The organism is Mesorhizobium helmanticense (assembly GCF_003034915.1).
Taxonomy (GTDB): domain Bacteria; phylum Pseudomonadota; class Alphaproteobacteria; order Rhizobiales; family Rhizobiaceae; genus Mesorhizobium; species Mesorhizobium helmanticense.
Window position 1 is genome coordinate 1 of the sequence record NZ_PZJX01000040.1, and the last position, 110,105, is coordinate 110,105.

126 protein-coding genes and 1 pseudogene (1 of these 127 running past the window's edge) are annotated in these 110,105 nt (G+C 61.4%); 74 read left to right on the forward strand and 53 right to left on the reverse strand.

Going from position 1 to position 110,105, the window contains the following annotated elements; genetic code table 11:
- From C9427_RS21365 to C9427_RS21385, 5 genes and pseudogenes are all read right to left on the reverse strand, one after another.
- A pseudogene (locus tag C9427_RS21365) lies at positions 1-1,197 on the reverse strand (hypothetical protein); the annotation flags it as partial.
- A 77-nt stretch (positions 1,198-1,274) separates the two neighbouring features.
- Complete coding sequence (locus C9427_RS21370) at positions 1,275-1,979, reverse strand: M15 family metallopeptidase domain-containing protein (protein ID WP_107651092.1); 705 nt, start codon at positions 1,977-1,979, stop codon at positions 1,275-1,277.
- Complete coding sequence (locus C9427_RS21375; RefSeq protein WP_146172571.1) at positions 1,976-4,093, reverse strand: lytic transglycosylase domain-containing protein; 2,118 nt, start codon at positions 4,091-4,093, stop codon at positions 1,976-1,978. The genes C9427_RS21370 and C9427_RS21375 overlap by 4 nt, the downstream gene beginning before the upstream one ends.
- Complete coding sequence (locus C9427_RS21380; RefSeq protein WP_107651094.1) at positions 4,083-4,481, reverse strand: HK97-gp10 family putative phage morphogenesis protein; 399 nt, start codon at positions 4,479-4,481, stop codon at positions 4,083-4,085. Before C9427_RS21380 ends, C9427_RS21375 begins: the two co-directional genes overlap by 11 nt.
- On the reverse strand, positions 4,471-4,890 hold the full coding sequence (locus C9427_RS21385; RefSeq protein ID WP_107651095.1) for a hypothetical protein: 420 nt from the start codon (positions 4,888-4,890) through the stop codon (positions 4,471-4,473). Before C9427_RS21385 ends, C9427_RS21380 begins: the two co-directional genes overlap by 11 nt.
- A gap of 92 nt (positions 4,891-4,982) precedes the next feature.
- On the opposite strand from C9427_RS21385, the gene C9427_RS21390 reads away from it, so the two are divergent.
- Positions 4,983-5,546, forward strand: coding sequence for a hypothetical protein (locus tag C9427_RS21390; RefSeq protein ID WP_107651096.1), 564 nt, complete (start codon positions 4,983-4,985; stop codon positions 5,544-5,546).
- A 178-nt stretch (positions 5,547-5,724) separates the two neighbouring features.
- Here C9427_RS21390 and C9427_RS34430 read toward each other — a convergent pair whose 3' ends face one another.
- From C9427_RS34430 to C9427_RS21420, 8 genes are all read right to left on the reverse strand, one after another.
- The gene (locus C9427_RS34430) at positions 5,725-6,090 is read right to left on the reverse strand and encodes a hypothetical protein (protein WP_208636397.1); all 366 of its coding nucleotides are present in this window, start codon (positions 6,088-6,090) and stop codon (positions 5,725-5,727) included.
- Positions 6,090-6,431 (reverse strand): hypothetical protein, encoded by a 342-nt coding sequence (locus C9427_RS21400; protein ID WP_107651097.1) that lies wholly within the window; start codon positions 6,429-6,431, stop codon positions 6,090-6,092. The genes C9427_RS34430 and C9427_RS21400 overlap by 1 nt, the downstream gene beginning before the upstream one ends.
- Before the next feature lie 190 nt (positions 6,432-6,621).
- Positions 6,622-7,092: an HK97 family phage prohead protease gene (locus C9427_RS35415; RefSeq protein WP_107651098.1), complete on the reverse strand. Its 471-nt coding sequence runs from the start codon at positions 7,090-7,092 to the stop codon at positions 6,622-6,624.
- Between the two features lie 3 nt (positions 7,093-7,095).
- Positions 7,096-7,335: a hypothetical protein gene (locus tag C9427_RS33850; protein ID WP_146172572.1), complete on the reverse strand. Its 240-nt coding sequence runs from the start codon at positions 7,333-7,335 to the stop codon at positions 7,096-7,098.
- Complete coding sequence (locus tag C9427_RS21410; RefSeq protein WP_107651099.1) at positions 7,332-7,973, reverse strand: hypothetical protein; 642 nt, start codon at positions 7,971-7,973, stop codon at positions 7,332-7,334. Before C9427_RS21410 ends, C9427_RS33850 begins: the two co-directional genes overlap by 4 nt.
- Positions 7,974-7,983: 10 nt before the next feature.
- Positions 7,984-8,535 (reverse strand): hypothetical protein, encoded by a 552-nt coding sequence (locus tag C9427_RS21415; RefSeq protein ID WP_146172573.1) that lies wholly within the window; start codon positions 8,533-8,535, stop codon positions 7,984-7,986.
- A gap of 353 nt (positions 8,536-8,888) precedes the next feature.
- The gene (locus C9427_RS35420; RefSeq protein WP_425351671.1) at positions 8,889-9,254 is read right to left on the reverse strand and encodes a Rap1a/Tai family immunity protein; all 366 of its coding nucleotides are present in this window, start codon (positions 9,252-9,254) and stop codon (positions 8,889-8,891) included.
- Positions 9,255-9,266: 12 nt separating this feature from the next.
- Entirely contained in the window at positions 9,267-10,175 is a 909-nt protein-coding gene (locus C9427_RS21420) for a hypothetical protein (RefSeq protein WP_146172574.1), read from the reverse strand.
- A 548-nt stretch (positions 10,176-10,723) separates the two neighbouring features.
- On the opposite strand from C9427_RS21420, the gene C9427_RS21425 reads away from it, so the two are divergent.
- The gene (locus C9427_RS21425) at positions 10,724-10,996 is read left to right on the forward strand and encodes a DUF3892 domain-containing protein (RefSeq protein ID WP_107651102.1); all 273 of its coding nucleotides are present in this window, start codon (positions 10,724-10,726) and stop codon (positions 10,994-10,996) included.
- A gap of 166 nt (positions 10,997-11,162) precedes the next feature.
- On the opposite strand, the gene C9427_RS21430 is transcribed toward C9427_RS21425, so the two are convergent.
- The 9 genes from C9427_RS21430 to C9427_RS21470 form a co-directional block, all read right to left on the reverse strand.
- Positions 11,163-11,357 carry a hypothetical protein gene (locus tag C9427_RS21430; RefSeq protein WP_107651103.1) on the reverse strand — a complete coding sequence of 65 codons (195 nt, stop codon included), beginning with the start codon at positions 11,355-11,357 and terminating at the stop codon, positions 11,163-11,165.
- A gap of 250 nt (positions 11,358-11,607) precedes the next feature.
- Positions 11,608-13,086, reverse strand: a complete 1,479-nt coding sequence (locus C9427_RS21435; protein WP_167434432.1) for a DUF3987 domain-containing protein — start codon at positions 13,084-13,086, stop codon at positions 11,608-11,610.
- 384 nt (positions 13,087-13,470) lie between these two features.
- Positions 13,471-13,734: a hypothetical protein gene (locus tag C9427_RS21440; protein ID WP_107651105.1), complete on the reverse strand. Its 264-nt coding sequence runs from the start codon at positions 13,732-13,734 to the stop codon at positions 13,471-13,473.
- Complete coding sequence (locus C9427_RS35260) at positions 13,731-13,940, reverse strand: helix-turn-helix transcriptional regulator (protein ID WP_107651106.1); 210 nt, start codon at positions 13,938-13,940, stop codon at positions 13,731-13,733. Before C9427_RS35260 ends, C9427_RS21440 begins: the two co-directional genes overlap by 4 nt.
- A 189-nt stretch (positions 13,941-14,129) precedes the next feature.
- On the reverse strand, positions 14,130-15,257 hold the full coding sequence (locus C9427_RS21450; protein ID WP_107651250.1) for a tyrosine-type recombinase/integrase: 1,128 nt from the start codon (positions 15,255-15,257) through the stop codon (positions 14,130-14,132).
- A 438-nt stretch (positions 15,258-15,695) separates the two neighbouring features.
- Positions 15,696-16,394 carry a histidine phosphatase family protein gene (locus C9427_RS35425; protein WP_107651107.1) on the reverse strand — a complete coding sequence of 233 codons (699 nt, stop codon included), beginning with the start codon at positions 16,392-16,394 and terminating at the stop codon, positions 15,696-15,698.
- Positions 16,310-17,332, reverse strand: a complete 1,023-nt coding sequence (locus tag C9427_RS21460; protein WP_208636398.1) for an acetamidase/formamidase family protein — start codon at positions 17,330-17,332, stop codon at positions 16,310-16,312. The genes C9427_RS35425 and C9427_RS21460 overlap by 85 nt, the downstream gene beginning before the upstream one ends.
- 101 nt (positions 17,333-17,433) lie before the next feature.
- Complete coding sequence (locus C9427_RS21465) at positions 17,434-18,048, reverse strand: ANTAR domain-containing response regulator (RefSeq protein WP_107651108.1); 615 nt, start codon at positions 18,046-18,048, stop codon at positions 17,434-17,436.
- The gene (locus C9427_RS21470) at positions 18,045-19,247 is read right to left on the reverse strand and encodes a transporter substrate-binding domain-containing protein (RefSeq protein ID WP_208636399.1); all 1,203 of its coding nucleotides are present in this window, start codon (positions 19,245-19,247) and stop codon (positions 18,045-18,047) included. The genes C9427_RS21465 and C9427_RS21470 overlap by 4 nt, the downstream gene beginning before the upstream one ends.
- 450 nt (positions 19,248-19,697) lie before the next feature.
- Here C9427_RS21470 and C9427_RS21475 point away from each other — a divergent pair, with 450 nt between their 5' ends.
- From C9427_RS21475 to C9427_RS21520, 11 genes are all read left to right on the forward strand, one after another.
- On the forward strand, positions 19,698-20,228 hold the full coding sequence (locus C9427_RS21475; protein ID WP_167434434.1) for a DUF1097 domain-containing protein: 531 nt from the start codon (positions 19,698-19,700) through the stop codon (positions 20,226-20,228).
- A gap of 66 nt (positions 20,229-20,294) precedes the next feature.
- Complete coding sequence (nthA, locus tag C9427_RS21480) at positions 20,295-20,909, forward strand: nitrile hydratase subunit alpha (RefSeq protein ID WP_107651110.1); 615 nt, start codon at positions 20,295-20,297, stop codon at positions 20,907-20,909.
- A 23-nt stretch (positions 20,910-20,932) separates the two neighbouring features.
- Entirely contained in the window at positions 20,933-21,247 is a 315-nt protein-coding gene (locus C9427_RS35335; protein ID WP_208636400.1) for an SH3-like domain-containing protein, read from the forward strand.
- Complete coding sequence (locus C9427_RS35340; RefSeq protein WP_208636401.1) at positions 21,244-21,597, forward strand: SH3-like domain-containing protein; 354 nt, start codon at positions 21,244-21,246, stop codon at positions 21,595-21,597. Before C9427_RS35335 ends, C9427_RS35340 begins: the two co-directional genes overlap by 4 nt.
- A 46-nt stretch (positions 21,598-21,643) precedes the next feature.
- Positions 21,644-22,102 (forward strand): nitrile hydratase accessory protein, encoded by a 459-nt coding sequence (locus C9427_RS21490; RefSeq protein ID WP_107651111.1) that lies wholly within the window; start codon positions 21,644-21,646, stop codon positions 22,100-22,102.
- A gap of 98 nt (positions 22,103-22,200) precedes the next feature.
- Positions 22,201-22,410 (forward strand): CbtB domain-containing protein, encoded by a 210-nt coding sequence (locus C9427_RS21495; protein ID WP_107651112.1) that lies wholly within the window; start codon positions 22,201-22,203, stop codon positions 22,408-22,410.
- Between the two features lie 15 nt (positions 22,411-22,425).
- Entirely contained in the window at positions 22,426-23,172 is a 747-nt protein-coding gene (locus C9427_RS21500) for a CbtA family protein (protein WP_107651113.1), read from the forward strand.
- Between the two features lie 164 nt (positions 23,173-23,336).
- A complete protein-coding gene (locus C9427_RS21505; protein WP_107651114.1) occupies positions 23,337-23,852 on the forward strand; it encodes a hypothetical protein in 516 nt (171 codons plus the stop codon).
- Positions 23,853-23,939: 87 nt separating this feature from the next.
- Positions 23,940-24,137 (forward strand): hypothetical protein, encoded by a 198-nt coding sequence (locus C9427_RS21510; RefSeq protein WP_208636402.1) that lies wholly within the window; start codon positions 23,940-23,942, stop codon positions 24,135-24,137.
- Positions 24,138-24,325: 188 nt separating this feature from the next.
- On the forward strand, positions 24,326-24,523 hold the full coding sequence (locus C9427_RS21515) for a CsbD family protein (RefSeq protein ID WP_107651253.1): 198 nt from the start codon (positions 24,326-24,328) through the stop codon (positions 24,521-24,523).
- A gap of 155 nt (positions 24,524-24,678) precedes the next feature.
- Complete coding sequence (locus C9427_RS21520) at positions 24,679-24,843, forward strand: DUF3309 family protein (protein ID WP_023768317.1); 165 nt, start codon at positions 24,679-24,681, stop codon at positions 24,841-24,843.
- A 206-nt stretch (positions 24,844-25,049) separates the two neighbouring features.
- Here C9427_RS21520 and C9427_RS21530 read toward each other — a convergent pair whose 3' ends face one another.
- Positions 25,050-26,303 carry a DUF763 domain-containing protein gene (locus C9427_RS21530; RefSeq protein ID WP_107651254.1) on the reverse strand — a complete coding sequence of 418 codons (1,254 nt, stop codon included), beginning with the start codon at positions 26,301-26,303 and terminating at the stop codon, positions 25,050-25,052.
- Between the two features lie 109 nt (positions 26,304-26,412).
- On the opposite strand from C9427_RS21530, the gene ku reads away from it, so the two are divergent.
- The 3 genes from ku to C9427_RS21545 are packed head-to-tail and all read left to right on the forward strand — an operon-like array spanning position 26,413 to position 28,564.
- Entirely contained in the window at positions 26,413-27,246 is an 834-nt protein-coding gene (gene ku, locus C9427_RS21535) for a non-homologous end joining protein Ku (protein WP_107651115.1), read from the forward strand.
- Between the two features lie 8 nt (positions 27,247-27,254).
- Positions 27,255-27,509, forward strand: a complete 255-nt coding sequence (locus tag C9427_RS21540) for a hypothetical protein (RefSeq protein WP_146172575.1) — start codon at positions 27,255-27,257, stop codon at positions 27,507-27,509.
- A gap of 56 nt (positions 27,510-27,565) precedes the next feature.
- A complete protein-coding gene (locus C9427_RS21545; RefSeq protein WP_107651117.1) occupies positions 27,566-28,564 on the forward strand; it encodes an ATP-dependent DNA ligase in 999 nt (332 codons plus the stop codon).
- A 201-nt stretch (positions 28,565-28,765) separates the two neighbouring features.
- Here the strand turns inward: C9427_RS21545 and C9427_RS21550 are convergent, their stop codons facing one another.
- Positions 28,766-29,293 carry a YciE/YciF ferroxidase family protein gene (locus C9427_RS21550; RefSeq protein WP_107651118.1) on the reverse strand — a complete coding sequence of 176 codons (528 nt, stop codon included), beginning with the start codon at positions 29,291-29,293 and terminating at the stop codon, positions 28,766-28,768.
- A 342-nt stretch (positions 29,294-29,635) separates the two neighbouring features.
- On the opposite strand from C9427_RS21550, the gene C9427_RS21555 reads away from it, so the two are divergent.
- Positions 29,636-29,851, forward strand: a complete 216-nt coding sequence (locus C9427_RS21555; RefSeq protein ID WP_107651119.1) for a KTSC domain-containing protein — start codon at positions 29,636-29,638, stop codon at positions 29,849-29,851.
- A 594-nt stretch (positions 29,852-30,445) separates the two neighbouring features.
- Here the strand turns inward: C9427_RS21555 and C9427_RS21560 are convergent.
- Both C9427_RS21560 and C9427_RS21565 read right to left on the reverse strand, forming a co-directional pair.
- On the reverse strand, positions 30,446-31,369 hold the full coding sequence (locus tag C9427_RS21560; RefSeq protein ID WP_167434435.1) for an NAD(P)-dependent oxidoreductase: 924 nt from the start codon (positions 31,367-31,369) through the stop codon (positions 30,446-30,448).
- A gap of 14 nt (positions 31,370-31,383) precedes the next feature.
- On the reverse strand, positions 31,384-32,418 hold the full coding sequence (locus tag C9427_RS21565) for a LacI family DNA-binding transcriptional regulator (RefSeq protein ID WP_167434436.1): 1,035 nt from the start codon (positions 32,416-32,418) through the stop codon (positions 31,384-31,386).
- Between the two features lie 424 nt (positions 32,419-32,842).
- On the opposite strand from C9427_RS21565, the gene C9427_RS21570 reads away from it, so the two are divergent.
- The 20 genes from C9427_RS21570 (at position 32,843) to dapA (ending at position 51,008) form a co-directional block, all read left to right on the forward strand.
- Positions 32,843-33,997, forward strand: a complete 1,155-nt coding sequence (locus tag C9427_RS21570; protein WP_167434437.1) for a mandelate racemase/muconate lactonizing enzyme family protein — start codon at positions 32,843-32,845, stop codon at positions 33,995-33,997.
- Positions 33,998-34,070: 73 nt separating this feature from the next.
- On the forward strand, positions 34,071-35,657 hold the full coding sequence (locus C9427_RS21575) for an ABC transporter substrate-binding protein (protein ID WP_107651123.1): 1,587 nt from the start codon (positions 34,071-34,073) through the stop codon (positions 35,655-35,657).
- Between the two features lie 9 nt (positions 35,658-35,666).
- The gene (locus C9427_RS21580) at positions 35,667-36,605 is read left to right on the forward strand and encodes an ABC transporter permease (RefSeq protein ID WP_107651124.1); all 939 of its coding nucleotides are present in this window, start codon (positions 35,667-35,669) and stop codon (positions 36,603-36,605) included.
- On the forward strand, positions 36,602-37,510 hold the full coding sequence (locus C9427_RS21585) for an ABC transporter permease (protein ID WP_107651125.1): 909 nt from the start codon (positions 36,602-36,604) through the stop codon (positions 37,508-37,510). The genes C9427_RS21580 and C9427_RS21585 overlap by 4 nt, the downstream gene beginning before the upstream one ends.
- Positions 37,507-38,481 carry an ABC transporter ATP-binding protein gene (locus C9427_RS21590; RefSeq protein WP_107651126.1) on the forward strand — a complete coding sequence of 325 codons (975 nt, stop codon included), beginning with the start codon at positions 37,507-37,509 and terminating at the stop codon, positions 38,479-38,481. The genes C9427_RS21585 and C9427_RS21590 overlap by 4 nt, the downstream gene beginning before the upstream one ends.
- Entirely contained in the window at positions 38,478-39,479 is a 1,002-nt protein-coding gene (locus tag C9427_RS21595) for an ABC transporter ATP-binding protein (RefSeq protein ID WP_107651255.1), read from the forward strand. The genes C9427_RS21590 and C9427_RS21595 overlap by 4 nt, the downstream gene beginning before the upstream one ends.
- Positions 39,476-40,495 (forward strand): CoA transferase, encoded by a 1,020-nt coding sequence (locus C9427_RS21600; RefSeq protein WP_107651127.1) that lies wholly within the window; start codon positions 39,476-39,478, stop codon positions 40,493-40,495. The genes C9427_RS21595 and C9427_RS21600 overlap by 4 nt, the downstream gene beginning before the upstream one ends.
- A complete protein-coding gene (locus tag C9427_RS21605; RefSeq protein WP_107651128.1) occupies positions 40,482-41,726 on the forward strand; it encodes a CaiB/BaiF CoA transferase family protein in 1,245 nt (414 codons plus the stop codon). Before C9427_RS21600 ends, C9427_RS21605 begins: the two co-directional genes overlap by 14 nt.
- Entirely contained in the window at positions 41,726-42,532 is an 807-nt protein-coding gene (locus C9427_RS21610; protein ID WP_146172577.1) for a hypothetical protein, read from the forward strand. The genes C9427_RS21605 and C9427_RS21610 overlap by 1 nt, the downstream gene beginning before the upstream one ends.
- 26 nt (positions 42,533-42,558) lie before the next feature.
- Positions 42,559-43,662, forward strand: a complete 1,104-nt coding sequence (locus C9427_RS21615; RefSeq protein ID WP_107651130.1) for a mandelate racemase/muconate lactonizing enzyme family protein — start codon at positions 42,559-42,561, stop codon at positions 43,660-43,662.
- A gap of 299 nt (positions 43,663-43,961) precedes the next feature.
- On the forward strand, positions 43,962-44,747 hold the full coding sequence (locus C9427_RS21620; RefSeq protein WP_107651131.1) for an NYN domain-containing protein: 786 nt from the start codon (positions 43,962-43,964) through the stop codon (positions 44,745-44,747).
- A gap of 112 nt (positions 44,748-44,859) precedes the next feature.
- Entirely contained in the window at positions 44,860-45,090 is a 231-nt protein-coding gene (locus tag C9427_RS21625; protein WP_097575182.1) for a hypothetical protein, read from the forward strand.
- Between the two features lie 251 nt (positions 45,091-45,341).
- Positions 45,342-45,521: a DUF3606 domain-containing protein gene (locus tag C9427_RS21630; RefSeq protein WP_097575183.1), complete on the forward strand. Its 180-nt coding sequence runs from the start codon at positions 45,342-45,344 to the stop codon at positions 45,519-45,521.
- Positions 45,522-45,613: 92 nt separating this feature from the next.
- Positions 45,614-46,663 carry a glycosyltransferase family 2 protein gene (locus C9427_RS21635; protein ID WP_167434438.1) on the forward strand — a complete coding sequence of 350 codons (1,050 nt, stop codon included), beginning with the start codon at positions 45,614-45,616 and terminating at the stop codon, positions 46,661-46,663.
- Positions 46,644-47,345 carry a class I SAM-dependent methyltransferase gene (locus C9427_RS21640; protein ID WP_107651132.1) on the forward strand — a complete coding sequence of 234 codons (702 nt, stop codon included), beginning with the start codon at positions 46,644-46,646 and terminating at the stop codon, positions 47,343-47,345. Before C9427_RS21635 ends, C9427_RS21640 begins: the two co-directional genes overlap by 20 nt.
- Positions 47,346-47,414: 69 nt before the next feature.
- Positions 47,415-48,905 (forward strand): hypothetical protein, encoded by a 1,491-nt coding sequence (locus C9427_RS21645; RefSeq protein WP_107651133.1) that lies wholly within the window; start codon positions 47,415-47,417, stop codon positions 48,903-48,905.
- Between the two features lie 220 nt (positions 48,906-49,125).
- On the forward strand, positions 49,126-49,314 hold the full coding sequence (locus C9427_RS33855; protein ID WP_146172578.1) for a hypothetical protein: 189 nt from the start codon (positions 49,126-49,128) through the stop codon (positions 49,312-49,314).
- Between the two features lie 21 nt (positions 49,315-49,335).
- On the forward strand, positions 49,336-49,557 hold the full coding sequence (locus C9427_RS21650; RefSeq protein ID WP_107651257.1) for a hypothetical protein: 222 nt from the start codon (positions 49,336-49,338) through the stop codon (positions 49,555-49,557).
- Positions 49,558-49,648: 91 nt separating this feature from the next.
- Positions 49,649-50,065 carry a hypothetical protein gene (locus C9427_RS21655; RefSeq protein WP_107651134.1) on the forward strand — a complete coding sequence of 139 codons (417 nt, stop codon included), beginning with the start codon at positions 49,649-49,651 and terminating at the stop codon, positions 50,063-50,065.
- The gene (dapA, locus tag C9427_RS21660) at positions 50,052-51,008 is read left to right on the forward strand and encodes a 4-hydroxy-tetrahydrodipicolinate synthase (protein ID WP_280954157.1); all 957 of its coding nucleotides are present in this window, start codon (positions 50,052-50,054) and stop codon (positions 51,006-51,008) included. Before C9427_RS21655 ends, dapA begins: the two co-directional genes overlap by 14 nt.
- 135 nt (positions 51,009-51,143) lie before the next feature.
- On the opposite strand, the gene C9427_RS21665 is transcribed toward dapA, so the two are convergent.
- On the reverse strand, positions 51,144-51,488 hold the full coding sequence (locus C9427_RS21665) for a hypothetical protein (RefSeq protein WP_245437134.1): 345 nt from the start codon (positions 51,486-51,488) through the stop codon (positions 51,144-51,146).
- 29 nt (positions 51,489-51,517) lie between these two features.
- Entirely contained in the window at positions 51,518-52,093 is a 576-nt protein-coding gene (locus C9427_RS35430; RefSeq protein WP_425351672.1) for a hypothetical protein, read from the reverse strand.
- Here C9427_RS35430 and kdpA point away from each other — a divergent pair.
- The 9 genes from kdpA (at position 52,083) to C9427_RS21715 (ending at position 61,813) form a co-directional block, all read left to right on the forward strand.
- Positions 52,083-53,786, forward strand: a complete 1,704-nt coding sequence (gene kdpA / locus C9427_RS21675; protein WP_107651135.1) for a potassium-transporting ATPase subunit KdpA — start codon at positions 52,083-52,085, stop codon at positions 53,784-53,786. The genes C9427_RS35430 and kdpA overlap by 11 nt on opposite strands.
- A gap of 22 nt (positions 53,787-53,808) precedes the next feature.
- On the forward strand, positions 53,809-54,024 hold the full coding sequence (locus C9427_RS21680) for a hypothetical protein (protein ID WP_107651136.1): 216 nt from the start codon (positions 53,809-53,811) through the stop codon (positions 54,022-54,024).
- Positions 54,021-56,114: a potassium-transporting ATPase subunit KdpB gene (gene kdpB, locus C9427_RS21685; protein ID WP_107651137.1), complete on the forward strand. Its 2,094-nt coding sequence runs from the start codon at positions 54,021-54,023 to the stop codon at positions 56,112-56,114. Before C9427_RS21680 ends, kdpB begins: the two co-directional genes overlap by 4 nt.
- A gap of 12 nt (positions 56,115-56,126) precedes the next feature.
- On the forward strand, positions 56,127-56,696 hold the full coding sequence (kdpC, locus tag C9427_RS21690; protein ID WP_107651138.1) for a potassium-transporting ATPase subunit KdpC: 570 nt from the start codon (positions 56,127-56,129) through the stop codon (positions 56,694-56,696).
- Positions 56,697-56,750: 54 nt separating this feature from the next.
- Entirely contained in the window at positions 56,751-59,486 is a 2,736-nt protein-coding gene (locus C9427_RS21695; RefSeq protein WP_107651139.1) for a sensor histidine kinase, read from the forward strand.
- Entirely contained in the window at positions 59,483-60,175 is a 693-nt protein-coding gene (locus C9427_RS21700) for a response regulator transcription factor (RefSeq protein WP_107651140.1), read from the forward strand. The genes C9427_RS21695 and C9427_RS21700 overlap by 4 nt, the downstream gene beginning before the upstream one ends.
- Positions 60,176-60,231: 56 nt before the next feature.
- Positions 60,232-60,693, forward strand: coding sequence for a PTS sugar transporter subunit IIA (locus C9427_RS21705; protein WP_107651141.1), 462 nt, complete (start codon positions 60,232-60,234; stop codon positions 60,691-60,693).
- A gap of 254 nt (positions 60,694-60,947) precedes the next feature.
- Positions 60,948-61,253, forward strand: a complete 306-nt coding sequence (locus tag C9427_RS21710; protein ID WP_167434439.1) for a hypothetical protein — start codon at positions 60,948-60,950, stop codon at positions 61,251-61,253.
- An 83-nt stretch (positions 61,254-61,336) separates the two neighbouring features.
- Positions 61,337-61,813 carry an NUDIX hydrolase gene (locus tag C9427_RS21715; RefSeq protein WP_107651142.1) on the forward strand — a complete coding sequence of 159 codons (477 nt, stop codon included), beginning with the start codon at positions 61,337-61,339 and terminating at the stop codon, positions 61,811-61,813.
- A 28-nt stretch (positions 61,814-61,841) separates the two neighbouring features.
- On the opposite strand, the gene C9427_RS21720 is transcribed toward C9427_RS21715, so the two are convergent.
- The 5 genes from C9427_RS21720 to C9427_RS21740 form a co-directional block, all read right to left on the reverse strand.
- Positions 61,842-62,687: a citryl-CoA lyase gene (locus C9427_RS21720; protein ID WP_107651143.1), complete on the reverse strand. Its 846-nt coding sequence runs from the start codon at positions 62,685-62,687 to the stop codon at positions 61,842-61,844.
- Positions 62,684-63,904: a CaiB/BaiF CoA transferase family protein gene (locus C9427_RS21725; protein WP_107651144.1), complete on the reverse strand. Its 1,221-nt coding sequence runs from the start codon at positions 63,902-63,904 to the stop codon at positions 62,684-62,686. Before C9427_RS21725 ends, C9427_RS21720 begins: the two co-directional genes overlap by 4 nt.
- 15 nt (positions 63,905-63,919) lie before the next feature.
- Positions 63,920-65,443 (reverse strand): tripartite tricarboxylate transporter permease, encoded by a 1,524-nt coding sequence (locus C9427_RS21730; RefSeq protein WP_107651145.1) that lies wholly within the window; start codon positions 65,441-65,443, stop codon positions 63,920-63,922.
- A 4-nt stretch (positions 65,444-65,447) separates the two neighbouring features.
- Positions 65,448-65,984, reverse strand: coding sequence for a tripartite tricarboxylate transporter TctB family protein (locus C9427_RS21735; RefSeq protein WP_107651261.1), 537 nt, complete (start codon positions 65,982-65,984; stop codon positions 65,448-65,450).
- Positions 65,985-66,113: 129 nt separating this feature from the next.
- Entirely contained in the window at positions 66,114-67,091 is a 978-nt protein-coding gene (locus C9427_RS21740; RefSeq protein WP_107651146.1) for a Bug family tripartite tricarboxylate transporter substrate binding protein, read from the reverse strand.
- A 195-nt stretch (positions 67,092-67,286) separates the two neighbouring features.
- Between C9427_RS21740 and C9427_RS21745 the strand changes: the two genes are divergently transcribed.
- On the forward strand, positions 67,287-68,060 hold the full coding sequence (locus tag C9427_RS21745; protein WP_107651147.1) for an IclR family transcriptional regulator: 774 nt from the start codon (positions 67,287-67,289) through the stop codon (positions 68,058-68,060).
- A 24-nt stretch (positions 68,061-68,084) separates the two neighbouring features.
- On the opposite strand, the gene C9427_RS21750 is transcribed toward C9427_RS21745, so the two are convergent.
- Positions 68,085-68,624 carry a GNAT family N-acetyltransferase gene (locus C9427_RS21750; RefSeq protein WP_107651148.1) on the reverse strand — a complete coding sequence of 180 codons (540 nt, stop codon included), beginning with the start codon at positions 68,622-68,624 and terminating at the stop codon, positions 68,085-68,087.
- A 269-nt stretch (positions 68,625-68,893) separates the two neighbouring features.
- Between C9427_RS21750 and C9427_RS21755 the strand changes: the two genes are divergently transcribed.
- The 4 genes from C9427_RS21755 (at position 68,894) to C9427_RS21770 (ending at position 72,546) form a co-directional block, all read left to right on the forward strand.
- Entirely contained in the window at positions 68,894-69,349 is a 456-nt protein-coding gene (locus tag C9427_RS21755) for a DUF2214 family protein (protein WP_107651149.1), read from the forward strand.
- 173 nt (positions 69,350-69,522) lie between these two features.
- A complete protein-coding gene (locus tag C9427_RS21760; protein WP_107651262.1) occupies positions 69,523-70,500 on the forward strand; it encodes a tripartite tricarboxylate transporter substrate-binding protein in 978 nt (325 codons plus the stop codon).
- A 66-nt stretch (positions 70,501-70,566) separates the two neighbouring features.
- Positions 70,567-71,028, forward strand: a complete 462-nt coding sequence (locus C9427_RS21765) for a tripartite tricarboxylate transporter TctB family protein (protein ID WP_107651150.1) — start codon at positions 70,567-70,569, stop codon at positions 71,026-71,028.
- A 9-nt stretch (positions 71,029-71,037) separates the two neighbouring features.
- A complete protein-coding gene (locus C9427_RS21770) occupies positions 71,038-72,546 on the forward strand; it encodes a tripartite tricarboxylate transporter permease (RefSeq protein ID WP_107651151.1) in 1,509 nt (502 codons plus the stop codon).
- Here the strand turns inward: C9427_RS21770 and nth are convergent.
- Positions 72,543-73,364, reverse strand: a complete 822-nt coding sequence (gene nth / locus C9427_RS21775) for an endonuclease III (RefSeq protein WP_107651153.1) — start codon at positions 73,362-73,364, stop codon at positions 72,543-72,545. The two genes, C9427_RS21770 and nth, sit on opposite strands and share 4 nt — an antisense overlap.
- 22 nt (positions 73,365-73,386) lie before the next feature.
- On the opposite strand from nth, the gene C9427_RS21780 reads away from it, so the two are divergent.
- The 5 genes from C9427_RS21780 to C9427_RS21800 all read left to right on the forward strand — a co-directional run bounded on the left by C9427_RS21780 (position 73,387) and on the right by C9427_RS21800 (position 78,148).
- Complete coding sequence (locus tag C9427_RS21780) at positions 73,387-73,881, forward strand: DUF2244 domain-containing protein (RefSeq protein WP_107651154.1); 495 nt, start codon at positions 73,387-73,389, stop codon at positions 73,879-73,881.
- A 147-nt stretch (positions 73,882-74,028) separates the two neighbouring features.
- A complete protein-coding gene (locus C9427_RS21785; protein ID WP_107651155.1) occupies positions 74,029-74,922 on the forward strand; it encodes a methylated-DNA--[protein]-cysteine S-methyltransferase in 894 nt (297 codons plus the stop codon).
- Positions 74,923-75,044: 122 nt separating this feature from the next.
- Positions 75,045-75,953 carry a ribokinase gene (locus tag C9427_RS21790; RefSeq protein WP_107651156.1) on the forward strand — a complete coding sequence of 303 codons (909 nt, stop codon included), beginning with the start codon at positions 75,045-75,047 and terminating at the stop codon, positions 75,951-75,953.
- 8 nt (positions 75,954-75,961) lie between these two features.
- Positions 75,962-77,422, forward strand: a complete 1,461-nt coding sequence (locus C9427_RS21795; RefSeq protein WP_107651157.1) for an amidase — start codon at positions 75,962-75,964, stop codon at positions 77,420-77,422.
- A 111-nt stretch (positions 77,423-77,533) separates the two neighbouring features.
- Positions 77,534-78,148, forward strand: coding sequence for a LysE family translocator (locus tag C9427_RS21800; RefSeq protein WP_107651158.1), 615 nt, complete (start codon positions 77,534-77,536; stop codon positions 78,146-78,148).
- 41 nt (positions 78,149-78,189) lie between these two features.
- On the opposite strand, the gene C9427_RS21805 is transcribed toward C9427_RS21800, so the two are convergent.
- Entirely contained in the window at positions 78,190-79,131 is a 942-nt protein-coding gene (locus C9427_RS21805) for a nucleoside hydrolase (RefSeq protein WP_107651159.1), read from the reverse strand.
- Positions 79,132-79,274: 143 nt separating this feature from the next.
- On the opposite strand from C9427_RS21805, the gene C9427_RS21810 reads away from it, so the two are divergent.
- A complete protein-coding gene (locus tag C9427_RS21810; protein ID WP_006339191.1) occupies positions 79,275-79,700 on the forward strand; it encodes an Hsp20 family protein in 426 nt (141 codons plus the stop codon).
- A 98-nt stretch (positions 79,701-79,798) separates the two neighbouring features.
- A complete protein-coding gene (locus C9427_RS21815; RefSeq protein ID WP_097576888.1) occupies positions 79,799-80,056 on the forward strand; it encodes a BQ00720 family protein in 258 nt (85 codons plus the stop codon).
- 91 nt (positions 80,057-80,147) lie between these two features.
- Here the strand turns inward: C9427_RS21815 and ptsN are convergent, their stop codons facing one another.
- The 3 genes from ptsN to rpoN all read right to left on the reverse strand — a co-directional run bounded on the left by ptsN (position 80,148) and on the right by rpoN (position 83,106).
- Complete coding sequence (gene ptsN / locus C9427_RS21820; protein WP_107651160.1) at positions 80,148-80,612, reverse strand: PTS IIA-like nitrogen regulatory protein PtsN; 465 nt, start codon at positions 80,610-80,612, stop codon at positions 80,148-80,150.
- Positions 80,613-80,719: 107 nt separating this feature from the next.
- Positions 80,720-81,304 (reverse strand): ribosome hibernation-promoting factor, HPF/YfiA family, encoded by a 585-nt coding sequence (gene hpf / locus C9427_RS21825; RefSeq protein WP_097574252.1) that lies wholly within the window; start codon positions 81,302-81,304, stop codon positions 80,720-80,722.
- Between the two features lie 278 nt (positions 81,305-81,582).
- Positions 81,583-83,106, reverse strand: a complete 1,524-nt coding sequence (rpoN, locus tag C9427_RS21830; protein ID WP_107651161.1) for an RNA polymerase factor sigma-54 — start codon at positions 83,104-83,106, stop codon at positions 81,583-81,585.
- On the opposite strand from rpoN, the gene C9427_RS34150 reads away from it, so the two are divergent.
- Positions 83,042-83,275, forward strand: a complete 234-nt coding sequence (locus C9427_RS34150) for a hypothetical protein (RefSeq protein ID WP_167434430.1) — start codon at positions 83,042-83,044, stop codon at positions 83,273-83,275. The genes rpoN and C9427_RS34150 overlap by 65 nt on opposite strands.
- Before the next feature lie 42 nt (positions 83,276-83,317).
- Here C9427_RS34150 and lptB read toward each other — a convergent pair whose 3' ends face one another.
- From lptB to lptC, 3 genes are read right to left on the reverse strand one after another with little or no spacing between them, the layout of a single operon-like run.
- A complete protein-coding gene (gene lptB, locus C9427_RS21835; protein WP_107651163.1) occupies positions 83,318-84,136 on the reverse strand; it encodes an LPS export ABC transporter ATP-binding protein in 819 nt (272 codons plus the stop codon).
- Positions 84,136-84,747, reverse strand: a complete 612-nt coding sequence (locus C9427_RS21840) for an LptA/OstA family protein (protein WP_107651164.1) — start codon at positions 84,745-84,747, stop codon at positions 84,136-84,138. Before C9427_RS21840 ends, lptB begins: the two co-directional genes overlap by 1 nt.
- A complete protein-coding gene (lptC, locus tag C9427_RS21845) occupies positions 84,734-85,447 on the reverse strand; it encodes an LPS export ABC transporter periplasmic protein LptC (RefSeq protein ID WP_097574256.1) in 714 nt (237 codons plus the stop codon). The genes C9427_RS21840 and lptC overlap by 14 nt, the downstream gene beginning before the upstream one ends.
- Positions 85,448-85,760: 313 nt before the next feature.
- Here lptC and sppA point away from each other — a divergent pair, with 313 nt between their 5' ends.
- From sppA to lhpI, 4 genes are all read left to right on the forward strand, one after another.
- Positions 85,761-86,717 carry a signal peptide peptidase SppA gene (sppA, locus tag C9427_RS21850; RefSeq protein WP_107651166.1) on the forward strand — a complete coding sequence of 319 codons (957 nt, stop codon included), beginning with the start codon at positions 85,761-85,763 and terminating at the stop codon, positions 86,715-86,717.
- An 81-nt stretch (positions 86,718-86,798) separates the two neighbouring features.
- Positions 86,799-87,083, forward strand: coding sequence for an integration host factor subunit beta (locus C9427_RS21855; protein ID WP_006200394.1), 285 nt, complete (start codon positions 86,799-86,801; stop codon positions 87,081-87,083).
- A 54-nt stretch (positions 87,084-87,137) separates the two neighbouring features.
- The gene (locus C9427_RS21860) at positions 87,138-87,482 is read left to right on the forward strand and encodes a DUF1049 domain-containing protein (protein ID WP_107651168.1); all 345 of its coding nucleotides are present in this window, start codon (positions 87,138-87,140) and stop codon (positions 87,480-87,482) included.
- Between the two features lie 37 nt (positions 87,483-87,519).
- Complete coding sequence (gene lhpI, locus C9427_RS21865) at positions 87,520-88,485, forward strand: bifunctional Delta(1)-pyrroline-2-carboxylate/Delta(1)-piperideine-2-carboxylate reductase (protein WP_107651170.1); 966 nt, start codon at positions 87,520-87,522, stop codon at positions 88,483-88,485.
- A gap of 13 nt (positions 88,486-88,498) precedes the next feature.
- On the opposite strand, the gene C9427_RS21870 is transcribed toward lhpI, so the two are convergent.
- The gene (locus C9427_RS21870) at positions 88,499-88,930 is read right to left on the reverse strand and encodes a VOC family protein (RefSeq protein WP_107651172.1); all 432 of its coding nucleotides are present in this window, start codon (positions 88,928-88,930) and stop codon (positions 88,499-88,501) included.
- A 179-nt stretch (positions 88,931-89,109) separates the two neighbouring features.
- On the opposite strand from C9427_RS21870, the gene C9427_RS21875 reads away from it, so the two are divergent.
- The 7 genes from C9427_RS21875 to olsB all read left to right on the forward strand — a co-directional run bounded on the left by C9427_RS21875 (position 89,110) and on the right by olsB (position 96,661).
- Positions 89,110-89,598 carry a hypothetical protein gene (locus C9427_RS21875; protein ID WP_107651174.1) on the forward strand — a complete coding sequence of 163 codons (489 nt, stop codon included), beginning with the start codon at positions 89,110-89,112 and terminating at the stop codon, positions 89,596-89,598.
- Positions 89,599-89,691: 93 nt separating this feature from the next.
- Complete coding sequence (locus tag C9427_RS21880) at positions 89,692-90,774, forward strand: RsmD family RNA methyltransferase (protein WP_107651176.1); 1,083 nt, start codon at positions 89,692-89,694, stop codon at positions 90,772-90,774.
- Between the two features lie 17 nt (positions 90,775-90,791).
- Positions 90,792-91,649, forward strand: coding sequence for a TrmH family RNA methyltransferase (locus tag C9427_RS21885; protein WP_107651177.1), 858 nt, complete (start codon positions 90,792-90,794; stop codon positions 91,647-91,649).
- Positions 91,646-92,149 carry a signal peptidase II gene (gene lspA / locus C9427_RS21890; protein ID WP_107651178.1) on the forward strand — a complete coding sequence of 168 codons (504 nt, stop codon included), beginning with the start codon at positions 91,646-91,648 and terminating at the stop codon, positions 92,147-92,149. Before C9427_RS21885 ends, lspA begins: the two co-directional genes overlap by 4 nt.
- 53 nt (positions 92,150-92,202) lie before the next feature.
- Positions 92,203-93,192, forward strand: coding sequence for an acrylyl-CoA reductase (NADPH) (acuI, locus tag C9427_RS21895; protein ID WP_107651179.1), 990 nt, complete (start codon positions 92,203-92,205; stop codon positions 93,190-93,192).
- A 99-nt stretch (positions 93,193-93,291) separates the two neighbouring features.
- Complete coding sequence (locus C9427_RS21900) at positions 93,292-95,580, forward strand: PAS domain-containing hybrid sensor histidine kinase/response regulator (RefSeq protein WP_107651180.1); 2,289 nt, start codon at positions 93,292-93,294, stop codon at positions 95,578-95,580.
- 199 nt (positions 95,581-95,779) lie between these two features.
- Positions 95,780-96,661 (forward strand): l-ornithine N(alpha)-acyltransferase, encoded by an 882-nt coding sequence (olsB, locus tag C9427_RS21905; protein ID WP_107651181.1) that lies wholly within the window; start codon positions 95,780-95,782, stop codon positions 96,659-96,661.
- A gap of 72 nt (positions 96,662-96,733) precedes the next feature.
- On the opposite strand, the gene C9427_RS21910 is transcribed toward olsB, so the two are convergent.
- A complete protein-coding gene (locus tag C9427_RS21910; RefSeq protein WP_107651263.1) occupies positions 96,734-97,366 on the reverse strand; it encodes a trimeric intracellular cation channel family protein in 633 nt (210 codons plus the stop codon).
- 122 nt (positions 97,367-97,488) lie between these two features.
- Positions 97,489-98,124, reverse strand: a complete 636-nt coding sequence (gene grpE / locus C9427_RS21915; protein ID WP_107651182.1) for a nucleotide exchange factor GrpE — start codon at positions 98,122-98,124, stop codon at positions 97,489-97,491.
- Between the two features lie 238 nt (positions 98,125-98,362).
- Between grpE and C9427_RS21920 the strand changes: the two genes are divergently transcribed.
- Together C9427_RS21920 and C9427_RS21925 are read left to right on the forward strand one after the other, a co-directional pair.
- Complete coding sequence (locus tag C9427_RS21920; RefSeq protein ID WP_107651183.1) at positions 98,363-98,596, forward strand: hypothetical protein; 234 nt, start codon at positions 98,363-98,365, stop codon at positions 98,594-98,596.
- 131 nt (positions 98,597-98,727) lie between these two features.
- A complete protein-coding gene (locus C9427_RS21925; protein WP_107651184.1) occupies positions 98,728-99,750 on the forward strand; it encodes a fatty acid desaturase in 1,023 nt (340 codons plus the stop codon).
- Between the two features lie 46 nt (positions 99,751-99,796).
- Here C9427_RS21925 and C9427_RS21930 read toward each other — a convergent pair whose 3' ends face one another.
- From C9427_RS21930 to cysG, 7 genes are all read right to left on the reverse strand, one after another.
- Positions 99,797-100,417, reverse strand: a complete 621-nt coding sequence (locus C9427_RS21930; protein WP_008874278.1) for a DJ-1/PfpI family protein — start codon at positions 100,415-100,417, stop codon at positions 99,797-99,799.
- A gap of 196 nt (positions 100,418-100,613) precedes the next feature.
- On the reverse strand, positions 100,614-102,221 hold the full coding sequence (locus tag C9427_RS21935; RefSeq protein ID WP_107651185.1) for a GMC family oxidoreductase: 1,608 nt from the start codon (positions 102,219-102,221) through the stop codon (positions 100,614-100,616).
- 89 nt (positions 102,222-102,310) lie between these two features.
- Positions 102,311-102,841: a DUF934 domain-containing protein gene (locus C9427_RS21940; protein WP_107651186.1), complete on the reverse strand. Its 531-nt coding sequence runs from the start codon at positions 102,839-102,841 to the stop codon at positions 102,311-102,313.
- A gap of 168 nt (positions 102,842-103,009) precedes the next feature.
- Entirely contained in the window at positions 103,010-103,774 is a 765-nt protein-coding gene (locus tag C9427_RS21945; RefSeq protein ID WP_107651187.1) for a phosphoadenylyl-sulfate reductase, read from the reverse strand.
- A complete protein-coding gene (locus C9427_RS21950; protein WP_107651188.1) occupies positions 103,749-105,419 on the reverse strand; it encodes a nitrite/sulfite reductase in 1,671 nt (556 codons plus the stop codon). The genes C9427_RS21945 and C9427_RS21950 overlap by 26 nt, the downstream gene beginning before the upstream one ends.
- A 50-nt stretch (positions 105,420-105,469) precedes the next feature.
- On the reverse strand, positions 105,470-105,763 hold the full coding sequence (locus tag C9427_RS21955; RefSeq protein WP_107651189.1) for a DUF2849 domain-containing protein: 294 nt from the start codon (positions 105,761-105,763) through the stop codon (positions 105,470-105,472).
- Positions 105,760-107,211: a siroheme synthase CysG gene (cysG, locus tag C9427_RS21960; RefSeq protein WP_107651190.1), complete on the reverse strand. Its 1,452-nt coding sequence runs from the start codon at positions 107,209-107,211 to the stop codon at positions 105,760-105,762. Before cysG ends, C9427_RS21955 begins: the two co-directional genes overlap by 4 nt.
- A 380-nt stretch (positions 107,212-107,591) precedes the next feature.
- Between cysG and C9427_RS21965 the strand changes: the two genes are divergently transcribed.
- On the forward strand, positions 107,592-108,041 hold the full coding sequence (locus C9427_RS21965; protein ID WP_107651264.1) for a baeRF12 domain-containing protein: 450 nt from the start codon (positions 107,592-107,594) through the stop codon (positions 108,039-108,041).
- A 238-nt stretch (positions 108,042-108,279) separates the two neighbouring features.
- The gene (locus tag C9427_RS21970) at positions 108,280-110,058 is read left to right on the forward strand and encodes a cation:proton antiporter domain-containing protein (RefSeq protein WP_107651191.1); all 1,779 of its coding nucleotides are present in this window, start codon (positions 108,280-108,282) and stop codon (positions 110,056-110,058) included.
- A 15-nt stretch (positions 110,059-110,073) separates the two neighbouring features.
- Here the strand turns inward: C9427_RS21970 and C9427_RS21975 are convergent, their stop codons facing one another.
- Positions 110,074-110,105: the final stretch of an AraC family transcriptional regulator gene (locus tag C9427_RS21975; RefSeq protein WP_107651192.1), read on the reverse strand. The gene runs 778 nt beyond the window's last position; 32 of the gene's 810 nt are visible here — the last part of the coding sequence; its start codon lies beyond the right edge, outside the window; its stop codon occupies positions 110,074-110,076.

Consider the following 110,105-nt stretch of genomic DNA (forward strand, 5'->3'; position numbering starts at 1 on the left):
GTTTGCACCAACGTTGCCAGTTCCATCAGGCTTATAACCAACGTCTTCGAAGACGTTTCCGATGGCGATCAGTTTCGTAGTGTGCTTTGCGCTGATCAGATTTGCCAGGCCGCGCCGGAACGTGCAGCCGATCACTTCAAGCTTCTTGCATGGCTCGATCCAGCCGGAATTGTCCACCCAAGCCGTTTGCAAACCAGCGTCGTTTTCACTGACGCGCACCCCAACCAACTTTGCGCTTGAAAGGTTGCGCTTTGCGGTCATCGCCGCATGGTTTCGGTACAGGACGCCGCCGATGACTTCAATGAAGCCGCTGGAGGCGCCTGTGTTGTCCCAATTGGGGTAAATTCCCGAGTCTGGTTGACGCTCAATACGGGGGTTGATTAGGAGCCCATTGCGGCAGCCTACGGTGGAAAGGCCGCTGTCGCCGCCCACCGTAGGCACCGTGCCTACGATCGGATCATACCCACCAACACACACGAAATCATGCAGCTCAAATTGGTCCCAGTTGACGAGGGATAGCCCCGTGGCCGACGACGCGCCGACGGTGTAGGAGCCAAGGGAATTGTCGAGTTTCAGCCCATAAGCTTTAAGGCGAGCCGCCTCGGGAGAGGCCGTTCCAGAAGCGTTAGGCCTGAGGTCTAGTAGCGGCGCTGCTAGCCCTGTTGCAGCCTTTAGCGTGCCGCCTGCTTTGTTGAAGATATGCAAAATACCGGCCGCCACCGCGGCCATAGTAACTGAGGAGGAAAACTCATATTCCTCGTCGTGCGTGATCTGTATCTCGCCACCGCCCTTATCGAGCATGAGATAATCAATCATCTGTTTAAGGATGAGATGCGCGTTAGCGGTGCCGGGGAATAGTCCCCATGAGGCGGTCTTGATCGTCCGGGAAGTGATCGCAAAATGCTGGCCAACCGCGTCGGTGATATACGCGGCCCGCGCTGGCGCGGGATCGGCGCGCACATACAGATCATCGCCATCATCGCCGGCCGCAGTGTGCCCGAACGTTCGCACAACATTCGTTGTAGTCGGAACGGTCTCAGCCTCGACGTCGGCGACCGTATCATAGGCTGATGCCGCGCTCTCGAGGTGGGTGCCCCACTCTCTAATTTCGGCTTTATGAGGTTTGTACGGCCCCGAAGATGGGACGCCATCGATAACATAGTCGCGCCAAATTTCGGCCGCGGGTAGAACTGCCATGATTGCTCCAAGCAATAAAAAAAGGACCGCCTAAGCGGTCCTCGGTGAAATCCGGCGTGCCGGTCAGTTAGTGAAATTCAGCCGAAGCTGGCGCCGTCCGAAAACGAACTATTGTCTTCGAATTTGGCTGAAGCCGAAAAGGGATCGATCTTCTCGCCGATCACATCAGGCCATTCATGTAGCCTCGTAGTGGTGGCGCCGTTAGCGTTGATAACGGTCAGGTCGATATGGCCACCGATGCCATGGATAGCGGGCATGTGTGGCGCGGCGGGATTGAGACCAGGCTTGCCGCGCATCGTTTCGAACAGAGCCACACCGCATTTCCCCAAGCCTTCTTCAGCACTCGGCAAGGCGGCAATCTCTTCTGCGGTAAGTGCGTTGCCGCCGCCAAAATCCGGGCCGACGTCATGCAAGATGAAAGGTTCAAATTGCGGATAAACGTCGGCGGTACTGAAGAACGCCAGGAACGGCCCGCGAGTCTCCGAAAGGCCGGCAAGCAGCACCTCGCAAGGTGCCGACGACACCACCCCTTTTTTTGCCTGCTCCAGCAGCGTGTGCGTGCGTTCAATAACGGCGTCGACCGAGTCTTCCGACATCGCCAGAATCGTCTCGGCATAGGCCTCAAATGCCATTGAGCCGCGGCCAGTGACAGCCAACGGAAGGCCTGGCGAGCGCCAGACCTTCTCGCGAATATCGATTAGCGTGCCGTCCGGTAAGTACACCGCACCGTCGCTGAGAAGTTCGACGCTATCGTTATAGGTCATTGCATAGAACGCGCTCACGCCGCCCTCCTCAAATCTAGATTGTTGTCATTGGCTGCGCACAGCCCAAACGGGCCGACAGTGCCAAGCAAGGCACTGCCTCCGCCAGGCGTGCCGCCTATGCCGTCGAACAAAGCGTTTAGGCCGATGTCCGCCAACTTCTCGGCGACCTTCTCAATTGCCCCTGCGAGCGCCTCCGTGGCGCTTTTGCCTGCCCTCAGGTCGGAGATAAATCCACCAAGTACGTCCTTGCCGAAGTCGGAGGATTCCTGGAGCCTCTGAGACAGTTGCTCTTGGCTAGCCTTTAGCTGGTCACCCGCTGTTGAAGCCTTGGCGTAGTTGCTAGCCAGAGCGTCGATCTTTGCCGACAACTCCGGTGTAATTGCTACGCCAGCCGCAGCTGCTTCGTTCAGCAGTTGCTGCTTTATCGACGCCTTTTCGACTGCAAAGCCGTAGTCATCGATCGCTGGATTGAGTTGCGATTGAGCGGCAAATTCCGCGTTGAGCAGATCGATACGCTGCTGAATATCCTGCACGGAGCCAGCGAAGACGCCTTCTGGCGTCATTTTCTGCCTTGACCTGCCAGAGCCGCCACCGCTAGCCCGATTTTTAGCATACGAAATGGCATCGTTGACCGTGGCGCCGCCGCCCAAGATGGTCGGATTGGCCTTGATGGACGCAGCCGAAATCAGTCCAGCCAAAGGCGTACCGCTGGCCGCGGTGAGAACCTTCGCCGCGTCGCCAGCGCCAAGGAAATGCGCCAATTGCAGCGCCGCCTCGTCCACGTGAACGCCGGCAGCCTGCAGGACGCGCGCATTCTCTGACGCGTACGCCTCAATTAGGGATCGGCTGACATTGCCATCCTTCCGCAGCGCCAGGATGGCGCCCCGCGTCATGCCTTCAGCGCGATCAGGGAAATAGCGCTTGAAAAGGTCAAGCCAGGTTGACTCGATGAACTGACCGGCGCCAGTTGCCGACGAGTTAGGATTCTTGGCGCTGTTGTTCCCGCCGCTTTCGGCTTTGATGACATGATCTACGAACCGGTCGACGGCGCCTGTCAGATCTTCGACTGCGCCAGGGATAGAAACAATCGTCTTCTGCTGCGGTGCGCCGACACGGTCGCTTTTCGGTGCGGCTGGACCGAAGTCCAAATCGCCGACGCTGAATCCACCGGTCGGCGGGCCATTGACGGCTGCCGCGTTGATCGCGGCACGCAGCTTTTCAGTTGCAATATCCTGAGGCGACTTGCCTATAATATTGTTCCAGAAACCCTCGAATGATTTCCAAGCGCCGTCGATTGCACCAGGCAGCGCCTCGAATTTCTCGATTAAGTTTTGTACGGTTTTGATGCCCTGAACGACTTCGGTTTTGAAAAGGGAATCCATCTGCATGGCGAGCTTGTCGAACGAGTCATCGACCTCTGCTGCGGCGCGGACCAAGTCATCGGATAGCACGACGCCAGCGGCCTTCGCCGCGGCCCGAACCTTGTCCAAACCGTCCGCGCCATCGCGAAGAAAGTTGACCATATCACCACCGCCGCGACCGAATGCCGTGGTCGCCAGGAACATCTGCTCTGTTTCGGACGATGCGTTTTTGATCAGGTCGGCATAGTCAGAGAGCAATTCTGTTACCGGTCGAATGCTGCCGTCAGCGTTTTTGAGCGCGACGCCGTTCTGATCGAGAATTTTGCTGAAATCGTTGCCTTTGGCGCTGGCCTCGCCGATGGTCTTGGTGAATTTGGCTAGCGAGTCATCCAGGCTATCCGCTTCGACACCGGCAAGTTGCGCGCCATAGCGAAACGCCTCTAGCTCCTCGACGGGCAGGCCAATTTTGTCTGCTGCGTCGGCCAAGTCGCCCAAGCTGCGCACGACTCCCCGCACGGCGGCGGGCAGCGATGTCAGGCCTCCAAGAATCGCGCCGAAACCGAAGCCAGCCAGCAGCGTCTTGCCGATGTTGCCGATCTTTGCCGCAGATGAGGCCATCGTGGTCTCGAGATTGCGCGTCATCTGAGAGCCGCGCTTTTCGATGGCGCCAAGCTGCCTATCAGCAGTGGTCGTTGCCTTCTTGAGCTGACGCTCGAAGTCTCGAATACGTGCCTCTAAATCGACCGATAACTTAGGTGAATCATTTGCCATAAGCTTGTTTCACGCCTTTGCTGATGGCGCGCTTAACGCGGCCTCTAATGCGCTTCTTCGTAAATCTGTAGCCGGGCCAGAAGAATGGATTCGCAGGCATGTCCTGCGTTCCAAATTCCTGCGCCAGCGCATAGTCGTAATCGCCTTGGCCGGCACGAGCCGGCACGGTTGTCGTCTCGCCGCCCGCCGTGATGGTTCGCGTAAGCTCTGCCGTTGCATGCCATTGGATGGACGCCTGCAGCGTTCCATCCTCGCGCGGTGCAAGAAGTCGTTGATAGCGAGCAAGCTCGTCTGCTGACGTATCCAGCGCCACCTTGGCGGCCTTCTTAGCAGCGGCCGGCAGAGCCTTCAGGCGCCGCTCGAAATCGCGTAGACCGTTATTCGCCATCCGCTGACTGCTCAGTAAATGTCGCGTCCGCAGCACTGAGCCCGAAGAGCGCTCCGGCAAGAATCGCCTGCGTGAGGATCGCGTATTGTGCGACTGGATTGGCAGTCAGTGTGCGCCTTACATGCGGTGCGCATCCCTTGAGGTAGCTGTCAATCAAGCCAGTATCGCCTGGCGCCATTCGCCTTAGCGCGCCCGTGAATTGCCGCAGCTCAGCGAGTTTGTCAGCCGACACGCTCGCGAGTGTCAGAACCGATTTAAGGTGTTGGACGGTCCATCTGCCGCCCGTGATGCGCATGAACATTTCAATTGCCGGAATGCCTGCGTAGGCTTCGAAGAGTGGAAGGTCTTGGCGATCGATTTTGAACGTGATTTCGCGACCGCCGAAAGTGGCGGTGACTGAGTCGTGCATGGGGGTTCCTAATGAAAAAGGCCGCCTCGATTGGCGGCCAGATTGGTGTATGGAGTGATGGCTAAATCAAAAGCGGTGCGGGAGATTTTGTTATGGTTTCTGACTCTGACAGCGATACATGGGTCATCACTGACCTAGAGAAGCACCAAGACGTAGCGTTGGAGTACGGGCTGTACATGGCAGAATTTTCGCGAATGGAGTCCCAGTTTTACTGGCTTTTCTCCAAGCTGCTTAACCGTGAGGCCAAGTCGTTCGGCAACGCTCAAGCCATACTTGGCCACATCCAATCCTTCTCCACAAAGCTCGATACCATTTCGAATTATCTTCCTTATGCTCGCTTGGTACCGCTGCAAAAGCGCGAGATTTCTGCCGCCATCGCGTTGGCGCGAAAATCCAATACGTTTCGAAACAGTACGGCCCACGGGCTTTTCTGCCTCAAGGATGGCACATTGCATCTATGGCCATACGCATTCGAAACCACAAGGAAAACGCTCGCACGACCGTTCTCGGCCGCTATTATTGCCGAGGAGCGTCTGGAGAGCCTGAATGTTGTCCTGAGTATGCTTGAGTGTCTTCTGGGTGGTCGCCCGCTTCCAAACGGCGCGATAGAACGGATCGAAGAACACCTTCAAAAAACACCCTCGCGTCAGAAATAGTCACCGGCCAATCGCCGCCGCGCCATTCCATCCAATAGTCAATGGCAGCCTCGACCGTCTCGGGTGTGATCTTGGTTTCATCTGCCGGATCAGCCGTATCGGTGCTCATTTTTTGCCCTATCTAAACCACGTCGCGACCGGATCGTCATCCATCGTCGGCAGGCGGCGATCGTCCTACTTAGATCCGCTCGCCCTTCAGTAGCAGCCCATGCCGCTTCAGGTATTCGGCCTCTGTCTCGTCCTCCAAGAACGGTGACGAAAGCTCAGCGCCGTACCGGCGCTCACCGGCATAAGGCAGTGCATAGGCCCACCATTTTGATGGACGCGTGCCAGCGGGGTTCGTCTTCAGCCATTCCCTAATAGCTCGCTCGCCGTCCTGGCGCCAAAACTCCTCCAACTCTTTCTCGGTTGCGAAGTACTGGAACTCAAGCCATCCGTCACGGCTAGGGTCAGGTTCGGGCGGGATGTCGCCATCACACGCCCAGATAATCCATGCATCGGAAACGGTCTGTTTTCGCTTCGATTTGCGTAGTTTCCTCGGCATCAGTAACCCCTATTGTCGGCTAGAGCAGGCGGTCGTGGTGGCGCGTCGTCATCGCCAAAGTCCAATGCCAGCTCACGCAACAGTCGGGCATATGCAGTCCGAGAGTCGCGCTCGATCGCCACGCACGGATGCGCACGCGGTGAGCCAAAGCGATCGATGAACGTGACGCCCTCCGCGGCAAGCGTCACACGGGCTTGCTCGCCGCGGTCCAGTGCTTCGCAGGCGAGTATCAGCAGTTTGATGTGGTGCTCGTCCAGAGAGTAATCCTCGACTACACCTCGGAAGAACTTCCTTGCCGCTGGCGACAGATGCGTCGGCGGCTTCTGGGCTTTCTCAGCCATCGTTTCACCTATGGAAATCTTGATTCAATGGGGGAGTCCGTTGCGCATACAGTGTGGGATGCGCGGTTAGCGCAAATGCAGATCGGCGCGATGCAAAAGCCCCCCGTGGGGGTGCCTGCAGGTTGACGCTCGTCAGCCAAGGACCGGTCCCGCAAGAAAAGTTTCGCATCCGCAAAACTCGAAATCTGGATCACGCCGCCTGCTTCATCCTGCTGAGGATGCCAATCGTCGTATGGTGTGCGCCGCGGTCGACTATTGAAACCTCGAGAAGTCGGGCCGCTGTCACGATTCGAAGCGGTGTGTCTCCCGTTCGGTCCCATCGCTCCCCTGTCGCCTTGAAGGATATGGACCACGCACGCAACGGCCCATGCCTGGCGGCAAGGAGAAGATCGTTGCCGTCCGGTACGCCATCTGTGTCGACTTCAACCCATAGGCCTCTAGCCGTGGCGCTGAGACGGAAAGCATTGCCAAGCGTAACGAGTGGCCGCGTACGCTCGTGGTTCCTGCACAGCGGCAAGTCATCGGGCCATGTCAGTGAGCCTTGATGAAACACCTCATCGAAGCCAGGGCGCACCGCAGACGGCACGCCCCACTGAAGCGCATAGCCGCATACAGTGCGACTGCCTGGTAGTGGCGGCCTACCGGATTCACTGAACCACACACCCTACTTGCCCACACGTTTGGCCAAATCCGCGGCGAGCCGAGAGCGTAACCTGGCGGCGGGTGATTTGCTGCGGCGTTCTTTGAGAATCTTAGCTACAGCAAAAGCATTTGCGGGCAGCATTTCGGTACGCGTCACGTCATCTCGCCGGATGCGAGTGGGTTTAAGTTCTGCGCTGCTCTCTTCGGATTCTGCCGACTTTACGGCGCGCTCGATAGCGCGCTTCTCACGATACTCAATCATTGGGTTAGTCCTTGTGGGATGGATTTCTTGTCAATCAGTCCGTCGGCAGCAGCGTCCTTAAGCCACACAGCCACACGGTTTTGGCGATCATAGGCGGCACCCAGCATTCGATTAGCCGGAGCAGGCGGCAGTAGGCCGGTCCAGGCGACGTCAGCCGAATCAAGGGCGGTAGTGATTTCGCACAGCGATGCGTTCGCCTCGTGCGCCGCAATGAGCGCATCCGCCAGCTTGCGGACGCGAGCGAGGTAATCGTCCTTGGCGCCTTCACAAATGACTTTGGACGCGGCATGGCGGGCTCGCTGAAGGCGTTCAGTGGCGATATCGAGAGCGGCCCGTGTATCGCGACGTAAGGCGTTGATCTCGGTCAGCCGAGTGCGAATGCCTTCCGAAAGTGGATCGGGTGTTTCGTCAACATCGTCGCCAAGAAGCTCTGCGACCTTTGCGCTGACGCCAGTATGCGGCTTGGCGGCTTTATAGGAGAGCCGAGTCAGCAGTTCAGATTCTTCGCTATCGAGCTTGCTAAGGGCGGCGCGCAAAGTGGCGCACAACTCGGCCAACTTATCGTAGTCCGGTGTTGCGTCGCGAAGATTGAATCGCATTGGCGGAGCGGCCTTTGTGGTCTGCTTTTTGGTGAACATGCGGTTTCCTTTAGAATCTAACAGCGCGTTCGAGGCGCTGGTATCGGTCGATGGTGCGGCGCCGACCCAAGCGAGGCGGCTCCGTGGCAGCAATTGCCTGTGACAATTCAGTGAGTGTTGATGCGCCGAGAATCGAGACGCGCTCGAAGGCCGGGCGTGGTTGGTGGCTGTGCGTGTGGAACGACGCAACCTGCATGCCGTGGTCTTCGGCGCGGTAGCTGAGCACTGCGGCCTGCGCAAACGCATCAACGCGCAATTCGAAGAAGTCGTGCGGCTTATCGAGAAAGCCCGCAAGCGTTTCGACTAGCGTCTCGCCGCCAGAGGTTGGCCGCAGACCGGCATATTCGGCAACCAGAGCCGCGCTTGAGTGAGGCGGCAAGCCACTGAGGATGCTTAGCAACAGTAACGCCACATGGACGCTATCGATCGGCACCGGAACGCCTTGTGTACTCGGCAGCATGCCCGCATGGCGAAGCCAGTGAGCATGTTCTCGTGTCGCGCCATCGGCAATTCGCAGAGTTCTATCGATGAGTTCGCAGGCTTGCCGTGCGCTTGCGGGCATGGCGACTCCTTTCAGAATTTTCGGGATGAATAGGTAAAAACGTTACCCCGCCAGCCAGCAGTTAAGCGGCAGCGGGGTCGATCGACGCACTGCCGGCAGCGGCTATGCGGATGGGAAACTGTCCCGTCGCCAGTGTGCGGCTCCGACGACGGGGATCACGTATGCCGACCGTGGGGCAACGTGCGCGATTGGTTGCCGGCGCTGGAGGGACAGCAGCCGGCGCGCGCACGACGTTGACGAGACGTCGGGCGCAAAAGGGGGGGGCGAAGCGCCCCCAATCACTGTTTCATGCATATACGCCACAACGCGCCACGATCTGGCACGTCATGCTGCGTTTAATGTCTAGGAAGCCCTTACGGACACGGCCAAACCTCACGCAGGGCCAAAACTACCCCAACGCCCATGCTAGCCGACCAATTCTCTGGATGCTTTTGAGCCCAATTGATGAATGCCTGTCGAGAAGCGCCGTAGGACACAGCAGTTGGTGGACAAATCGCGAGATCCTTTAAAGCACTCGACGAAGGGTTAACGTTGAGCGCTACCCCGTTTAGCATCATGACATCAGACGTCGCTCCAACATAGCCAAGGCAATACCACCAGTCTTGAACGGCGGTCGAATTACATTGAGCCAATAGCCTTTGCACGTTTAGATCTTCCGCCACGGCGCTAGGTGAGAACAGTCCTGCTACGATAAACGCTAGTGCAAAGAGCCGTTTCATTTTCCCCTCCGCTTAAGCGCTCCATCGTACCACCTTCAGCGCACGAGCCTGCGATATTTTACTTTCACTGTTGTCGTTCATTGCAACCAACAGCTTGGCAGTATCCAACAATGCTCGTTTTGCTGCACGATCGGCGTACTGCGGGCCATATCCAAGGCGCACGCCAAGAGACTTCAGCGAGCCACCAGCAGCTACTTCATCCAACACCTCGCCAGCCTCACCCTTGGGTCTCTCAGTTGCATCCCAAACGCCTATCGTGCCGGAGTTGGTCCCCTGTTTCGGTCGCGAGATGCCGCCGAAGAAGTAAGCACCCTTCGCCGTGACCGTCGGGCACTTCGTGATCGGCGGTGCCTTCTCCATGGCCGTCGCTAACATGGCGCGAGCCTCCTCGACGCCTGGAAGCGGATCATAGAAAGTGCCGTTGCCGCCTGCACCAGCGGGTGAGCATGCCATGCGCTCCAGCCCGAGCGCATCACCGGGAAGCGGTGTTGCAGGCCGCATCTTCACATAGCCTGCCGGGTTTCGCTTGTTCTTCCCGCTGCCTCTTACGTCGTCCTTCGGCTTGAGCTTCTTGCCTGCCTTGGTCTGTCCCCACTCTTTAAGCGCCCCTCTGTAGAAGGTGAGGTCGCCGAGGAACTGCCATTCATCGTCGCGGTACGTCTTGCCTGCTATGCGCCTATAGCCCTTACCAACGTGGCTCACGCCATCGCGCACGTAGACACGGAAAGCATCGCTTGCAGCCCGCATCAACTCGCCGACGAGCGGCCGAATTTCGCGGTCAAGCTCGTCGGAATTCTCGATGACGGCAGGCTTCATATCCACAAGAGCGCGAGCCACAACCTGGACAGAGTCAGCGTCGTTTTTCTTAAGCCAGTTCAAAAGCGGAAGAGTTCCACGATATCGTGCGTTGTCGTTTTTCATGGGTGGTCATCCCAACAGGAGGAACCGGCCAGGCCGGTAGTCAGTCACCGCAAAGCGCGGCAGGGTGGTTTGATTAAATTAATCAAAAACCGGAATTAAATGTCCGAATGAGATGGCATCGGGTGGGCCAGAATCGGGCCTGGCTGGAGAATTGGACGCCCCTAGGCCGCCTCTTGCTCGAGACGCCGATTGTCGTTGTCCGGCTTCCTGTCCGGTCTGATTTGATAGAACTCACGCCAAGTAATCCGGCGAACCTGGACTGTGCCGCCGTCGATGGCGGTTGTGCGCGATGTGTTCATGGTGTCTCGGGGATGGCGCTCGAGGCGCGGTTCCGGCGTGGCCGGTCTTCAGCATCGCCAACGCGGCGAAGGTCGTTGTCAGTGGCAGTATCTAGCGAGAAATCGGTCTGTAAACGGTGATGTATTGTTGAGAGGGGATTTATTCCAGTGCGTCTCCGTGTTGCACCAGAAATCTGTTCCTGATCCGTTCTTGTGTTTGGCATTAGTTCATGCTAGATGTGGTGTCGTAAAGGCAACAGAGGACAAGATATGGCGGACGTTCAAGTGAGTTGCATCAACAAGCAAGATCGCAACAGCAGCCATGAGGGCATCACTCATCTTGGAAATCCAGCGGGAGGCTGGAAGTGGACAAGGGCTCAGGTGATTGCCTCCATCGAAAACAAATCGAACACCTTCTTTACATTGGTTCAAGGCAACCGCGGCAATATCGGTGTGGTAGACGGGCCAAACGGAAAATACGTGCGGACGTATGCCGATGGGAAATGGAACGACAATCTGCTCTCGCTTCCAGAGTGTCAGTAGCCAAACCTCACCTGTTCAGGCCCCGTTCAGATTGGCGCATGTATTTTGCTGATGCTCGAAAGGGCTGCGGGGCCGGGCCGGGTGGATAGTTGGTTGGGGTAGCTGTCCGACCGGCCCGCTTTCGCAACTTCGCGTATCTGCGGAACTTCCGTAGATACCGTGCGCTTCATGCGCCGAGCCTCTTGTTTTTCACGCGGTCGTAAATTTCCACGCGCGTGCCGTTGATGTCCGTCACGAGGCATATGAGCTTCGGTCGTATGTGCGGGTCGCTCATGTCGATTCCGACTACTTTCACAAGCTTGCCGGTATCGGGTGCGATCGCGTCGAATTGGGTGGTTAAAGGGATCACTTCTTGTTCCATTTCGTGGGTGTTCTCCTCTGGTTGAATCTCGTCGTTGTTACGTTGTGATTATGCTTTTGCCCGCCGCCCTACGGCCCTGATAAGGGGTAAATAACCGGATTCAGAAGCATGTTCACAACGTAACAACGACAAAAAATATATATAATATCATATTGATATTACTTAGTTATTTCCGTTGTGATGTCGTCACAACGGATAACAACGGTAACAACGAAACTGCCAATCTCGTTGTTACGTTTTTGTGCCGTTGTTAAGTCGTCACAACGGGATTCAGGCGGAATTTCGAACCGCGCCCAGGCTTTGCTCGGCTGGCTATGTCGGTGATTTCTCCCGACTCCAGTAGCCAGTGCAAAGCCCCTTCCAATTCCCGCATATCAGCCCCGGAGACGCCTTTCCGCTGCATCAGGTGTGCGAATGCCAACGTCTCGCCCGGAGCGGCTCGCAACGCCTCAATGATCGCCTTCCGCAATGCTTCTGCCGGCGATGCCGACATGTGGCGGGAGACGCCTTCCGTTATGAGCAGAATTGACTGGTGCACGATCGCCCACGCCCACCCGACGTCATCGACATTGAGCGATGGTGCTGCAGGCTCTCGCGAAATGGCGCGGATGGTGGCGAGCCGAATAGTGTTTTCAGCCGCGCGGCCATTGATATTCCGCTGCACCTCCGACCATGCGGCATGATGCTGCCACATGAACACTTCCGCCCACCGCTTATAGGCATCGCCTTCCTCGCCACCGTCGAACGGGATGGTGACTTTCCCTGTTCCCGCAAAGCCAGCTTTTGGGAATACCGTGACTGCGCAGCGCAATGCCTCAATCAAAGCAGTCGGTGGCTTTGCATCACGGTGTAACCGCGGAGGCGATGGGGGGCCGGCAGGCGCCGTCGCAGTTATGAAGAGAAAGCGATTGAGAAAACCGTCCGATATCGATGCCTCGGACAGCCCCTGGTATAGTGTGTCGCCTGTCGTCATTCCAAGCACGGTCAGTGCCGGACCTTGGATCGGGCCGTCATCTTTTTTCGTATCAGACGATGCGTATATCCGACCGTCAAATGATGAGTTTGCCTGATCGTAAACAGCAAGCAGGAATTTCCGGATGCTGGCCGCTACGGAATTTCTGTGCTTGGCGTTGACGTCCTGCAGCGTGATGCCAAACTCGTCCATGACGATGACGGTTGACGTATTTTTCCGAAGCATTCGTTCAATCGCGGCGTAAGAGGTTGGATCTCCGTTGGTCACTGCGCCAATGCCTCCCACCGCATCGGCAAGACCACGGATAGCCTTAGGCGGGTGACCCTTGCCTCCTGCCGTTGCAAGCAGAGTGGTGAGGTAGACGTTGATGCCGGCCGATGTCGGGCCGAGGCATTTCTTGCCGAACAAACCCGCGATCAATGCAATGGAAGAAACAAGAGAAAGCTCCGGCGATGCAATGATTGCAGTCGACGTGATCCACTTCGACATATCGCAAAGTAATCCACCAGCCGCATCGGGGCGGAACGGCTCCGGGTGCATTGTTGGCGCTGGAACCGATGGCAGATTGTCATTGGCCGCCTTTATTGCGATCGACTTGCCGTCCTTGAATCGAACCGACAGGACATTGCCCAACGTCGTCACATACTCGAGGACGGAATACTCTCCATTCTCCTCTACGAACCGCCCGCCGAACCGCTGGTGCCAAGCAAGGGCCGCCTCTCTGTTAATTTCTGTCTTAGGTTGAGCGGTGGTCATGCGGCTTCTGCTCCTTGAGCGCGGCCAGGGCAACGCGGGCGATTTCTTCAACGAGATTTGGCGAGAATGTTGCGCAGCGGCGGCCCATCGCATTCGGCGCGTAAACCGCATAGCCGCCTGCGCTGCGTTCGGTTAGGCGAAGGCCGAATAGGCGAAGTTCGTCAGTGAGGGCAACGTCGAAGCGCGCGACGACGTTGCCGTTGCCTGGCGGCTCCGGTTGAATTGACAAAATGTGCAAGTTGATGGTTCCCGGTTTGGAAGTTGCCGCGGTTGGATCCGCGGTGGGTTTTTATAGAGAGACGCGCCCGCGGCACTTGCCGGCAGGGTTACAATCGACGCTTGGCCGCGGGCGATATCAAGTCGCTACTGGCGACTTGACGCAGTTCACTCTCGAGCGATGCGAAGTGCGCCCTCGGTCAGCTCAATAAATTCGCCTAGAAAGGCTAAGCCTACCCTGCCCTGTGCTGCCACGTCAGGATCCGGGTCGGAGACTGGAAATTCCTCTTGAAATAGCTGAAGGCCTGTTGCGAACTTCTCGTGATTGAAGTCCGGAACGTCTTTAATCAAGCGGATTAGAAGGTGTTGAAGAAAGGCCTTTTCGGTGGCCTTCCAAATCATAAACATTTCCGCGACCGTCTCGGCGTTCATGCTGCCGCCCTCCCGTTGATGCACCCATCAATCCAAGCCTCTACCTCTTGCCGCACATAGGCGATGCGACGCTCGCCAAGTTGGACAGGTTTGGGGAACTTCCCTTCTGCCGCCATTAGCGACAGAAGCGGACGTGATAGGCTGGTTGCGATGGCTGCGTCTTTCGGCGCCATGAGGCGAGGCTGATTGTCGTTCGAATGGTCCATGGTTCTCCCCTATTCCTGCGCCATAGAGCGAGGAAAATTGCGCACGCCGAAGCGCGCTCCAAAAGCAAAAAATTGATGAGGGGTTCGGGTCGCCGTTAATTTAGGCGAGGCAAGCGAGTCGCGGTGACAAGCACCGACTTGCTTCACTAATAGACGTTTTCGCCAGTTTTGTCAATATAGAAAATGAGGTTACTGGCCGCTAGCGCAGTATTTCGACCAGTCTTCCATCAGGGTGCGTCTTTTTTGCAACGCATCTGAGCGGCGGTAAGCAGCCTCAGTCTTGTCCTTCAGCGTGTGCGCAAGCGCTGCTTCGGCCACGTCGCGCGAATGAGTCGTCTCGTCACCGCACCAATCTCTGAAGCTCGACCGCAAACCGTGCAGCGTGGAGTCGTCGCCGGTTGCCTTTCGAAGCGCCTTCACCATCGCGGTATCGCTAATCGGGAACACCGCGTCTGTGGTAGCCAGCTCCCCCATTGCCTTGACGATCTCGATTGCGCGGCCGGTAAGCGGGACGCGGTGTTCTTTTCCCGCCTTCATGCGGTCGGGCGGAATGGTCCAAAGGCCATCTTCCAGATCGAATTCGTTGAAGGTGGCGCCACGCACCTCGCCACTGCGGGCGGCCGTCAAGCAGGTGAACTCGACGGCCCGAGCTGATATGCCAGCAGCGGCGCGGAGAGCCTTTATTGCGGCTGGTATCTCTTTGTACCCAAGCGCGGCATGGTGGCCGCGTGTGAGCCTCTGGCGAGGCGGCAGCAGATCCTTCAACCCACCGCGCCAATCGGCAGGGTTGTCACCGACATATAGCCCTCTCGCTTTGGCGTGATCCATGACAGCAGCGATCCGCATTCTGAGCCGATCGGCCGTTTCCGGTATGGTCGACCAGATGGGCTTCAGGGTCTCAACCACGTCGTCTCGCGTGATATCGGCAATTGGCTTTTTGTGCAGGTGTTTGGCGTACTCACGGAGCGTCATCGTCCATTGAGCCTTATGCTTCTCATTCCTGAAGCCAGACTCTTTTACGGTGATCACGTCATCCATCACGTCGGCGAAAGTCTTCTTTGCGGAAAGCTCATCGCCGCGGGCAAGCCGTTGGCGGACTGCTTCAGCCTTCTCTCGCGCCAGGGCAAGCGACACAGGCGCCGTGCCTTGACCATACCCACCCAGGCCAAGCTCTGTCCTCTTGCCCGATCGCTTGTAGATGAAAAACCACTGCCGCGACCCCTCTTTCCGAACTCGCAGAAAGAGGCCGTCGCCATCCGAATGGATACCGGCTGGCAAGGTTCGAATCCTTGTTTCGGAAAGCTTATGCTTGGCCATACCGATTCCCGTTGCCATAACCGAGATATGGAAAATAGGGAAAATACGGCAAATAACAATGTCAAAGCGCTAGTAATTTCAATATCTTACAGAAAAAGGCGGACGCTCTCTCCGCCAATTGCTTCGGCAAGTTGCTGAATCGATCATAAATTTTATGGCGAGCAGTAGTTGACCACTTTTTGCCCCACATAATTGTGGGGATTTAAATAGCTGTCACAGGCTTTCCCGGACGCTATCTGCAATCGAACGGCTTTGCGCCTGATGTCGGCCGTAGAGGTAAAATCTATCGCTTCTGAAAGCAGACACCGCCACCGATCAAGCTGGTAATCATGGTTGCGCCGGTCATTTCAATATTTGTAATTGAGTAGCAGTTTGCCAGAAACGGAGCGCTGGCCGCGAAACATGACCGTCGAGTTCCAGCCAAAATGCGACGTCAACCTATGTGCGAAGTACCCAGCGCGTACTATCTGAATAGAGACTAATCAAGGAAAGTGGCGGGGTATCGATTCGCCAGTATGAAGTCAGCGGCGCCGCCAGTATATGTATCATGGCTGTTCGCACCACCGCCGGGTGGGTAACCGCTATCAGTTGCCCGCCTGCCGTCCGCATCGAATCCAGGAACCTTGCGGTTCGGGTGGCCACTTCCGTTAGCGGTTCACCTCCTCCGGGCCTATAGGCCGGATCGGCTCGCCATGCGGCAAGCGAACCGGGCTGAACGGCTTCAACCTCGTCCGGCATCTTGCCCTCCCATACGCCATAATTCTGGTCTCGCAAGCTGTGGTGAACCGCTGCGCATAGCCCCATTAAATGAGCTGTTTGCTGGGCGCGAAGCGATGGAGCTACCAACACGCGATTTGCCTTGGGAACATGCTGTGCAAGTAAGCGCGCCAACTCGATCGATCGCTTTTCCAGTGGTTCGTCGAGCGGAAATCCCGCCTTGCGCATTCTGTGCGTGATGCCGCTGCAAACCAGCGTCAAGCGTGTTGCTCTCATACCGCGCGCGTCCGCGTTTCGGATAGCTGCCTTCGCCACCAAAGGCTGCAGCCACCAACCTAACGGGTAATGATCGTCTTCCTCACCGCCGCAGCGACGGAATATTTCGGGTCCACGAAGTTTCCCAGTCGCACTATGCCGCATTGGCTGAGCAGCATGTATGCGTCCCACTTGTCGAAACCGAACTCTGCGACCATCCAGCGGATCAATTCGCGGTAAGCGATGCGTGTTGCATCCTCAAGGGGTCTGGCACTGCCGATCGCCATGATGAGATCGGCGGTCTCGAGCCGAGGCCAATCGATTGTCCAGCCCTTGATCAAGTCAACACGGATGGTGACGGTCGCCGAATACTCGACCGCTACACCGCAAACCTCGCCGTCGCCCTGGCAGGCATGCGCATCACCTATAAACACGCGCGCGCCGGGCGAGCGGACGGGCAGGTAGGTCACGCTACCAGGTCCCATGTCCGGCAGGTCCATGTTGCCGCCATGGTTGTCGGGCGTCAGCGAATTGATGGAATCGATCTCTGGCGAGCAACTCAGTGTCCCGATATGGGGCTTGTAAGGAAGCGTGACCCGGTCGCTCCAGTAGACGTTTTCCTCGTCGAGATTGATCTTGCGGACCACTTCGGGCAGCGGCTCGTTGAGCATGGCGGTATAGGCCGTACCGGTCAGTCCACCGAATTCCTCAATCATGCAACAGGTGCCGCGCGGGTTCTGGCCGCGCGGCACCATCGACTCGATATAGACCGCAACCGTGTCGCCCTTCTGTGCCCCTTCGACCATGATCGGCCCGTTCTGAGGATTGAGAAACGGCATTCGCAAGAGCTGCGAAGGCTTGTCGGTTTCGTGCTGAATGGCGCCCTCGAAGGCGTCCCTGGTTTCGACGACGATCCTGTCGCCGGGTGACACGGTGAGGACGGGCTCCGAATAGGGGCCCATTGTATAGTGAAAGGTCCCTTGTCGCTCCTCCGTCAGATGATGCGTTTGGCGAGCCGAACCACCGCCAACCCCGCGCGTGGCCATGATCGAGTCCGCCACCCATCGATGCGTGAAAGGGATTGCGGGGTCGAACTTACTCATCTGTGTTCCTCCAAAAATTAAAACGCCGCGCGAGCGCCGCTTTCGCTAGCGTTCGCACGGCGCTGTGCGTATTCAATTTCGATTTCAACGCTCAGTCCCGCTTATTTGCGAGCGATGGATCTGCTGAGTTCGGGAATTGTCGACAAAAAGCTGTCAGCTTGGGCTTCGAGTTCCTGGCAGCATGCTTCGACGGAGACGCGCCGGCGCATGCTCTCATCGCGAATCAGGCGAAATGCAGCGTCCTCATCGATGGCCAAAATACTCATGATGCGCAGGATCGTGTGAACCACCAGAGGTCGGCATCGAAGCCGCTCGCGCAGATCGGCGACTTCGCGCTGAAGGTCGGCACGGTCGGTATGGTTGTGGAAGGCCGTGACCAGCGCCTGGAACACGCCTTTCGAACCTATGGGAGTAGTGAGGTAGGCGCTCGGATTCTGGCTTATGGCCCAGGCAAGTCGACCGGGTGTCTCTGATCCTATGATCGCGATGAGCGGGATCGGAGCCTGGGACCACGGGAACATGCCGTCGAACCCGTTGTCGACGTCGAAGAACACGATATCGACGGGCGCAAAATCCTTGGCTCGCGGTGGCCATTGGCAAACGGATTCAATGTTGAACCTGCGGAGCTGGCTCAGCAGGGCATCCACGTTGCCATCCGTCTTATGGATAATCAGCGCTGTCTTGTTGCTGAAATTGGGAATCGCCTGCGTGATCACGACACGACCCTCAGCTTCGGCTGTTGTCGGTTGCCATCCGGCTGATCCTGGTCCCGAGCGGCGTCCAACATGAAAGCTGCTCCCTTCAGGGAAGCGAGAAACGGATCGGGCTTGATCGGCTTTTGCGCAGCCGCGATGACGGCGAATTCCGCCCCCGCGCGCGAGATGCCGATGCGGGGTGTCAGGTAACAATGGTTGTTTTCCGTGTCGATGCGAATCCGACCCTGCGGTGCATCGTAAACACAGTCTCCGAGCACGGCGAGTATGTCGGATGCTTTCGTCGAGGCTGCACACCGAAGCGCGAGTGCAAGCATGTGAACGGAATTGTACGAAGCTTCGGCGTCGGCCGAGGTCACCTTCTGCTGGCCGAAACGCGTTTTGTAATTCTCGACAAAGGCATGATTCTGCGGATTGTCCAGCGACTGGAAGTAGACACTGGAAGTGATGTGCCCGAGCGCTGCCGGATCACCGATCGTACGAAGTTCCGGTTCGCAGAGCGTGCAACTGGCAATGGGAATGGAGACGTCGCCTGGAGATTGGGTGCCTAGTCCCGCTTCGCGAAAAGCACGCAGGAATGCGTAGCTGGATTCTCCGATAAGCGTGTTGAACACGAAATCGGGCCGCAACAGCCGGATTTCCTCAACGAGACCGGTGACCTCGGTCGATCCGACCGCCAGATAGCGCTCCGCGAGCACCTCGCCGCCGAAATTCTCGACGATTTCGCGCATGACGCGATTGCTTTCCCACGGCCAGATATAGTCCGAGCCGCAACAATAGACGCGGGCGCCGAACCTTGAGGCCATATATTGCGCCAAGGGCACAATGTGCTGGTTCGGCGATGCGCCGAGATAGACGACATTGTCGCTGCTTTCGAAGCCTTCGTAGTGCGACGGGTACCACAGCAGCCCGTCGTATTTCTCAACGACGGGCACGATCGCCTTGCGGCTGGAAGAGGTGTAGCAGCCGACGATGTGCGCAACACCGGAGTTGATGATGAGATCCCGGCAGATCGAAGCGTACTCAGCCGTTTCGCCTGCAGGATTTCGAACAAGTGGCGCCAGCTCGAAATCGAAGTTCGGCGAGTTGTTGATCTCCTCGACGGCGAGCAACGTTCCATTGAGCATCGCCTCACCCACGGTGGCGTAGGGCCCTGTCGTGGAAAAGAGCACGCCAATCGGGATTTTCGCTTTTTCGCCCAAGGTAGCTCAGTCCCAAAAAATAAGCCCTGAGGCCTTGGAAGGCGTCAGGGCTTCGTTGCCGCGAAGGATCGTCCCGATCCCTCAATTCTCAGTTCAAACCGGCTAGCCGGCAAATTCGATTAAATCGTCCGTCATAACGGCAAGAATGTCAAATTCTATTTCCCCTGACTTGTGACGGCGCTGTCGCGATAGGTTAAGTATCTGGTTTGTTTAATGAAAATTAGGCAGTTTGCTGATTTTGCAAATTTTACGAGTTTCCCATGAATAACGGTTGACAAAGGAAAACTCCTCAGCGACGCTAAATAGGAACAAAAAAGCGAGCGCCCAAAAAAGAGGCGCAGCATGATCAGATAAAGCTCGTGAAAATGCGAGCTTATGGCGATGAGGCCCGCTCACCGGCGACGGTGGCGGGCCTTTTTAGTTCTGAAAAAGACAATGGGGAACCTGACAATGAAACCTGTCACCGCCACAGCTCTAAGCGTAGGCATCCTTGGTGCAATCTGCACCTGGACATTTCTCTCGATCGGCACGGTCCTGGTCTGGGCAGCATTCGTCGCGTGGGCCTGCTTCTTTCAATCAGGCGGCGACGATGCCGCGCTCAAGAACACGATCGTCTCGAACATCTTCGGCTGCTTCATGGGCTGGCTGGGCGCCGTCATGATCCTCGGCCTGCCCATCGGCGATCTGGTTGGGCCTCAGATATGGTCTGCCACGGTGGTGTTCATCACGGTCGTGATCTACATCCTCGCGTCACAGATTCCCGCCCTGGCCTCCGTTCCGGGCACAACGTTCGGCTATGCCTGTACGTTTGCGTTCCTGCTGCAGACTCCCGACCGGCTCGCCCTGCCGAAGCTGCTTTCGGCGTCCTTCGATAACTCGCTGGTCGTTGTCCCGGTTTCGATGGTGGCAGGCGCTCTATTCGGGTTTGTTTCGGCCAAGCTCGCTGCTGCGTTGACCAAACCGAGCCTGGCCCCCGCCTGACCGCCGGGCGGTATGTTCGGCCGAACGCGCTCCCAAACATTTCAGACAACATCAATGAGGCAAGTCATGACAACCGATAACCATTCCCACGCCAACGTCCTCATCCCCGAGGTGGGTCTGCGTGTGAAAGCGCTGGAATCGCTTCTCGCCGAGAAGAAGGCGATCGATCCTGCCGCGCTTGATTTGATCATCGAGACCTTCGAGACGCAGATGGGTCCGAAGAACGGCGCAAAAGTCGTCGCCAAGGCGTGGACCGATCCCAAATACAGGAGTTGGCTGCTGGAAGATGGCACTGCCGCCATCAAAAGCCTCGGCTATATCGGCGTACAGGGCGAGAACATGGTCGCCCTAGAGAATACTCCCACGGTGCACAATGTGGTCGTGTGCACGCTCTGCTCCTGTTATCCTTGGCCGACGCTTGGCTTGCCTCCCATCTGGTTCAAGTCGGCGCCCTACCGGGCCCGGGTGGTTATCGAGCCGCGAAGTGTCCTGAAGGAATTCGGCCTCGATGTCCCCGACGATGTCGAGGTGCGCGTCTGGGACAGCACCGCCGAGCTTCGCTATTTGGTGCTTCCGATGCGCCCTTCCGGCACTGAAAACCTGACCGAACAAGAACTGGCTGCTCTCGTTACCCGGGATTCCATGATCGGAACCGGCGTCGCACAATCACCCTCGCACTAGCCTCTGGCAAAAGGATCAAGGCCATGAATGGAATTCATGACGTCGGCGGCAAGCACGGCTTCGGCCCAGTGCTGGTTGAACAAAACGAGCCGTATTTCCATGAGGAATGGGAGGGGCGGATGCTGTCGATGATGATCGCCTGCTTCGCCGCCGGCATATACAACGTGGATCAGTTCCGGCATCCGATCGAGAAGATGGATCCGCGCCACTATCTGATGTCGAGCTACTACGAAAAGTGGCTCTGCACTGTCGAACAGAACTGCATCGATGCAGGCATCGTCACCCGCGCGGAAGTCGATGCCCGCCACGCCCAGCTCATGGAAGGAAAAGCAGCATGAACATGCTCACCACCGATATGGTGCCAACGGTTCTGGCCACCGGAGATCCAGCGCGCGTCGACGTCGAGGTCGCACCGAAGTTCAAGGCCGGAGACACGGTTACGGTCGTCAACCTGAATCAGGTCGCGCACAACCGCCTGCCGGCCTATATCAGGGGCAAGGTCGGAACCGTCACCTTCGATCACGGCGTGTTCGTTTTCCCCGATACGAGCGCCCACCGCCAGGGACCCAAGCCGCAGCACGTCTACACGGTGGTGTTCACGGCCCACGAGTTGTGGGGTGATGCCGGCCATCCGCGGGACCGGATGTATGTCGACGCCTGGGACGACTACCTCGAGAGCGCCGGCTAGCGCTCCGCCCAACTGCTCACCACGTCGACTTCGTTAGGATTTTCCCATGAACCAGAATAGCAATCTCGAGCAGCTTCCCGGTCTTCCGCGCAATGAAGCCGGACCGCTGTTTGCCGAGCCCTGGCAGCTCACCGCCTTCGGGATCGTGCTCCAACTTCATCGCAACGGCCACTTCCAATGGCGTGAGTGGGTCAACTACATCAGCGCCGAAATCGAACTTGGTAAGACCTATGGTCTCGATCCGGAAGACCATAACGGGATCTACTATCATCAATGGCTTGCCGCGCTTGAGAAATTGGTGACCGACAAGAAGCTGTCAAGCTTCGACGAGCTGATGGCGCGCAAGGAACAATGGCGTCACGCCGACGAGCATCGCAGCTTCGGCGAACCGCTCAGCCTTGATGGTCATGGTCATTCGCATCATCACCACCATCATCATCACGACCATGCCCATGACCATGACCACGATCACGCTTGTCGCGCGCCGGCGAGCCGGCTCGCATGAACCATATGCCGGCGGCAGCGCCGCGCAACCGCAAAGTGACGGCGAACGAAGGTCTTGCCGCCAAACCAATCCAATGAACACTTTTCAGGAGAACCTCTATGTCCGAAATCGCTCTTAGGCCGGTTGTCCTTCCGGCGCCTATTCCGGTTCGCGAGCTTCTGCCCTGGGCCGTCTTTGGCGGTCTGATGCTGTTGATGGCGATCTATTTCATCGGCGCCGAGGAAGGCGCGACGTCGTTGATGCGTGGCACGTATGTCCACGAATTCGTGCATGACGGCCGCCATCTGCTCGGCTTTCCCTGCCACTAACAAAGGATTAACATCATGGTTGGCAGTCTTTTGCTGCGCGGCATGCTGGTCGGGATCATGGCCGGGCTGCTGGCCTTCGGTTTCGCCCGTGTGTTCGGCGAACCGCAGGTGGATCACGCTATCGCCTTCGAGGAACAGCAGGCGCAGGCCGCTGGCGAGGCGTCGGAGCCCGAACTCGTCAGTCGCTCCACCCAGGCTGGCATCGGCCTGCTGACCGGCACTCTCGTCTATGGCGCGTCCATCGGGGGCCTTTTCGCGCTGGTCTTCTCCTATGTCCAGGGAAGGGTCAGCGGCTTTGGGCCGCGCGGCACCGCAGCGTTGATCGCCCTGGCCGGATTCGTCGTAATCATACTGGTGCCTCAGTTCAAATATCCGGCCAACCCACCGTCCGTGGGCAATACCGAAACGATCGAGGCGCGCACCCAGCTCTTCTTTATCCTGCTGACTGTATCGATCTTGGCGGCGGTTGCCTCGATCGGCCTCGCCAAACGCCTGGCATCGCAATACGGAACCTGGAATGCCTGGATAGCAGCAGCGGCTGCCTATCTCATCGTGATGGCGAGTGCCGAATATGCGCTGCCGCCGATCAACGAAGTGCCCGAGCAGTTTTCTGCCGCTGTATTGTGGGACTTCCGCGTCGCTTCACTCGGCATCCAGACAGTGCTTTGGGCTGCGATCGGCGTGTTGTTCGGAGCGGTCGCCGAGCGCAAACTGGTTGACCGTCGCGACGGTCGACCGGTGGCAAGCATAGCGGTCCGCTAGGCTATTAACTGATGCCGCGGCGCATCCTGATGTCCACGCGTGTCGCGGCATGGTGTGTCTGCCTTTTGCTTGTCTCAATGATTGCGGGATCGGCGCAGGCGCATCGCTAGAAGTCAGACCTGGACAACGCAGGTCTTGAAATTCCCGCTTTGACTCACGGCCAAATGGCCGTGATCGCCGACTATCGCAGCGAAATTCTTTCTCTGGCGGCCAATCAAAACCGTACGGATCAAATGTTTCGCAGGCTACTCAATTTCGCCAATTTGCAATATGCCGCCTGTCTTTGGGGATTGATGCCCGGCAGCGTTGGAGATGAAACAAGCCCCTTCAATGAATGCAGCCACGCCTATCTGTCAGCTATGCAGGCAGCGTTGACGCATCTGCGCGAGTTGTCGACTGACAAACCGGCCGTGGAGGCGCTCATATCGCGGATCGACGCAGATATGGTGCTGAACCGGGCATCTTTCGTCATGTGTCAGTTCAGCGGTGAGACCTTCAATACGGCCTCGCTGGTCATTCCGAACTGGCGGAACGTCATCTCGCATCTGCCCAGCCTGATTTCGCTAAGCATCGTCTTTTTGGCAGCGATGGCCGGCATTCTCACGGTCCTGTTCCCAACTCCCACCTTTCGGCAACGGACTAGGCGACCCGACCAAAGCTCCATTCCCGCGGACAACTGAACACCGAGTTGTTCGTCGACGAGAACCATCGGCCAGTCGTCGATCTGAGCCGTGACCTGAAATCGGTGCCACAGGGAGCGGCAACCCATGTCTGGTGCGCGGTCAGCCCGCAGCTCGACGGCAAAGCGGGTGCACTGCGCCGATTCCGACATCACGCCAGTACTGCCGGAACGCGGTTCCGTCGATCTGGCCAGCGAAGACCGCGCCAATCGCCTGACCGGCGTCGAAACCTATGCGATCGACCCAGAAATGCAGATGCACTGCGAAGCAACTCCGTTGCCGTGAGTTGACCCGCTGCCTGCCGCAGAACACCGCCCCCCTGCTGTCTAGTGCCAGCGTTTCTTTTGGCCGCAGGAGCAATGCGCTAGAGCGCCGGAACAATTCGTCACCAATCCGGTTTTCTCCTGCGGCAGCCTGCATCTTCCTCCCCAGGAAGGGCGCGGCCCGGGATGCTTCAAACAAAGGAGACAATGATGAACTGGGATCAAATCAAGGGCAAATGGATGCAATTCAAAGGGAAGGCCAAGGAGCAATGGGGCGATCTCACCGACGACGATCTTGACCGGATCGACGGCAATCGCGACCAGCTTCTGGGACGGATCCAGGAGAGATATGGGATCGCCAAAGAAGAGGCCGAGCGACAGATAGACGAGTGGTCCACAAGAATCTGACCAGGGTCAGATCGCCGCTTCTTCAAAAGCCGACGCAGTGCGCAGCAATAGCCCTAAACCAGCGGAAAGGTCTTCGCTGAACCAGGAAGGCCCTTGCGAGTTCATATTGAGCACTGGGCTCTGCCGAGTGGCAGGCCAATAAGAGAGGAACCATCATGGGTCTCGGCACAATTCTAATCATCATTCTAATTCTTGCTTTGCTTGGCGGCTTTAGCGGCCTCGGCGGCGGCCCTTTTTACGGCACCGGCTACTATGGCGGCGGCGGCCTTGGTTTGGTTCTGCTTATCGTTATCATTTTGGTTGTCCTCGGGCGCATCTAGCACAACTGCTAATGACCTCCGAATTGGCAGTGCGGTGTGCCAAACACCGATATTGGCGTGCCGACATCTTCGTGCTCGGTCTACCGATCTGGATGGGCCAGCCTTCGAGCATGGCCAAACGCGTCATGGAGCGTACGGATGCTTTTCTTCCGAGACCGACGACAAGGGTCGCATGCCGGCGGCCGGCAAGGTCGCCTTGGTGGCGATCAATTCCGGTCACGTTTCGGAGCTGTCGTTTCAGTCTCCCACCCGAAGACGCTGCGGCCGCCGAGCAGATGCGACTGATCGAACTCGCCGGCAACGATTTCCTTGAGGCTCGGACCGGTGACATAGCGTTCAACCTGTCGGGATTGGTCATCCAGTCGCTTCAGCGCGCCGATCTCTTCATGCCCGCCAAGTTTGGCCTTCCGCACCGCTGATTTCAGGACGCCGATCGTCTCGTCATAGACCTTGAGTGGCACTGGAAACGGGTGCCGGTCCTTGCCGCCATGCGCCAGCGAGAAGCGCCCGGGGTCGGAAAATCGGCATGGCGCGCCATGCAGTACCTCCGCAACCAGCGCCAGCGCCCGCACGGTTCGCGCACCAACCCCGGGCACCAGCAGGAGTTCCGAAAAGTCGGCTGGACCGCGATCGGCGGCTGCCGCGATGTTGCCGTGCAGGCGACGCATGACAACATCACTTTCGCGCACATCATGATGTGCCGGCATGACCAGATGCGGCAGCATCGGCTGTTCCGGACTTGCTTGCGCACCGCGCTCCAGGGCGGAGAGTTCCCTCACGATCCTGTCTGGTCCGAGATCCTGCAAAAGCGCCAATTGTCCCTGACGCGAGGCATCCGCGCGCCGATCCGTCAGATTGACGATTTCGCCCTGGTTGGCGCCCTCGATCGCTGCGTGCGGCTGGTCGACGAAGCTTTTCAAGCCCTCGGACAGCCAGTGATAGCGCCGCGCCACCTTGCTGTCGCCATTCATGCCTTGCTGCACGACGACCCAGTCGCCGTCATCGGTGACGATGAAACCATGCAGGTAGAGATCGAAGCCATCCTGGACCGCGGCGCTATCCACCTTGGCGACCAGCCGGCTGGCGGTTGCAAGTCCAGTCCCGTCGAAACCGACGCGCTCGCCAATGGCGGCAAGCTCATGCGGGGTCTTGCGTGAGTGCGCGCCGCGGCCACCACAGACATGGATGCCAAGCTCGCCGGAGAGCGGCGTCAGGCCGCGTTTCAGGGCGCCGATGACGCTGGTCGTGATCCCCGAAGAATGCCAGTCCATGCCCATGACGGCGCCGAAGGACTGGAACCAGAACGGGTGTGCCAGACGACGCAGCAATTCCTCGCGGCCGTAGTGATGGACGATCGCCTCGCACATGACCGCGCCAAGGCGCGTCATGCGATCGCCCAGCCATTTCGGCACGCGTCCGCCGTGAAGCGGAAGATCAGCACTTCCAGATCGCTGCGCCAAATCCTTCTCCAACTACGTCCAACGGAAACGCCTCATCTTCCCGGTCAGGAACGAATCTTGCCGCTACCCGTTCGATTGTCAGGCTTGATCGTCAGACAGGGATGAAAAGATGGCTTCGCCACGTGCGGCCTGGAAAGGCTTCCTGAAGATCGGAACGGTGGCCTGCGGCGTCAAGATCATCGGCGCCGTCACCGAGGCCGAAAAAATCCATTTCAAAATCCTCAACCGCGAGGATGGCCTCCCCGTAAAGAGCGCCTATGTCGACGAAGAGACAGGCGACCCGGTCGAAGCGGAAGACCAAATCAAGGGATACGAATCCGAAAAGGACGAGTTCATCCACATAGAGCCGGACGAGATCAAGAAGATCAAGCTGGTGTCGCAGCACACGCTTGAGGTCGAGGAGTTCGTGTCGCTTGGCGATATCGACGCGCGCTATCTCGAAAAACCCTATTATCTGGTTCCTGCCGATGGCGCTTCGCTCGAAGCATTCGCCGTGATCCGTGACGCCATGGCAAGGAAGAAGGTCGCGGCGCGCTCCTGCGTGGTGCTCTACCAGCGTGGCCGGGAAGTGCTGATCCAACCCCTGGGCAAGGGCATGCTGCTGACCGAGCTGCGCACCCATGACGAGATGATCTCCGCCGAGACTGTGTTCAAGGACTTGAAGGCGCGCAAAGTCGACCCGGAGATGCTCGAAATCGCCCAGTTGCTGATCGAAAAGAAGCCAGCCAAGTTCGATCCGTCAAAATTCGAAGATACCTACGAAAACGCGCTGATTGCGATGATCGATGCAAAGCGCAAGGGCAAGAAGCCACCGAAAGCTGCCCCCAAGCCGAAGACAAACGTGGTCAACCTGGCCGACATACTGCGCAAGAGCCTCGCCAAGGAAGGCGGAGCCTCTTCCGCCAAGTCCAAGACATCGGCGCATAAGCGCAAGAGTGCGTAGGAACCGGCATGGCAAAACAGCTTTCAAATGTACGCAGAGTGCTGAAAGACAACGTCGAGACCGACTTGCAGGCGAGGAAATTAGCAAAGGAGGCAGCGGCAAGTCTTCATCCGCAAGCTGCCGCGACAGAGCAGAAACTGCTGGAGGCCTTCAGGCTAATTCCGGTGGCAAAACGGCTGCGGGGAGAGAGCGAAGCCGCCCGCCACGCCGCGCTGGACTTGCTGGACGAAGCAGAGAAGGATTCTTCGGAAAAAGAACATTAGTCCGCCTTGCTGAGAGCCGATGTGGTCGGCTTGGTCCAGGCTGAATACATCCGGTCATGAGCGCATTTGCCCTACCACTCGACACCCCGCCCATGGAAGCCAAGGTCGCCGACAATATCCCCGGCGATCGCGATCTTTGGCAATATGAGCCGAAGTGGGATGGGTTCCGCTGCCTTGCGTTCAAGGATGGCGACTCGGTCGAATTGCGCGCCAAGTCGGGAAAACCGCTTGGCCGATATTTTCCCGAACTTGTCGCCGCGTTGCAGGAACTTAAGGCGAAACAATTCGTCGTGGACGGTGAGATCGTCATCGACGTCGGCGGCTCATTTTCGTTTGAGGCTCTGCAGGCGCGTCTTCACCCTGCCGCAAGCAGGATTCGCAAGCTGAGCGCACAGACGCCTGGCACTCTTGTCCTTTTCGACATGCTGGCAGCGCCAGGCGGCAAGGTGATAATCGAAAATACCCTCCTTGACAGGAGAGACGCGCTTGAAGCCTTTTTCACCTCAACGCGACGCCGCGGGCTGGAGCTGTCGAAATTTACCCGCGATGCCGCCACCGCCGAACGCTGGCTGAAGAATGCCGGCCATGGTTCGACCGACGGCATCGTCGCCAAGCAGCTTGGCGACACCTATCGTCCGGGCGAGCGTGCGATGGTCAAGGTGAAAAGGATGCGCACCGCCGATTGCGTCGTCGGTGGATTTCGCTATCTGGCTGGCCGCCGCGAAGTCGGCTCGCTCCTGCTTGGTCTTTATGACGATGAGGGCAGGCTCGATCATGTCGGCTTCACCTCGACCATCGGCAATGAGACCAGGCCTGATTTGACCAGGCAACTGGAGGCACTTCGCGCCGAACCGGGTTTTACCGGCAGGGCGCCAGGCGGGCCGAGCCGCTGGAGTACGGAGCGCAGTGGAGAGTGGGAGCCGGTGAGGCCCGAGCTTGTGGTCGAGGTGCGTTTCGATCATGTGACCGGCGCTCGTTTCAGGCACGGGACCAGATTGTTGCGGTGGCGGCCCGACAAGCTGCCTCGCCAATGCACGTTCGAGCAGCTCGACTAGGTCGTGCCATTCAGATTCCTTCTCGTTCGCTCGGATTTCCGAATGATGGCTCGCGTTGTCTGGAATATATCGATGTCCCGCAATCCGAACAAAAGCCGCGCAGCACTCCTCTCGTCTTTGAGCGCGGTGGGCCGTTCCACAGCAAAGGCGGAGCCCTGGCAAGCCCGCCAGGGCTCCGTCCGCAGCCGGTAGCGATGGGGACTACGCGGCTTCCTGGAGAGCACGCTCGTTGACGCCGCCCTCGCCGAGACCGGAGAGCGCTTCGTCGGTCGCGACCTCCTCCTTGAGCGTTGCATTGAGGAGGTCGACGACGTCGCTCTTTCCGAGTTGCTCGGCCCAGGCAGCCAAAGTGCCGTACCTCGCGATCTCGTAGTGCTCGACTGCCTGTGCGGCGGCAACCAGGCCGGCGTCGAGGGCGGGCGCGCCTTCATAGTCTTCGAGGATTTCCGAACCTTCTTCGAGGATACCGTCAATCGCCGGACAGGTCTTGCCGCGCGCGGCTTTGCCGAAGATCTCGAAAATCTCCTCGAGGCGCTCGACCTGGCCCTCTGTTTCCATACGGTGTTTCTCGAAGGCGGCGGCTACCTCCTCCGACTCCGCGCCCTTGGCCATTTTCGGCAGCGCCTTCAGTATTTTCTTTTCGGCATAGTAGATATCTTTCAGTCCATCGAGGAACAGGTCCTCGAGACCTTTGCTTGCCGCCTTCGCGGCCTTCCTTGTCGTCGCCATGATCGTTTCCTCTGGGTTGAAGCGCCTCTGAAAAAAGGAGGCGTTCGATAACCCGACTGGCGGAAACTTGTTCCGCGACCAGTCGACGACATCGCAAAATTTGTCTGACGGGCCTGGCCCTGACCTCGAAGGACGGAGCAGGAACCGTCACGGCGTTGCCGAGGTCACCCGCCACACCGTATTTCCGACATCGTCGGCGATCAGAAGCGCGCGGTGAGGCCGGCGGCCACGCAAGTCCGGTCAAGCTCCATGCCGCTCGCCGCCTTTGTGTCGATACGGAACCCTCTATCGCCGAATGGGTTTTCCTGCTGCGCGTTTGAGAACTCCACCAGGCCTCGAAACATGCCGTCGACAGTAATCCGAAACATGCATTACGACGCTGCAAAGAGGATCCTTTCGGTGTGGTTTGTCCCAAGCGGCCACCGCTATGACTACGAAGATGTAGCCCCGCAAACTTACGCTGCCTTCCGCAAGGCCTCGTCGAAGGGCCGTTTCTTCAACGAGTTCATCCGAGATCAACATAATTATCGTCTGGTCGAAGAGAGCCACTCTGCCTGAGCGTCAAGCGGAACGGATTTGGCTTGGGTTCATTGTCGCAGGATACCGGTATACCGAAGGACCAAGCCTGCCCTGCGCGAGAGAATGATAGAGGTCGATGGGTTCGGTCTGCGATCCGGAAAAACTGCAGAACAGCACGGCGGATTTCGACCAGCCTTACGTTCAGATGCAGCGCAGCGCACATGCCGATGCGGTTTACAGAACTCTCAGCACACTACCAACCCACAGCTCAAGGGGAAGGTGCCGCTACTCGGCCACTATATGAATTCGACGGGGAAGAAAGCCGAGCGCCTTTTGGGTTGGGATTCCCGATCGGGGGAATTGGCCATTGTCGCTTGCGCCGGGAGCCTGGTCCGGCTTAGCGGTTAGGCGGGTGGCGAAGCAGATTCAGTCGGATTTGTCGCTCGCAAAAGCGCGACTTCACAGGTTGGTGTCGTGTCCGCGTGGAAGGTGCTCGGCCGCTTACCTCAACGCGCCGCACTTCTAGAGCATGATGCCGAAAAGTGTGAAGCGGTTTTCGGACGACATCATGCTCTATCTCTTTGATTTAGAGCCGGATGATTTCAGGTCGACTTGACCTGAAATCATCCGGCTCTAGTATCTCGCTGTCCTTGAAACTCTACCGATCATGTTCTTTGGCTTCCCAGCCAGCCAACAGTCTAAATTTGTCTCGAGAATCACATGAAGGCGCGCCTCGGTGCAAGGTCCTCGCGAGGAGCAATGTGGCGTCAACCGCACCCGTGGATGGCCGTAGACCCAGTGGCCGGCAGGCGGCGGCTCCTCGACCCAAACATCCAGCGTGGCACGAGCGATCGGTCCATCGAGTGCGTTGCTGAGGGCCATGGGGTCGATCAATGCGCCCCGCGCGACGTTGACGAGGTGCATCCCTGGCTTGCAAATCGCGAAGGCACGCTCATCGAATAGGCCGCGGGTTGCAGGCGTAAGTGGTGTGCAGAGGATCATGTGGTCGCTGCGCGCGCAAAGTTCCTCCAATGGAACGAATTCGGCATCGCCCTCAGGTGCCGCCTGGCGTCGAACGGCGAGAATATGGACGCCGAACGGCCGCGCCAGTTTCGCCACCGCCCGCCCTATCTCACCATATCCGAACAGCCCGATTGTGCGCCCAGCCAAGCTTCCGATGTCCTGCCCCGACCAGCTCTCAGGGCTAGTCACGCGAATATCGCCCAGGCGCTTTTCGAAATCGAGCAGTGCCGCCAAGACGTATTCCGCAATGGCAAAAGACGCAGCGCCACGCGAAACTGTGAAGTGCGGTACATCAAAGAGCCAGTCAGGCGCTTCGTCCACACCCGTCGGACGAGCATGGACCCATGCTAGGTCCTTCGCCCAGGAGGGCTTGGTTCGCGTCAGACTTCGCAACTTGCCGTTCGTCACCAAGAGCACAGTCGTACCTTCAGGTACAGCCCACGGCTCGTCGGCTGAAAGCCGGTGAAGCACCGCCTCGCCAGGAAGCCTTTCGCGCAGCCATGCGTGCGTGGCCGCGTCGAACTGATGCGCCAATCGAAGCATCGGGGTCACGGAGCCAGCGGCAACAAGGCTGCCGCGCTTCGCGGCTCGATTGCTGTGCTCGCACGCACGACGAGTTCACCGGGCAGAGCGTGCAAGCGGGTCGGACCGGGCTCTGCAACTGTCAGAAGCTCGACGGTCTTGTCCACGATCTTTTCGATCGGTTGGCGATAGGTTGTTAGAGAATAGCCCGGCCAACCGGACATCGGAATGTCGTCGAAACCGACGGCGGCGATTTCCCGCGCAACCCCTGCCTGCTTCATGGCATCGAGGCCGCCCAGCGCAAGTATGTCGGAGGCGAAGAAGATCGCGTCGGGCTTTTGGGGAATCAGTTCGAGGGCGCCGGCCCAACCGGCATCATAGCTGTAGATTTCCTGGGAGGTTGTGCCGGTAAGGCGCATGCCCAGTTCAGCCAGTCGCGAGGTGAATGCGCTATATCGCGTCATGCCGATTGCAGATTTCGTCAAGCCGGCGACATAACCGATGCGCCGGCGGCCAGTCTCGTAGAGATGGTCGACGAGGCAACGCGCACCGGCAGTGTTGTCACAGCAAACCGTCATGATGTCGTCATGGCCGAGCCGGTTCAGAAGCAGAGCTCGGCGACCTTCGGTGGCCCAGGCCAGCGTCCGGTCATTCAGAACTGTGGCCGAGATGATGACAACGGCATCGACATTGTAGGTTCGTATTGCGACCAGTTGCTCTTCGATGTTCGCGCCAGGCGTTATGTTGAACATCAGGGTCTGCAAACCGACGCGCTGGAGGCCTTGGGTGAGCTGTTCGAGCAACGCCGGATAAAACGGGTTAGACATGTCGGACACGACCAGGCCGACGATGTTCGTCCGCCTCGTGGTGAGCATGGAGGCGATGGCGTTCGGCTGGTACCCGATCTCGCGCGCACTCTGAAGAATCCTGTCGCGCAACGGCGCCGCGATGCTGCTGCCGGGGGTGAACGCACGCGATACGGCCGACTGGCTGACACCGATGAGAGCCGCCAGCTGGCGCGACGTGACCGGCTTGGATGCTTTTGGGTTTTGTTTTCTCAACTTACCGATTCCCCGCGCGGCAGCGATATTCCAGTAGTTAGCCGATACGCATGGCGAAAACCAATTACAGAGACACAACGCCGTTCAAAGGCTCTTTGAATACGATTGCGAAAAATTGCTACACTGGAATATGTAGCACGATCAAAATGGAACTCGCGGCTTGCAATGAATGACGACCTCCAATGACGACGGCAGGTTGAGGGATCGCCAACTTCGACCAAAGACGATGCCCTATGCTGCGCTGCGATGCTGAAAACCGAAGTCATGCCCTTTGTCGGCTGCTGCAGCGGCGATGTCCTGCCCCCTCGGACAATCGCCACCATACCCACCCAAAAACTTTGCCCAATGGCTATTGAATACGGATGCAAATTCTGTTTGTCTAGTCTTTAGGTTGCTCTGCACGGAGCGGCATTGGGAGGATAGAATGCCAAATGACGGTGCGGGCGCTGCTGCGCACGCAAGGCCGCTCTCGGCTGACCACAGGATAGCCTCTCTGGAGGCATTCCAGGTTTCATGGCGACCAAACGATCCGCCAGGCAGACGCACGGCGATCGTTCGGGTACGCACCGAAAGCGGTCTGACAGGCTATGGCGAGGCCTCCCCGATGATGGGCGGCGAGCATAGCCTCCTGGTTGCTCGTGATTTCGCGGACAGTCTCGTGGGCGCCGACCCCTTCGACCAGGCGGTAATCCACGACAAGTTGCTCCATCGCTACATCAAGCTGGGACCGGAAGGGTCTGTTACCGGCGCGTTGGCGGCTCTGGATATCGCGCTCTGGGACATCAAGGGAAAGGCGCTCGGGCTTCCGATCTACAAGCTGCTCGGTGGCGCATGGCGCACGAAGTTGCCCTTTTATGCATCTATCGGCGGCAACGCGAACCGCTCCGTCGACGAAGTCGTGCGCGTGGTCGAGCAGCGCTGGAAGGCCGAGAACCCGGCCGCCATCAAGATACGTTGGGACGGCGATCGGACGCGGCAGGACCATGACATCCCGGGCGACATCGCGAAGGCCAGGGCCGTCAGAGCGCTCGTCGGCGATGACTTCCCCTTGGCGTTCGATGCGAACAATCAATATTCGGTCGGCGGGGCTATTCGAGTCGGGCGCGTCTTGGAAGAGCTGGGCTACATCTGGTTCGAAGAACCAGTCCAGCACTACGATGTGCGTGCCATGGGTGAGGTCGCGCAACGGCTCGACATCACCGTTTCCGCTTCGGAGCAAACTTATACGACGCAGGCGCTGGTCGACATGATCGAGGCCGGCGTGCGCATGGTCCAGCCTGATATCGTAAAGATGGGCGGCATCACCGGCCTCATGCAGTGCGCGGCGATCTGCTTTGCTCATGGCGTCGAACTCGTACCACACCAGACACAGCCCGGTCTTGGGCATGTGGCCAACCTGCACGTTCTGGCGACGCTGATGCACAATACGAAGCCCGCCGAGTTCGCGGACCCGGACGATCGGATGCATGTCGCATTCGAGAACCCTCCGGTCCCGCGCGATGGCTCGTTCGAGATACCCGATGGTCCAGGGCTCGGTCTTCGGGTTCGCGACGGAGAGATAGACCGACGTCGGTCCTGACGTGTTTGGCGTCCGTCGCTGCAGAATTTACGGGCGGAAAGAACCGCGCATCCATGACCAGGGAGGAAATGGAATGATTACCAGGCGAGCACTTATTGGAACTGCCATCGCTACATCGGCGATGGGGCTCTATATGCCTCGGCTTCGAGCCGCGGCTGCCGATACGTTGCGTTTTGCCAGCTCCGCCGGCGGCCCTCGCAAGACCGACCCGAACCAGACCACGCAAGGGTCGGACAACTGGGCCGTAATCCAGATGTTCGAATATCTTGTGATGCCTCCCGACGGCACATTTGGCGTGAAGCCCGAAGACTTCCAGCCGTGGCTGGCGGAAAGCTGGACCACGTCGGATGATTCGAAGACATGGGTCTTCAAGCTGAGACAGGGCGTCCAGTTCCATAAGGGATACGGAGAGATGACCGCGGACGACGTCGCCAGGTCGTTCCTGCGAGCGCGCGACGAAGGCGTCTCGACGTCCAATTACACCAATCTGACCGACGTGAGCGCCAGCAGCAAATACGAGGTGACGATCAAGCTGAAGAACCCGGACCCGATGTTCCTTAGCTCAACCGTCGCGACACGGAACGTGATGGTGGTCTCGAAGAAAGCGGAAGCAGAACTGGGCGAAAAGTTTGCGACCGAGCCGATCGGTACCGGACCCTACCAGATCGATCGTTTCGACAGCGAACGCGGCATGTTCTTGAGCCGCCATGAGGGCTATTGGGGCGAACCGGCGATCATCCCGAAAGTCGAATGCCTTTATATCGCCGACACGACAGCGCGGACACTGGCATTGATGTCGGGCGACGTCGACATGATAGAAGGCGTCCGCCAACCCGGCTGGGTGCCACAAATCCAGGCGCAGAAGCCGGACCTGATCTTCGACATGACGGCGCCAGGTTCCTTCAACACACTGTTCTTCAACCTGTCGAAGGAGCCGTTGCAGAACATCCAGCTGCGCAAGGCGATCATGCACGGCATCAACAAGCAGGAAATCGTCGACGCCCTGACGCCGATGTCGAACATGTCCTACACCCTAAATCCACCGAACTACCCGACGGGCTTCAAGCTCGAGGATCTTCCAGAGGATCTGCGCTACGAATACAATCCCGACGAGGCCAAGAAGCTTCTCGCGGATGCAGGATTCGCCGGAGGGCTGACGATCCCCGTGAATACCTCGCAGCGCGAGGATTACAGCACGCAGCATCTGATCATCCAGGAGCAATTGTCACAGATCGGGATCAAGATCGATCTGAAGATTTTGGATCATTCGGCCTATCACGCCACCAATCGCCAGAACCTCAATACGCTGAACATCAACTCGTCGTCGCTGCCTCCCGTCCCGTTATACGTCTTCAATCAGTACGCACCCTCCTCAGCCAATATGACGGAAGACGGCAAGGGCGGCGCCAATTACTCCCACTACGGCGTGCTTATGCCTGGTGTCGACGATCTGCTCGATCAGATGCTCCAGACAACGACATTTGACGACTATGTCGCCAAAGGCCGCGAGGTTGAGCTCAAGATCCAACGTGACCTGCCGATGGCCGGTTTGCCCACACTGTCCTATCTGGTCGTTCGCAGTCCCCGCATCGACATCGGCTTCCCGATAAAGAGCGGCTACGCCTATTGGCGCTTCTGCAAGGCGAAGATCGTAGCCTGAGGCCGGCGCATGGCGAGATATCTCTTCTTCCGACTTCTGGACATGGTGCCGACCGTGTTTCTGGTGCTGACAATGGTGTTCATCGCCATGCGCATTTTGCCAGGCGACCCTGCGCTTGTGGCGCTGGGTCCGAATGCCGACGGAGGGCAACTGGAAGCATTTCGCGAAAAAATGGGCCTCAATGAACCGCTGGGGCTCCAATATGTGACATTCCTCGGTAACGCTGTCCGCTTCGATTTCGGCCATTCCCTCATGTCGGACGTGCCGATCGGCACCTTGATCGCCAACAACCTTCCCCACACGATCTACCTAACAATTGCATCGGTGGTGCTGGGTCTCGTGATGGGCATTCCGTTCGGTGTTTACGCGGCCACGCAGCGCAACAAGCTGCCCGACAGCGCCCTGCGCATCTATTCGTTGATCGGCTATGCGATCCCGGATTTCTATCTGGCCGCCGTGCTGCTGATCGTCTTCTCACTAAATCTGGGCTGGTTTCCCATCAATGGCGAAGGCAGCGGATTCTGGGACGGACTGCACCACATCTTCCTGCCGGCCTTGACCCTGGCCATGTTGAAATCCGCATTCCTCGGGCGACTGACACGCACGTCGTTGCTGGAGGTGCTCGGCCGTGACTACGTCCGCACCGCCCGCGCGAAGGGCGCGCGCGAAAGCAGGGTCATCTACCGCCACGCGCTGCGCAATGCGATGCTGCCGCTCTCGACAGGCATCGGCATTTCGATTCTTGCAACCCTGTCGGGATCGGTCGCCATCGAACTGGTGTTCAACCGCCCCGGTATTGGCCGGCTGCTGATCAACGCCATTCAGGAACGCGACTATCCGGTCATCCAGGCCGGGGTGATGATGTTCGCCTTCTTCGTAATCCTGGTCAATCTCGCGATGGACATCGTTTACCTGATCGCGGATCCTCGCATCCGGATGAAGTCATGACCGACGCCAGGCTGAGCGACTTCCCCGTCGACGATCTCATCTCCCGCGAGGCGCTGGCCGACGAGCGCGGCCTCGGCGATGTCGTCCGGCAGGTTATCTTCGGCAGAATCTCGACCCAGGTCGCCTTCTTTGTCGTGGTCGTGTTTATTGTGGTGGCGATCCTCGCGCCGTGGATCGCGCCATACGATCCGGTGAGACAATCGATCCTCCAGATCAACAAGCATCCGTCATGGGATCACTGGTTGGGTACCGATCAGTTCGGTCGAGACGTACTGAGCCGGATGATCCACGGATCGCGCAATTCGCTGATCTTCGGATTGCTCTCGCCGGTATTTGCAGCCTTCTTCGGCACCATATTGGGCGTGTCGGCGGGCTATTTTGGTGGCATCGTGGACCGCTTGATCAGCCGCATTGTCGACATGCTCATGGCATTCCCGGAACTGTTGCTCGCAATCCTTATCGCCGCCGCGCTGGGTGGCAGCTTTTGGAACATCGTTGTCGTGCTGACCGTAGCCTTTACCCCTGGCTTCGCCCGCGTCGCGCGGGCCTCCACGCTCGCCGTCAAGCAGGAGCCTTATATAGAGGCCGCCGTAGCCGCCGGCGTTTCGACGCCCCTCATCATCTTCCGCCACATCGTGCCGAATATTGCCGCGCCGATCGTGGTGCTGATGACGCTGTGGTCGGCGAGTTCGATCCGGATCGAAGCCACGCTTTCCTTTCTCGGCATCGGCACCCAGCCGCCCAACCCATCGTGGGGCAATATCATCCGTGACGGCCTCTCCAACATGTTCGCGACCCAATGGCCGATCGTTGCGGGCGGCTTGGCGATTACGATCGTCGTGCTGGCGATCAGCATTCTTGGCGACTCGGTGCGCGATGTTCTGGACCCGGAGACTGCCCGGTGAGCGAAGCGCTTCTCGATATCAAGGACCTCACGATCGAGTTCGGCTCCGGAAGCCAGCCTTTGCGCGTGGTGGACAACATTTCATTTGCGGTAAGTTTGGGCGAGACGGTGGGGATAGTCGGCGAAAGCGGCTCGGGTAAGTCGATGACCGCGCTTTCTGTGCTCAGGCTCGTCCCGGAAGCGGCGCGAGTTTCCGGACAGATCATATTCGAGGGCCGCGATCTCTTGAAACTGCCGAAACGCGAGATGCCGGCGATCCGCGGCAAAGAGATCGGCATGATCTTCCAGGAGCCGATGTCGTCGCTCAATCCGCTGATGACCATTGGGGACCAGATCGACGAGGCCATCCGGCTGCACGAGGACATACCCGCCCCAGAGCGCCGCAAGCGGGTTCTCGCACTACTGCGGCTTGTCGGCATGCCGGATCCGGAGAACCGTCTGAGCGCCTATCCGGACCAATTTTCTGGCGGCATGCGTCAGCGGGTGATGGCCGCCATCGCAATGGCCTGCAACCCGAAGCTGCTGATCGCGGACGAACCGACCACCGCACTGGACGTTACGATCCAGGCGCAAGTGCTGGCGATGATGCTGGACATCCGCGCGCGTTTCAATTCGTCCATTCTTCTGATCACCCACGATCTGGGCGTTGTGGCTGAGATCTGCGAGCGCGTCGTTGTGATGTATGCCGGGCGCATCCTGGAAGACGCGGATGCGCGCTCGCTATTTTCCAACGCACGTCATCCCTACACCCAGGGTCTGCTCAGGTCCGTGCCGACCCTGAACGATACCCGAAAGCGCCTCTATCAAATCCCGGGTTCCGTGCCGCCAGCAGGTACCATCAAAGCCGGTTGCCCCTTTCGGCCGCGCTGTTCGGTGCGCATGGAGCGCTGCGCCGTCGAGATGCCACCCCTGCGCACATATGACCCTGGCCACCGGGTGGCCTGTTGGGCGACCGCCGAGGCGGCCGCATGAGCGTGTTGATCGATATCCAGGGCCTTGGCAAAACCTTTTCGGACCCGTCGCTCCGGCTGGGTCCAAGACGCCCACCTGTTCGGGCGGTGGACCAAGTCAGCTTTCAGATCCTGCGCGGCGAAGCGCTGGCGATCGTAGGCGAATCCGGCTGTGGAAAATCCACGCTTGGCCGGCTGCTGCTCCAATTGATCGAGCCGTCGGAAGGCAAAGTCATATTCGAAGGCAAGGATCTGAACAAAACGACGAAAGCCGAAATGCGGCAGTTGCGCCGAAAGATGCAGATGGTTTTCCAGGACCCGTTCGGTTCGCTCTCACCGCGCCGCAAGGTCGTCGACATTATCGCCGAGCCGATGGACAGCTTCGGCATGACCAAGTCGCGCAAGGAAAGACGCGAAAAAGTTGCCGAGTTGCTGACGCTGGTGGGCCTTCCTTCGAGCTATATGGATCGCAAGCCTCGGCAGTTCTCAGGCGGCCAGCGGCAGAGGATCGGCATTGCAAGAGCGATCTCGGTCGATCCGATGTTCATCGTCGCCGACGAGCCTGTTTCCGCGCTCGACGTGTCCATCCAGGCGCAGATCATAAACTTGATGCAGGACCTGCAAGAGAAGAAGGGCTTCTCCTTTCTGTTCATCGCGCACGATCTCGCGGTTGTTCGCCATATCGCCGATCGTGTCGCGGTGATGTATCTCGGGCGCATCGTCGAGATGGGAACGAAGGAGCAGATTTATGCGGCTCCGCACCACCCTTATACCGAGGCGCTACTTTCCGCCGCGCCGCAGCCGGATCCCACCGCCACCCGCGATCGGATCATCTTGAAGGGTGATGTCCCCAGCCCCTCGAACGTGCCTTCCGGCTGCGCGTTCCGCACTCGTTGTCCGCTCGCCGCCGATATCTGCCGGGATGAGCGGCCGTCGCTTCGGGAAATCGAACCGCACCGCACCGTGGCCTGCCATTTCGCCGCCCCCCGCCCCATCTCGCACAGGAGGGCGATGGCATGAGAGGAGCGTTGGAGGATCTTGTCGTTCTTGACCGGTCAGGGACGATCGCAGGCCAATTCTGCGGCAAGCTGCTGGCGGACTACGGCGCAGACGTCTGGCTGGAGATCCCGGAGGCTGAACCCGACATCGCGTCGGGCGGCAGCGGACAGACGCGGACGCCGCTCGACCTGCATCTCAATCTCGGCAAGCGGCGCGGCCTGCCGGCAGCGACGCCGGATGTCGTGCTTTGTGCGCCGGACGAAAATCCGCAGGCAACCCGAACCGAGTTTCCCGTCGCGGTCGTGGTCCGCATTACGGGGTTCGGGGACGACGGTCCCAAGGCGGGCTGGCGCGCCCCAGAAATCGTGCTCCAGGCCTCGTCGGGCATGATGATCTCAAACGGAATCCGAGGTCGAGAACCACTCTACGGAACCGGCAACAGAGCATCTTATGCGGCTGGCCAGGCGGCTTACGTCCAGATCCTTGCGTCCCTGCGAGTTCGAGCAAAGATCAAGCAAGGCGACATCATCAGAATTGACGCTGCCGAAACAGCTGCCGCCATGTGTTTCCCTTACGTGCTGCAGGCGATCTATAACGGGACCGATCGTCGGCGAGGCGATCAGGACATTCCAGCGGGTGAGGTTTTGTGCCGCGGCTCCTGGGTCTGCCTCTGGGTCTATTCCAACCGCTTCGCGGCGTTATGCAAATTCCTGCGGCTTGAGACATGCCTGACCGACGCACGCTTTGCCGACGCGCAGCAGCGTTCAAGGAACTGGCCAGCCTTCTTTGCTCTTGTGCAGGAAGAGGTGCACGATCGCGATCCTGATGATTTCGTCGCGGAGCTGCAGGCGATGAACATCATCGCCGCCCGTGCCTATCGAATCTCGGAATTGCGCGGCAGCCGTCACCTCCAAAATCGCGGCTTCTGGCGTCGATTGAAGATCGAAGGCGACGAGTTCGTAGTACCCGCGCCGCCATTTCGAATGAGCCTGACACCAGCAATCCAGGTAGGCGGGAACGCGGATGCTACCGCTTGAGGGTACCCGCATCGTTGAACTGACCACGGCCTGGGCCGGCCCGATGGCTGGCCGGATCCTGACCTGGTACGGGGCGGAGTCGTTCCATGTCGAAAGCCCGAACCGGACCAACACCTGGAGATCGAATCGCGACAAACCAAACCCTTTGACCTATCCGGATCTTGATCCCGGCGAGCGTCCCTGGGACCGGTGCTTCACGTTCAATTCGCAGAATGTAAACAAGCGCTCACTCGTTGTGGACCTCAAGAACCCGTTGGGATTCTCAGTGGTTCGGCGGCTCGTCGCCATGTCTGACGTGCTGATCTGCAATTTTAGGCCAGGGCTGCTCGAGCGGCTGGGCCTGGGTTACGAGAAGCTGTCTCGAGAGCAGCCCGATATCATCGTTGTCGAAATGCCGGCCTATGGGCTGGCCGGTCCGGAATCCGGTTATGCGGCCCTTGGACCTACGATGGAGATGGCGGCCGGCATGTCGGCAATGATCTCCTATCCCGGCGGCGGCCCTACGGTCACCGGGCCGTCCTACATGGATCCAATCGGCGGCTTCAATGCGGCGGCGGCAATTCTAACGGCGCTGCATCACCGTGACCGGACAGGCCTTGGACAACATATTGAACTGGCCCAGGTTGAGGCAGCGATGCAGTTCATCGGCCCGGAACTCATCGCTGGCGTCGATGTCGTGCCAGATGGCAATCACCTCCCCGACGTTGCGCCCCACAACGCCTATCCAGCGGCCGGAGATGACAGTTGGGTCGCCATAGCCGTCGCCAGCGACGACCAGTGGGCGAAGCTCGCACGGATGATCGGCGGCGACGTATTGGCGCGAGATGTGCGCTTCAGCAGTCTTGGCGCGCGCAAGGCCAATGAGGCGGACCTGGACAGGCTGATCGCGGGCTGGACATTCGACCAGGATCGTCATGCGCTCGCTGCCAGATTGCAGGCTGCCGGCATTGCGGCCTCGGCTGTCGAAACAGCGCGCGACTTGGTCAACTCGCCATACCTCGAAAAGCGTCGGTTCTTCACCGAACTCGATCACCCTGTTGCGGGCCGCCATCGCCATCCCGGACTGCCGCTTCACTCCGAGATCGCTCAAGGATCGGCGCGCACGGCCGCGCCAAGCTACGGCGAGGGGAACGAATATGTGCTGCGCGAAATCCTGGCTTTGCCGGAGGCCGAGATAACCGCCATCCTCGCCAGTGGCGCCATGGCCACCGTTCCCGCCCCAGGCGTATGATGAGCGATCTGCCGACTTGTCTTGAACTGACTGCGGTTCTCGATCCTCGTCCGAAATACAGGGGAACGAGCCACGAAGACTCTACCGCCCGCGCCATGGGTTTCCGCGCAGCGCTGTTGCCCGGAGTGTTCGTCTATGGCCACGCGACCCGACTCGCCGTAATCGGTTGGGGCGAGGATTGGCTTGGCCGCGGGCGCGCGCGGATTCGGTTCCGCCGACCCGTTTATGACGGGGACCCGCTGGTGGTAGAGCGCGGTCCTCTCTTGCGCGACGAAGTGGGAATTAGCGCAACCATAACGGTCACCAATCCAAAGACGCACGAAGTTGTTCTGGACGGCTTCATAGGATTGGCGGACCGTTCGCCAGCCCCGCCTTCGGACCTTCCGATCCTCTCTACCCTTGAACCCAAGGTGACCATCAACCCCGGTGGCGTAGCGCAGGGTTTGGACCTCGGCAGTTCCGAGACTCGTCTCGACCGTGAAACCGTCGTGGAGTCGCTGGCCGACTTTCATGAAACTGAGACCATATTCGCCGATCGCGGACTGATTCATTCTGGCTGTCTCATTCGCAAGACGATGGGCGATGCTTTGGCCAACCTTATCCTGCCGATGCCGGTGATCTTCGCCGGAGTGGAGGTCCAGCATCTGGCTCCGGCTCCCATGGGCGATCGCTACCGCACCTCATCCCGCATCGTCCGTGCATGGGAAGGCAAGGGCAAACACTATTTCGAAACTGAAGAATGGCTTCTCGCGGATGGAAGGCCAGTGGCCCGGCACATCCGGCAGAACCTTTACGCCATGAACTGAAACATGCGAGTTGGTCGGAGAGATCTGTGAAGATTGAAAAGATTGAGACATTCACCAACCGCCTGATCGGCTTCGTACGCGTTACCACCGATAGTGGCGAGAAGGGTTGGGGCCAGGTCTCAACCTACAATGCGGATATCACTTGCGAGGTATTGCATCGACAGGTCGCCCCACATGCACTCGGTACCAACGCTCTGGATTTTGGCGACACCATCGAACTGATCGGCGAACGGGAGTGCAAGTTTCCTGGGACCTACCTGCGCCGCGCAACGGCAGGCCTGGACACCGCATTGTGGGATCTCAAGGGAAAAATCGAGGGCAAGCCCGTGACTTCGCTCATCGGCGGCAGCCCCGGGCCACTACGCGCCTACGCCAGTTCGATGCGTCGCGACATCGCTCCGGAGGAGGAAGCTGACCGACTTTGCCGGTTGCGCGACGAGAAGGGCTTCACCGCTTTCAAGTGGCGCGTGGGAAAGGAGTGCGGCCGCGACGTCGACCAGTGGCCAGATCGAACCGAAACCATCGTTCCCTATGTTTCCAAGGCGCTGGGCGATGGCGTTTCGAAGCTTGTTGATGGCAATTCAGGCTTCAGCCCTGAACGCGCCATCGAAGTCGGGCGAATGCTGGAGGACAATGGCATCTCGCACTTTGAAGAACCCTGCCCCTACTGGGAATACGCCTGGACGAAACAGGTCACTGACGCATTATCGATCGACGTGACAGGCGGCGAGCAGGATTGCGAGATTTCCGCCTGGAAGACGATCATCGGGATGCGGTCCGTCGATGTTGTACAACCCGATATCCTCTATTTAGGAGGACTCTCGCGCACGCTCCAGGTTGCCCGCATGGCGGCCGAAGTCGGCCTGCCCTGCACGCCCCATTCGGCCAACCATGGCCTGGTGACCCTGTGCTCCATGCATCTCCTGCGCGCGCTCCCCAACGCCGGAAAATATCTCGAATACTCGATCGAGGGGCCTTACAGCCAGCAATGGGCTGATGAGCTATTTGTCGAGCGCCCATACGATGTTGTCGACGGCAAAGTAGAGGTTACGAATGCGCCGGGTTGGGGTATCGAGGTGAACCCAACTTTTCTTCAGGCAACAACCTACGCAGTGACCGAGCGCGATTAGCCGCCTTCGGCTCCAATTAAGGTGCGACAATCACCGCAAGTGTACGGGTGGTTCCGGCATCGCTGTGCCAGCCGAGCCGCTATCTCGTAGACGATTATCGAGGGTCGTGCCGTGTCCGCCGTAAACCGCGAAAGCGCCAGCCCAGTTGGAAGTGGTTGCGACACTGGTTGCGGCGAAGAATCCGGACCCTCGAACCGCCATCGATGCAAGGCTTGGCTCGGAAATCTCGATAAAAAGGTTTCGAATGTTGTCACTGCGCCATATGTCATTGGTGCAACGCGAGAAATAGGGGGTCTACCTTGCCTACCGAACCACGTTCTCCACGGCTTGCCGTGCTGATCGACGCAGACAACGCTTCGGCTAGGATTGTCGACGGGCTGTTCGAGGAAATCGCCAAGATCGGTGAGGCAAGCGTTCGTCGCATCTATGGCGACTTCTCCAGCACGCGTTCAAAGGCCTGGGCCGATGTTCTGTCGAAGCACGCGATCATCCCGCAGCAGCAATTCGCCTATACCACCGGCAAGAACGCGTCCGACATCACGCTCGTCATCGACGCGATGGACCTTCTCCACAGTGGGCGGTTCGAAGGCTTCTGCCTGGTGTCGTCCGACAGCGATTTCACCCGCCTTGCCGCTCGCATCAGGGAACAGGGGATCGACGTGTATGGATTTGGCGAGCAGAAAACGCCGGAGAGTTTCCGGCAGGCGTGCCGCCGGTTCGTATACACCGAGAACCTGCTCCCGACTGCGCCAGCCAACACTCAGGATGCGGTGCCGGCGAAATCGTTACAGCCGCCAAGCGCCGCGACGCCGATCATCACCAAGGTCATTTCACAAATGGAAACCGAGGACGGCTGGGTGCCGCTCGGCACTGTCGGCAATCAGCTCGCCAATCTGGCGTCTGACTTCGATCCCAGAACCTTCGGCTTTCGCAAGCTGAGCGACCTCGTCCGCAAGACCAACGCCTTTGAGATTGACCATCCCGAGGGTGGAACCATGCGCATCCGCATCAAACCGGCCCAAGAGATGCGAACGAAAGACAAGCCTGGCCGACGCCGCCGCAAGGATCTATCTGACTTGCCCTGAACCGAAGGGCCTCCACCTGCGTTTGGTCTCTGGTCGGGCCACTATTTCGCTGGCGCAAACCGCTGTTCGGCGTATCATCCCTATGGGAGAGGGTTCATGGCGGGAGGAGCCAATGAACGCAGCGCTGAGTGTGCCTGTCATCGACCTGACGGCCCAGGAACTTGTTTCATCTACGCTTTCAAGATTCCGCGCTGGCGACACCATATCGACCAGGGCTGCGCTGGACGCTATCCGCCGGATGAGCCCGGCTTGCCAGGACAGCGACGACGACCTTGTCGAGCTTGTCGTGATGACGGCAATTGGTAAGACCATGGGTGTCGTGTTCGACCATCGGGCACGCTAATGCATGTCGCGCAAAACCATGCCCTCGGCTTGACCCGAGGGTCCGCAGCGGTTTGCGGAATCTGGCCGAGAACGGCGGCAAGATTCCGAGCGACCTGGCGGCCTAATTCGGCCTGCCCCCGAACCCTGGGGTTCGGACTTGGGGTCAAATCGAAACAACGATCCATCCCGCTCCACCGGGATGGCTTCATCCCAGGGGAACTCGACGAAATCTTTGCCGTTGTTCCCTCGGTCGAAACGAGGAGAGCCGCCATGGCAGAGGACAAGACCAGGACCGATACAAGCGACCGCTCAGAGATAGTCGACGACGACGTGCGGCATTTCGCCGAGGAAGCCGGCATTACACTCGACCAGGCTCGGACCTTGATCAGGCGCCACGGCAGCGACCGCAAGGTGCTGGAAGAAATAGCCGAAAGCATCAAGGGATCTTGATGGCGGGGTGAATAGCCATGAATCTTGGGACGCTTTTATCGGTTTTCTAACAAATTCGGCCTATTCCCCATTCTGACATGGGGAGTTGGGCTTTGGTGCACACAGACAAGATCGCCGCGCGACATGCCATTGCGCTGTCCGTCGTCGTGCCGTGCTACAATGAAATCGGCGGCGTCGCCGAGCTCTACCGGCGCGTAACAGACGTTTGCCAGGCGCAGGCCGGACATTCCTACGAGATCGTCCTGGTCATCGACGGAGCAACAGACGGCACCCGCGAGGCCATCTTCGAGCTCGCCAGACAGGACAGCCACGTCGTCGGCATAGACCTTGCCCGCAATTACGGCCACCAGATCGCGCTCAGCGCCGGGCTGGAGTTTTGCCGCGGCCAGCGCATTCTCATCCTCGATGCCGATCTCCAGGACCCGCCGGAATTGCTCGAAGCCATGATGGCGAAGATGGATGACGGCTTCGACGTCGTCTACGGCCAGCGGCTGAAGCGCCAGGGCGAAAGCTGGTTCAAGCGCGGCACCGCCGCATTGTTCTACCGCTTGCTGCGCAAGATGGTCGACGTCGACATGGCGCTCGATTCCGGAGACTTCCGCCTGATGAGCCGGCGAGCACTCGATCATCTCAATGCGATGCCGGAGCGCTATCGCTTCATTCGCGGCATGGTGAGTTGGATTGGCCTGAAACAGGTGGCCTTTCCCTATGATAGGCATGAGCGTTTCGCTGGCACCACGCACTATCCCTTAAAGAAGATGGTGCTTCTGGCAATGGATGCGATGACCAGCTTCTCCATCGTGCCCCTGCGGTTTGCCTCGCATCTCGGCATGATCTTCGGTTTGCTCGGGCTTGCCGCGCTCGGCTACACGCTCTTCTCATGGTTTGCCGGCAGCGTCCTGCCCGGCTGGACCAGTCTGGCCGCGATCATCCTGATCCTCGGCAGCGTCCAGCTCCTGGTCCTTGGGATTTTCGGGGAATATCTCGGGCGCATGTACATGGAGACCAAGCGGCGGCCTCTCTATCTCGTCAACGAGATCGTAGCCCACGATACCGCCGCCGCGGAGCTGCCCGTCCATCGTCTTCAAGAGCTGGCCCGGGAAATGAGGAAAGGAGCCGCGCGTGCTTCAGGCCGAGTTTGACCAATTCGCGCTAGAGTATCAGCAGCAGCATGCCGCCAGCATAAGGCTGAGCGGCGAAACGCCGGATTTCTTCGCACAGTACAAGATCGATGACGTCGCGGCACGGCTCGCTCGCTCTGGTGTGAAACCGCGGCGGATACTCGACTTCGGCGCCGGCGTCGGCAATTCGCTCGGACCCATGCGCGCGGCATTTCCCGACAGCGAGATCACCTTGCTAGACCCATCCTCTCAGTCGCTCGATATCGCCAGCAAGCGCTTCCCCGGGCAGGCCGATTTCAGGCCTTTCGATGGCGAAACGATCCCTTATGAAGACGGCAGTTTCGATCTCGCCTTCGCGGCTTGCGTGTTTCATCACATCCCCGACGATCTCCATATCGGCCTGATCAAGGAGGTCGAGCGCGTGCTGGCCGCTGGCGGCAGCTTGTTTCTGTTCGAGCACAACCCCTGGAATCCGCTGACGACGCACGCGGTGCGAAACTGTGCTTTCGACGAGAACGCGGTGCTGATCAATGGCCGCGACATGCGCCGGCGAGTGAAGGCGGCGGGCTTCTCCAGTCCCGACATCGTCTACCGGATTTTCTTCCCGCGCCTACTCGCAAGATTGCGTCCGCTGGAGCGTTACCTGACCAGGATACCTGTGGGGGCGCAATATTTCGTGCATGCGGTCAAGACTGCCGTCTGACCTGCCCTTGGATGAACGACGCGCCGAAACCCCTGATCAATCTGCCGCAAAGCGGCCTGGAGACATGATATGAACGCGGTTCAGGCGACCATGGCGGCGGTGTCGCCGGTCAATGACGCGCAGCGGGCCAGGCTGATGTTCTGCCTGCTGGTCGCGCCTCTCGTGGCGTTCGCGCTTTCCGCCCACGCTGTCGAAATCCTGCAGGATCCCGACTGTTGGTGGCAGGTCAAGGTCGGGCTCGACCTGCTGGCAAACCGTACGTTCCCGCTTGTCGACAGCTATTCTCATACCTTCGCCGGCCAGCCATGGATCGCCAAGGAATGGCTTGGGCAGGTTTTCCTCGCGCTCGCCTATACGGCAGGCGGCTGGAACGGCGTGGCGGTGCTGATCATCGCCACCATCGCGCTTACGATCTCGCTGCTGTCATGGCATCTCAGCGCCTGGCTGAGACCGACGGCGGCAGTCGGGCTGGCGCTGCTCGCGGCGGCCATGATTTCGCCCATCTACACCGCACGTCCCCACGTCTTCACCTTGCCCATTATCGTGATCTGGACGGCAACGCTTTTCCGCGCGGCGCGCAATGAGCAAGCACCGCCTCTGTGGCTGCTTGCCCTGCTCGTGCTATGGGCCAATCTCCACGCCACCTTTACTGTGGGCTTCGTTATTGCGGCTTTCGCCGGCCTCGATCTTCTTGGGCGAACCCGCCTGTCCAACCCCATGCTCCTTGCCAAATGGATTGCTTTCGGTCTGCTTTGCCCACTGGTCAGCCTGATCAATCCGTATGGCGTCAAGGCCATCCTCGCGACGTTCACGGTAGCCTACGGCAATGAAGCGGTTCCCCTGATCCTCGAGTGGCGACCGTTCGACGCCTCGGTTCAACCGCTCCAGGAAGTCGGCATCCTGCTGTTCGTTTTCGCGCTGCTTGTGTCGAGACTGCGCATCGGCTGGGCCAAGGCGCTGTTCATCATCTTTACCCTGCATGTCTATCTCACCCATTCGCGCTTCATATATCTGTTCTTCCTGCTGGTGCCGATCGTGATTGCGGCCGAGGTGGCTGAACAGTATCCCGCACTTTCCCTTGCGAAATGGATGGCGGACAAGCGCGACGGGCTGGAACGGTTTTTCGCCAGATGGTTTAACCAGATCTGCGGCATCGCTGGCGTTTTGGCGGTGGGCGCGGTCGCCGTGCTCACGAGCGCCTATCGGATCGAGCCAAGCCAGAAGACGTCCGCCAGGGACGCGCTTGCATTCGTCGAAAGCCATCATCTGTCGGGCAATGTCCTGAACTCATACAATTTCGGTGGCACCTTGATCTTCCATGGCATCAAGACATTCATCGACGGCCGGACGGATCAGCTCTTTCTCAACGGCTTCATGAAGACAGATGCCGAAATGGGCCGCAGCGGCGGAAAGCCGATCCTTCAGGCACAGCTCAAGAAATATGCGATCGACTGGGCGCTGCTGAAGGCTGACGACAGCCGCATTCCCTACTTCGACGAACTGGGCTGGAAGCGGGCATATTCAGACAAATACGCCGTGATCTACGTGCCTGGCGCTTGATTTCGGCGCCGATCGGAATTCCTGCAGTTCAAGCCGAACAATGCTTGTCGCCCAAGGAATGCGGCGGCAAATTCACCGCTAAACCTATGACTTTTTAATATTATTCCCTATTCACCTCTCTCGAATCCAAATGCCCGGCCTTCTATTTTCTCGACGCAGCCGATCGCTGCAGGCAGTCGCCACCTCGTGACGACGACCAAGAAGGAAGAAGGAAAAACCGATGCATCGCAGCCACGGACTTTATGTACCCACCCACCGTCCCCTGCCTGTCTCGGCGGTGAAGGCCGATATTCAGACGGTGGCCCATGGCGAGCGCAAACGGCCAATCGCACCTTTCCGGTTGACCAAGATGCTTCTGACGATCGGCTTCCTGCTGACCGCCACGGCCATCGCCGCTTCGGTCTCCTGAGCTATTCCAAAGAGAAATATGATGCCCAACTCTGTGCCTCCCCGAATTTCCACCGCTCTCCACCGCTTCGTCGTCGGGCGCGATGGCGAAGGCCATTGGATCGCCCGCGATGAACAGGGCCAGACCGGTGGCGTTTTCACCGACAGGATTTCCGCCATCCGTTTCGCCACCATGGAGAGCGACCATCAGGCGGGTGCGGTAAGGTTCGCGCCTGCGTCCGCACTGCTCTCATTGTTCAATTGAGCCGTGATCCATACGGCCTGGGCAGAGACAAACGAGCGACTTCACTACAGTTGACGTCGCCACTCCTCCGGGCAGGTCGCGACAACCGATTATGGAAACTCCGCGTCTTGCCGATCTGAGCAGCCTGCTCGAGCGCTTGACGCATGCGCGCAGGCTTCTCGATCACCAACTGTGGGAAGCTGCGCGCGTCCTGTCCATCGACAGGTCGTCTCCCCAAGGCCGGCGATTTGCCTGCCTGGTCGATGCCGGCGCCACGCTCGATGCCGCAATGCTGCTGGTCGCGGTATCAAGCCGCTCCGTGGCCAGCCTTGGCAACATTGGCGGACACTGGGTGTGTACGGTTCGACCAACGGCGTCTGTCGCCGGAGCCGCGCAAAAGAGGTTCCGGATGAAGCATGCGGATCCGCCCGCCGCGGTTCTGGCTTCGCTGATTGCCTCGCTTCTGCATGCGGAAGGCCCATGGGGCGTTTCAGGCCAACAAAAGGAATTCGTCCATGATGACACCTGAACAAGCACGACTGCGCCTGAACGGCGCCATGACCGCGCTGGTCACGCCCTTTTCAGACGGAGAGGTCGACCTAGCGGGCCTGACGACACTGCTTGAATGGCAGATCGAACAGGGTATCAATGGCCTGGTCCCGTGCGGCACGACCGGAGAGGCGCCGACCTTGTCGTGGGAAGAGCGTCTCGACGTCATCGCGCGATGCGTCAAGGTCGCCAGCGGCAGGGTGCCGATCATTGTCGGCAGCGGTACCAACAACACCGAAGCGACGATCGCTTTTACCGCCGCTGCGGAGGCCTTTGGCGCCGATGCGGCCCTGATCGTGACGCCTTACTACAACAGGCCTACCCAGGAAGGCATCTATCGCCATTTTGAAGCTGTCGCCCGCAGGGTCAGCATCCCGATCATTGTCTACAATGTCCCGGCCCGCACCGGCGTCGACCTGCTTCCCGAAACGATCAAGCGCCTGGCACAAATACCGACCATCGTCGGCATCAAGGACGCAACTGGCGATCTGAGCCGACCGTCATCGCTTTCATCCGCGCTCGGCCATCGCTTCATCCAGTTCTCGGGTCACGATTCGATATCCTTCGGCTTCAACACCATGGGTGGCCGGGGCACGATTTCCGTGGTCTCCAACGTAGCGCCCCGCTTGTGCGTCGAAATGCACGACGCGTGCCGGGCGGGAGATCACCACACCGCTCGGGCCATACACCATCGGCTGAGGCCGCTCATCGCGGCGCTGGAACTGGAAAGCAATCCAATCCCGGTGAAATATGCGCTGCATCTTGCGCTGGGGCTGAGCGCCGATGTTCGCTTGCCGCTGACGCCGGTGCTACCGGAAACCGCTGATACTATCCGCGAAGCGATGCTGGCGGTGGCCGAGAACGACAGCAATGTCTTCAACTCGACACGGGCTACCGTGAGCGCGGGGCAGTGGTGGTACTAATGCATGTCGCCCCAAAGCCTGCCCTCGGGGATAACGACATGCTTAAAAACAAGAACTTAGAGCGCGTCGCATGAATCCCTTCAGTCGCGACGCGCTTTGGTCGAACAGGGGCGCGAAGGTTTTCAAGACACGCCGTCAAACTTTCCGCGGCCGTGCACCCTTCTCGTCCATGAGATAGACCAGCCCGGGTCGAACGATCCATTCGCCTGCGTGCAAGGAATCGACATCGAAGCGTCCGTCGGCAGCGCGCGGTGCAACACCCACATAGCGATAGCGATGCCCGCTTGCGTCGACGACGGTTTCCGGGATCGGTTGACCTGCGAGATGGCCGATGATCGCCCCGTCGGACTGGAGGTTCACCAAAATGAAATACTCGATCGGCGGGCTTCGCCCAATCCTGGCACCCCGTTTGAACGGATCCAGGCCTTTGTTCATTTTGGACCACCGATCACATTTCAGCGGCGTGGTCAGGTGTGTCACCTTGCCATCAACCCGCGAACAGACCCGCATTAGATAATCGGCAGCCGCATATGAATTCGAGAGGCGTGCGTGGCCCAATTTATTAGCGCCGCATAGTGAAAAACGCTTCGCGCCGAGCGGTGAGCCAAGCACCAGTCTTCCGAAATCTTTATAGGAATTTTATTTCTTTCCTCTCCATCACGTCTCGAACCTTTATGGTGTTTCGATCCATATTCCGGCAGGCAAACCTGGTGGCGACTACCGTCGTTACGAGGTGTTTTTGTATGAATTCGACCGGCAGGCCGCAGAATTTCAACACAATGCGCAAAACCAAGCAAGACTAGTTGCCGCAGGTTTGAAATACAAATCGCAAAAATAAACAAGGAACACGCACCATGGACATCGTCGTTATCGGGATAGGGGTTTTGTTTTTCGCCCTGTCCTTCGCCTACATCAAAGCTTGCGACAGTCTTTAACGGAGGGATCGCAACATGCTTGTCGACTATATCCTCGGTGGCGGTGTGACTTTGTTCCTTCTCGCCTACCTGACTTACGCCCTCGTTCGCCCAGAACGCTTCTGACCGCAACTGGCGCCAGGCACGGAAAGCTACATCAATGACTCTCAACGGATGGCTACAGATCCTCGTCTACTGCGGGATCGTCGTTTTGCTCGTGAAGCCGCTCGGCTTCTATATGTATCGCGTTTTCAACGGCGATCGCACATTTCTCTCGCCTGTTCTTGGTCCGATCGAGCGCGGTCTTTATCGCATCTCGGGAACCAGCGAGCGCGAGGAGCAGCACTGGACCAGCTACGCGGCAGGCATCATGTTTTTCAGCCTGGCCAGTTTCCTGGTGCTCTATTTCCTGCAGCGGCTGCAGGGGGTCCTCCCCTACAATCCGGCGGGCATGACCGCGGTTGAGCCGAATCTCGCCTTCAACACCGCCGTCAGCTTCCCGACCAATACCAACTGGCAGAACTACGGCGGCGAAAGCACGATGTCCTACCTCGTGCAGATGGCCGGCCTCACCGTGCAGAATTTCATGTCCGCTGCGGTCGGCATTGCCATTGCGGTGGCGCTGATCCGCGGCTTCGCCCGCGCCTCGGTGAAATCGATCGGCAATTTCTGGGTCGATATGACCCGCTGCACCCTCTACATCCTCTTGCCACTCTGCATCGTGCTGACCCTCGTTTATGTCTGGCTCGGCATGCCGCAGACGCTTGGGCCTTATGTCGACGCCACCACGCTCGAGGGGGCGAAGCAGACAATCGCGCTTGGACCTGTCGCCTCGCAGGTCGCCATCAAGATGCTCGGCACCAACGGCGGCGGCTTCTTCAACGCCAATGCCGCGCATCCCTTCGAAAATCCCGATGCGATCTCCAACCTGATCCAGATGGTGTCGATCTTCGCGCTTGGCGCCGCACTCACCAACGTCTTTGGCCGCATGGTCGGCAACCAGCGCCAGGGCTGGGCGATCCTGGCCGCAATGGGCGTGCTGTTCATCGCCGGCGTCGCGGTCTGCTACTGGGCGGAAGCCTCTGGCAATCCGCTGGTTCACGCGCTGGGCATCGACGGCGGCAACATGGAAGGCAAGGAGACCCGCTTCGGCATCGCCCTGTCGGCACTGTTCGCGGTCATCACCACGGCCGCCTCCTGCGGCGCCGTCAACGCCATGCATGACAGTTTCACCGCAATCGGCGGCCTGATCCCGATCCTCAACATGCAGCTCGGCGAGGTCATCGTCGGCGGCGTCGGCGCTGGCTTCTATGGCATCCTGATGTTCATCATCGTCGCCGTCTTCGTCGCCGGGCTGATGGTCGGCCGCACGCCGGAATATCTCGGCAAGAAGATCGAGGCCAAGGAGGTCAAGATGGCGATGCTGGCCATTCTCTGCCTGCCGCTGGCCATGCTGATCTTCACGGCCATCGCCGTGGTGCTGCCGACCGGCGTCGCTTCCATGGCCAATGCCGGCCCGCACGGTTTCTCCGAGGTGCTCTATGCCTACACTTCCGCGGCTGCTAACAACGGCTCGGCCTTTGGCGGCCTGACCGGCAACACGCCCTGGTACAACATCACGCTCGGCATCGGCATGTTGATGGGCCGCTTCCTGGTCATCATCCCGGCCTTGGCGATCGCCGGCTCGCTGGTGGCGAAGAAGACGGTCCCGGCCTCCGCCGGCACCTTCCCGACCGACGGTCCGCTGTTCGTCGGGTTGCTGGTCGGCGTCATCCTGATCGTCGTTGGCCTGACCTTCTTCCCGGCGCTGGCGATCGGACCGATCGTCGAGCACCTGGCGATGATCAATGGGCAGACCTTCTGAGCCCCCACCTCGGATAAACACCATGTCCTGGCTCAACATCATGCGTCGGAAGGCCCGGGCCCGGGCCGACAATGGGGGGGAGGCAACTCCCCCTCCCTTCCCGACCATCTCCACCTTCCTCGGCCTTGCGGTAGTCATGATCGTGATCTGGCTGCTGGCCTACGGGCCGCCGCATCTTTTTTCGGCATCCGATCGATCGGCGCCGTCCAACAACATTGATACTGGAGCCACCAAATGAGCCAGTCCAAATCCGCTAGCATCATGGATGCCCGCATATTGTGGCCCGCCATCGGCGGGGCCTTCAGGAAACTGAACCCGCGCACCCTGATCAAGAACCCGGTGATGTTCGTCGTCGCCATCGTATCGCTGCTCACATCGGTCCTGTTCGTCCGGGATCTTCTGACCGGCGGCGGCGATTTCAGCTTCACGCTGCAGATCATCATCTGGCTGTGGTTCACCGTGCTGTTCGCCAACTTCGCCGAAGCGGTGGCCGAGGGCCGCGGCAAGGCGCAGGCCGACTCGCTGCGCAAGGCGCGCACCGAAACGCAGGCCAAGCTTCTGACCGGCGACGACCGCACCAAGTTCAAGCTGGTGCCCGGCACCAGCCTGAAGGTCGGTGACGCCGTGCTCGTCGAGGCCGGCGACATCATCCCGTCGGATGGCGAGGTCATCGAAGGCGTCGCTTCCGTCAACGAGGCCGCGATCACCGGCGAATCGGCGCCGGTCATCCGCGAATCCGGCGGTGACCGTTCGGCGGTGACAGGTGGCACCCAGGTCCTGTCCGACTGGATCCGCGTGCGCATCACCGCGGCCTCCGGCCATACTTTCCTCGACCGTATGATCTCGCTCGTCGAAGGCGCCGCGCGCCAGAAGACGCCCAATGAGATCGCGCTCAACATCCTGCTTGTCGGCATGACGCTCATCTTCGTGCTGGCCACCGCGACGATCCCCAGTTTTGCCGCCTATTCCGGCGGCTACATCTCGGTCACCATGCTGGTCGCGCTGTTCGTCACCCTGATCCCGACCACGATCGGCGCCCTGCTTTCGGCCATCGGCATCGCCGGCATGGACCGCCTGGTGCGTTTCAACGTGCTGGCCATGTCGGGCCGCGCCGTGGAAGCCGCGGGCGACGTCGACACGCTGCTGCTCGACAAGACCGGAACGATCACGCTCGGCAACCGCCAGGCCACGGAGTTCCGCCCGGTCAAGGGCGTCACCGAGCAGGAACTGGCCGACGCGGCGCAACTCGCCTCGCTCGCCGACGAAACGCCCGAGGGTCGCTCGATCGTTGTGCTGGCGAAGGAAAAATACGGCATCCGCGCCCGCGACATGGCAACGCTGCATGCCACTTTCGTGCCCTTCACCGCGCAGACCCGCATGAGCGGCGTCGATATCGACGGCTCGTCGATCCGCAAGGGCGCCGTGGATTCGGTTCTCGCCCATGTCAACCAGTCGATATCAGCCGGCAGCGGCGCACGTCCGGCCAGTGACGCCGTCCGCGACCTGCAGGCGATCGCCGACGAGATCGGCAAGTCCGGCGGCACGCCGCTGGCGGTCGAGCGCGACGGGCGCCTGCTTGGCGTCGTCCACCTCAAGGACATCGTCAAGGGCGGCATCCGGGAACGCTTCGCCGAACTGCGCAAGATGGGCATTCGCACGGTGATGATCACCGGCGACAATCCGATGACGGCGGCAGCGATCGCCGCTGAAGCCGGCGTCGATGACTTCCTCGCCCAGGCGACGCCCGAGGACAAGCTGAAGCTGATCCGCGACGAACAGGCCAAGGGCAAGCTGGTCGCCATGTGCGGCGACGGCACCAACGATGCACCCGCCCTTGCCCAGGCCGATGTCGGCGTCGCCATGAACACCGGTACGGTCGCCGCGCGCGAAGCCGGCAACATGGTCGACCTCGACTCTGACCCGACCAAGCTGATCGAGATCGTCGAGATCGGCAAGGCGCTGCTGATGACGCGCGGCTCGCTGACGACCTTCTCCATAGCCAACGACGTGGCCAAGTACTTCGCCATCATCCCGGCCATTTTCGCCGTCTTCTACGTCGCGCCGGGGCAGACATCGGGCCCGCTGCAGGCGCTCAACATCATGCATCTGGCGACGCCTCAGAGCGCCATCCTGTCGGCGATCATCTTCAACGCTCTGATCATTATCGCGCTGATCCCGCTGTCGCTTAGGGGCGTCAAGTACCGCGCCATCGGCGCCGGTGCGCTGCTCAGCCGCAACCTTCTCATCTACGGCCTCGGCGGCATCATCGTGCCCTTCGTCGGCATCAAGCTGATCGACATGATCATCACCGCCGTCGGCCTCGCATAAGGAACCATGTCCATGCTCAATCAAATCAGACCCGCGATCGTCATGATCGTCTTCTTCACGGTGCTGACCGGCCTCATCTATCCGATCGGCATGACCGGCATCGCCCAGGCGCTGTTTCCCAGCCAGGCCAATGGCAGCCTGATCGAGAAAGACGGCAAGGTTGTCGGTTCCGAGCTGATCGGCCAGGCTTTCGCCAGCGACCGCTATTTCCACGGCCGCCCGTCGGCCGCCGGTGACGGCTACAACGCCGCCTCCTCGAGCGGCTCGAACCTCGGGCCGACCAATGCCAAGCTGATCGACCGCATCAAGGCCGACGCCGAGAAGTTGAAGGCTGAAAATCCGGGCGCGCCGGTGCCGATGGATCTCGTCACCACATCCGGCAGCGGCCTCGATCCGCATATCAGCCCCGAAGCCGCCTACTTCCAGGTCGCCAGGGTGGCCAAGGCCAGGGGCGTCGATGAAGCAAGGATCAAGTCGCTCGTCGAGAGCCACATCGAGAGCCGCGAACTCGGCTTCATGGGCGAGCAGGTCGTCAACGTGCTGGCGCTCAACCTCGCGCTGGACGAGGCCACGAAGCAGTGAATGGTGCCGGTCGGGGTCGACACCCTCCCCGGCGCCGTCCATATCTAGGATCAAATGCCAGAGGACAGCCGCACCGATAACAGACCCTCTCCCGACGCGCTGCTCGATCATGCGGAGCGCGAGGAGCGCGGTCGTCTGAGGATTTTCCTTGGCGCGGCGCCCGGCGTCGGCAAAACCTATGAGATGCTGATGGCGGGCCGCGCCAGACGGGCCGACGGGATCGACGTGGTGATCGGCGTTGTCGAGACGCACGGCCGCAAGGAAACCCAGGCGCTGGTCGAAGGCTTTGAGGTCATCCCGCGTCGTCAGGTCGACCACAGGGGCCGCATGCTGGACGAGATGGATATCGATGCCATCCTCGCACGCCGCCCGGCGCTGGTTCTCGTCGATGAGCTCGCCCACACCAACGCCCCCGGCAGCCGTCATCCCAAGCGCTATCTCGACGTCCAGGAGATCCTGACGCATGGCATCGACGTCTACACGACGCTCAACGTCCAGCATGTCGAAAGCCTGAACGATGTCGTGGCCCAGATCACGCGCGTGCGGGTGCGCGAAACGGTTCCCGATTCCATTATCGACCAGGCCGATGACATCGAGATCATCGACCTCACCCCCGACGACCTGATCAAGCGGCTGAGGGAAGGCAAGGTCTACTTTCCCAACACCGCCCAGCGTGCGATCGAGAACTATTTCTCGCCAGGCAATCTGACCGCGCTCAGGGAACTGGCGCTGCGCCGCACCGCCCAGCGTGTCGACGAGCAGTTGCTGAACCACATGCAGGCACACGCCATCCCCGGACCGTGGGCGGCGGGGGAAAGGGTTCTCGTCTGCGTCGACGCGCGTCCGGGCGGGGCGGCCCGTGTCCGCTATGCGCGCCGGCTGGCCGACCGGCTCCGCGCCCCCTGGACGGCGCTTCATGTCGATACCCCTCGTTCGGCCGGCATGTCCGAGGAGGACAAGGATCGGCTGGCGACGCTGCTGCGCCTTGCCGAGCAGCTCGGCGCCGAGGTGACGACCATTCCGGGTCAGAACGTCGCGCAGGACATCGTTCGCCATGCGACCGCGAACAACTTCACCCATATCGTGATCGGCAGGCCAACCCGGTCGCGCTGGCGCGAATTGATCGAAGGCTCGCTCACTTACGATCTCATCCGCAATGCCGGTGACATCAGCGTCCATGTCATTTCGGGGACCGATCGGGGCACCGACGCTGCGTCGAGGAGCGTCAAGGCCGCAACCGAGCAGACGCAGTTCGAGGTATGGCCCTATCTCAAGGCCACGGCCTATGTCGCCGGCTCGCTCGGCGTCAGCGCGGTTCTCGACCAGTTTCTCGACGTCCGCAATCTGGCGATCATCTTTCTCATCGGGGTCCTGGCGTCGGCGGTGACCGGCGGTCTCTGGCCGGCTCTGTATGCCTGCCTCGCCAGCGCCCTAGCCTTCAACTATTTCTTCCTGGAACCACGCTACACGCTGACGATCCAGGATCCGGAGAGCATCGTTGCGCTGGCTGTCTTCCTGGTTGTTGCCGTCATTGCCAGCAATCTGACGGCGAGCGTGCAGCGTCAGGCGGTCGCCGCCCGCTCACGGGCACGCGCGACGGAGGACATCTATCTCTTCTCCAGGAAGCTCGCCGGCGCCGGCACGCTTGACGATGTGCTCTGGGCCACGGCCTTCCAGATCGCCTCGATGCTGAAGCTGCGCGTGGTGCTGCTTTTGCCCGAGGACGGTTCGATCACCGTCAAGGCCGGCTATCCGCCCGACGACACGCTGGCCGAGGCCGACATCGCAGCTGCCCGTTGGGCCTGGGAGCACGATCGCCCCGCGGGCCGTGGCGCCGACACACTGCCTGGGGCAAAGCGCCTCTATCTTCCCTTGCGCACCGGCCGCACTGCGGTTGGCGTCATCGGCCTCGACAACGACAAGCAGGGGCCGCTGCTGACGCCCGAGCAGCAGCGTCTCCTCGACGCTCTCGCCGACCAGGCGGCGGTCGCCATCGAACGCATCCAGCTTGTCGCCGATGTCGACCGGGCCAAGCTCGCGGCCGAGGCCGACCGCCTGCGCTCGGCATTGCTGACCTCGATTTCCCATGACCTGAAAACGCCGCTCGCCGCCATCATGGGAGCTGCCGGGACGCTGAGGGAGTTCGCGCCCGCACTTCCCGAGCAGGACCGGACGGAGCTCTTGTCGACCGTGCTCGACGAATCCGAACGGCTGAACCGGTTCATCGCCAATCTACTCGACATGACCAAGATCGAATCCGGCGCGATGGAACCGAACCACGCCTTCCACTATGTCGGCGACATTGTCGGGTCGGCACTACGGCGGGCGAAGAAGATCATCGGCGAGCACAAGACCGAAATCGACATTCCGCAGAACCTGCCGATGCTGAAGCTCGATCCGGTGCTGTTCGAGCAGGTGCTTTTCAACCTCCTCGACAATGCCGCGAAATACGCGCCGCCAGGGTCAACGATCCGCATGCGGGGCTGGGCCGACAACGGCTCCGTCATCCTGCAGGTCATGGATGAGGGGCCGGGCATCCCTCCGGCGGATCTGGAGCGAATTTTCGACACATTCTACCGGGTGCGCAAGCGCGATCAGGTCCAGGCCGGCACCGGGCTCGGCCTGTCGATCTGCCGCGGCTTCATCGAAGCGATGGGCGGGACGATTGCGGCGGCAAACAGGACCGACCGCGCTGGCGCGGTGTTCACCATCCGGATGCCGGTGCCGACGGAACCGCCCCTCATAGGCGATCAAAACGGGGGCGATCCCAGCGTGGACGACTTGGCATGACACATTCGAACGTCAGTATATTGGTCGTCGATGACGAGCCGCCGATCCGAAAACTGCTCCGGGTCGGCCTCGGCAGCCAGGGCTATGCGGTCAGCGAGGCGCCGAACGCCAAGGCGGCGATCGAACTGGTCGAAACGGAAAAGCCGGACCTGATCCTGCTCGATCTCGGCCTGCCCGGCATGGGCGGCCATGATTTGCTGCGCAAATGGCGCGACGATGGCCTGGACATTCCGGTGGTCATCCTGTCTAGCCGCACCGATGAGTCCGGCATCGTCTCGGCACTGGAGCTGGGCGCCGACGACTACATCACCAAGCCATTCGGCATGAATGAACTTGTCGCGCGCATCCGCGTGGCGCTCCGTCACAAGTTCCAGCAGCAAGGCGAGAAGCCGGTGTTCCATACCGGCGATCTCACGGTCGATCTGGTGAAACGCATCGTCAAGGTCGAGAACAGGGAGATAAAACTCTCGCCGAAGGAATACGACATATTGCGCCTCCTCGTGCAGCATGCGGGCAAGGTGCTCACCCACCAGTTCCTGCTGAAACAGGTCTGGGGCGAGTCGACCGACGTGCAATATCTCAGGGTCTATGTCCGCCAGCTCAGGCAGAAGATCGAGAAAACGCCCGACCAGCCGCGCTATATCACCACCGAAACCGGCGTCGGATACCGTCTGCGCGAAGTCGAGTGAGCGGGCGTCAACGGGCTCCCAATCCTGCTCCACATCGCCAATCAAATGAGAACGATATGAAAGTCGCGGAATTCATCCGGCCGGAAAGCGTAGTCGTTGATCTCGCGGCCAAGTCGAAATCGCGTGTTCTTCAGATTATGTCCGCCAAAGCCAGCGAGGCGCTCGGGATTGAAGAAAGGCCGGTACTGCAAGCGCTTGTTGACAGGGAAAAACTCGGTTCGACAGGCATTGGCGAAGGGATCGCCATTCCGCATACGCGGGTGGCGGGCGTGGTCCATCCATTCGGCATGCTTGCCCGGCTAAGCAAGGCGATCGATTTTGAGGCCGTCGACGACATTCCGGTGGACATCGTCTTTCTGTTGCTGATTCCGGGCGAAAGCAGGAAGGATCATCTGAACGCGCTTGCCTGCGTGGCGCGGCAGTTGCGGTCGCACGAGGTTTTGAAAAAAATCCGCAGTGCTACAAGCGCAGACGAATTGTACGCAGCCGTAGTTCTCCAGGCGGATTCGCCCGAATGAAAGAATGAACGCATAATCGCGCAACACCGAGACGCTGGCTCAATCCGCCGAGAGTTCCGCGGTCTTGGCAAGCGCACCGCTGAAGCCGGTCAACGGCATGGAAAAGCCGATCAGACAGCCGGCATATTGGAATTGAAGAATATTAGGTCCTTGCGGCAGGCGCATCCGCTGCGATCGGGACCTTGACCATGACATCGCCGGACAGACGTCCTATATCAAGAAGACGTCTGTTTTTGGCGTGGGAATGAACGGAAATGTCGCAGTCTCGTATTTCAAAGATTTTCGTGTCGGCAATGCTGGCAACGGAGATGTTGTTGGGCGCAGCACCATTCGCCGCGGCGCAGACCGTCGACTCCGCCAATCGCAACACGCTGATCCAGCAAAATGAATTGCAAATATTGGAAAACAGGCTGAAGCGGCAGCAATATCAGCAGCAGCAACAGCAGTTCCGCGCCCAGGATCGCCAGATCGTGCCGCAACAGCGGCCGGTGGTGCCGCAGGTGAAGCCGAGTTGCCAATTGCAGCCGTCGGGCAGCAGTTTTGTCAGAACCTGCCGCTGACAGACCGGCACTTTTCATTTATTTAGCCGACTTATGGAATTGAGGTGCCGTCTGGCGTGGCGAACCGACTGGGGTTTTCGCAAATGGCAATCGCCAAAAAGAAGGCCGTACGCAAGGCAAGGAGAGGCGAGAGGATCCGCCAGGTCGCGGCTATTCCCTTTCGGCTGAACGGACACGGCAATGTCGAGGTAATGCTGGTCACTTCGCGCGCGACCAGGCGCTTCATCGTGCCCAAGGGTTGGCCGATGAAGGGCAAGAGCGGACGCAAGGCAGCCGCCATCGAGGCGCAGCAAGAAGCCGGGGTGACCGGCAAGATGCTCAGGCAACCGGCCGGCACCTATTCCTATTGGAAGCGGCTTGAAAACCGCTTCGTGCGCGTCGACGTCATCGTCTATTTGCTGGCGGTGACGGAGGAACTCATCGACTGGCAGGAAGCGGAAAGCCGGCAAAGAGCCTGGCTGGCGCCGGAAGACGCGGCGATGCTCATCGACGAACCCGAACTGTCGACGCTGTTGAGAGACCTGGAGATTCCGGAACCACCCTCAGAGCCGGCCCTCTGACTGAAGCAACGACACATGCGGCCTCGCCTCACCCACCCTCTTCATCCGGAAAAGCCCGTACCGGCGTACCGGTGTAGGCCCACAGCCACTCGCGCGGCAGCGGTCCCTTGTTACGGTCGCTCTGCTGCGATTGCTCCCACGCATGCGCCAGGATGCCGACCGAGCGCGACAGCACAAAGAGCCCGCGTGTCAGCGGCGGCGGAAAACCGAGTTCGCCATAGATGAGGGCAGTGGCGCCGTCGATGTTGAGCGGGATCTTCTTGCCCTTGCGCAACGCAACCTCGGCCTCGACAGCCTCGGCGATGTCGGCAAAACGCCCGCTGACGACGCCGCGCGCGGCAAAATCGCGGGTCACTTCAAGCAAGCGCGGCGCGCGTGGGTCGACCGGATGGAAGCGGTGGCCAAAGCCCGGCACGTAGCCCTTGTCCTCGGCGAAGAAGCGGTCGAGCCGCGCCGAGACGGCATCGGCAAGCGTCGATCCTGCATCCTGCGCCGCGGCAATATCGCCGTAGAAGGCAAGCGCCTGCTCGCCGGCGCCGCCATGCACGTCGCCAAGCACATTGATGGCCGAGGCCATGGCGCTGTTGATGCCGACGCCACAGGTGGCCGCCATGCGGGCAATGGCGATCGACGGCGCCTGCGGCCCATGGTCGACCGCCGCACCGAGTGCGATGCCAAGCAAGGCAGCCTGATCCTCGCTGGGCAATTCGCCGCGCAGCATCAGCCAGATCATCGCCGGGAAGCTGACGCGGCCGATCAGATCCTGGATCTCATAGCCGCGCAGCCGGATCACGCCGGGCCGCATTTCGATGATATCGGTCTGCCACCATTCCTCGCCGCGCTCGCGCCCGGTCTTTTTTTCCTCGCCGCTCATGCGCGCGCCCCATTCTTGGCCCGCGACCCATTCTTGGCCCGCGACCTTGTCTGAGCACGTGGCGGCAGGTCCGAAAACACCTCGTCCATGTGTTCGCCGAGCGCCGGCGGCGGCCTGACCGGTAACGGCGCCACACCGTCGACCATGAAGCCGCCGCGCACGACGGTCAGCGGGCGGTCCATGCCAGGCACACCATCGAAACGAGTGGTCATGTCGCGCAAGGTCACTTGCTGCTCCTCGAGCACCTGCGGGATCGTCAGCACCCGGCCCGCCGGCACGCCCGCGCGATTGAGCTTCTCCTCCCAGACGGCAGCCGAGGCGCTGGCCAGCGCGTCCTCGATCAGCACCTTCAATACAGCGCGATTGCGCTTGCGTGTCTCGCGCTCGGCAAAGCGCGGGTCCAACGCCAGCTCGGGCAGTCCGATCAGCCGGCAGAGCGTGACGAACTGCTCCTGCTTGTTGGCGGCGATGTTGAGCAGGCCGTCGCCGGTGCGAAACGCGCCGGAAGGTGCCGCCGTCATGTTCTCATTGCCCATCGGCTGCGGCTCGACATCGGCCGTCAGATAGTTGGAGACCGGCCAGCCGAGCGCCGAAAGCGTGCATTCGAGCATCGACACGTCGAGGAAGGCGCCCTCACCGCTTGTCTTCTGCTTCACCAGTGCCGCAGTGATGGCGAAGGCCCCGACCAGCCCGCCCAGCGTGTCGGCCACGGGATAGCCGACACGCAGCGGCGCCGTCTCCGGCGTGCCGGTGATGCTCATGATGCCGGAAAGCCCCTGGATGATCTGGTCGTAGGCCGGATTGTCGCGCATCGGTCCGGTCTGGCCGAACCCCGATATCGCGCAATAGACGAGACTGGGCCGCACCTCTTTCAGACTGGCATGGCCGAGGCCCAGCCGCTCCATCACCCCCGGCCGGAAGTTCTCGACCAGCGCGTCCGCCGTGGCGACCAGGTCGAGGAAGCGCTCGCGATCGGCTTGCTGCTTGAGATCAAGCACCACCGATCGCTTGCCGGCGTTCTGCGCCAGGAACGAAGCGCCCATCCTGGCCTCGTTGAGTTCGGGCGAAGCGCCGAGCTGACGCGCCAGGTCGCCGCCTTGCGGCGCTTCGACCTTGATTACGTCGGCCCCGAGCAGCGCCAGCTGATAGGCGCAGTAAGGGCCGGCCAGGACATTGGTCAGGTCAAGGACGCGGATGCCGGACAAAAGCTCGGTCATGATCTCCCAAACAACTCAGGCATCGCCCGGCACATGCTCCGGCCCGCGCCGGCGCCGGTGCTCGATGTAAGCCCAGATATGCGGGCCGGCCAGGCCGATGAAGGCCAGTGTCAAGAGCGTCAGCGACAGCTTGTGCGTGTAGAACACCGACCAGTCGCCATTCGAGATCGTCATCGCCCGGCGGAACTGCGTCTCGGCGAGTGGCCCCAGGATCATTCCGATAATCACCGGCGCCGTCGGAAAATCGAAGCGTCGCATCAGGAAGCCGGCAGCACCCAGGAGATAGAGGATGACGAGATCGATCGGCGATTGCGAAATGCCGTAGGTGCCGACCGTGGCGAACACCAGGATGCCGGCATAAAGCTGCGGCGCCGGGATCTTCAAAAGCCGCACCCACAGCCCGATCAGCGGCAGATTGAGGACGACGAGGATGACGTTGGCGATGAACAGGCTGGCGATCAGGCCCCAGACGAGATTGGCCTGCGTCGTCAGCAGCAGCGGCCCGGGATTGATGCCGTAGCTCTGGAAGGCCGACAGCATGATAGCCGCCGTCGCCGAGGTCGGCAGGCCGAGCGTCAGCATCGGCACCAGCACGCCGGCGGCCGAGGCATTGTTGGCGGCTTCTGGTCCAGCGACGCCTTCGATGGCGCCGACCGTGCCGAACTCGTCCTTGTGCTTCGACAGCTTCTTCTCGATGGCATAGGACAGGAAGGTCGGGATTTCGGCGCCGCCGGCCGGCATCGCGCCGATCGGGAAACCGATGGCGGCACCGCGCAGCCATGCCTTCCACGAGCGTCCCCATTCGGCCGCGGTCATGTAGAGCGAACCCTTCAGCGGCACGATCTCGTCCTTGCCGGCATAGCGGCGCGAGGCCATGTACAGCGTCTCGCCGACAGCGAACAGGCCGACCGCGACGATGATGACGTCGACGCCGTCGAGCAGTTCGCCAATGCCGAAGGTGAAGCGCGGCTGTCCGGTCTGCAGGTCAACGCCGATCATGCCGATGACGAAGCCGGCGAACAGGCTGGTGAGCCCCCGCACCGAGGACGAGCCGAGCACCGCCGAAACGGTGATGAAGGCCAGCACCATCAGCGAGAAATATTCGGCCGGACCGAAGGACAGTGCGAACTTGACCACGACCGGCGCCAGGAAGGCGACGCCCAGCGTGCCAAGCGTGCCGGCAACGAAGGAGCCGATCGCCGAGGTCGCCAGTGCTGCGCCGCCACGGCCGGAGCGGGCCATCCTGTTGCCCTCGAGTGCTGTAACGATGGTGGCGCTTTCGCCGGGCGTGTTGAGCAGGATCGACGTCGTCGAGCCGCCATACATGGCGCCGTAATAGATGCCGGCAAACAGGATGAAGGAGGCTTCCGGCGCCACCTGGTAGGTGATCGGCAAAAGCAGGGCGATGGTCAGCGCCGGCCCGAGGCCGGGCAGCACGCCGATCGCGGTTCCGAGCGTCGTGCCGACCAGGCACCACATGAGGTTGACCGGTGTGAAAGCGATTGAAAATCCATGCGCGAGTTGATTGAGGGTTTCCATCGCCTCACCCCCGGACCATCGCGATGATGGCGTTGATGGCGGCATTCAGCTGGTTCTCGATGAAGCCGGCGCCGATGTTGACGCCGAGCGCCCTGGCGAAGCCGAAATAGGCCGCGAGTGCCAGGATCAGCCCGAGCAGCGCGTCGCGCAGCGGACGCCTGCTGCCGAAGCCGTGGCAGATGAGAACGAACATGATTACCGAGGCGGCTGTGAAGCCGAGCGGGCGTATCAGCACCAGGTTGGCGACGAGCCCGGCGGCAACAATGCCCATCGCCTTCCAATCGGTCGGCGTCTCTTTCTCCTCCTCGGGCTGCCAGCCACCACGCAGGGCGGCCAGGATGAGGAGCAGGGAAAGGATCACCATGCCTGTCATGGTGATGTAGGGAAACACCGTTGGACCGACCTTGGAATAGAGCGGCGACACCGGGATCGCCAGGGTTTGCCAGGCAACGGCCGCGGCACAGGCCAGAAGCCCGATGCCGATCAGCAATTCGGGTACGGCAAGGCGTGGCGGCGGCGCCTGCTGGTCGCTGGTGCTCATGAATGTCCTCCCCAGGATGGCCGGCATGCTCCAGCCGGCCTTCACCGCAGTCTCCCCCGCGATGGACCACATGTCCATGCGGTTGGCGAAATGTCGAAGGGGCGGCGCAAGCCGCCCCTTCCGGGAAGATCAGGCAAGGCCGAGATCCTTGAGGATGGCGCCGATGCGGGCCGTGTCCTCGGTGAGGAATTTGGCATAGTCATCACCGGTGAGCAGGATTTGCGTCCAGTTGCGGTTCTTGCATTCGGTGGCCCAGGCCTCGCTCTTGGCCATGGTCTCGACAAGCGTGATCAGCGCCGCCTTGTCGGCGTCCGAGACGCCGGGCGGTGCGAAGACGCCGCGCCAGTTGAACAGTTCGACATCGATGCCGGCCTCCTTCAGCGTCGGGGCGTCGATGCCGTCCTGGCGCTTGTCGGCCGAGATGGCGAGCAGCCTGAGCGCTCCCGCCTTGACCTGTTCGGAGAACTCGCCATAGCCCGATATGCCGGCCGCCACCTGGTTGCCGAGCAGCGCCGACAGCGCCTCGCCGCCGCCGGCGAACGGCACGTAGGACAGGCTGGTTGCCGGAACACCGGCCGTCTTGGCGATGAGGCCGAACAGGATGTGGTCCGAGCCGCCGGCCGAACCGCCGGCCACCGGCACCTTGGTCGGATCGGCCTTGAGGGCGGCGACGAAATCGGCTGCCGTCTGGAATGGCGAGGCCGCCGGCACCACCAGCGCCTCGAACTCGCCCGTCAGCCGGGCGATTGGCGTGACCTCGGTGAGATTGTTGGCCGACTTGTTGGCGATGATGGCGCCAACCATGACCATCCCGGCAACCATCATCGAATTGCCCTTGCCGTTCCACTGGTTGATGAACTGCGGCAGGCCGACCGTGCCGCCGGCGCCGCCGACATTGGTGATTTGCGAGCCGGAGATCAGCTTCTCACTGCGCAGCACCTGGTCCATCGTGCGCGCTGTCTGGTCCCAGCCGCCACCGGGCGCCGCCGGCACGAAGATCTGGACCTGTGGCGCGTCCTGCGCAAAGGCGGGCGAGAGATGCAACGCTGCGAAACCGGCAGCACCCGCCGCAGCGGTGCTCGTCAAAAATCTGCGTCTGTTCAGCATGGGATTCCTCCAAATCACGACACCTCCTCCGGTGCCTGCCAGAAACGTAGCCTGAATTCAGACCCGCTCGACAAAATTCTTGCTGATTTTATTGCGTTCTGTCAACAGGAACGGCATTCCGCTGGACAGAACATTCTACGTAAGGCATGATCGTTCCGGTCCACCTGGCCGGAAATGAAATGAGAACGTCGGACGATGACGCAAGTACGATCCAAACCGGCGTCGACCGATGGCGTTGCCGCGCTTGATCGGGCGATCGCCATTCTCGACGCTTTCGCCGCGGCCGACCGGTCGCTCAGCCTGGCCGAAATCGCGGCGCGCACCGGCCTTTACAAGAGCACCATCCTGCGGCTGGCGAATTCGCTGCTGCGCGGGCAGTTGCTGGAACGCCTCGACGATGGCCGCTACCGCGTCGGTCCGGCGACCTTCCGGCTCGGCACGCTCTACCAGCGTTCGGTGGTGGCGAGTGACGTCCTGCTGCCGATCATGCGTGATCTCGCCGACCGCAGCTGGGAAAGCGTTGCCTTCTATGTCCGCTCGGGCGATGTCCGCACCTGTCTCTATCGTGTCGAGTCCAAGCACCCCATTCGTTACACCATACGGGAGGGGGACGTACTGCCTTTGCTGGCTGGTTCGGGCGGACGTGTGCTGGCGGCATTTTCCGGTGAGCCGGGCGAGCCTTACGAAACGATCCGCGAAACCTATCACTTTCTGACGGTCGGCGACCGCGACCCCGAGACGGCGGGCGTGTCGGCGCCCGTGTTCGGACCGGGGCGCGTCTTGCTCGGCGCCCTGACGCTGGCCGGGCCCAGCACGCGTGTCGACACGGCCTTTCTCCAGCGCATGAAGCGGCCGCTCATCGAAGCAGCCGCCCGCGCCACCCGCGCGTTCGGCGAAGACGCTTCAGTGCTTGAACTGGCGGCCCGCGAGGCCGGCGCGGAACGCGTGGAAAGCCTCAACTCCGCTTGACCAGGCTCACATGATCGCCCGGCCTCAGGGCCGCCGTTCCAGCAGGACCGTCGCGGCGTCGTGATAGGTGGTTCGCAGGACTTCCCGGTAGCCGCTTTTGGCCGCGACGTTGAGCGAAGCGGTATTTTCCGGATCGATGATGCATACGGTTCTGGCGCGCCCGAATGTTTCGTCGCCCCAGACAAGGATCCGCCCGACGACCTCGCTGGCCAAACCCTGGCCATGCGCGTGGGGAGCCAGCGCCCAGCCCGCTTCCGGCACGCCCTCGATCGACGGTTCGATATCGCGCTTCAGATCATGAAAGCCGGCCTCGCCGATGAATCGGCCGCTCGCCTTGTCCTCGATCGCCCAGAAGCCGTAGCCCAGCATCGACCATAGACCTGAATGGCGCAGGAAACGCATCCAGCTTTCCTCCCGCGTGCGCGGCTTGCCGCCGACGAAACGGGTGACGGCCGGATCGGCCCACATGGCGACATAGCAGTCGAAATCATCCAGCCGGTGCGCCCGCAGAAGAGTGCGCTCCGTCTCGATGACCGGCACGCCGGCTGCTTTCGAACTGCTCATGGGTCCTGCCTCGCTGCGCCTGACCCCGGAACCGCCCCCGGTTCTGGAAAGGATCATGCGCAAATTGAAAGTGCTTGGCAACTTGCTTGCGTCGAACAAGAGCCAAGGCCGTGCGGACCACCTTCCAGCGCGCAAAACCGACACCAGGCAATGGCGATGCAAAGGCTGATGGTCGGTCCGCGCTATGGGAATCTTGCCGAACGATGCTACCCTCCCCGGGGGCTGATTCAGCGCCTCGGCGCATACCGTCCGACGGAGAGAGAAAGCACATGGACACCACCGATCTTGTGCTGGCCATCATCCATCATCTGCTGGTGTTTTCGCTGGCGGGCATCATCGGCGCCGAATTTGTCCTGATCCGCGGCGACTTGCCTGCTGCAACGCTCCGCCGCCTCGTCGGCATCGACCGCCACTATGGCATCATCGCCATGTTGATCATCATTGTCGGCGTCAGCCGCGTCATTTACGGCCTCAAGGGCTGGGAATTCTACGTCTACAACTGGGTGTTCTGGGCGAAGATGGCGGCCTTCGCCATCGTCGGCCTCTTGTCGAACATCCCGACCGTCCGCTTCATCTCCTGGAACAGGCAGGCAGTCGGCAATTCGGCCTTCGCCGTGCCGGCGGCTGAATTGGCCTCGGTGAAAACCTATGTTCGCGCCGAAGCCTTCGTTTTCCTGACGATCCCGGTCTTCGCCGCGGCGATGGCGCGCGGCTATGGCTACTAGATCCATGATCCCGAACCGACAATCCGCGCCCGCACGGTTGCGGATATCGGCAGTTTGCGGTTTGAGTCCGATTGCAATGTGCTAGCCTGCGCTAGTTGTTGTTTTATCCGCGGCAGGTGTCGAGAGGAACGCCGCGCAGCGGCTGGAAATTCATATCTTGGGAGGAAATCACGATGAGAAGATTTATCGCCGCTCTGGCTGCCGCCGCGGCCGTTACGCTTTATCCCCTGGCGGCGGGCGCGCAAACCTATCCTGAACGCAGCATTACCGTCGTGGTGCCGTTTTCGGCCGGCGGCCCGACCGACACGGTCACGCGCCTCGTCGCGGAAGCCATGTCGAAGGATCTCGGCCAGCAGGTCATCGTCGAGAATGTCGGCGGCGCCGGCGGCACGCTGGGCGCGGGCCGCGTCGCCAACGCCGAGCCGGACGGCTACACGCTGCTCCTTCATCACATCGGCATGGCGACAAGCGCCACGCTCTACAGAAAGCTCGCCTACGACACGCTGAATGCCTTCGAATATGTCGGCCTCGTCACCGAGGTGCCGATGACCATCGTCGGCCGCAAGGATCTCGAGCCGACCGATCTGAAGGGGTTGGTCGACTACGCCAAGGCCAACAAGGACACCATCACCGTCGCCAATGCCGGGATCGGAGCGGCCTCGCATCTGTGCGGCATGCTGTTCATGAGCGCCATCGGCACGCCGCTGGTCACCGTGCCCTACAAGGGCACCGGCCCGGCCATGACCGATCTTCTCGGCGGCCAGGTCGACATCATGTGCGACCAGACCACCAACACCACCAAGCAGATCCAGGGTGGCACGATCAAGGCCTATGCCGTCACTTCGCCGCAGCGCCTCGATGTGCTGCCGGACGTGCCGACGACGACGGAAGGCGGCCTTCCCGATGTGCAGGTCGGCATCTGGCACGGCCTCTATGCACCGAAGGGCACGCCGGCCGAGATCACCGAGCGCCTGTCGAAATCGCTTCAGGTCGCCCTGAAGGACCAGAATGTCGTCGCCCGCTTTGCCGAACTCGGCACCAAGCCGTCATCAGAGGCCGACGCCACGCCGGCCGCGCTGAAGGCCAAGCTGGAAGGCGAGATCACGCGCTGGAAGCCGATCATCGAAGCCGCCGGCCAGTACGCCGACTGAGGTCTTGAGACGGGGCGCCACCAGCGCCCCGTTTTCGCTTTGGTCACGCGCTCTGGGAGGAACGCCATGAAACCTTTCGCAATAGACAGGACCAACGGCCTGTGCGCCGTGCTGTTCATCCTGTTCGGCGTATTTTTCGCAGTTCAGTCGCTCGGCCTCGAAATCGGCACCGCCTTCCGCATGGGGCCGGGCTATTTCCCGCTGGTCCTGGCGATCGTGCTGATCCTGCTTGGCGCCATCATCCTTATCCAGGCAGTGCGCTTCGAGAGCGAGCCGATCGGCCACATTGCCTGGCGCGGCATGCTGTTCATCCTGCCGGCTCCGATCTTCTTCGGTCTGACTGTGCGCGGTCTCGGCTTCATCCCGTCGATCTTCCTGACGGCGCTGATCGCATCCTTTGCCAGCGGCCGCATGAAGCCGCTGACCGCGCTCGTGCTGTCGATAGGTCTGACGCTGTTCGCATTCCTCGTCTTCAGCTACGCGCTCGGGCTGCCGTTCCGGCGCTTCGGTCCATGGCTGGCATTTTGAGGCGCTGAGATGGAACTCCTCGACAATCTGGCGCTCGGTTTCTCCACGGCTACATCGCTGGCAAATCTCGGCTTTTGCCTGATCGGGGTGTTTCTCGGCACGCTGATCGGCGTCCTGCCCGGCATCGGCGCCACCGCGACCATTGCCATGCTCCTGCCGATCACCTTCCAGATCGGTGACCCGGTCTCCTCCCTCATCATGCTCGCCGGCATCTATTACGGCGCGCAGTATGGTGGTTCGACCACCGCCATTCTTATCAACATGCCCGGCGAATCCTCGTCGGCCGTCACCGCGATCGACGGCTACCAGATGGCCAGGAACGGCCGCGCCGGCGCGGCGCTCGCGATCGCGGCGATAGGCTCGTTCTTTGCCGGCACCGTGTCGACCTTCCTCGTCGCCATCTTTGCCCCGCCGCTGACGGCGATCGCGTTGCAGTTCGGCGCGGCCGAGTATTTCTCGCTGATGATCGTCGGCCTCGTCTCGTCCGTGGCGCTCGCCCACGGCTCGATCGTCAAGGCGCTGGCGATGGTCGTGCTCGGCCTGCTGCTCGGCATTGTCGGCACCGACATCTACACCGGCACGCCGCGCTTCACGCTCGGCATCCGCGAATATGCCGACGGGCTGAATTTCGTTGCGGTGGCGGTCGGCGTCTTCGGCGTCGCCGAGATATTGCGCAACCTCGAAAACGAGCATGAACGCTCGGTGCTGATCCGCAAGGTCTCCGGCCTAATGCCGACCCGCGATGACTTTCGCCGCATGGCGGCGCCGATAGTGCGCGGCACGATCATCGGTTCGGCGCTTGGCATCCTGCCGGGAGGCGGCGCCATCCTGGCGGCCTTCGCCTCCTACACGGTCGAAAAGCGCATATCGAAAAACCCGGCGGAATTCGGCAAGGGCGCCATCGCCGGTGTCGCCGGACCCGAATCGGCCAACAACGCAGGTGCGCAGACCTCCTTCATCCCGATGCTGACGCTCGGCATTCCGGCCAACCCGGTCATGGCGCTGATGATCGGCGCGATGATCATCCAGGGCATCGTCCCCGGCCCCAATGTCGCAACCGAACAACCGGCACTGTTCTGGGGCATTATCGCCTCGATGTGGATCGGCAATCTGATGCTGATCATCCTGAACCTGCCGCTGATCGGGCTCTGGGTAAAACTGCTCACCATCCCCTATTACGTGCTCTTCCCGATCATCATGGCGTTCTGCTCGATCGGCGTCTACAGCGTCAACACCAATGTCTACGACCTCTACGCCGTCGCCTTTTTCGGCTTCCTCGGCTATCTCCTGACCAAGCTGCGCTGCGAACCAGCACCTATGCTGCTCGGCTTCGTGCTTGGCCCTCTGCTCGAGGAAAACCTGCGCCGCGCCATGATCCTCGCGCGCGGCGACCCAAGCACCTTCGTGACGAGACCGATCAGCGCCGGCCTGCTCCTCATCGCGCTCGCCGTGCTCGTCATCGTCTTCCTGCCCGCGGTCAAGAAGAAGCGTGAAGAGGTATTTGTCGAGGAGACTTAAGCTATCGAGGCCTCGTCCGCCGGCCCGAGCGGTACGATCTCGACCAGCGGCGCCGGGACGCTTGTCGTCTTCTCCTCCGCCTTGCAGATGTCGGCGATCACGCAGGCCGGACAATCCGGCTTGCGCGCCTTGCAGACATAGCGGCCATGCAGGATCAGCCAATGATGCGCGTGGCGCATATAGTCGTCCGGAATGATTCGCAACAACCCTTGCTCGACCTGTTCCGGCGTCTTGCCGGGCGCCAGACCAAGCCGGTTGCCGATGCGGAAGATGTGCGTGTCGACCGCCATCGTATGCTGGCCGAAAGCCATGTTGAGCACGACATTGGCGGTCTTGCGCCCGACGCCAGGCAGCTTGACCAGTTGGTCGCGATCGTCCGGCACCTCGCCGCCATGGTCGGCGATCAGCGCCTGCGACAAGGCAATGACGTTCTTGGCCTTGTTGCGCCAGAGCCCGATCGTTCTGATGTAATCGCCGACCTTGGCCTCGCCCAGCGCCAGAATCTTTTGCGGCGTATCGGCCACCTTGAACAGCGCCCGCGTCGCCTTGTTGACGCCGGCATCGGTGGCCTGTGCCGAAAGCACGACGGCCACCAGGAGCGTGAAGGCGTTGACATGTTCGAGTTCGCCTTTCGGCTCGGGCCGCTGCACGGAAAACCGCCGGAAAATCTCGTGCACTTCGGCCGGGCTGTAGCGGGACCGCACCGGCCGGGGCCGCGGCTTGGCGTTCGAGCCGTCGCGCCGGCCGGGCGGCAGGTCATTTTTGGCTGTCGGGGAATTTTTGGGCATCGAAGATTTTTTGGACTTGGGGCTCGCCATTCCCTTCCTATAATATCCCGGCATGAGCGACACAAACGCCTCTTTCCAGGCCGACGAGCCATTCTTCCACGCCTTGCTGACGCCGCACCGCTCTCTCGGCCGCACCGGCTTTGCCGTGCTGATGGGTGCGCTGCTGTTCGGCTGGCTGGTCACCGGCGCGTTTTTCCTGTCGCGCGGCGCTTGGCCGGTGTTCGGCTTCTTCGGACTGGATGTGATTGCCGTCTACATCGCCTTCCGCGCCAATTACCGCGCCGCCCGCGCCCGCGAGGAGGTGTCGGTCTCGCGCACCAGCCTCGACATCCGCAAGACCGCGCCGTCCGGCAAATCGGAAGCGCATCGCTTCAACCCGTTCTGGGCGCGTTTTTCGATTGCCCGCCACGCCGAGATCGGCATCACCAGGATGGCGGTGGAAGCACAGGGGCAGAACGTGCCGATCGGCGGCTTCCTCAACCCCGACGATCGCGAAAGCTTTGCCACAGCCTTTTCAAGGGCGCTGGCGACCGCCAAGGCGCGCTAAAACCGATACTATAAAGCCTGCCTGTCCCCCGGTGATGGTCTGCGCGGATCGAAGCCAGCCCTATCTGGGCACGTGCGGCAGGAAGGCAAGTTTCGGGTGGCGATCCATGGGCCGAAGGACGATATTCGCGATCAAGGAGATAGACCCATGAACGCCCAGATGCCCCTCAAGACGACAGCAATTCTTCAAAAAGACATCACACCCGAAGGCGGCGACTATGAAGTCGTCCGGCGCGCCATCGAGAAGATCAGCCTCGATTACCGCGACCAGCCTTCGCTCGAAATATTGGCGGAGGAAGTCGGCGAGACGCCGACCGGCCTGCAAAAGCTCTTCACCCGCTGGGCCGGGCTGTCGCCCAAGGCCTTTCTACAGGCGGTCACGCTCGACCATGCGCGCAGGCTGCTCGATTCCGGCTTGCCGCTGCTCGAGACGTCGTTCGAAGTTGGCATGTCCGGCCCCGGCCGGTTGCACGATCTCTTCGTCACCCATGAAGCGATGTCGCCGGGCGATTACAAGACGCGGGGCGCCGGCCTCACCATCCGCTACGGCTACCACATCTCGCCCTTTGGCGTCGCCCTGATCATGGTCACCGACCGCGGCCTTGCCGGCCTCGCCTTCAACGATGCCGGCGGCGAGCGCGCCGCCTTCGCCGACATGTCCAGCCGCTGGCCGAACGCGACCTATGTCGAGGACATGGCCGCCACCGCGCCCTATGCCGCGCGCATCTTCGATCCGGCGCTGTGGCGCGCCGACCAGCCGCTGCGCGTCGTCATGATCGGCACCGATTTCCAGGTCCGCGTCTGGGAAGCTCTGCTGCGCATTCCGATGGGCAAGGCCTGCACCTATTCCTCGATCGCCGCCCGCATCGGCGCACCGAGCGCCAGCCGGGCGGTGGGTGCCGCTGTCGGCGCCAATCCGATGTCCTTCGTGGTGCCGTGCCACCGGGCGCTCGGCAAGTCCGGCGCGCTCACCGGCTACCATTGGGGCCTGACCCGCAAACGCGCCATCCTCGGCTGGGAAGCGGGACAGGTCGGCCCCTGATGAAACGGCCTTAGGGCTCGGAGTCCAGGTCCTCACACCAGACCGCGCAAGATCATCCCGCGCGGTCTGGCAAGCAGCGATCTTACAAGATAGCTTCCGGCATATTCAGCAGGAGGCTTTCCTTGATCATCGTTGTCGGCTCGATCAATCTCGACCTTATCGCCAATGTCGACCGCTTGCCCGCACCCGGAGAGACGGTGCGCGGCTCCGGTTTCGCCACCGCACCCGGCGGCAAGGGCGCCAACCAGGCGCTGGCCGCAGCGCGCGCCGGCGCCAAGGTGCGCATGGTCGGCGCCGTCGGCAAGGATAATTTCGCCACTGAAGCGCTGGCGCTGCTCAGGGACGGCAAGGTCGACCTGTCCGGCGTCGGCGAAACCTTTGCCTCGACCGGCATAGCCGTGATCATGGTCGGCGACGACGGCGAGAACGTCATCGCTGTCGTGCCGGGCGCCAATGATTCCGTTCTGCCAGGGGATCTCTCCAAGGCCTTCGTCAAAAAGGGCGATGTTATGCTCCTGCAGCAGGAAATCCCGCTGCAGACCGTCGATGCGGCGCTTGAGGCAGCGCGGGCAGCCGGCGCCATCACCGTGCTCAACACGGCGCCGTTCCGCGGCGAGGCCGCCCCTTTCCTCGGCAAGGCCGACTACCTCGTCGCCAACGAAACCGAATTCGACCTTTACGGCGAGGCACTGTCGTTGAAAGGCCGCGACCGTCCGGCGCGGATGCGCGACTATGCCAAGAAAACCGGCCGCGCCATTGTCGTCACGCTCGGCGGCGACGGCGTGCTGGCAGCGACACCAGAGGATTTCCTGACCGTACCGGCGCTGAAGATCACCCCTGTCGACACGGTCGGCGCCGGCGATACGTTCTGCGGCTATTTCGCCGCCGGCCTGGCGTCAGGCCTGCCGCTCGAACAGGCGCTCGCCCGCGCCGCCATTGCCGGCTCGCTCGCCTGCCTGAAACCCGGCGCCCAGCCGGCGATCCCATTGGCCAGGGATGTCGACGCCGCCTCGCGTAAATCGGCCAGCTAGAGGGCGAGATGACAAGCAATCGCCCTGCCACGAAACACGCCGCGCCGGCTGCCGGCGATATCTGCCGTCTGTCGGCGACCGAGCTTGCCGAAGCGATCAGGCAGCGCCGCCTCTCGGTGCGCGAGGTGGTGACGGCATTCCTCGACCGCATCGAGGCGGTCAACCCGCTGGTCAACGCCATCGTGTCGCTGCGCGATCGTGCCGATATTTTGCCCGAGGCCGACAGCGCCGACGCCCATCTGGCACGAGGCGGAAATGCCGGATCGCTGTTCGGCCTGCCGATCGCCATCAAGGACCTTGCACTGACAAAAGGCCTCAGGACCACCTTCGGCTCGCCGATCTTCGCCGATTTTGCACCTGAGGAGGACGACTTCTTCGTCGAGCGTGTCCGCAAGGCCGGCGCCATCATCATCGGCAAGACCAACGTTCCAGAATTCGGGCTTGGCTCCAACACCTACAACAGCGTGTTCGGGCCGACGCTTAACGCCTTCGATCCGGCTCTGACCGCCGGCGGATCGAGCGGCGGCGCGGCTGTATCGCTGGCGCTCGACATGCTTCCCGTCGCCGATGGCAGCGACTTTGGCGGCTCGCTACGCAATCCGGCCGCCTACAACAACATCTACGGCTTTCGACCGTCGCAGGGACTTGTTCCGGCCGGGCCGGACCTCGATGTCTTCCATGCGCAGATGGGTGTCGAAGGGCCGATGGGCCGCAACGTGCGCGACATGGCACTGCTGCTTGACGAACAGGCCGGCTACCATCCGCGTGCGCCGCTCTCGCATCACAAACAGGGCTCTTTCCTGCAGGGGCTGCAAACCCCCGCGGCTGGCGGCCGCATCGCCTGGCTCGGCGATCTCGGCGGTCATTTGCCGGTTGAGGCAGGCATTCTGCCGCTTTGCGAGGCCGCGCTCGGCCGCTTCGCGGACGTGTCCTTTCAGACCGAAGCGCTGTTGCCGGAATTCGACTTCGAAGCACTTTGGCAGGCCTTCGTGACGCTGCGCCAGGCAAGCAGCGGTTGCGCGCTCAAGGCGCACTACGACGATCCCGTCAAACGCCCGCTTCTGAAGCCGGAAGTCGTGTGGGAAGTGGAACAGGCGCAACGCCTCACGGCGCCGCAGGTCCACGCCGCCACGGTTAGGCGCTCATCCTGGCATAAAACGCTGCTGTCGCTGTTCGAGCGTTTCGATCTTATTGTCCTGCCCACCGCGCAGGTCTTTCCCTTCGAGGTCACGACCCATTGGCCAAGCCAGGTGGCGGGACACGCCATGGACAGCTATCACCGCTGGATGCAGGTTTCCGCCTTCGCCACGCTTGGCGGTTGCCCGGCGGTCAACGTGCCCGTCGGCTTCGACGGCGCGGGCAGGCCGATGGGCATGCAATTGATCGGCCGGCCGCGCGACGACATGGCCGTGCTGAAAGCGGCAGCGGCCTATGAGACCACGCTGCCCTGGGCGGCCGGAGCCTCCTGAGGTCAATTCCGCTTCGTCGGCGATCTGTCGCGCCGGCTTGCACCGGCTTCGCCGCCATGCATTGATCGCGGTCAGCCGCTTCGCATAGCGGCACTCTGTCGAGGAAAACCCATGTCGCTGGAACTCTACATCACCTATCTCGTCGCTTGCATTGTCATCATCCTGGTGCCCGGACCGACGGTGACGCTGATCATCTCCAACAGCATCCGCCATGGCTCGCGCGCCGGTCTTGCCAATGTCGCCGGCACGCAGGCCGGCCTTGCGATCATGATCGCCATTGTCGGCATCGGCCTGACGTCGCTGATCGCGGGCATGGGCCACTGGTTCGAATGGGTGCGGCTGATCGGCGCCGCCTACCTGATCTGGATGGGCGTGCAGATGTTCCGTTCCAAAGGCAGGCTGAATGCCGACGGGACGGCGAGGAAACCGCGCGGCGGCTTCTTCCTGCAGGGTCTGCTGGTGGCGCTCAGCAATCCCAAGACGCTGGTGTTCTTCGGCGCCTTCTTTCCGCAGTTCATTTCTCCCGAGGGCAATTACGCGCTGCAGATTGGCGTCATGGGCCTCACCGCCATGATCTTCGCCGCCGTATCGGATTCGACCTATGCGCTCGCCGCCGGCCGCGCCGGGCGTCTGCTGTCGGCCAGCCGCATCAAGCTGATGTCCAGGATCAGCGGCGGCTTCCTGGTCGGTGGCGGCCTGTGGCTGGCGTTTTCGAAAGCGAAGTAAGGCACCTTTCCCTTCTCCCTGTGGGAGAAGGGACGACGGCCCTAAAGCCGCCCCAGCCTTTCCACCAGCATTGCAAAGAACGCATCATGGTCGATGTCGCGCATCACCATGGCGTTCTTCGTCCGCTTGGTCACGCCCCACCAGTCGATCACGGTCATGCCCATGGTGAGCTCCGAGGCCGTTTCCACGGTGACGCTGCAGTTGCGGCCCTTGAACAATTCCGGCTTCAACAGATAAGCGATGACGCAAGGGTCGTGCAGCGGGCCGCCGTCGGTGCCGTATTTCTCCTCGTCGAACCGCTCGAAGAACTCCAGCATCTCGGCAGTGGCCGTGCCGACCCTGGTGCCGAGCTTGCGGAAGGCTTGGGTGCGCGTGGCGGTGGTCAGCGCCTTGTGGGTGACGTCGAGCGGCATCATGACGATCGGAATGCCGGACTTGAACACCACATCGGCGGCTTGCGGGTCGACATAGATGTTGAACTCGGCGGTCGGTGTGACATTGCCGCCCTCGAAGAAACCGCCGCCCATCAGCACGATCTCCTTGATGCGCGGCGCGATCCTCGGCTCGCGAATCAGCGCCAACGCGACGTTGGTGAGCGGCCCGAGCGCACAAAGCGTGATGGTGCCGCTTTGTTCCTTCATCAGCGTCTCGACGATGAAATCGACCGCATACTGGTCCTGCAGCTTCATCTTTGGCTCGGGCAAGTCAGGCCCGTTGAGGCCGGTCTTGCCATGCACTTCCTCGGCGGTGACCAGTTCGCGCACCAGCGGCCGGATGGCGCCGGAATAGACCTTGATGTCGGGCCTGCCGGCCAGTTCGCAGATCTTGCGGGCATTCTTTTCGGTGAGCTTCAGCGGCACGTTACCGGCGACGGCGGTGATGCCGACGATCTCAAGCTCGGCGCTGCCGAGCGCCAGCAATATGGCGACGGCGTCGTCCTGGCCGGGATCCGTGTCGATGATGATCTTGCGGGGTTGGGGCATTTCAATTCCTTGTCTGGGGAGTCTTTTTGGGCGGGTTTTTTGATGGCTTGAACTTGATGGCGGGGCGGACCATATCAAGACCATCGGGAAAAATGCCATCCGGGTTTTTCCGCTTTATGTCGCTCTCAAGAGGACACTGTAACATGAGCCGAATGACGCCCTTCTCAAGCCCGCTTCTCCTGGGGTTCGATGCTATGGAAAAGACCCTGGAGCGTCTGGCGAAGTCGGGCGACAGCTACCCTCCCTACAACATCGAGCGCCTCAGCGGCGCCGACGGCAAGACCGAAAGGTTGCGCATCACGCTCGCCGTCGCCGGTTTCGCCGAAAGCGATCTCGATGTCACCACGGAGGAAAACCAGCTGGTCGTGCGCGGCCGTCAGAACGACGACACCGAGCGCGAATTCCTTCATCGCGGCATCGCCGCGCGCCAGTTCCAGCGCTGTTTCGTGCTGGCCGACGGCATGCGGGTGATCGCGGCGGAGCTGAAGAACGGGCTTTTGTCGATCGACCTCGATCGGCCCGAGTCCGAACGGCTGGTACGGAAAATAAACATTTCGGTGAAAGACTGACCCTTACCACTGCATCGGCCGAAAGTACGGTGCAGCAAATTGAATGGCTCTCATGCGAGGCGGCCTTGAGCGGCGTCCTCGCGCCAAGGAGGCTTGAAATGACCAGAACTGACGAAAATCTCACCATGACCAGCGGCGAGTTCGCCCATCTTGGCGAAGGCTCGGTCGCCTATCTCAGGAAAGTGTCGAGCGATGATTTGCGCGGCCGCTTCCCGGGCCTTGGCGAAATCGCGCCCGGCTTGGAATTGTGGGCGCTGTTTGCCGCCAACGGCCAGCCGATCCTGCTTTCCGACGCCCGTGACCGGGCACTGGCGGGCGCCATGGAAAACGACCTGACCACCGTCGCCATTCACTGACAAACAAGGCGATCGGGTTGGAAACGGACAGGGCCGCCCGCGGCGGCCCTCAACAGGTTTTTAACCAAACAACCAGCTATTAGGCAGAACATCAGGCTGCGTGCGAGGCTTGCGTGTCCGACAAGAGCGCATGGATTGCGACGGCGTCGCGCGTACCCCTGATCTTGGCCACCGTGTCGGCATCGCGCAGCACCCGCGCAATGCGCGACAGCGCCTTGAGGTGATCGGCGCCGGCGCCCTCGGGTGCGAGCAGCAGAAACACCAGATCGACCGGTTGGTCGTCCAGCGCCTCGAAATCGACCGGCGTCTCCAGCCGCGCGAATACCCCGGCGATCCGCTTCACTCCGGCCAGCTTGCCGTGCGGAATGGCGATGCCATTGCCGACGCCGGTCGAGCCCAGCCGTTCGCGCTGCAGGATGGTATCGAACACCTCCCGCTCCGCAATACCGGAAATCGCCGCCGCTCTTTCGGACAAAAGCTGCAGAAGCTGCTTCTTGGAGTTCGCCTTCAACGCCGGCATGATCGCCGGAACGTCGATAAGATCGCTCAGATCCATGCTTGAAAATCCCTTGTTCGCCTGCCGTCGCCAGTCCTCGCCCCCTCGCGCGGCCGGCTCCTTGTCCCTGTGCGGCCTAGGCCGTCATCCCGATGCGACCCTGGTCGTCATCCCTGTGCGACTTTGGTCGTGGATGGGTCGATCCAGCCGATATTCCCATCCGGCCGGCGATAGACGATGTTGAGATGTTCGTTTCCGGCATTGCGGAAGACGAAGACCGGGCTGTCCTTGGTGTCGAGCTCGATGACGGCAGACGCCACCGACATCGTCTGCAGCGTCATGGTCGATTCGGCGACGATGGCCGGAGCAAAATTCTCCGGGATGTCCTCATCATCGTCGGCAAGCGGCGCCATCACCGTATAGGCGATATCGGTGGGCTCACCATTGGAACTGCCAGAATTGTGCGATTTCAGGCGCCGCTTGTAGCGCCTGAGGCGGGTTTCGAGCCGGTCCGCCGCCGCCTCGAAAGCCAGCGTCGGATCCTGCGCATCGCCGGTCGCTTGCAGCGAGGCACCGGAATCCAGCCGAATCATGCAGTCGGCCGAATAGCGCGATCCCGATTTGATGACGGTGACATGTCCTGAAAAGCCGCGGTCGAAATATTTTCCGATCGCCTCGCCGACACGGTCGTTGATGCGCGTACGGAACGCATCGCCGATATCCATGTGTTTTCCCGATACGCGCAATTTCATCTGAAAACTGACCTTCCTTGCTCAGGCTTCAAACTGTCCCGAGTTTATACTCGTGGTCTGTGCGCACAAGCTTTGCGGCGTCACTTGCGCCGATTTTAAATCCGAACTTTCCGGTTGATCACAAGCCGCCTTCTTGGCCGTCCCGTGGCCTACGTCGTGACGGACCATTCGCTTGCGGGCATCAAGCCCGCCTCATGCGGGCGGGCTTCTAGCCACTTCATTGCAGCTTGTCAATGAAGCGCGAAAACTGTGGAAATCTGGCGCCTGTAGGGATGGGGCTATCGCCCGGCGCTGGCCAGCGCGCGTTTTTCGCGCCGCCGTTGCACCGATGAGGGAATGTTCATGCCTTCCCGATACTTGGCGACCGTGCGCCTGGCGATATCGACGCCGCTTTCCCGCAACATGTCCACGATAGCATCGTCGGAAAGCACGTCGACGGGCTTTTCCTCGTCGATCAGCTGCTTGATGCGATCGCGCACCGCTTCCGACGAATGCGCGTCGCCGCCGCCCGACGACGCAATCGAAGCGGTGAAGAAATAGCGCAGTTCGAACACGCCGCGCGGCGTCAGCATGTATTTGTTCGCCGTGACCCGGCTGACGGTCGATTCGTGCATGCCGATGGCGTCGGCCACCGTGCGCAGGTTCAGCGGCTTCAGGTGCCGCACGCCGTGCACGAGGAAAGCGTCCTGCTGGCGCACGATCTCGGAAGCGACCTTGAGGATGGTCTTGGCCCGCTGGTCGAGGCTGCGCGTCAGCCAATTGGCGTTTTGCAGGCACTCCGCCAGGAAATCCTTTTCCGTCTGGTTTTTGGCATGCGGCGAAACCTGCGCGAAATAGATATGGTCGACCAGCACGCGTGGCAGCGTCTCGGCATTGAGCTCGACCGTCCAGCTCCCGTCATTGGCCGCCCGCACCTCGACATCGGCGACGATCGCATCGCTGGCGCCGCCCGAAAACGCCATCCCCGGACGCGGATCGAGCGCCCGGATCTCGGCCAGCATGTCGAGCAGATCCTCCTCATCGACCCCGCAGATCCGCTTCAGCGTCTGGAAATCGCGCCGTGCCAACAGTTCGAGATTGGCGATCAAGGCCTTCATAGCGGGATCGAGCCGATCGCGAATGGCAAGCTGCAGCGCCAGGCACTCGGCGAGATCGCGCGCGAAGATGCCGGCCGGTTCAAAGGCCTGGCAGACCGCCAGCACCTTCGCCACCGCTGCTTCGTTCGTGCCTAGGCGGACGGCGATCTCGGCCATGTCGGCGCGCATGTAGCCAGCCTCGTCGAGGCCATCGGCAAGCTCACCAGCGATCAGGCGTGCCGCCGGGTCGGCGAAAGCCAGCGCGACCTGTTCGCCGACGTGATCGCGCAACGTGATCGCGGCGGCAGCCATGTCCGCCGCGTCGAAGCCTTCGGACGACGACGAGCTGGACCCGTTGCCGGACGCCGATTTCCATTGCGCTGTCAGGTCGGGACCGAGCCGTTCGCTCGTGCCGGGATCGTCGGGGAACAGGTTTTCCAGGGAGGTATCCAGCTTTTCCGAGATCGCCTCGGCGCTCCACGCCGTCTCTGTCTCGAACCAGTCGCCGACCACTTCCGGCGCGGCGTCGGCCTTCTGCGCCTGGTCGCTGGCGGCATCGTCCTGCGGCTCGGCACGCTCAAGCAGCGGGTTGCGCTCGATCTCGTCGTCGATGAAGCGCTCGAGCTCGACATGGGTGAACTGCAGCAGCCGGATCGACTGCATGAGTTGCGGCGTCATCACCAGCGACTGGGACTGTCGTAGCTGTAATTTTGCCGCCAACGCCATGGTCTGGTTCAAACGCCCCTTCTACGCATCAGGACTTTACGCACGCGAACTGCCGGAAAAAGAATTTTCGCCGGCACGCATGAAACTGGCCCGGCTTTTGCTTGTCAAGACGACGGCGAGCAAAACCGGCTCAGACGAGCGTTATCTCCGAGAAAACTCAACAAACTGACCGAAGATTCCCGAAAAATCATGCCGAGACATGATTTCACGCTCAGAGCGTAAATCCCTCGCCGAGATAAAGCCTGCGCACATCCGGATTGGCGACCACTTCGTCGGCCCGGCCATGGGTCAGCACTTGGCCGGCATGAATGATGTAGGCGCGGTCGATCAGGCCGAGCGTTTCGCGGACATTGTGATCGGTGATGAGCACGCCGATGCCGCGTGCCGTCAGATGGCGCACAAGCTGCTGGATATCGGCCACGGCGATCGGATCGATGCCGGCGAAAGGTTCGTCGAGCAGCATATAGGCAGGACGCGTCGCCAGCGCGCGCGCGATCTCGAGGCGCCGCCGCTCGCCCCCCGACAGCGACAGCGACGGGGCCTTGCGCAGATGGCTGATATGGAATTCCTCGAGCAGTTCATCGAGGCTGCGCTCGCGCTCCTTGCGGCTCTTTTCGACCACTTCGAGCACGGCACGGATATTTTGTTCCACGCTCAGGCCGCGAAAGATCGACGCTTCCTGCGGCAGATAGCCGATGCCGAGGCGGGCACGCCGGTACATCGGCATCGAGGTGACGTCGAAGCCGTCGATCTCGATCGTGCCTTCGTCGACCGGCACCAGGCCGGTAACCATGTAGAAGCAAGTCGTCTTGCCGGCGCCGTTGGGGCCAAGCAGCCCGACCGCCTCTCCGGCACGCACACCTATCGTCACCCCGCTGACGACCTTGCGGCCCTTGTAGCTCTTGGTCAGGCCCTTGGCGATCAAGGTGCCCTTGAACTTTGCCGCATCGACAGTGACCGTGGCCGGCGCCGCGAGTTTGCTGGCGGCGCGTCCTGGAAGACGCGCCAGCAGCGATGACAGGCCGGCCATCAGTTCTTCGCTGCTCCCGACTTCGCCGGCGGCGTGATCGACATCATGACGCGCCCGCCGCAGGCATCGACCTGGGCCAGGCCGCTCTTCATCTGCACGGTGAGCTTGCAGCCGACCAGCACATTGTCGCCTTGCGAAAGCACGACCTTGCTGCCTGAAAGCACCAGCACTTCGCTCTTCATGTCGAAGGTGCCGCGGTCGCCGGTGGCGACCTGGTCGTCCGATTTGATGTAGACCTTGTTGTCGACTTCCAGATGGTCGATGTTGGCCGAGCCGGTCATCGCGGCGCCCGCGGCCGCCGCGCCCTTGGCGGCGGCGTCCTTGGCGGCGCCGGCGTCCTTGACATAGTAGACCGTCATCTTGCCGGCCTTGAGCACGGTCGGCCCCTGGACGACGCTGACATTGCCCGTGAACACGGCAACGCTCTCCGCCTGGCGGACCTCGAGCTTGTCGCTTTCGATCTGGATAGGCTTGTCGCCGGACAATTTGAGGCCCGACAATTGGCTGGTGGTCTTGGATTGCGCCAGCGCCGGCGCCATTCCCAGGACGAGTGCCAGGATCGGCAACGCCGAAGCCGTAGCCACGAACCGTGCCGAACTAGTGAGCCGCATTGGTTTCTCCGCTCTCTGCCTCTGCCGCCTTCAAGCTGGCGGGATCGATGTTGACCTGCACCTTGTTCTCGAAAACCACGATCTTGCCATTGTCCTGAATCGACATCGATTGCGCGGTGATCCGCGACCCGCCACGGCTGACATCGACGGGGTCGCTCGTCTTCATAGTGCCTTTGCCCATGTCGAGAAAGATCGATTTGAACTTTGCCTCCAAGCCATCGGTGGTGGTGATGGTGACATCGCTGGTCAGGTTCATCGTGTTGCCGTCGCGATTGTAGATGCCGTGCGAGGCATTGATGGCCGCCACATTGTCGGTCGAGATCGGCAATTTGGCGTTGATACCCTCCAGATCGATGATGCCTTGCTTGCCGACGTCCTGTATGGCGCGCAAGGCCGTCATCGAATAGGGCAGCTTCTCTTTGGTGAACCCGTTGAGCTTGGGATTGGCCATCACCAGCTTGCCATTGGCAAAGGCGCTGCCATCGGTCTGGATTGAGAACGATACAGGGGCCGCGAGATAGGAATAGACCGGGAAAGCGACCGCGATCACCGTCGCGATCAGCGGCACCGCCAGCTTCAAGACACGCACGCGGCGCGAATGGCGCTGGGCGACGTCGAAGGCGTCGCCCCGCGTCGGGCCTACGGCCGGGGGTGCCAACTCCGCCTCGGTGTTGGTTGGTTCGATCGGTCTGGCCAACATGACTGTTTCTTCTAAACCCCTGCCCGCAAGCCCCCTATAGGTGGGATGCTAACGTCCCCAAGCAAGCACAAGCCGAGGAAAACCGCAAAAATGTGACGATTTTGCTAAGCGAACGAAAATGCACCCGGCGCAATCTGCACGTCATACCAGATATGGGCGCAATGCGTTAGAGCCTGGGCAGGCGCTGGTATCCCATGACATTCCGGTTTGCGAATGTCCGAGGCTTTGTCTTTGACGCAGGCGTCAGGAAACGGTAGCCGGGCGCGGGTGGTTGCTTTAAAAGCATCTCTTCCCACCGACGACGAGGCTGACCATGGCACTGAGAGCCGACGACCTGATCGACCGCCGCCGCTTGCGCCGCAAGCTGACATTCTGGCGCGTTGCCGCGCTTGTTGTCGCGGCAGCCGGGTTGATTGCCTTTTCGACCTGGATCTACGGCGACGATTTCACCGGCACGGCGGTCGACCATATCGCCAAGGTCAAGATCGAGGGCACCATCACCGAGGACGAAGAGCTGATCAAACGGCTAGAGACCATCCGCCAGTCCTCGAAGGTGAAAGCTGTGATCCTGTCGATCGATTCGCCGGGCGGCACCACCGTCGGCGGCGAATCAATCTACGAGGAAGTGCGCAAGCTGGCCGCCGACAAGCCTGTCGTGGCGCAGGTCGGCACGCTCGCCGCGTCGGCGGGCTACATGATCGCAACCGCGACCGATCATATTGTCGCGCGCCAATCCTCGATCGTCGGCTCGATCGGCGTGCTGATCCAGTATCCTGATGTCAGCGGCCTCATGGACAAGCTCGGCATCAAGCTGGAGGAGGTGAAATCCTCGCCCCTGAAGGCCTCGCCCTCGCCCTTCAAGCCGACCAATGATGATGAACGCGCCATGGTCCGCAAGCTCATCCTCGACAGCTATGACTGGTTCGTCGGCATCGTCGCCGAACGCCGCAAGATGAGCCATGAGCAAGCTCTCGCACTCGCCGACGGGTCGATCTTCACCGGCCGGCAGGCTGTCACCAACAAATTGATCGACGCGGTCGGCGGTGAGACCGAGGCGATCGACTGGCTCGCAACCAAGGGTGTCGATGCCAAGCTCAAGGTGGTCGAGTGGAAGAATACCGAAGCGCGCGGCGGCTTCCTGTTCTCCAAGGCGATGGCGAAAACCATCGGCAGCGCACTCGGCCTGCCGGACTATGGCGGCGACGTCATTCATGAACTTGGTGCCGACCGCTTGTTTCTTGACGGTCTCGTTTCCGTCTGGCACCCTTGAGGGGCCGTCTGGGACAGGTGAAAAAACAAATAAAATCATCCTCATAATTTTGACGGCAGTGTTTTCACGGGGAGCCTTCTGATGATCAAATCCGAACTTGTGCAGATTATCGCCACGCGCAATCCGCATCTTTTCCTGCGCGACGTCGAAAACATTGTCGGCGCGATTTTCGACGAGATTACCGACGCCCTTGCCGAAGGCAACCGGGTCGAATTGCGCGGCTTCGGCGCTTTTTCGGTGAAAAACCGCCCCGCCCGCACCGGCCGCAACCCGCGCACCGGCGAATCCGTCGAGGTCGAGGAGAAATGGGTGCCGTTCTTCAAGACCGGCAAGGAATTGCGTGAACGGCTGAACGGCGGCAAATAGGCGCCGCATCCGCGGCAAATCGGCCTGTCGACAAGTTCTTCCGACGGAAAAAACATGTTCAATCGCTTCATCCTCATCGTGGTCTTTGTGCCGCTGGCCATCATCCTGATTGCGCTGGCCGTCGCCAACCGCGAGTTGGTGGCCTTCACGCTCGACCCGTTCAACCCCGGCAATCCGGCACTGACGCTGACGTTGCCGCTGTTCATCTTCCTGTTCCTGGCTCTTGCCGTCGGCATGATCGTCGGCAGCCTGGCGACATGGGCCAAGCAGGGCCGCTACCGCAAGCTGGCGCGTCAGCGCGGCGTCGAGGCCGAGAACCTGCGCCAGGCGGTCAGCCGTGCACCGTCAGTGCCGCAAGGCCCGGCCCAGGGGTCAGCCTTGCCGAAGCCAACAAACTGAAGGTCGGTTTGGCGTTTTTTCCTCCACGGAGCTTTTAATGCTGATCATTTCGGCCGCCGAGGTCGATCATGCGCTCACCTTTCCCGGGCTGGTCGAGACGCTGCGCACTGCCTTTCGCGACGGGGCCGTGCAACCGGTCAGGCATCACCATACGGTCGAACGGCCCGATGGCGCGGCCTCGACGCTGTTGCTGATGCCGGCCTGGACCGACTTCAACGCCGCCGGCACCTCGGCGGGCGGCCATATCGGCGTCAAGATCGTCACCGTGTCGTCCGACAACAATGCCCTCGGCAAGCCCGCCGTGATGGGGCTTTACCTCCTGCTCGACGGCGCCACCGGCGAGCCCGAAGCCATGATCGACGGCCAGCGGCTGACGCAGTGGCGCACGGCCTGCGCCTCGGCGCTGGCGGCCTCCTATCTCGCCCGCGAGGACGCTTCGCGGCTGCTGGTGGTCGGCGCCGGCGCGCTGTCGCCCTTTCTCGCCAAGGCGCATTCGGCGGTGCGGCCGATCAAGACCATCCGCATCTGGAACCGCACCCCGGCCAATGCCGAAAAAGTTGCGGCAAATTTGCGCGCCGAAGGTTTTGCGGCTGAAGCCGCCAGCGATCTCGACGCCGAACTCGGCCAAGCCGATATCGTCTCGTCGGCGACCATCACGACCGCACCGCTGATCAAAGGCGCGCTCCTGCGGCCGGGAACCCATGTCGACCTGGTTGGCGGTTTTACGCCCGATATGCGCGAAAGCGACGACGAAGCGATTGCGCGCGCCCGCGTCTATGTCGACACCCGCGCCAGCGCCACCAAGGAAGCCGGCGACATCGTCCAGCCGCTGGCCTCCGGCGTGCTGAAGCCGGACGCCATCGTGGCTGACCTGCATGAACTGGCGCGCGGCGAGAAGAGAGGCCGCCAGAGCGCCAGCGAGATCACGCTTTTCAAATCGGTGGGTGCTGCCCTCGAGGACCTCGCCGCCGGCATTGCCGTCTACGGGGCGCTCCGTCAGTAGCGTTTGCGGCTTCTCACTGGCGCCGTTCGCCGTCGAAGAATCGACCTTTGCGGTCGAATTTCTTGATGGCCTCGGTCGTGACGGGCGTGAACAAGTTGACCAGATTTCCATCCGGGTCACGCAGCAGCAGCGATCGATTACCCCATGGCATTGTCGTCGGCACCTGTACGAAGTCGTCGACAGCGTTCGCCAGCCTGCGATATTCCGCATCGACGTTATCCACGCGAAACTCAATGATCGCGGACCGATTGGAGGCAGGCTGCGCCACATCCGCCCCGAACAGCGCCAAGGTGCGCGTACTGCCGATCGCCAGCGTGCAGGAGGTCGTCGCCAGCTCGGCGAAATCCTCGGTAAACCACTTGGAAGTGAGCCCGGTGATCGTTTCATAGAATTCCACCAGAGGCCGGATCTGGTCGGTAATGATACGGATTGAAACGAAGTCCATCTTGTTCTCCTCTGTCCGAATTCCGGTTTGACAGAACGCTTGTTGCACGACCCTGCTGCCAGCCTGATGTCAGCAGAATTGTCACTATGGACGGTGCTCGTGATGCTCCACATCGTCACCGTGAACGAATGTGATGGTTCCCGACGGGAACGCCTTTGGCGTGGCCTCGTTGTCTGGAGATGACGGAGATACGCGGGTTTCTGTTGTTCTGGTCGATCCTCACCGCCACGGTCGCAGCGCTCAGCCTAGGACCATCTTTCGCTCATGTCCTGGAATCGCTTCCTCAACTGACGAAGTGGTCACCTTCCCTTTGGCGCGAAGCCACCGTCTTCAACGGCCAGTTCTTGCTATTTTTGGTTATTGGCGCACCCCTGGACCTGGCAGCGATTGGTTGCCCAGGGCTTCTCGCATGGATGTTGCGTGACGATCGCCCGGCGTGTTGGTTCGTCTTGGCCGCAAACTTGCTGTATGCAGCGTCGCTCGCAGCGTGGTCTGTTCTCGTCAAACCGGCCAATGATGTCCTGGCCACCTGGGTTCCCGGACCGATCCCGGACAACTTCGAAGCGATCCGGCTGCGCTGGGAAACCGGCCATATGGTCGTGGCTGGCATCAAGGCCGCGGGTTTCATATCGCTGATTGTCGGCTTGCTTTCCATCAGGCATGGCTGACCTTTCCGGATGCCGTCCGGCAACCGCGTTTGTTGCGCCGCTGGATGGGCTGTGGCAGAAGCGGGCCAAGCCGCCGTCCGGAGATGCTCCGTCTTGAAACCTTTTCGCGACAAACGCCGCGATAGCCGCTCGCAGTTCGCGAAAAGCGGAGCGGAACAGCCGCGCCCGCGGGAGGCTCACGCAGCGGCCAGGCCGGATGCAAAACCGGGCGAGCGCCATGAGACGAGAGACCGGTCCGAACCAAAGGCAGCGCCGCGTGTCCTTTCCCGCCGCGACGGCGCCCTGCCCGCCGAACGTCTTCCGATAATCCTCGAAGTGGCGCCCAACGCCGACTACGCGCTGCTCGACTGCGGCGCCGGGCAAAAGCTTGAACAATACGGCCCCTACCGTATCGTGCGGCCCGAGGGCCAGGCGATCTGGCAAAAGGCGCTGCCGGCAAGGGACTGGGACCGTGCCGACGCCATTTTCACCGGTGATACCGACGAAGAAGGCATCGGCCGCTGGCGCTTCCCCAGGACGCCGCTCGGCGAGACCTGGCCGATGAAGCATGACGGCATCGACTATCTTGGCCGTTTCACCTCGTTTCGCCATGTCGGCGTCTTTCCCGAACAGGCCTCGCATTGGGACCACATGGCCGGACTGATCGCGGCGGCGAAGCGACCGGTAAAGGTATTGAATCTGTTCGGCTACACCGGCCTTGCTTCGCTGGTGGCGGCCCGCGCCGGCGCCGAGGTCACTCATGTCGACGCCTCCAAGAAGGCGATCGGCTGGGCCCGCGAAAACCAGGAGATGGCCGGCCTGTCGCAAAAGCCGATCCGCTGGATCGTCGACGACGCGGTGAAATTCGCCGAGCGCGAAGAGCGCCGCGGCAGCCGCTACGACATCGTCCTGTTCGACCCGCCGGCCTATGGCCGCGGCCCCAAGGGTGAGGTCTGGCAGCTGTTCGAGGATCTCCCTGCCCTGACCGACCTTTGCCGCTCGATCCTGACGCCAAGACCACTAGCCGTGGTGCTGACCGCCTATTCGATCCGCGCCTCCTTCTTCGCCATCCATGCCCTGATGCGCGACACTTTTGCCGGCATGGGCGGCACGGTCGAATCCGGCGAACTGATCATCCGCGAACAATCCGCCGGGCGGGCGCTGTCGACCTCGCTGTTCTCGCGCTGGGTGGCTTGAATGCCCGGGGGTTCCGAATGAACGAGCGGCCCACAGGCGCGCCAGGCCAGGTGAAAGAGGTCACCAGCCTCGCCAACCCGCTGATCAAGGACATCAAAGCGCTGGCGCTCAAGAAATTCCGTGACCAGCAGAATGCCTTCATGGCCGAGGGACTGAAGCTGGTGATCGATGCGCTCGATCTCGGCTGGCAGATCAAGACGCTGGTTTTCGCCAAGGCCGGACGGGGCAATGCGGCGGTGGAAAAGGCCGCGGCGCGCACGGTTGCCGCCGGCGGCACCGTTCTCGAAGTTTCGGAAAAGGTGCTTGTCGCCATCACCCGCCGCGACAACCCGCAGATGGTGGTCGGCGTCTTCTCACAGAAGATCCTGCCGTTGAAAGACATCCGCGCCCGGGATGGCGATGTCTGGGTGGCGCTCGACCGGGTGCGCGATCCCGGCAATCTCGGCACCGTCATCCGCACAGTCGACGCCGTCGGCGCCAGGGGTGTCATCCTGGTCGGCGAGACCACCGATCCTTTTTCCGTCGAGACCGTGCGCGCCACCATGGGCTCGATCTTCGCCGTGCCGGTCGCCAAGGCGACGCCGGAGGCCTTCCTTGCCTGGCGAAAAGGCTTCCCGGGCCTCGTCGCCGGCACGCATCTGAAGGGCGCGGTGGACTACCGCTCAGTCGATTTTTCCAAAGGCCCGGTGCTGCTGGTGATGGGCAACGAGCAGCAGGGCCTGCCCGACAGCCTCGCCGAAAGCTGCGACAGACTGCTCAGGATTCCACAAGCCGGCCGCGCCGATTCCCTCAATCTCGCGGTGGCGACCGGCGTAGTGCTGTTCGAAATCCGGCGCGGCGCGCTGAAGCTGGAGCCGGAGGACAACAAATCGTGAAATCATGGTCTCCCTACGCACTGCTGGTCGTTGCGGCAGTAGCACTTGACCAATGGGTGAAATACCTGGTCGAGACTGGCCTGCCCTTTCAGGAAAAGCTCGATCTTGTGCCGTTCCTGGCGCTTTACCGCACCTACAACACCGGCATTGCCTTCTCGATGTTTTCGTCCTTCGGCGACACGGGCCTGGTGATCATCGCAACCCTGGTTGTCGCTTTCGTGCTCTATCTCGCGGCCCGCACCCCGGCCGGCCACCTGCTTGCCCGCGTCGGCTTTGCGCTGATCATCGGCGGCGCGCTCGGCAACCTGCTCGACCGCGCCGTCCATGGTCATGTCATCGACTACATTTTGTTCCACACGCCGGTCTGGTCCTTCGCCGTCTTTAACCTTGCCGATGCCTTTATCTCGGTGGGAGCGGCTTTGGTTGTCTTCGACGAACTCATCGGCTGGCGACGCGAAGCCCGGCCTCAAGATCCGAACGCCAAAGGTCCTGACGCCTGAACGATTGACCTCAGCCACCTGCCGCCACACATTCGAAAGCCCGAGGAGAAAAAATGTCCGAAACCTTCAAAGCCATTCTCGTCTCGCGCGACGCCGAAAAGAAGCAATCGGTCGCCGTAACCGACCTGACCGAAGCCGACCTGATGGAAGGCGATGTCACCGTCGCCGTCGAGGCAACGACGGTGAACTACAAGGATGGGCTGGCCATAACAGGCAAGGCGCCGGTGATCCGCCGCTGGCCGCTGGTACCGGGCGTCGACTTTGCCGGCACCGTCACCTCGTCTTCCCATGCCGACTGGCGCAAGGGTGACAAGGTCATTTTGAACGGCTGGGGCGTCGGCGAAACACATTTTGGCGCCTATGCCGGGCGTGCCCGCATCAAGGGCGACTGGCTGGTGCCGTTGCCGGACGGCATGAGCCCGCATGATGCCATGGCGGTCGGTACGGCCGGCTACACGGCCATGCTTTGCGTCATCGCGCTGGAGCGGCACGGCATCGTCCCCGATCGCGGCCCGGTGGTGGTGACGGGCGCCGCCGGCGGTGTCGGTTCGGTCGCTGTCTCGATCCTGTCCAGCCTCGGCTATCATGTCATTGCCTCGACCGGCCGCAACGCCGAAAGCCCCTATCTGATCGAGCTCGGCGCCGCGGAGGTGATTTCGCGCGACGAGCTTGCCCAGCCGGCCAAACCGCTCGCCAAGGAACGCTGGGCCGGCGGCGTCGACGCGGTCGGCAGCCACACCCTGGCCAATGTGCTGTCGATGACCTCCTACGGCGGCGCGGTCGCCGCCTGCGGCCTGGCCGGCGGCATGGACCTGCCGGCAAGCGTCGCCCCCTTCATCCTGCGCGGTGTCAGCCTGCTCGGCATCGATTCGGTGATGGCGCCGAAGGCGGTCCGCATGGAGGCGTGGCGCCGCATCGGTACGGACCTCGACCACAAGAAGCTTGCCAGCCTGTCCACGACCATCGGTTTCGACGACATTATCGGCGCCGCGCATGACATCGTCGAGGGCAAGATCCGTGGCCGCGTAGTGGTGGATATGTGAGCTTCATCTTTAGCTGGGGGGCGGCAAAAACCGCGCGACCGCTAAAATTCGAACGATCCGCCACAATTTTCCATAATCTCTATCTGGCAAAGGTTCCGCATGATCGCGGAACCCGGCATCAAAGAGACGCAGAGTGCCGAGAGCGTCAATGGGACCGGCCCTGAGGCGCCAAGGCGGCAGATCGTCGCCGCGCCGCCGCTGGCGCCGGAACTGCCCAGGGCCAAACGCGAAGGCCTGCCGTTCCTAACGCTCGTCGCCATCGTCGTGATGGCGGGGCTTGCCCATCTGACAGGGGCGCCGATCTTTATCACCGTCGGCCTACTGGCGACCGGCATTGCCGGTATAGCCATGCATCTGCGTGCCAAACGCACCGAGCGCCGCACAGTCGCCCTGCTCGACGAGACGACCGCTCGCAGCCGCGCCGAGATCGAAACGCTGGCCGACCGCATGTGGGAGATGCAGGAGAGCGAGGAACGCTTTCGCGGGCTGATCGACGCGCTCGGCGATCTCGTCGTCCACCGCGACCGCGACGGCCACATCGTCTATGCCAACAAGGTCTTCGCCGATCTTGTCGAAATCGACCAGCGCGACCTTGCCGGCAAGACGCTGGCCGAACTCGGCATCGATGTCGGCATCGTTCCCGATGCCGCCTTTTCCGACCACGAATGCCTGAGCTCCACCGACGTCGCCATCCGCACGCCCGGCGGTCCGCGCTGGTTCTCGTGGATCGAACTGTCGGTGCGCGACAAGGGCAGCGGTGCGGTGTCGCATCGCGCCATCGCCCGTGACATCACCGCCCGCAAGCGCGCTGAATCATCGCTCATTACCGCACGCGAGCGGGCCGAATATGCAAGCCAGGCCAAATCGCGCTTCCTCGCCACCGTCAGTCATGAGATCCGCACGCCGATGAACGGCATCATGGGCATGGCCAGGCTCTTGGCGGACACCAACCTTTCGCCCGAACAGCGGACCTATGTTGGTGCCGTTTCCACCTCCGCCAGCGCCCTGCTGGCGCTGATCGAGGATTTGCTCGACTATTCGAAGATCGAGGCCGGCCGCTTCGACCCCGAACCGCAGCCAATGTCCGTGCGCGAGACTGCCGACAACATCATCGAGCTCCTGGCGGCACGCGCCTTCGCCAAGAATATCGGCCTTGGCTGCCATGTCGAACCCGACGTGCCGCAGATGATATCAGCCGATCCGGGAAGGGTCAGGCAGGTGCTGCTCAACCTCATCGGCAACGCCATCAAGTTCACCGACGGCGGCGGCGTGCTGGTGACCGTCGCCCGTGCCCGCACCGACACTACCGACCGCATACGCTTCACCATAACCGACACCGGTCCCGGCCTGCATGAGGACGACCTGGACCGCATCTTCGAGGAATTCGAACAGGCTGATGGCACCTCGACCCGCACGCATGGCGGCGCGGGTCTCGGCCTTGCCATCTCCAAGCGCCTGGTGATCGCCATGGGCGGCACGATTTCCGTGTCGAGCCAGCTCGGCCAAGGCTCGGAATTCATCTTCGAAATCCCCGCGGCATCGGCCACCGAGCCGCCGCAGAACCGCCAGAATGCGCTCTCGGGCCGGCGCGCGGTGATCCTGTCAAAGAATGCCATCGAGGCCGACGCCATTGCCCGCACCATCCGCGCCAATGGCGGCAAGGTCGATCTGGCCGCGACCGCTGCCCAGGCCGCGCCCTTCGCCGGAAACTGCGACCTGCTCCTGATCGACGCGGCCATGGAAGAAAGTGACGGCAGGTTGCTCAAGCGTCTTCGCCAGAGCGGCTTTGTCGAATGTGAGGCAATCACGCTGATCGCGCCGACGGACCGCGGCATGCTTGGCGAGTTCCGCGCCAACGGCTACGCCACCTTCCTGGCAAGGCCGGTGCGCGGTGAAACGCTGCTGCGCGTGCTTTTGACCAGCCACGCGTCGGCGCACGCCCCGCCAGAGGCGGAAAAGCCTGGCGCGCCATCCGTGCGCGCCATCGGCAGCCGCCAGCATGGCCTGTCCGTACTGATCGCGGAAGACAACGATATCAATGCCATGCTTGCCCGCGCCACGCTTTTGAAGGCCGGGCATCGGGTGAAAGTGGTCGGCAACGGCAAGGCTGCCGTCGAGGCCGTCATCGGCACCGGCCACAAGCATCGCTTCGACGTGGTGCTGATGGATCTGCACATGCCCGTCATGGATGGGCTGGACGCCATCGCCGCCATCCGCCGCCACGAGGAGGAAACCGCCGCGCCACCGGTTCCGATCATGGTGCTGTCGGCGGACAGCCAGGAAAAGACTCGCCACGCCGTGCTTGCCCATGGCGCCAGCGGCTTCGTCACCAAGCCGCTCGATCCCGATGCGCTTGTCCACGCCGTCGAGGGCCAGGTGGCGGCCTGACCTCGCCTCTCCGAACGCCTCGAGGCTGCGACTTTTTCGCATGATCCTTTCCCCGGAAAACCGATTCTGGTTCCCCAGGTCACGCGATAGCCAGCCGACGAAGTATTGCCCGCGGTCCCGTATCACGGTACTGTCACAATCCTGTTGCACCTACACCGTATCCCCGTGCCAAGAGGGATGGCTCGAAGGAGAATCACTCGTGCATACAGTTATGCCGGAATGTGACACTCGGCCGAACGCCAGCAGCGCCTTGCTCGTCGGGCGGAATGTCGATGCCGTCATTAAAGGCGCATCTCTCGGCCGCATCGGCAACCTCGAAGTGCGGCTCGCCCGCAGCGAGGCTGAGATCGCCGCCGCCCAGGAGGTCCGTTACCGGGTATTCTATGACGAGCTCGGCGCCAGGAAGGATTTGTTCCAGGACCGGCGCGATGCCGACCGCTTCGACCCGTTGTGCGATCATCTGCTCGTCTTCGACACCTCGCTCTCCGGTCCCGAGCACCGCCGCATTGTCGGCACCTACCGCTTGCTGCGCCAGGAGATTGCGGCCGCCGCCGGCGGCTTCTACTCCGAGGGCGAATTCGAGCTGACCAAGCTCATCGCCCGCCATCCTGGACAGCGTTTCCTCGAACTCGGCCGCTCCTGCGTTTTGCCGGAATACCGCTCGAAGCGCACCATCGAGGCGCTTTGGCAAGGCATCTGGGCCTATATCAATCACTACGGGATCGGCGTGATGACCGGTTGTGCCTCGTTCCACGGCACCGTGCCGGCGGCGCATGCCGAAGCGCTGACCTATCTCGCCCATCACTGCCGCACGAACTCGGCCTGGGACGTGCGCGCGGTCGCCGGGCGCTATTGCTCCATGGATTTGATGCCGATCGAGGCGGTCAACGCCAAGGCCGCGATCGCGGCGATGCCGCCGCTGGTCAAGGGCTATCTGCGCGTCGGCGCGCGCATCGGCGACGGCTGCGTCATCGACCGCGAATTCTCGACGGTCGACGTCTTCGTGGTGATGCCGGTCAAGGAGATCGGCGCCCGCTACGTCAATTACTATGGCGGCGAAGCGCAGCGTTTCGCCGCCTGATCCTGTCAGTGGTGAGCAGTCGTTAGTGAGTAGTAGTGCAGCCTGTGACTACTCCCGCTCACTCCCTTCATTTCACGGAATGTCTTCCGGCCGCCGACCAGGACGGCTCTTGTAGGATGGAAAGGCCCAGCCGAACTTCAGCGCGCCGCCGCGCACCAGGAATGCCGCGGCGAAGCCGGCCAGGCCCGATGCGAGCGGCGGCAGTCCAGCGAGATCGCCAAGCGTAAACAGGGTCGCGCCCGCAAGGGCGGCAGTGACATAGATTTCAGGTCTCAGGAGCACCGACGGCTCACCGGCCAGCAGGTCGCGCAAGATGCCGCCGAACGTGGCGGTGAGCACGCCGGTGACGACGGACACCACCGGCGAGCCGGTGATGGCCAGGCCTTTGGCGGCACCCATCACCGAAAACGCGGCGAGGCCGACGGCGTCGAGCCAGAGCAGCAATTTCCAGCGGGATTCGACACGGTGCGCCCCGAAGAAAACAAGCATCGCCACCACCGCGCAGATCAGCACATAACCGGAGTTGGCGATCCAGAAGACCGGCAGATTGAGGATGACGTCACGAAACGTGCCGCCGCCGATACCGGTGACGCTGGCCAGGAACAGAAAGCCGATGATGTCGAGCTGCTTGCGCGAAGCGGCAAGCGCTCCGGTCGCCGCGAAGACGGCGACGCCGGCATAGTCGAGTAGCTCGATTGGATTCAAGGGCATGAGGCAGTCGGCAGTAGGGATTAGGAGTTAGGGAGTATGAATAACACGAAGCCGCGCGATTGATACGACCGCCTTAATTTCCCTACTGCCTATTCCCTATTCCCCATTCCCCTACCTTACGCATCTTTCTCAGCCTGCTCATTGACCGGGCCGGGCTCGACCGGGGCTTCAGCAGCCACATGCTTGGGACCGCCCTTGGCGACGCCGACCATGGCCGGCCGCAGCACCCGCTCGCCGATCGAATAGCCGGGCTGCACGACCTGGACCACCGTGTTGGCCGGCACTGCCGGATTGGGCACCTCGAACATCGCCTGGTGAAAATTCGGGTCGAACTTCTCGCCTTCCGGCTCGAGCTTCTTCACCCCATGCCGCTCCAGCGCCGACAGCATGGCGCGCTCGGTGATCTCGACGCCCTCGATCAGCGCCTTGAAGCCGGCATCGCCCGACGCCGCTGCCTCGGCTGGAATGGCGTCCAGCGCCCGGCGCAGATTGTCCGACACCGACAGCATGTCGCGGGCGAAATTGGCAACCGCGTAAGCACGCGCGTCGTGAACGTCGCGCGCGGTGCGACGGCGCAGATTCTCCATCTCGGCCGCGGCGCGGAGCGCGCGGTCCTTCAGATCTTCGTTTTCCTTCATCAGCCGCACAAGCGCTTCATAGTCGCCGTCGACGCTGCCTTCCGCGCGCTCGGCGGCGGCTTCGGCCGCCTCGATATCCTCGGGCGCGCGTTCGTCTTTTGCCTGGTCGCTCATCGCCGTTTCCCGTTATCTCGAATGGTATGGATTTTGTGCCCGATATCGAGGTTTGGCGGCCAAAAATCAAGGGGCAAGCGATACTGTGTGCCGCCGGCGGCACTTTGTACGCAGCCAGCGCGGACTTTCGATTTTAATTCAAATTTTACTCTAACCGGCGGATTTGCTTGCGACGATGCTGCGATAGGGGAACCTTTCCTGTGCTGGGGGAGTTTCGAAGCCGACACAGGATTTTGAGATGACGACCCGCAATAACGCCGCCCGCGACAAGGGCGCCCCCAACAAGGGCGAAAGACGCGAAGGGCTCGAAGCCGACATCAGGCGCCAGTTCGGCACGGAGGCCACGACGCGCTTTCTGCGAACGTTGCCGGCATTCCGCACCGAGCTCGACATTCCCGATCGCTTCAAGGAACTGCTCGACCGTCTGGACGGCATCGAGGGCAGCTTGGCCACCGGTCAACGCAACCGATAGGCGTGGCGATCCGGGGCTCGTTCGACTGAACCCGAGATGCCCTCATAATTGACAGTCGCGCGACATTTACGCACAGTAATTTTGCGTGATCTTTGTCTTGCGGCAGCGTCACGCGCCGCTTATGCTTCATAATGAACATGATTTCCCCCGAAGCTGTGGCTAACAGCAAGCGTGCCTGGTTGAAGATTCTGGCGCGCTACAAGAAGCCCGACAGGCGTCGCAGCGCTGTTGAACTTGCCATCACCCTGATCCCTTTCGCCACGCTATGGGCGCTGTCCTCGGCTGCCTATTCCTATGGCCATTGGTGGGGCCTTCTCCTTATCCTTCCGGCGGCCGGCTTTCTGGTGCGGATCTTCATGATCCAGCACGATTGCGGCCACGGCTCTTTCTTTGCTAATCGCTATGCCGACGACTGGATCGGCCGCGTTCTCGGCGTCTTGACGCTGACCCCCTATGACTGCTGGCGGCGCGCCCACGCCACCCATCACGCTACAGCCGGCAATCTCGACGAGCGCGGCATGGGCGACATCAAGACGTTGACCGTCGCCGAATACCGGCAGATGTCCTGGCGGGGCCGGCTTTCCTACCGTCTCTATCGTCATCCGCTGGTCATGTTCGGCCTTGGCCCCATATGGCTTTTCATCTTCGAACAGAGACTGCCGGTCGGCATGATGCGGAGCGGCCTGACACCATGGGTATCGTCCATGGCCACCAACGCCGCTATTGCGTCCATCGCAGCCATCCTCATCTGGTTCGTCGGCCTCGGCGCCTTCCTGGTCGTCCACTTGCCGATCGTCGTCCTCGCCGGCTCGGCCGGCATCTGGTTATTCTACGTCCAGCACCAGTTCGAGGAGACCGAGTGGGCAAAGGATTCCGAATGGGAATTCCAGCATGCGGCCCTGCACGGCTCGTCCTATTATGACCTGCCGCCGGTGCTGAACTGGTTCACCGGAAATATCGGCGTCCATCACGTCCATCACCTCTCCGCCAAAGTGCCGTGCTACCGTCTTCAGGAGGTTCTCAGGGACTATCCGGAACTGCGCAAAATCGGCCGCGTTACGCTTCTCGACAGCCTGCGTTGCGTGAAGCTCGCGCTGTGGGACGAGAGCCGCAGCAAGCTGGTGTCATTCCGCGAAGCGCGCATGGCTGTCTAGAACAGCAATAGCCGCCGCACCAAAGGTGCGGCGGCCGCTCCCCCTGCTAAGCCGCCTTGCGCTCGTCGCGCATAAGCGCCTTGCCGTCGCGGATCTCGGTACCGAGCACCTTCAGGCATTCGCGCATGAATGCCGCCAGGCCTGGCCAGCCCTTGGCCGACACCAGATTGCCGTCGACATGGGCGCCGGTCGGCGCGACGTCGATATAGATGCCGCCGGCCAGCGTGACCTCAGGCTCGCAATACTGAAGTGCGGCGACTTCCCTGCCACGCACGACGCCGTCGACCGCGATCAGGATCTGCACACCATGACAGATGGTGAAGATCGGCTTGCCGGTCTCGTGGAAGTGTCGCACCAGCGCCTGCACGCGCTTGTCGATGCGGATATATTCCGGGCCACGTCCGCCTGCCGCATAGACCGCATCGTAGTCGGCCGGGTTCACCTCGGCAAAAGTCTTGTTGAGGATGTAGTCGTGGCCGAGCTTTTCCGTATAAGTCTGGTGGCCCTCGAAGTCGTGCAGCGACGTCTTCAGTATGTCGCCCGCCTTCTTGTCGGGACACACGACATGCACCGTATGGCCAACCGCATGCATGGCCTGTTCAAAGACGAAAATCTCGTATTCCTCGCTGAACTCACCAACGAGCATCAATATCTTCTTGCCAGCCATTCCCGGTTCCTCCCTTGGTGGCCACATTTATTTCGGAGTGCGAACTAATAGACCTATCCTAAGGGCAAGAGGGCAAAAGGAAAAGCGTGAATCGCACATTTGGTCCGACCAGATTGATTCGAGCACGCCGGTGCATCGACCTGACCCGCGCGCTCAGCGCGAAAACGGCGATCCTGGTCTGACCAACGCGGAATAATCAGGCGACAGCCCTGATCATGGCCGCCGCCTTTTCAGCGATCATGATCGTCGGCGCATTGGTGTTGCCGCCAATCAGGGTCGGCATCACCGATGCATCGACGACGCGCAACGCCCGCAACCCGCGCACCTGCAGTTGCGGGTTGACGACGGCCATGTCGTCGACGCCCATCTTGCAGGTGCCGGCCGGGTGATAGATCGTGTCGGCGCGGGCCCTGATATGCGCCATCAGTTCGGCATCACTGGAAACACCCGCGGTGTAGATTTCCTTGCTGCGGTATTTCGCCAGCGCCGGCGCCTCAAGGATGCCGCGCATCATCCTCACCCCCTTCAGCAGAAGGTTTGCGTCGCGCTCGTCCTGGAGGAAGCGCGGGTCGATGCGCGGCGACGCCAGGGGATCGGCGCTCGATAGCCCGACCTCGCCGCGCGAATGGGGCCGAAGCACGCAGACATGGCAGGAGAAGCCATAGCCCATATGCAGCTTGCGGCCATGATCGTCGACGATGGCGATGCAGAAGTGCAATTGCAGGTCGGGTCGGTCGATCGCCGCATCGGATTTGAGGAAGGCTCCTCCTTCCGCGTACGGCGTGGCGATCATCCCGGTGCCGTTCTTGCGCCAGCGCAGCATATGCCCGATGAGGCCGGGCATGCCGCGCAGGCCGATGCCCATCAGATCTGTCTCCCTGGACGTCCAGGCCATGATGAAATCGAGATGGTCCTGCAGATTCTTGCCGACGCCCGGCAATTCATGGAGGAGCGGAATGCCGTGCGCCGCCAACTCGACCGCCGGACCGATGCCGGACAGAAGCAACAACTGTGGCGAGCCGAAAGCGCCACCACAAAGGATGACCTCGCGCTTCGCCTCCGCGACGGTCTCCGTCTTCCCGACACGGTAGCGCACGCCTGCGGCCCGCTTGCCCTCGAGTATGACCTTTGTTGCATGCGCGCCGGTGATGACGGTCAGGTTCGGCCGGTCCATCGCCGGATGCAGATAGGCGGCTGCGGCCGAGCAGCGCTCGCCATTGCGGCGCTCGCCCCAGAATTGCGTGACCTGATAGAGACCCACCCCTTCCTGCTCTGGTCCGTTGAAATCGTCGTTGCGGCGGATCTGACTCTCGCCGCAAGCCTCGACAAAGGCTTTTGAGATCGGGCGCGGCTCCTGCTGCTCGGCGACCCGCAACGGCCCGTCGCCGCCATGCAGTGCATCCGCGCCGCGCTGGTTGCCTTCGGCGCGCCGGAAATAAGGCAGCACCTCATCCCACGACCAGCCGTCGCAGCCGAGATCGGCCCATTCGTCATAGTCACCGCGGTGCCCGCGCGTGTAGAGCATGGCATTGATGGCGCTGGAACCTCCGAGCGCCTTGCCGCGTGGCTGATAGCCCTTGCGGCCGCCAAGCTCTTGCTGCGGCACCGTCTCGAAAGCCCAGTTGTTGATCTTCGGCCGCCCTGGAAGCAGCGCGATGATGCCCGCCGGCGCGCGGACGAGCAAATCCTTGCCCTCGCCGCCGGCTTCGATCAGGCAGACCGTTTTCGATGGATCCTCGGAAAGTCTTGCGGCAAGCGTGCAGCCGGCGGAGCCGCCGCCAGCGATGACATAGTCGTAGCGCATCTTCTCCTCCCGGCGGATGTTTCCGTCCGTCTCGCCAGAGAAGGCTTGCTTTGCAGGCGTTGTAAAGACGTTGGCGAGTTGCCGCGGCGTTAGCCGGCTCGCTCTCGCCGCCAGGAATATTTTGGACCTTTGGCCTCCGACTTCGTGGTCGGCTGATAATACAGCGAAAGTCCGCCGGTGCGGCCTTCCTCGAGCCGTTTCAAAAGCACCGGGTTCGACACTTCGAACTCGTCGAAGCCGAGACGCAGCATATGCGGAAGCTGGTCGACCAGTACCTGCCCGGTGGCGCGTATTGCGCCCTCGAAATGATGGCGGCTGCGCAGCAGTTCGCCCTTGGAGAAGGAGCGGCCGTCATTGAACGCCGGGAAGGCCAGCGCCACCAGCGACAGCTGGTCGAGCAGGCCGGCGATCTTTTCAAGCTGGTCTCCAGGTTGAAGCTCAACGCCGAGGCGCTCCTTGGCCGAGCGGCGCACCTCCGGGTCCAGCCCGAGGAACGTTTGCAGCGGCAGGATGAAGCGTCCATTGCCGGTGAGCGCTTCGGCGCTTTCGGCATGGACCCACTCGTCCTCCCGGAAACCTTGCGGGGTCCAGAGGCGGGTCTCCGATGTCTGTGCGGTCATCAAAAATTCCTAAACTCAAAGAACCGGAGGGTGTGTTTAGATTCAGGTCAGGCCGAGCCGAAAGTGGTGGCTTCCGAGAACCGGAGCGAAGCGTACTTAAGTACGTGAGCACCGGAAGCGCAGGAAGCCGCCATTTGCAGGCCGGCCTCACCTGAATATCAACATACCCTAGAGAGAGGCGTCGGTCAGCGATTTCTCCAGTCCCGACAGATGGATGCCGCACTCGGTCTTGGCATGCCCGGCCCAGCGGCCGCTGCGCGCGTCCTCGCCCGGCTGTACCGGCTGCGTGCAGGGGAAGCAACCGATCGACAGATAGCCATAGGCGACCAGCGGGTTCTCGCGCAGCGCATGCGAACGCATGTAAGCGGCCTGATCCGACGTCGTCCAGTGCGCCAGCGGGTTGATGCGGATGCGTGAACCCACCGCCTCGAACACCGGAAGTGCCGCCCGCGTCGACGCCTGGAAGCGCTTGCGCCCGGTGAACCAGGCGCGGAACGGCTCGACACCTCGCGCCAGCGGCTCGACCTTGCGCACATCGCAGCAGGCGTCGGTGTTGGTCTCGTTCAGATTGCCGGTCGGGTCGATCCGTTCGAGCGCCGCCTCGTCGGGCGTGATCACCCTGACATCGGTCAGCCCGAAATCGGCGACCAGCGCGTCGCGATAGCCCAGCGTTTCCCCGAAATGCTTGCCGGTATCGAGGAAGATGATCGGCAAGGTGCGGTCGATTTCGGAAATCATGTGCAGCAGCACGGCCGAATCGGCGCCGAAGGAGGAAACGGCGGCGATCTCGCCATGAAACAATTCCCGCGCTGACCGCTCGATGATCTTGAGCGGGCTTAGGTGACCGTAGAGCGCGTCGAGCCCTGCCGCCTCTGCGGCGACGCCGGCCTCGACGTCGACAATACGGTCAAGCGGCCTTGGCTTCGCCAGCATAGAGCGCCTCCTTGAACGGCGCGGGACCGACACGGCGGTAGGCGTCGATGAATTTTTCTTGTGGATCGAGTCGAAGGCCGAGATAGGTCTCGACGATCTGCTCGATGGCGTCGGTGATCTCTTCCGATGAGAAGCCGCGGCCGATGATCTCGCCGACCGAGGTGTTCTCGTCGGCCGAGCCGCCAAGCGTGACCTGATAGAGCTCCGCGCCTTTCTTCTCGACGCCGAGAATGCCGATATGGCCGACATGGTGATGGCCGCAGGCATTGATGCAGCCGGAGATCTTGAGCTTCAACTCGCCGATTTCGCGCTGCCGTTCCAGCGAGGCGAAGCGCTGAGAGATCTCCTGCGCTATCGGAATCGAGCGCGCCGTCGCCAGCGCGCAATAATCGAGGCCGGGGCAGGAGATGATGTCTGATATCAGGTTGGAATTGGCCGTCGCCAGGCCGATATCGACCAGCGCATCGTAGACCGCCTTGAGGTCGGCGCGCGCGACATGCGGCAGGATCAGGTTCTGCTCATGGCTGACACGCAGTTCGTCGAAAGCATATTTTTCGGCGATGTCGGCGACCGCTTCCATCTGGCTGTCCGAGGCGTCGCCCGGCACCTCGCCGATGCCCTTGAGCGAGATCGTCACCGCCGCATAGTCGGGATGGCGATGCGTCACCACATTCTGGTCGAGCCAGTCCGAAAAGCTCTTCGAATCGAGTCGGGCCAGCTTGACCGCCTCGTCGCCTTCCGGCCGGTCGCCGAGCTGAGGTGGCGCGAAATAGGCGTCGATGGCGCGGATGTCGGCTTCCGGCAGCTTCAGCTCGGCGTCCTTCAACTCCTGCCATTCGGCCTCGACCTGGCGCGTGATCTCCTCGACGCCGGTCTCGTGGACGAGGATCTTGATGCGCGCCTTGTACTTGTTGTCGCGGCGGCCATAAAGGTTGTAAACGCGCAGGATCGCCGTGCAGTAGGACAACAGATCCGCCTCCGGCAGGAAGTCGCGGATCTTCTTGGCCACCATCGGCGTGCGCCCCTGACCGCCGCCGATATAGACGGCAAAGCCGAGCTCGCCAGCCGCGTTCTTCTTCAAATGCAGGCCGATGTCATGTGTCTGGATCGCGGCGCGGTCGCGCTCCGCACCGGTCACCGCGATCTTGAATTTGCGCGGCAGGAACGAGAATTCCGGATGCACAGACGACCATTGCCGCAGGATCTCGGCATAAGGGCGCGGATCGGCGGCTTCGTCGGCAGCAGCGCCAGCGAAGTGGTCGGCGGTGACATTGCGAATGCAGTTGCCGCTGGTCTGGATGGCATGCATCTCGACACTGGCGAGGTCCGCCAGGATCGCGGGAATGTCGGACAGCGCCGGCCAGTTGAACTGGATGTTCTGGCGTGTGGTGAAATGGCCGTAGCCCTTGTCGTATTTGCGGGCGATATGGCCGAGCATGCGCAACTGCTTGCTGTTCAGCGTGCCGTAGGGCACCGCGATGCGCAGCATATAGGCATGCAGCTGCAGGTAGACGCCGTTCATCAGCCTCAGCGGCCGGAACTGGTCCTCGGTGATCTCGCCGGCGAGCCGGCGCTGGACCTGGTCGCTGAACTCGGCGACGCGGGCCTGAACGAAATCATGATCGAACTCATCGTAACGGTACATAGTCTGGTCTTTCCGGGCGCGTCCGCCCGTGTTTCATCTGTTTTGTTGCTTTAAGCCGCCCGGGCGGCCTGCTTGCCCAGATCGTGGCGGATGGTGGGGCCTGCGGCGCGGATCTTTTCGCGCAGCCGCACCGGCTCGACGACGCCATTGACGACGCTCACGTCGATCAGGTTGACGTCGACCACTTCGTTGCTGGCATGGGCCGCCGCACCGATCGCCTCCAGCCGGTCCTCGGCCGCTTTGTCGTGGGCAATGTCGGCATGGTCGACCGTGTCGGCCCAACCGCCATCGGCATACCAGACGGCGATGCCATCGGTGAGGCGGTTTGCAGTCAGAACCTTCACTGTTCAACTCCTTCGGCGGCAGCTTGAGCAGCGCCTTCATGCCTGTGTACCGCGAGCGGCTCGGAACGTTCAAAATTGGCGCCGGCGACCGCATCGCCAATAATGGTCATCACCGGTCCTGAAAGGTCGGCGCGCGCCTCCAGCGAAGGCAGGTCGGCGAGCGTGCCATGGAAACGGCGGCGTTGGGCAAGGCTGGCATTCTCGACCACGGCGACCGCGGTGTCCGGCGACAGGCCGGCCTCGATCAGCCGGCCGGCGACCTCGGCCGCGACCGAGCGGCCCATATAGACGGCGACCGTGGCGCCGGAAATCGCAAGCTTGGCCCAGTCGGGCAGCGAATTGCCCTTGAGGTCGTGGCCGGTGGTGAACACCATCGACGACGACACGCCGCGCAGCGTCAGCGGCAGTTCGAAATCGGCGGCGGCGGCAAACGCCGCGGTGACGCCCGGAACCACTTCGTAGGCGATGCCGGCATCGCGCAGCGCCGCCATTTCCTCGCCCGCGCGGCCGAACACCAGCGGGTCGCCGGATTTCAGCCGCACGACGCGTTTGCCGTCGCGGCCGAGTTCGATCAGCAGCGCGTTGATCTCGGCCTGGCTCTTGGTGTGGCAGCCCTTGCGCTTACCGACCGGCAGACGCTCGGCATCGCGCCGGCCCATGGCGACGATCGCCTCCGGCACCAGCGCGTCATAAACGATCACATCGGCTTCCATCAGCAGGCGATGAGCGCGCAGGGTCAGCAGGTCTTCCGCACCGGGGCCGGCGCCAACCAGCGCGATGTGGCCCGAGACCGGTGCGTTCGAGGCAAGCAGGCCGACGGCGGCATCATGCGCCCGCGCAGGCTCGCCGACCTCCATGGCACGGGCCGGCGCGCCGCCGAAGAAATCGCTCCAGAAACGACGGCGGGCATTGCCCTTCGGCAGCAGCTTCTCTGCAGTGCCACGAAAGGAAGCCGCAAGTGCGGCAAGCGGGCCGAGCGACGGCGACAGCATACGGTCGATGCGGGTCCGCAGCATCTGGGCAAGCACCGGGCCTGCGCCTTCGGTGCCGATGGCGATGGCGACCGGCGCGCGGTTGACCAGCGCCGGGGTGAAGAAATCGCACAGTTCCGGCCGGTCGACGGCATTGACCGGAATGCCCAACCGGCGGGCATCCGCGACAACGCGGAGGTCGAGCGCTTCGTCGCCGCTGGCGGCAAACACCATCACCACGCCTTCGAGATGCGCGGCATGGTAAGCGGCGGCGATGTGGGTCGCGCCGGTGGCAGTGATGAAGGACAGCAACTCGGCCTCGGGGGCGTCGGCAATGATGCGCAGCACAGCACTCGACTGGCCGAGCAGCCGCGCCTTGGCCAGCGCCTGCTCGCCGCCGCCAACGATGGCCACGGCTTCGCCCTCGACCCGCAGGAAGACCGGGAAGGCATTGAGCTTGGGCGTGGCTAGCGGCATTGCGGGCGGAATCCTGAACACGCGGTCAGTTCTACGCGCGAGCGCGAAAAAGCAGAAGGAACGCTCTCGCGCATCACTTTGAGGGAAGCAATCGCTTTTCTGCAAGCGTAACAGCCAGGAGAAAAATATTCCACATCGCCATTCCTGGCGGATTGAAGCCGCTGTGGCGGGCCTTGATCTGCGGCTCTTTTAGCGACAGGAGACGCGCACCGCAAAACAGATTCTTCTAAATTCTACTAAATTAGTAGATTAAAGTCGCCGACGGAACATTCCCGCCTCGGCGCGCGTTTGCCCTGCGAACCCGGACCTGGCAGCGCGGCTGCGCAATGTCTCCCGCGATGAGCCGAAGAACCAGGAATGAAACCAAAAAGGAGCGCTCCATGGACAACCTCAAGCTGAAACATGGTCTGTGGATCGTGGTGGCCGATGGCGAGAAAGCGCTGTTCCTTCGCAACGAGGGCGACACGCTACATCCTAACCTCCAGGTGATACAGGAAATGGCGCAGGAAAATCCCGCCAGCCGCGATCAAGGCAGCGACCGGCCCGGCCGCTACAATGATGGTCCTTCCGTCCACCGCAGCGCGGTCGAGGACACGGACTGGCACCGTCTCGGCAAGGAACGTTTCGCCGACGAGATTGCAGAGCGGCTCTACAAGCTCGCCCATCGCGGCACGTTCAAGGAGATCGTGCTGATCGCGCCGCCGCAGGTGCTGGGCGAGATGCGCAGGAAACTGCACAAGGAGGTTGCCGAGAAAATAGCGGCGGAAATACCGAAGACCCTGACCAATCACACCATAGTCGACATCGAGACCCTGCTGCAGGCAGCCTGACCGGACATCCGCGGCGCGCAACCGGCTTTTGCGCATCGACCGCCAACAGCCCGGAGCATGCTGCCGGGTGGCCGATGGTGGGTTAACGCCGTCAGTTCTCCGTTTTCTGCCGCCCTTGCCGTAGATTTCATGCCATTGCGGGTTGCCTCATGGCCTGCCGCGCCTCCATATTGCAAGGGCGGCGGCTTCGGGCGGCGCATACCCGACATCGCGATTTCTGAAAGGCGCTCCATAGACCATGCCGCATGACACGCCCCTTATCGCCACCATCGTCGCCGGTCTGGGGCTGGCTTTCGTTTTCGGCGCGCTCGCCAACCGCTTCCGCATTCCGCCGCTGGTCGGCTACCTCGTCGCCGGCGTTCTGGTCGGGCCGAACACGCCGGGCTTCGTCGCCGATGCCGGCCTTGCCAACGAACTGGCCGAGATCGGCGTCATCCTCCTGATGTTCGGCGTCGGCCTGCATTTCTCGCTGAAGGACCTTTTGTCGGTCCGCGCCATCGCCGTGCCCGGCGCCATCGTGCAGATCGGCTTCGCGACGGCGCTTGGCGCCGGCCTCGCCTGGCTGCTCGGCTGGTCGATGGGCGCCGGACTGGTCTTCGGTCTGGCCCTGTCGGTCGCCTCGACCGTGGTGCTGTTGCGCGCGCTGCAGGAGCGGCGGCTGATCGAGACCGAACGCGGCCGCATCGCCGTCGGCTGGCTGATCGTCGAGGATCTCGCCATGGTGCTGGCGCTGGTGCTGTTGCCGGCGCTGGCCGGCGTGCTTGGCGGCCAGCAGCAGGTCGAGACCCACGCCAGCCTGTTGTCGCTGCCGGCGAGCTACGGCATCTGGGGCGTCGTCGGCATGACGCTGGCCAAGGTCGCCGCCTTCGTCGTGGTCATGCTGGTGGTCGGCCGCCGCGTCATTCCCTGGATCCTGCACTATGTCGCCCATACCGGGTCGCGCGAACTGTTCCGGCTGGCGGTTCTGGCCATCGCGCTCGGCGTCGCCTTCGGCGCCGCCAAGCTGTTTGGCGTCTCGCTGGCGCTGGGCGCTTTCTTCGCCGGCATGATCATGAGCGAATCCGAACTCAGCCACCGGGCGGCCGAGGAATCGCTGCCGCTGCGCGACGCCTTCTCCGTGCTGTTCTTCGTCTCGGTCGGCATGCTGTTCGACCCGTTCAGCCTGATCGACAACGGATTGCCGATCCTAGCGACGCTGGCCATCATCGTCATTGGCAAATCGCTGGCTGCCTTCGTCATCGTCGTCGCCTTCCGCTATCCCTTGGCCACGGCGCTGATGATCTCGGCCAGCCTCGCCCAGATCGGCGAATTCTCCTTCATCCTGGCCGAACTCGGTGTCGGCCTGAAGCTGTTGCCAGAACAGGGCCGCGACCTCATCCTGGCCGGCGCCATCCTGTCGATCCTCCTCAACCCGCTGATGTTCCTCGCCCTCGACTGGATGAAGCCATGGCTGGAGGAGCGCTCCGCCAAGGCATCGCCACCGGTCGAGGCAAAGCCGATCGGCCCGGCGACGCAGCCCGGCCAGGTGGCTTCGGTCGCTGCGCCGGAGACGGAGGACGGTCCACCGCCCAGGACGATGCTCGCCGGCCACGCCATCCTGATCGGCTATGGCCGGGTCGGCAGCCTCGTCGGCGCGGCGCTCAAGGAGGCCGCCCTGCCCTTCCTCGTCATCGAGGATGCCGACAAGACGCTGGCCAGGCTCAAGGCGGACGGCATTGAAACCGTCGCCGGCAATGCGGCCAACGCCGATGTCTTCGCCGCCGCCAATCCGGAGGCCGCCAAGCGGCTGATCCTGGCCATCCCCAACGCCTTCGAGGCCGGACAGATCGTGCTGCGCGCCCGCGCCGCCAACCCAGCCATCAGCGTCATCGCGCGCGCCCATTCCGATGCCGAGGTCGAGCATCTCAAGGGGCTTGGCGCCGACACGGTGATCATGGGCGAACGCGAGATCGCGCGTGGCATTGTCGAAGAGGTGCTTGGTCCCAAGCCGGACGCTGCTGAACCGTCCGCTGCCTGAGCCGATCCTGCAGGATCACGCGACGAATGCAGAGCCGCCATTTCGAG

Coding starts and splice junctions, on each gene's coding strand:
- C9427_RS21375 (WP_146172571.1), bottom strand. CDS start 4,093: ATGGCAAATGATTCACCTAAGTTATCGGTCGATTTAGAGGCACGTATT.
- C9427_RS21380 (WP_107651094.1), bottom strand. CDS start 4,481: ATGGCGAATAACGGTCTACGCGATTTCGAGCGGCGCCTGAAGGCTCTG.
- C9427_RS21385 (WP_107651095.1), bottom strand. CDS start 4,890: ATGCACGACTCAGTCACCGCCACTTTCGGCGGTCGCGAAATCACGTTC.
- C9427_RS21390 (WP_107651096.1), top strand. CDS start 4,983: ATGGTTTCTGACTCTGACAGCGATACATGGGTCATCACTGACCTAGAG.
- C9427_RS34430 (WP_208636397.1), bottom strand. CDS start 6,090: ATGCCGAGGAAACTACGCAAATCGAAGCGAAAACAGACCGTTTCCGAT.
- C9427_RS21400 (WP_107651097.1), bottom strand. CDS start 6,431: ATGGCTGAGAAAGCCCAGAAGCCGCCGACGCATCTGTCGCCAGCGGCA.
- C9427_RS33850 (WP_146172572.1), bottom strand. CDS start 7,335: ATGATTGAGTATCGTGAGAAGCGCGCTATCGAGCGCGCCGTAAAGTCG.
- C9427_RS21410 (WP_107651099.1), bottom strand. CDS start 7,973: ATGTTCACCAAAAAGCAGACCACAAAGGCCGCTCCGCCAATGCGATTC.
- C9427_RS21415 (WP_146172573.1), bottom strand. CDS start 8,535: ATGCCCGCAAGCGCACGGCAAGCCTGCGAACTCATCGATAGAACTCTG.
- C9427_RS35420 (WP_425351671.1), bottom strand. CDS start 9,254: ATGAAACGGCTCTTTGCACTAGCGTTTATCGTAGCAGGACTGTTCTCA.
- C9427_RS21420 (WP_146172574.1), bottom strand. CDS start 10,175: ATGAAAAACGACAACGCACGATATCGTGGAACTCTTCCGCTTTTGAAC.
- C9427_RS21425 (WP_107651102.1), top strand. CDS start 10,724: ATGGCGGACGTTCAAGTGAGTTGCATCAACAAGCAAGATCGCAACAGC.
- C9427_RS21430 (WP_107651103.1), bottom strand. CDS start 11,357: ATGGAACAAGAAGTGATCCCTTTAACCACCCAATTCGACGCGATCGCA.
- C9427_RS21435 (WP_167434432.1), bottom strand. CDS start 13,086: ATGACCACCGCTCAACCTAAGACAGAAATTAACAGAGAGGCGGCCCTT.
- C9427_RS21440 (WP_107651105.1), bottom strand. CDS start 13,734: ATGAACGCCGAGACGGTCGCGGAAATGTTTATGATTTGGAAGGCCACC.
- C9427_RS35260 (WP_107651106.1), bottom strand. CDS start 13,940: ATGGACCATTCGAACGACAATCAGCCTCGCCTCATGGCGCCGAAAGAC.
- C9427_RS21450 (WP_107651250.1), bottom strand. CDS start 15,257: ATGGCCAAGCATAAGCTTTCCGAAACAAGGATTCGAACCTTGCCAGCC.
- C9427_RS35425 (WP_107651107.1), bottom strand. CDS start 16,394: ATGCGGCATAGTGCGACTGGGAAACTTCGTGGACCCGAAATATTCCGT.
- C9427_RS21460 (WP_208636398.1), bottom strand. CDS start 17,332: ATGAGTAAGTTCGACCCCGCAATCCCTTTCACGCATCGATGGGTGGCG.
- C9427_RS21475 (WP_167434434.1), top strand. CDS start 19,698: ATGAAACCTGTCACCGCCACAGCTCTAAGCGTAGGCATCCTTGGTGCA.
- nthA (WP_107651110.1), top strand. CDS start 20,295: ATGACAACCGATAACCATTCCCACGCCAACGTCCTCATCCCCGAGGTG.
- C9427_RS35335 (WP_208636400.1), top strand. CDS start 20,933: ATGAATGGAATTCATGACGTCGGCGGCAAGCACGGCTTCGGCCCAGTG.
- C9427_RS35340 (WP_208636401.1), top strand. CDS start 21,244: ATGAACATGCTCACCACCGATATGGTGCCAACGGTTCTGGCCACCGGA.
- C9427_RS21490 (WP_107651111.1), top strand. CDS start 21,644: ATGAACCAGAATAGCAATCTCGAGCAGCTTCCCGGTCTTCCGCGCAAT.
- C9427_RS21495 (WP_107651112.1), top strand. CDS start 22,201: ATGTCCGAAATCGCTCTTAGGCCGGTTGTCCTTCCGGCGCCTATTCCG.
- C9427_RS21500 (WP_107651113.1), top strand. CDS start 22,426: ATGGTTGGCAGTCTTTTGCTGCGCGGCATGCTGGTCGGGATCATGGCC.
- C9427_RS21505 (WP_107651114.1), top strand. CDS start 23,337: ATGGCCGTGATCGCCGACTATCGCAGCGAAATTCTTTCTCTGGCGGCC.
- C9427_RS21510 (WP_208636402.1), top strand. CDS start 23,940: ATGTCTGGTGCGCGGTCAGCCCGCAGCTCGACGGCAAAGCGGGTGCAC.
- C9427_RS21515 (WP_107651253.1), top strand. CDS start 24,326: ATGAACTGGGATCAAATCAAGGGCAAATGGATGCAATTCAAAGGGAAG.
- C9427_RS21520 (WP_023768317.1), top strand. CDS start 24,679: ATGGGTCTCGGCACAATTCTAATCATCATTCTAATTCTTGCTTTGCTT.
- ku (WP_107651115.1), top strand. CDS start 26,413: ATGGCTTCGCCACGTGCGGCCTGGAAAGGCTTCCTGAAGATCGGAACG.
- C9427_RS21540 (WP_146172575.1), top strand. CDS start 27,255: ATGGCAAAACAGCTTTCAAATGTACGCAGAGTGCTGAAAGACAACGTC.
- C9427_RS21545 (WP_107651117.1), top strand. CDS start 27,566: ATGAGCGCATTTGCCCTACCACTCGACACCCCGCCCATGGAAGCCAAG.
- C9427_RS21550 (WP_107651118.1), bottom strand. CDS start 29,293: ATGGCGACGACAAGGAAGGCCGCGAAGGCGGCAAGCAAAGGTCTCGAG.
- C9427_RS21555 (WP_107651119.1), top strand. CDS start 29,636: ATGCCGTCGACAGTAATCCGAAACATGCATTACGACGCTGCAAAGAGG.
- C9427_RS21570 (WP_167434437.1), top strand. CDS start 32,843: ATGCCAAATGACGGTGCGGGCGCTGCTGCGCACGCAAGGCCGCTCTCG.
- C9427_RS21575 (WP_107651123.1), top strand. CDS start 34,071: ATGATTACCAGGCGAGCACTTATTGGAACTGCCATCGCTACATCGGCG.
- C9427_RS21580 (WP_107651124.1), top strand. CDS start 35,667: ATGGCGAGATATCTCTTCTTCCGACTTCTGGACATGGTGCCGACCGTG.
- C9427_RS21585 (WP_107651125.1), top strand. CDS start 36,602: ATGACCGACGCCAGGCTGAGCGACTTCCCCGTCGACGATCTCATCTCC.
- C9427_RS21595 (WP_107651255.1), top strand. CDS start 38,478: ATGAGCGTGTTGATCGATATCCAGGGCCTTGGCAAAACCTTTTCGGAC.
- C9427_RS21600 (WP_107651127.1), top strand. CDS start 39,476: ATGAGAGGAGCGTTGGAGGATCTTGTCGTTCTTGACCGGTCAGGGACG.
- C9427_RS21605 (WP_107651128.1), top strand. CDS start 40,482: ATGCTACCGCTTGAGGGTACCCGCATCGTTGAACTGACCACGGCCTGG.
- C9427_RS21610 (WP_146172577.1), top strand. CDS start 41,726: ATGAGCGATCTGCCGACTTGTCTTGAACTGACTGCGGTTCTCGATCCT.
- C9427_RS21625 (WP_097575182.1), top strand. CDS start 44,860: ATGAACGCAGCGCTGAGTGTGCCTGTCATCGACCTGACGGCCCAGGAA.
- C9427_RS21630 (WP_097575183.1), top strand. CDS start 45,342: ATGGCAGAGGACAAGACCAGGACCGATACAAGCGACCGCTCAGAGATA.
- C9427_RS21645 (WP_107651133.1), top strand. CDS start 47,415: ATGAACGCGGTTCAGGCGACCATGGCGGCGGTGTCGCCGGTCAATGAC.
- C9427_RS33855 (WP_146172578.1), top strand. CDS start 49,126: ATGCATCGCAGCCACGGACTTTATGTACCCACCCACCGTCCCCTGCCT.
- C9427_RS21650 (WP_107651257.1), top strand. CDS start 49,336: ATGCCCAACTCTGTGCCTCCCCGAATTTCCACCGCTCTCCACCGCTTC.
- C9427_RS21655 (WP_107651134.1), top strand. CDS start 49,649: ATGGAAACTCCGCGTCTTGCCGATCTGAGCAGCCTGCTCGAGCGCTTG.
- dapA (WP_280954157.1), top strand. CDS start 50,052: ATGATGACACCTGAACAAGCACGACTGCGCCTGAACGGCGCCATGACC.
- kdpA (WP_107651135.1), top strand. CDS start 52,083: ATGACTCTCAACGGATGGCTACAGATCCTCGTCTACTGCGGGATCGTC.
- C9427_RS21680 (WP_107651136.1), top strand. CDS start 53,809: ATGTCCTGGCTCAACATCATGCGTCGGAAGGCCCGGGCCCGGGCCGAC.
- kdpB (WP_107651137.1), top strand. CDS start 54,021: ATGAGCCAGTCCAAATCCGCTAGCATCATGGATGCCCGCATATTGTGG.
- kdpC (WP_107651138.1), top strand. CDS start 56,127: ATGCTCAATCAAATCAGACCCGCGATCGTCATGATCGTCTTCTTCACG.
- C9427_RS21695 (WP_107651139.1), top strand. CDS start 56,751: ATGCCAGAGGACAGCCGCACCGATAACAGACCCTCTCCCGACGCGCTG.
- C9427_RS21700 (WP_107651140.1), top strand. CDS start 59,483: ATGACACATTCGAACGTCAGTATATTGGTCGTCGATGACGAGCCGCCG.
- C9427_RS21705 (WP_107651141.1), top strand. CDS start 60,232: ATGAAAGTCGCGGAATTCATCCGGCCGGAAAGCGTAGTCGTTGATCTC.
- C9427_RS21710 (WP_167434439.1), top strand. CDS start 60,948: ATGTCGCAGTCTCGTATTTCAAAGATTTTCGTGTCGGCAATGCTGGCA.
- C9427_RS21715 (WP_107651142.1), top strand. CDS start 61,337: ATGGCAATCGCCAAAAAGAAGGCCGTACGCAAGGCAAGGAGAGGCGAG.
- C9427_RS21720 (WP_107651143.1), bottom strand. CDS start 62,687: ATGAGCGGCGAGGAAAAAAAGACCGGGCGCGAGCGCGGCGAGGAATGG.
- C9427_RS21725 (WP_107651144.1), bottom strand. CDS start 63,904: ATGACCGAGCTTTTGTCCGGCATCCGCGTCCTTGACCTGACCAATGTC.
- C9427_RS21730 (WP_107651145.1), bottom strand. CDS start 65,443: ATGGAAACCCTCAATCAACTCGCGCATGGATTTTCAATCGCTTTCACA.
- C9427_RS21735 (WP_107651261.1), bottom strand. CDS start 65,984: ATGAGCACCAGCGACCAGCAGGCGCCGCCGCCACGCCTTGCCGTACCC.
- C9427_RS21740 (WP_107651146.1), bottom strand. CDS start 67,091: ATGCTGAACAGACGCAGATTTTTGACGAGCACCGCTGCGGCGGGTGCT.
- C9427_RS21745 (WP_107651147.1), top strand. CDS start 67,287: ATGACGCAAGTACGATCCAAACCGGCGTCGACCGATGGCGTTGCCGCG.
- C9427_RS21750 (WP_107651148.1), bottom strand. CDS start 68,624: ATGAGCAGTTCGAAAGCAGCCGGCGTGCCGGTCATCGAGACGGAGCGC.
- C9427_RS21755 (WP_107651149.1), top strand. CDS start 68,894: ATGGACACCACCGATCTTGTGCTGGCCATCATCCATCATCTGCTGGTG.
- C9427_RS21760 (WP_107651262.1), top strand. CDS start 69,523: ATGAGAAGATTTATCGCCGCTCTGGCTGCCGCCGCGGCCGTTACGCTT.
- C9427_RS21765 (WP_107651150.1), top strand. CDS start 70,567: ATGAAACCTTTCGCAATAGACAGGACCAACGGCCTGTGCGCCGTGCTG.
- C9427_RS21770 (WP_107651151.1), top strand. CDS start 71,038: ATGGAACTCCTCGACAATCTGGCGCTCGGTTTCTCCACGGCTACATCG.
- nth (WP_107651153.1), bottom strand. CDS start 73,364: ATGGCGAGCCCCAAGTCCAAAAAATCTTCGATGCCCAAAAATTCCCCG.
- C9427_RS21780 (WP_107651154.1), top strand. CDS start 73,387: ATGAGCGACACAAACGCCTCTTTCCAGGCCGACGAGCCATTCTTCCAC.
- C9427_RS21785 (WP_107651155.1), top strand. CDS start 74,029: ATGAACGCCCAGATGCCCCTCAAGACGACAGCAATTCTTCAAAAAGAC.
- C9427_RS21795 (WP_107651157.1), top strand. CDS start 75,962: ATGACAAGCAATCGCCCTGCCACGAAACACGCCGCGCCGGCTGCCGGC.
- C9427_RS21800 (WP_107651158.1), top strand. CDS start 77,534: ATGTCGCTGGAACTCTACATCACCTATCTCGTCGCTTGCATTGTCATC.
- C9427_RS21805 (WP_107651159.1), bottom strand. CDS start 79,131: ATGCCCCAACCCCGCAAGATCATCATCGACACGGATCCCGGCCAGGAC.
- C9427_RS21810 (WP_006339191.1), top strand. CDS start 79,275: ATGAGCCGAATGACGCCCTTCTCAAGCCCGCTTCTCCTGGGGTTCGAT.
- C9427_RS21815 (WP_097576888.1), top strand. CDS start 79,799: ATGACCAGAACTGACGAAAATCTCACCATGACCAGCGGCGAGTTCGCC.
- ptsN (WP_107651160.1), bottom strand. CDS start 80,612: ATGGATCTGAGCGATCTTATCGACGTTCCGGCGATCATGCCGGCGTTG.
- hpf (WP_097574252.1), bottom strand. CDS start 81,304: ATGAAATTGCGCGTATCGGGAAAACACATGGATATCGGCGATGCGTTC.
- C9427_RS34150 (WP_167434430.1), top strand. CDS start 83,042: ATGAGTTGCGGCGTCATCACCAGCGACTGGGACTGTCGTAGCTGTAAT.
- rpoN (WP_107651161.1), bottom strand. CDS start 83,106: ATGGCGTTGGCGGCAAAATTACAGCTACGACAGTCCCAGTCGCTGGTG.
- lptB (WP_107651163.1), bottom strand. CDS start 84,136: ATGGCCGGCCTGTCATCGCTGCTGGCGCGTCTTCCAGGACGCGCCGCC.
- C9427_RS21840 (WP_107651164.1), bottom strand. CDS start 84,747: ATGCGGCTCACTAGTTCGGCACGGTTCGTGGCTACGGCTTCGGCGTTG.
- lptC (WP_097574256.1), bottom strand. CDS start 85,447: ATGTTGGCCAGACCGATCGAACCAACCAACACCGAGGCGGAGTTGGCA.
- sppA (WP_107651166.1), top strand. CDS start 85,761: ATGGCACTGAGAGCCGACGACCTGATCGACCGCCGCCGCTTGCGCCGC.
- C9427_RS21855 (WP_006200394.1), top strand. CDS start 86,799: ATGATCAAATCCGAACTTGTGCAGATTATCGCCACGCGCAATCCGCAT.
- C9427_RS21860 (WP_107651168.1), top strand. CDS start 87,138: ATGTTCAATCGCTTCATCCTCATCGTGGTCTTTGTGCCGCTGGCCATC.
- lhpI (WP_107651170.1), top strand. CDS start 87,520: ATGCTGATCATTTCGGCCGCCGAGGTCGATCATGCGCTCACCTTTCCC.
- C9427_RS21870 (WP_107651172.1), bottom strand. CDS start 88,930: ATGGACTTCGTTTCAATCCGTATCATTACCGACCAGATCCGGCCTCTG.
- C9427_RS21875 (WP_107651174.1), top strand. CDS start 89,110: ATGACGGAGATACGCGGGTTTCTGTTGTTCTGGTCGATCCTCACCGCC.
- C9427_RS21885 (WP_107651177.1), top strand. CDS start 90,792: ATGAACGAGCGGCCCACAGGCGCGCCAGGCCAGGTGAAAGAGGTCACC.
- acuI (WP_107651179.1), top strand. CDS start 92,203: ATGTCCGAAACCTTCAAAGCCATTCTCGTCTCGCGCGACGCCGAAAAG.
- C9427_RS21900 (WP_107651180.1), top strand. CDS start 93,292: ATGATCGCGGAACCCGGCATCAAAGAGACGCAGAGTGCCGAGAGCGTC.
- grpE (WP_107651182.1), bottom strand. CDS start 98,124: ATGAGCGACCAGGCAAAAGACGAACGCGCGCCCGAGGATATCGAGGCG.
- C9427_RS21920 (WP_107651183.1), top strand. CDS start 98,363: ATGACGACCCGCAATAACGCCGCCCGCGACAAGGGCGCCCCCAACAAG.
- C9427_RS21925 (WP_107651184.1), top strand. CDS start 98,728: ATGAACATGATTTCCCCCGAAGCTGTGGCTAACAGCAAGCGTGCCTGG.
- C9427_RS21930 (WP_008874278.1), bottom strand. CDS start 100,417: ATGGCTGGCAAGAAGATATTGATGCTCGTTGGTGAGTTCAGCGAGGAA.
- C9427_RS21935 (WP_107651185.1), bottom strand. CDS start 102,221: ATGCGCTACGACTATGTCATCGCTGGCGGCGGCTCCGCCGGCTGCACG.
- C9427_RS21940 (WP_107651186.1), bottom strand. CDS start 102,841: ATGACCGCACAGACATCGGAGACCCGCCTCTGGACCCCGCAAGGTTTC.
- C9427_RS21945 (WP_107651187.1), bottom strand. CDS start 103,774: ATGCTGGCGAAGCCAAGGCCGCTTGACCGTATTGTCGACGTCGAGGCC.
- C9427_RS21950 (WP_107651188.1), bottom strand. CDS start 105,419: ATGTACCGTTACGATGAGTTCGATCATGATTTCGTTCAGGCCCGCGTC.
- cysG (WP_107651190.1), bottom strand. CDS start 107,211: ATGCCGCTAGCCACGCCCAAGCTCAATGCCTTCCCGGTCTTCCTGCGG.
- C9427_RS21965 (WP_107651264.1), top strand. CDS start 107,592: ATGGACAACCTCAAGCTGAAACATGGTCTGTGGATCGTGGTGGCCGAT.
- C9427_RS21970 (WP_107651191.1), top strand. CDS start 108,280: ATGCCGCATGACACGCCCCTTATCGCCACCATCGTCGCCGGTCTGGGG.